We start from the raw sequence: 115343 nt of genomic DNA, 5'->3' as shown, positions 1-115343 counted from the left end.
ACCAGGTCGAGCGCGGCGGCACTGGGGTCGCTGGAGAGTTCCGTCAGCCGGGCCTGCTCCTGCATCACGAAGCCCAGCAGTCGCACCTCGGTGTCGCCCAAGGGGAGCCTCACCATCACCGGGCGGCCCAGCTGGCTGCCGTCGCTTTGGTTGAGAAAGCGCGCCACATCCTTAAGTCCCTGGAACACGCTCTTGACCAGCGGGATGCGGTCAAGGATATGCTCGAGCAGGTTGACCAGCCAGCGCACCAAAAACAGATTCGCCAGCAGACCAGTGGCCAGCGTCAGCAGCAGGCCGACCATGAAGCCGAGGCCGTGGAAATACCAGCCCTGGGGCAACAGGCCGCGCAGTCCGGCGCCCACGATGGTCTCCACCAGGTGGCCGAGCCAGACCAGCAGGCCGAGCGTCAGGGCCAGGGGCGCGAGCAGGGCGATGCCTTGCAGAAACAGATTGCGCAGTCGTGTGAGCAGGCCGGTCAGGGAAAAGCGGTTTGACATCGGGGGGGAATCTCCAATTAGTTTTCATGTGGCGCTATCACTGGCGCGCGCTTGCCGGGTCTCATTCGTCGCTCTCCCATTGCGGTCGCGGCAAGCCGCCGATCACCAGATCGATGGCCTGATCCGGCGTCAGTCCATGCGCCATCAGAGTCTCGAGCTGGGTTTGGTCGATGCTGCCGATGGCGGCCTCTTGGGTGACCTGGGCCAGCGGGTGGGCCTCCCGGACCACGGGCACGGCTTCCGTCCGCGTCGAGGATCCGCGCGCGATCAATTCAAGCGGCTTGTGGGCCATGCGAGAGCACCCCCGGGCCGATGGTGAGCGACACCACGTCCAGCAGCCGTCGGCCGCCGCGTTCCAAATTGAGTTCCTCGATCTGCAGCAGTTGCTCGGACATGGTATCGGATTGCTCCAACAGCAGGTGTGATGGCCGCCGTGGCAGCCCGGGTTGTGATCATTATCACCCTGGTTCCTGACCTTTGGGGGGTCCCTGACCTTGGGGCGCGGTTTTCGGTAACGCTGAACCCATCGGCCTTTCCCTAACAGCCCGTGCCCGGTCGGTCCAACGCGGGAAAGCGGGGCAGAGGGGGTCAGAGGGGGTCAGAGGAGCCAGTGCAGGGGGCGCCAGGCATTCGATCAGACGCCAGCCGTGGAGCCCTATGGCCCCCGTTTGTCCTCGGCCTTGGACAAGGAGCCAGCAAGTGCTGTTCCAACTCTCGCTGCCAGTGATTGACGGGCTTCGCGGTCGAAAGCCCCGGTGGCACTGGGGCATTTGCCGAAGGCGCTGGTGGATAAGATACAGCTGCTCGCCCTTCGGGAAAGGCGGATGTGGTCGGTGTGTCCCCCGGGGTTCGCTCCAGAGTGCGCTCCGGCGCGGACCTGGGCCGCCGGTCGCCGTTCCTGGCGCATCTCTTTAGCCCTGGTCCCCGGGGCTGGAATCGGCGCCGGTCCTGGTCCTTGGGCGACGGCTCGCCAGCAGCAGTTTCCCGGCTTGGGTCAAGAGCACCGGCAACAGCGAGAAGACGGCGATCAGGCTCCATCCGACCGGGGGCAGGGGCGCGGTATCCAGGGTCTTGGCGGCCGCCAGGAGCACAATGGCCGCGATCAGGGCGCCGAAGCCGGTAATGGCCAGCCAGTGGCGGCGCTGCACGATGAAGCGACGAATGTTGCGGAAGATATTGCGACCAATGCTCGATGACATGCACCAGGGTCTCCAGGGCATCGTCCTTGAGCACGATGTCGGCCGCCTGGCGCGCGACCTCGGTACCGCGCCCTTGGAGGCCATCCGTGCCGCGCCGCCGGAGGTGGTGTTCCTCGATCTGGGGCTGCCGGACATGGACGGTTTGGCGGTGGCGCGCGAACTGGCGACCTGGCCCGAACGCCAAACCCTGACGCTGGTCGCGCTATCAGGCTATAGCCTGGCCGAGGAGCCTGAGGCCGAGACGCTGTTCGAGCAACGGCTGATGAAGCCGGCCAAGCGAGCGGACTTCGAACGCGTGCTTGCCGCCGCTGGCGGCCCCGAGGAGATAAGCCCGGCGATCAACCCGGCGATCAACCCGGCGCGGTAGGCAGCAGACTGAGGTGGATGCGAGTGCTGTTGTCGGCGTCCGATGTCTCCATGCGCAAGCTAAGTCCCATGGTGTCGGTCATCAGTTTGGCGCTATAGGTGCCAAGCCCCGAGCCGTTGCGTTTGCCTAGGGTGCGGTGTTTCTCGAAGAAGCGGGCGCGGATGGGGGCGGGAACCGCGCAGCGGTTGTTCAGGGCGAGCGCGACAGGCGGGCCGGAATGCAGATCGACGCGGATTCGCTCCCCAGCTGGCGAGGCATCAATGGCATTGAGAAACAGCTGTGAGATTAGTGAAACTGAAGTTTTGCCCTGCTCGCTGGGATCTTGGCGCGCCGGGCCGCTCCCCCGGAACGCACCGGGGAGTGGCGCGGCAAGATTGAACGCTCACTGCCAAGTCCCCGTACGGTGATGTCGCGGTCGGTCAGGGTGCCGATGGCCTGGTTGCCTTTCACCACCGGCAGGCGCGGCTAGGGCCTGCATCCTTGGCCCGCGCAGTGCCTTGAGCAGCACGCCGATGGTGGTGCCGTTGTGCAGCAGGGCGCTCATGATGGGGGAGATGCGCCCGAACACGGCGCCGATCAGCAGGGCGGTGTTGACGCCGACGGCGATGTTGAAGTTGCCGCGGATCAGGGCCATGGTGCCGGTGGTGAGTTCGCGCGCGCTGGCGATGGCGGCGAGCTGGTCCTCAAGCAGCAGGATGTCGGCGGTGGCGCGGGCGATGTCGGTGCCGCGCGGCATGGCGATGCCGACATGGGCGGCGGCCAGCGCCGGGCCGTCGTTAATGCCGTCGCCGACGAAGGCGACACGGTGGCCGGCGGCGCGCAGTTGCTCGATGAGGCCGGCCTTGGCCTCGGGTTCGAGTTCGGCATGCACCTCGTCCAGCCCGAGATCGGCGGCCAGCGCCTCGGCCTTGTGGCGGCGATCACCGGTGAGCATGATCAGCCGCTGGATGCCGAGGGCACGTAGCCGGGCCATGACGTCCGCCGCGTCGGCGCGTGGGCGGTCGCGCAGGGCGATCAACCCCACCGGACCTTGCGCATTGGCGACATAGAGCAGGGTCTTGCCTTCATCGAGCAGGCGATTGATGCGGCGCTCGTGCGGCTTGAAATCAATGCCGACGTGCTCTTCGAGATAATGGCGGCTGCCGACCACGATGCGCCCGCCCTTGATGTCGGCCGAGAGGCCATGGGCGACCAGATAGTCGATCTCGCCGTGGGAGATGTGGGGCAGATCCTGCTCGCGCGCGGCGGCGACCACGGCCTGGGCGAGCGGATGACTGGCGTGTTCCTCGACCGAGGCGACCAGAGCAAGCAGATCGACCTCGGTGCAATCGCACTGGCGGTCGAAGACCAGTGTTTCCGTGACCTCCAGGGCGCTTTCGGTCAGGGTGCCGGTTTTGTCGAACACCAGGGTATCGACCTCGGCGAGTTGTTCGATGGCCTCGCCGCCCTTGATGAGTACGCCATGCTGGGCGGCTTTGGACAGCGCCGCCTTGAAGGCCACCGGCGTGCCGAGCTTGAGCGCGCAGGAGTAGTCGACCAGGAACACCGCTTGCAGCCGGCGCAGGTCGCGGGTCAGGGCATAGACCAGCGCGCCTGTGCCCAGGGTCAGGATCACGCGCTGGTCGGCCAGACGCTCTGACAGGCATTGGGTGGCCGAGCGTTGGTCGAGCGCTTGCTGGATGAAACTCGCCACCCGAGCTTGGGTGGTTTCGGCGCCGACCCGCGCGGCTTCCACCCGCAGTCGCCCTTCGCTGAGGGTGGAGCCGGCGATGACCCGCGCCGGGGCCTCCTTGCGCACGGGGACATTCTCGCCAGTGACGCTGGCCTGATTGACCAGGGCGGTGCCGGACAGCACCCAGCCATCGACCGGAATCGCCTCGCCAACGCCAATGGCGACTGTCTCGCCGGGCTGGACCTGGTCGGCGCTGATCTGGACCAGTTCGCCGGCGCGTTCCACCCAGGCCAGGGCTGGCGGTGGGCGCAGCAATTGGCGCAGCAGTCGATCGGACTGGCGTTGGGTGCGGTGCTCGAGAAACTCGCCGAGCTTGAGCAGAAAGTCGGTGATGTTCGCGGTTTGGTGTTGTCCGCCGGTGGCCGCCAGCCCCACCGCCACGGCATCGAGTACCTCCATTTTCACGCCGCGCTTGACCAGGGTGTCGATGCCCTGGAGCAGGGTCGGGCCGATGTTGAGCAGGGTTACCAGCGCGCGCAGTGGCGGCGGCAGCAGCGGCATGGCGAGCATGGTCAGCAGGCCGCGCACCATGGGGATGGTGTCGGCGCTGGGTGGGTCGAAGCCCAGACCCAGCCCTGGCAGGGCGTCGACAGGATAGGCGCGCAGATGGGCAAGCGCGGCGGCGCGCGCGCGCGGCCCGCCGGCGTATTCCAGTATCAGCGCCCGGGCGCGGGGATTGGCGCGCACCGAGCGGACGGCGGGGCAGGCCTCCATCCAGAGTTCAAGCGCGCCAGCGGGATAGTCGGGCTGGTTGAGGGCGGGAATCCGCAGCCGCAACCGGCCGGGCAGTTGGTGGATGAGTTGATAGTGCATGCCCGGTCGGTTGCCGAAGGGTAAAGGGTGAAGTTGGAAAATGGGATGGCGCGGTAGCGGGCGGTCCTGGATGTCAGGCGTCCTTGTTGGCCTCGGCTTGGACTTCGGCCTCGGCATCGTGGAAGCGTTCCTTGACTTCCTCCACACCGCTTTGCACCAGTGTCCAGGCGCGCACGGCGCTTTTGATCAGGGTGCGCTGGACGCTCTCGTTGGTGAGCAGGTAGGCGGCCGCGGCGCCAATGAGGGCGCCCTTGATGAATCTGTCGTTGGAAAGATTCAACCAGGAGGAGTTGCTTTGGTAAGGGCGCGTCGCCATGCCGGGTGGCCAGTCGGCGCCGGGGCCATAGCCTGGATGCTGGCCACCATGGCTGCCATAGCTGCCATGGCCGTTATAGTTGCCATGGCTGGGGGGAAAATTGCCACTGCCATAATGAACTGGATCCGGCGCGGGGCTGTTGCGTGCTCCATCATGGCCGTGACCGGGCATGCCGCTGGGGCCGTTCGGATTGGGGGGATAGTTCATGGGGACTTACTCGTTGTTGGCTTGGGTTGCAGAGGATGTGGGCGGGCTCGTGCTGTCTGTCGTCTGGGTGCCTTGACGGCGGCGGTTTTTGCTCAGACCACGCAAAAAGACTACCAGCGCGGCACCGACGACCAGTCCGCCGGCACCCTCGACCAGTTTTTTCTTGATGCCGTGGCGTTGGCGCCGCGGCCCTTGAGAGGAGTTCATCGGCGTGTTCTCTTGGGTTCGGATTGGGGCGGTATGTTTCGGTTGGATGTGGCGGCGGCCTGGCTCGCTGCCGCGCGACTGTCGGCCGCGTAGACCACGGCGGTGCCCGCCGCGAGCAGCACCGCCAGTCGGGTCAGCCCGGTGCTGGAGACCGCGTGCGCGGCGGCGCCGGCCACCGCGCTGGCGGCTGCGCTGATGGCGGCCACCCGCAGCGTCTCGCGCACCGCCTGGCGTGCGCTGCGCTGCTTAAGTTGCAGGGCGCGGATTTCCTGACCAGCCGCGCCAGAGGCGCCGATCACGGCGCCCATGATCGCCATTTGTGTTAAGTCCGCGCACAGATTACGCGGGGCGGGGCAGGGCGCCTGCATGGGTTGGCCCTGTGTGGTTTGAACTGGGCTGGGTTGGTGGGGAAAATTCGGTGGCTGGGTCATGTGTCCGTCTCCGCGGGCGCGGCCGCCTTGTCAGCATCTGACTTGCCACCGCCGAACAGCAGATTCCGCACCCCATCGTTACTCAGCAGCATCACCGCCGCGGCGCCGACCAAGGCGCCTTTCCAGAAGTCGGTATCCTCGAAATTCAATAGCCGCCCAAGACTGTTCAGCCCGTTGCCGCCGCTGGCGATTTCCTCGATGAACTCGGACATGCCGTTACGTTGGCCGTGGCCCTGGTGCCCGCTGGCCTGATGGTCTGACTGATGGCCGGAAGAATAGGAATGACCGGGATAGGGGGCATGATAGGGATCGTTCGGATAGGGCGCGCCCGGAGCCGCCGGTGTGGCCCAGCCAGGATAAGTGGGATGGGTCTGGTATCCGGGAGGCTGGTATCCGGGAGGGCTATATCCGGGAGGCAGGTATCCGGGAGCCCCGACGGCATGCGGCGGCAGCTCGCCGGGATGCGGTGGATTACCCGGATAGCCATACCCTGGATGCGGGTGGTGACCGTTGTGCGGAGAGAAGGTGGCTTGTCCAGGGCCAGGTTGGGCCCGCGTCTGGGAAGCGGCGCTAGGCTCGGGACCGAGCGTGGCCTTGGATTCGGAGTGCTCAGGCGGGCAGCCTGATGAATGCTCGCTCATTGCGGGTGTCTCCCGATGCAATTTTGTCAATACGGACCGCTTGGTCGGTGTCGGATTGCTCTGATGCGAAAAATAACAAGAATGATTGTTGATAGCAAGCTTGACTCAAGCCGCCCGAGCCATCATCCCCAGCCATCGCCGGCGGCGACTCGGGCCGACCAACGCCAGGGTTTGGATCAATCCTGGCCGGTGTTGAGCGTGCTGGCATTGATCCAGAGCACAGCGTCCTGGGATAACTCCTTGCCCTCATGCTCGTTGTCCGGACCCGAACCCAGGCAGGCGAAGCCCCAGACCCCGGGTCCTGGAATGCCAAAGGTAAACTCACCATCGGCATCGGTGATGGCGACAACAGCGGTTGCGGGCACATCGCCTTTGGATTCGGCCGAGGAGGCATTGGCCGCCATGTCGATCTCGGTGTTGATGTACTCGATCTCGCATTCCACACCCGGGACTGGCTTGCCATCGCGTAGCAGTTGACCGCTGAAAGTGCCGCCGGCGTAGACCTGATAGGGCTTGTTTAAAGGAATGATTTCTGTTTTCAGGCCGAGTGGCTTGTTCCAACCGGTTGGCATGCCGCCCTTGTTGATGATGGCCTTGGTGATTTGTTGAATATACACGTCCTCGCTTTCTTCATAGTAGGGGGCGGGGACCAGCACGAAACTATAATCGCCATTGCGGCGAACCTTATAGCTCGCCTCGTAGGCTTTCGCCTCGTTATGGCCACCTTTCCAGGTGATGGGTTTGAGGCTCCCCATGAGGTCGGTCTTCTCGCCCTTGAAGATGACGAAAAAGTCTTCCGGTTCGCCCATGTCCATCACATGGCCGTTTTCCATCGGGTGACCGAAAACCAGCTTGAAATTGATGTTACCGGGTTGCTCGAGCATGACCTCTGGCGTGTAGAGGAGTTGAAAATGGGCTTGGGCGACGCCGGTGCTGAGGGTGGCGGCTGCGGTCGCGGTGAGCAGAGCAGTTTTAAGCGTCACGGATGGTCTCCTGGTTAAAGATGGGCGGATAGAGATGTATTGCATGGATAAAAAGAGAATCGGAAAGGAACGCAAAAGCCTTTACGTGTGGGTCGTTACTCGAGGATATCCTTGCCGTTGATCTCGATGCTGTGACCGGGGCCGGCGTCGAAGACCACGCTGTATTCGCCTTCCGGCTTGTCGAACTCGAATTCGCTGTCCTCGCTCATCTCGCCCTCGATCAGGCTGTTGCCCTTGGTGTCGACAACCATGATGCCGACGCCGGAGGCGGAGGAACCATCTGAAAAGCCACCTTCACACAGGACGGTGCCGTCGCCCATGTCATAGCAGGCGCAGAGTGGAGTGTGAGCAAAGGCTGCGGTGGCGGTCAGCAGTGTGCTTGCGAGCAGGGAGGAAAAAACACTGAGGCGCATATCATTCTCCTGATTGAGTAAAGACGACCAGCAAGTCGAGGTTTAACGGGCACCGAGACTGGATGTTGGTGATGAATGCTGACAAGGCGACGGCACCCTGCTCCCCGTCTTCAGCAGGTATCGAACAAGCCGGGTGGAATGAGTTGACGGGTCGGAGCCGGCATCCATCAGCATCTGAGAGAAGATCTTAGACGAGTACATCAAGAAAGTAAATGCTATTCGGTCGCATTACTATTAATTAGGCTGGCTCGAGGTTGGGCAGACTGAGTGCTAGGGTTTGACGACACTGCACTAGATGCGCGGTCGCATGGCACGCGAAGGCTGTCAGGAAGGGTGAGTTCTGTCTCTTCTGCAAGGAACCGGTAGGGCTGTTCGGCGAGCTTGGGGTGCAGGCGGCGTGTGCTTGTTGTCCAGCGGGTTTGCCAGTAATTCCAAATTTGGGTGTTTCATCTGGTTAGAAGCGGCTTCCAGCCGCTTCATGACGCGCCAAGATGGCGGCGTCTACTGATCACCGGGTCAACAACCGGGTGCTGGAAAACGACATTTGGAATTGCTGGGTTTGCAGCCGCCATGATGCGCTCCTTGATGCGCTGTTATGATCACGCCAATGTCCACTTTGCACCGCGCCAGAAGCCGATATTCGACCAACCCCGGGCAGCTGCCGTCGTTGTTAGCCGCCGCAAGGGGCGTGCGTCAGGGCTGCTCGCACTAGCGCGCGGATGAAAAGCCGGCGGCAATCAGGTAAAGTAGCGGATTCTGATTTGTCCCTGAATGTTTGACGCGAGACCGCGATCTGGCGGTCCGTCGTCTTAATGCCCGCCAATTGCACCCACTCACTCTTACTCCAAATAGCCGCGGAGATCTCGTCATGGCCCCTCTTGCCGATCTGATCGCTCCCTCCATTTTGTCCGCCAACTTTGCCCGGCTGGGCGAGGAGGTCGACAACGTCCTTGCCGCCGGCGCGGACATTGTGCATTTCGATGTGATGGACAATCATTATGTTCCCAACCTGACCATCGGCCCGCTGGTGTGCGAGGCACTACGCAAGCATGGCGTGACCGCGCCCATTGACGTCCACTTGATGGTGAAGCCGGTTGATCGCATCGTTGGTGACTTCGCCGCCGCGGGCGCGACCTATATCACCTTCCACCCCGAGGCCAGCGAGCATATCGACCGCACGCTCCAGCTCATCCAGTCAGAGGGTTGCAAGGCGGGGCTGGTGTTCAATCCGGCCACGCCCCTGGATGCGCTGGAGTATGTGATGGAGCGCATCGACATGATTTTGCTGATGTCGGTCAATCCGGGCTTTGGTGGTCAGAGCTTCATCCCCTCGGCACTGACCAAATTGCGCCAGGCACGTGATCTCATCAAGGCCAGCGGGCGGGAGATTCGCCTGGAGATCGACGGCGGCGTGAAAGCCGATAATATCGGCGAGATCAAGGCCGCCGGGGCTGATACTTTTGTCTCTGGCTCGGGCATCTTCGGCAAGGGCTCGGACAGCGACCCCAACCGCTACGACAGCATCATCGCCAAGATGCGCGACGAGTTGGCCAAGGCCAGCTGAGCAGCGGGCCTTGACGTTTCCCCCTGTTGCCGCCAACCAAGCCATGTTGCCCAACAGCTTTCGCCCCGGCCTGGTGCTGGTCGACCTCGACGGCACCCTGATCGACAGCGTGCCGGACCTGACCTACTGTGTCGATCAAATGATGCACGAGCTTGGGCGCCCACCCCGGGGCGAGCAGGCGGTGCGCAACTGGGTGGGCAATGGCGTCGAACGGCTGGTCTCCCGCGCGCTGGCCGGCTCACTTGATGGCCGGCCCGGTGCCGAGGACTTCGCCCGGGCTTATCCCATCTTTGTCGAGCTTTACGCCCAGCACACCCACCAGAACTCGGTGCTTTATCCTGGTGTGCGCGAGGGGCTCGGCTGGCTGCGCGCCCAAGGGTATCGGCTGGGCTGTGTGACCAATAAGGCCGCCTGTTTTACCGAGCCCTTACTGACCCATTTCGATCTGCGTGGCCTGTTTGAAATCGTCATCAGTGGCGACAGCCTGCCGGAGAAAAAGCCCAGCGCCTTGCCATTGCTGCACGCGGCCGAGCATTTTCGGGTCGAGCCGAGTCAGGCGCTGATGGTGGGCGACTCCATCAGCGATGTGAAAGCGGCGCGCGCCGCTGGCTTTTTCATTGTGTGCATGAGCTATGGCTACAATCATGGCCAGGATATTCGCGACGCCCAGCCGGATGCCGTCATCGACGCCTTGCCGGAACTGGCCGGTCTGCTGGCCCAACAACACCCATGACGCCCGAGCACTATCGCGCCCTGGTGGCCCGGGGCTATAACCGTATCCCGCTGGTTTGCGAGGTCCTGGCCGATCTCGATACCCCGCTGAGCTGCTACCTCAAGCTGGCCGAGGGGCCTTATTCCTATCTGTTCGAGTCGGTGCAGGGCGGGGAGAAGTGGGGCCGCTATTCAATTATTGGCCTGCCGTGCCGTACCTTGCTCAAGGTGTTTGGACGCACTCTGCGCATCGAACGCGATGGCCAGTTGGTCGAGGAGATCGAGACCGAGGATCCGCTGGCCTGGATCGAGTCCTTCCAGCAGCGCTTCCGTGTCGCCGAGCATCCGGAAATGCCGCGTTTTGCCGGTGGTTTGGTTGGTTATTTCGGCTACGACAGTATCCGTTACATTGAGCCACGGCTGCGCGAGTGCCCAAATCCTGATCAGCTTGGCACGCCGGATATTCTGCTGATGCTGTCCGAGGAGGTGGTCGTGTTCGACAACCTGCGTGGTCGCATCTACATGATTGTGCATCTAAATCCGGATGCCGGCGATGATCTCGCCAGCGGCCATGCCCGCATCCAGGCGTTGGTGTCGCGCATGCAGCGCGGCGCGCCCCGGCATCCGACGGAGCAAGCACGGCGCATCAGCGAACAGGATTTTGTCTCTGGCTTCAGCCAGACGGGGTTCGAACAGGCGGTCACGCGCATCAAGGACTATATCCTCGCTGGCGACTGCATGCAGGTGGTGCTCTCGCAGCGGCTGTCCATTCCCTATGGTGCCCGTCCGCTCGACCTGTACCGGGCCTTGCGCGGTCTGAACCCCTCGCCCTATATGTATTTTCTCGACCTCGGCGGGTTCCAGATCGTCGGCTCCTCGCCCGAGATCCTGACCCGGCTCGAGGACGGCGTGGTCACTGTGCGTCCCATTGCCGGTACGCGTCGGCGTGGCTATACCGAGGAGGAAGACCGCGAGCTCGAGGCCGAGCTCCTGGCCGACCCCAAGGAATTGGCCGAACATCTGATGCTGATCGACCTCGGGCGCAACGACTGCGGCCGGGTGGCGGAAGTGGGCTCGGTGCGGATGACCGACCAGATGATGGTCGAACGCTACTCCCATGTGATGCACATTGTCTCCAATGTGACTGGCCAGCTGCGCGCGGGCATGACGGCCATGGATGTGCTGCGCGCCACCTTCCCGGCCGGCACTGTGTCTGGCGCACCCAAGATTCGCGCCATGGAGATCATTGACGAACTGGAACCCGTCAAGCGCGGCATTTACTCAGGCGCCGTGGGTTACATCGGCTTCAATGGCAACATGGACACGGCTATCGCCATTCGCACGGCGGTGATCAAGGATGGTGAGTTGCACATCCAGGCCGGTGCCGGCGTGGTGGCGGATTCAGTCCCGGAGTTGGAGTGGAAGGAAACCATGAACAAGGGCCGGGCCATTTTCCGCGCCGTGGCCATGGCTGAGGCGGGAATCGAACAGCATCCTTGCGTGGGGGATGACGCGCTGGAGTGATCACCCGATCCAAACAGGCCAGTTTGATGGCCACATATCTGATAATCCGAGCGCTGCAGAGTTCAGCTCTGGTGAAACGCGGATTCCAATCCCAAAACCCTGGCGGTGCTGATTGTTGACCTTGAATGACAATAGGTTAGCATCTTTTGCGCGTAAAAAAAACACATAAAAGAGGGAGGAATCCTGGTTAACTGACGAAAAGCAGTGGTTGGAGTTTTAGGTTTTCGTGTAGGATTGGCGACATTGGTTGATGGCGATGACGATCTCTATCCGCCCTCTGGTGTGCAATGATCAAGAAAATCCTTACCGAACAGCTTCGCCCAGGCATGTACATCCATGATCTCAATTGTGGGTGGTTGGACCATGCGTTTCTGAGTAGTAGATTCGCTGTCAAGAATCACGCGGTCATTGCCAAGATTCGTAAGACGGGTGTTAGGGAACTCTATATCGATACCGAGAAGGGTTCGGATGTTGCCGACGCGCGCACCCAGCAGGAAGTCGAGCAAGAACTCGATGACGAGATCGGTGCCATTGTCGAGAATCAAGCCGATGAACTGACCGAGGTTCCATTGCACGAAGAGCGCGCGCGAGCGGAGTGGGTTCTGCGGCAGGCTGTCTCGGTGATCAATGGCCTGATGTCCGATCTTCGCCTGGGTCAGCAGCTCGATCTGGAGCAAACGGCGCCAATGCTGACGGAAATGACGGATTCTATTTTCCGCAACCAGCACGCCTTGCTTGGCCTGCAGCGTATCCGCCGCCGCGACCGCTACACCTTCGAGCATTCCGTGAATGTGGCTGTCTTGATGATCGCCTTTGGTCGTAGTCTCGGCTTGGAACGGGACGTGCTCCATGAGATCGGCACTGGCGCGCTCTTGCATGACATTGGCAAGACGCTGGTTCCAAGCGATATTCTCAATAAGCCGGAGCGTTTGACGGAGCATGAGCTCAAGATCATGCAGGAGCATGTGGAGCACACTGAACGCTTGCTGAATGCCGCGCCCGGTATTTCACCCGCGAGCTTGCAAGTGGCCGCCGAGCACCATGAACGCATGGATGGCAGCGGTTACCCGAACAGGAAAGCTGGTGAGGCCATCTCCCAATTTGGCAGGATGGCGGCCATCGTGGATATCTACGATGCGATAACATCCGATCGTGTCTATCATCAGGGGATGGAGCCGAGCCTGGCGCTGCGCAAGCTGCTCGAATGGAGTCACTATCATGTGGACTCTGAGTTAGTTCAGCACTTCATCCGCTGTGTCGGCATTTATCCTGTCGGAACCCTGGTGCGGCTAGCCAGCCAACGCATCGGCATGGTGATGGAGTCCAATTCCAATCATTTGCTCCAACCGGTGGTGCGCGTTTTTCTCGACGCCAAGCGTCGGCGCTATCTGGATGTGCACGACCTGGATCTATCGGATCCCGCGGCAGCCGGTAACGAGCGGATTCTCAAAGCAGAGCACACATCGGACTGGCCGGCCAATCTCCATGGAATCGCCAAGCTGGCCATTCAATGAACGGGGGGCTTCGATCCTTGCGTTAGCTCACTGGTGCTGCTGCTCGACGAGGTCGATGCCCTGGTCGGCGACACTTTGATCTCGCTGGTCCTTCAATTGCACTCCGGCTACATGCAGCGACCTGCCCTGTCCTTTCCGCACACCTTGGTGCTATGCGGTGCTTCTGATCTGCGTGACTACCGCATCCATGCTCCCTCCGAGTTTGGGCCGATCACCTTCGCCATGATGAGCCTTGATCGATGCCGCCAAGGGTAATGGTATGGGCCAGTGATGGTGTATAGTGGACCCCAATTTTAGGACACTAAATTAAGTTAGTTTTGCCTCATCTGAAGAGACTTGTAAAGACTTGGAGAGAGCAGATGAGTGAGAGACAACGCAAGACCTTCAGTGCCGCTTTCAAGGCCAAAGTAGGCTTGGAAGCGGTACGCGGAGTGAAGACGACTAACGAGATTGCGCAGGATCACGGGGTTCATCCGGTCCAAGTAGGCCAGTGGAAGAAAGCCATCGTGGCGGACGCCGGCAAGCTGTTCGAAGGCCGGCGCGGGCGCAAGAAAGTGGACGACAGTGGCGACGAAGAGCGACTCTACAGCGAGATCGGGCGGTTGAAAATGGAGCTGGACTGGCTGAAAAAAAAGTCCGGGGTGAGCCTGTGAGCGTGCGTCGCGGGTGGATCGACATGGGCGGCCTTGATGATGGCGGGTTAGCGGTCAGTCGCCAATGTGCGCTGCTTGGCGTACATCGCTCTGGAGTGTATGCACACCGCCATGATCGTATTGCCGAGCCGAGCGAACTGGATCAAAAGTTGTTGCGGCTGATTGATGCGGAATACACCAAGAGACCATTTTATGGGAGTCGACGCATGGTTGTGATGCTGCGCGCACAAGGCTATGCGGTCAGTCGCAAACGCGTTCAGCGTCTCATGGGCGTTTTAGGTTTAGCCGGCATGTTGCCTGGGCCTCATACAAGCAAGCCGCATCCTGAGCACAAAATCTACCCCTACTTGTTGCGTGGGCTGGCCATTGTACGGCCCAACCACGTCTGGAGCAGTGACATCACCTATGTGCGACTCGCGCATGGATTTGCCTACCTGGTGGCCATCATCGACTGGTACTCACGACGAGTCCTTTCTTGGAGATTGTCGAACACAATGGACACGGGCTTTTGCATCGATTGCTTGGAGGATGCGCTGCGCCACTATGGGCGCCCGGAGATCTTCAACACCGACCAGGGCGCGCAGTTTACCAGCCTCGCCTTCACCCAGGTGTTGCGTGACGCCGAGGTGGCCATCAGCATGGATGGGCGCGGCAGAGCCCTGGACAACGTCTTCGTCGAGCGTCTGTGGCGCAGCGTCAAATGGGAGGACATTTACCCCAAGGGCTATGAGACGCTCACAGAGCTGTTCATGGGCCTCTCGGCGTATTTCCCCTTCTACAACGGTGAACGCCCTCACCAGGGGCTTGGCTACCGAACGCCGGACGATGTGCATGTGAGCGGCAAAGGAGGTGGTGTCGTGGTTGCTGATCACTTTGGCGATCGCCCGCCAGCGGAGTCGTCGGCTCCGCTACGCTCCGCCGACGACTCCGCTGGCGAAGAACTGGGGCAGCGCCAATCCGCTGCGACTGAACTGGGCGCGCTAACTTAAATTCGGGGGAAAACTGTCCTTGACATGGGGTCCACCTCAGTGTTCGAGCTGGCGTGACACTTTAACGCATCGGCGGGTACGGAGAAGTAACCGCGCGAGCAGACGAACAGTTTATGAATAAAGTCGAACCAGGTAGGTTTGATTGTTAGGTTTGATTCTTTATTGGCGACGTTCGATAGTGCCCGATGGTTCTCAGGCCCACACAAGCCCATCAGGGCGCCAGGCCCGCTTCGCGCAAGCGCGCGAGTAGGCGCTCATTCTCCGCACGGGCCTGCTCGAACTGACGTTCGGCGCTTTCGCGCTCTCGGCGCTCTTGTTCGGCCTGCCGCATGGCCTGCTCGGCCTGCCAAACAGCCTCGTCCAGCGCCGGCAGCCGATCGCCCCTGTACCACAGCCGGACTTTACGGCCTAGCTGCCAGGCCTCGGACGGCAGGACTTCGATCTCCAGTCCTGGAATCGTCTGACTGCGATAGCGCCGATCATCCGGTGCCGGCCATTCCCGGTAGCCGCCGTTGGTGTCATCAAGGCTGAACCAGCGCAGCGCGCGGCTATCCTCGGGTTCGGGATAAAGCAAGAGGAATTCCGGCACGCCGTTCGCGGCGTTTAGCTCGCGCATGCGCACCGTGTCTTTCTGTTCCTTGGCTAGGGTCGCTGTGCTGACTAATTCCACCACGAGGCGGAGTTCCAACGCGGTGATGCGGCTGGGGTCGACCGGCTCCGCCAGGGCGTAGTCGGGGTAAAAGGGCTTTTGCTCGCTGGTCTCCGCGATCCAATACCAGATCGGGTTGTCGCTGAGCACGCGCAGGGCGGCGGCGCTGGCGACTTGACGCAGGAAATTGCCAAAGTCGTGGACCATCTCGGCATGAGCAGTGGATTGAGGCATGTCGAGCTCGTGATCGTAGTAGGGGATGCCGTCGTAGTGCTCGGGTGGATGGGGAAGAGCGCGCAGCCGCGCCCGAGCGGCGCGTATTGCCTCTTGTGGCTCGAACCCGGCGCTGGGTAGGGCGCGGGCTGGCGAGGTTGAACGGGTATGGAGACGCGGTTGAAGCGGGGGCATGGCGAGCTCCTGGTGGGGCGGTTGTTGGCCTGAATAATAACGCAGGCCGCTGCAGCGAGCTTGTTGCGTTGGCCGGCCACAGCAATTCAAAATTTGGGTGTTTCATGTGGTGTCTACTGAGAACCGGGCCGACAACCGGACAGATCTTCCGGCGTGTACGCTGTAAAATTACCGAATAAGCTTTTGATAAAAATGAATAAAAAGCCTAACCCGCGGATGAGCTTACTGACTACATCGCCGTGGTGGCGCTGTTACTGCAGCGCTTTGGCGGTTTGGCGGAGAAAGCGCAGGCCGAGTGCGTCGAGGAGGTTGCATTGCTCCTCATCAGGTTGAATGAGACGCGCATAACGGCAGCCTTTGACCTCGTGGATCAAATAGGTCAATCGACTGAAAGCCACTAATGCATCATCGACTGTCATGGCATGGGGATCCTCATCGAACAGGTCTGGCTGCAAGACGTCCCGATAGCGAAACAAGGGCTCAGAAGAGCACGAATCCGCAGACAAGGTCTGCGCGCTGATGTAGCGCCAACCATCGGCGCTCAGGACCGCTTTGCCCTTCACCTTGAGCATGCCACGATCACCGATGAAGACCACCTCAGCACCAGGCTGGTGGCGATAACCAGCACCAGCAGGAGCTGCAGAATGCGTCCAGGCGCGGCTTCGCGGTCCTTGGGAAGGGTGTTTGCGTCAATGGGTTCATTGACCAGGCGCTGGTAGAGCCCATCATTGGCCGGAAGCCACTGGCCGGAGTGCGATTGTTGCCCCTTTGGGCCAAGCATCTTCAGCACCTAAGGCCGGGTTCACAATGCAACATGCTAAAGTACAGTTAATCTCACACGTCAGTATGGAGAATCCATTGTCTTCCGAACAATTTCCCGCCAACTGGGATGAGAATGATTACCTGCGGCGAAATCCTGATGTCGCGAAGGCTTTGACTGGTACGTCGAGCATCAGGAGCGGCTACGATCATTATGTCCGGTGGGGCCTGTTTGAAAACCGAGAAGGAGGTTGGCGTATCGAGGAAACAGATAGTCAAACCCGCTACTGCCTTGATCCATGGATTTACCAAGAAATCGATCCGAGAGGACGTGTCGCGCCTTGCTGTGTTCACCCACATCTCTTCCCACTGATCGACGATGCCGCCGAACCCGAAAATGTCAGAAACCAAGAATCCCTCCGGGCTTTAAGGCTCAGTCTGCTTGAGGGCAAACTAAACAGATACTGCGCGCAATGCCACATTCGTTCCTGGACATCGACCAAAGTCTTGACCACAGTGCTTTCCAAGTGGCTGCGCGGGAAGCCATCATTGCAAGAATCTGGCCCCCTGCGTCATCTACGAATCGATGTTACCGGGCGTTGCAACTTGCGCTGCACCTACTGCGCGGTCAGTCAGCCAGAATATCTGGGTCACGACATGTCGGAAGAGACTTTCCAGCGCATCATGCGGATGAGTGACATGAATCCGAAGCAAACTCGGATAATGCTCAATGGCCATGGAGAAACCACCTACCATCCCGACTGGATGAAGATGGCCCGGCAACTGCTTGCTGGTGGATTCAAAGTCGATATCCTGTCTAATTTCGCCAAGCCTTTTATCCCCGAGGAGATCGCACTGCTGGCACAAATGAGCGTTATTCAGATTAGCCTGGATACAGTCGACCGTCAGAAATTAAAGAGTATCCGCCGACATGTCAGCCTGGGGACCATACTCACTAACATGCACCAGGTGCGCGCAAAGGCCCGCGCGATCAAGACTAAGCCAGCCTGGAGTCTGAGTTGCGGTGTCTATGAACAATCAGTGCCTGGACTTGAGGACTTGGCTTGGTTTGCAATCGAGGCCGGATTTGCTTCCATCACCTTGTGGAATCTCGTCAGCTATCCGGCCGTGAACCATAACCCCGTGGTAGGTTTGGATCAACTGCCCATTGAGCAAGCTCTGGCAATGAAACAGGAGGTGCAAAGAGTGGTGCAACTGCTGCGGAATCACTCCGTGGCGGTCGAAGTGGCAGGCAATTTTCTTGAAAACACACATCCGGACTCGGCCTGCCATTCCCCTGACAGTCTGACGAGTGAGCCCGCGGCCTAAAGATCCAGTGTTGGTTCGACAGTTGTCGCCACTTGTTGTCTGAGTGAATAGAGAATGTACAAGAAGCTAACGGACCGCCGGCCAGGGTCCCCGCCGCAACCGGGGGCGACAACGATCAGGCAAGGGAATCCGCTCTCCGATCCAGGTTTGCGCCCGCGCCAGATGCCCACCCGAGACCGCTGGGCAGTCCCGCGCTAAGCCTGCTTTTACCAGCATGGGCTCGAGTTCGCTGCCATTCGGCAGCCAGCAACGACCAGAGAAGGTCGTGCGCTGCCCTCGGCGACAGATGCGGCAGCTTAGCTTCTGTTGAAGCGTGAGCGCCTGTAAATAGTCGCGTGCCGCCGCACCCGCGGGCGTCGTCGCCGGTGCAACCGCGATGCGATCTAGCATCACGCGCCCGGCATGTCCCTGAAGGCTATGACCATCTGGCACCCGTGTGACTACTATTTCGATGTCTTCCTGGCACCACCAATGGCGTACCAACCCAATCACCGCGAGGCCAATCAGCGCCAGCGCCAGTGCGGGACCACGCAGGAGTCGTCTCCAGACAGAATGAATGGGCAATGGCATAGTACCTGGCTGATTTTGAGGCTAGCCTTTTCAACATACCCAGGATGCCCCCAGCCCAGTGCTAAGTTTGTCAAACCGAAACCTCATGCAGTCGGTTGCGGCCGCTGCGTTTGGCTTCGTAGAGGGCGTTATCGGCGGCTTTTAGCAGGGCATTAGGTTTGTTCGAGTCTGGTTGGGTAGCGGCGACTCCGAGGCTGACGGTGACGCGATCCGCGGTGTCTGAATGGGCATGTGGCAGGTTGCGCGTGAACACCGCGGCCCGGGCCCGTTCGGCCGTGGCGCGGGCGCCCGCTTGATCGGTGTTGGGCAGCAGGAGAACAAACTCCTCGCCACCGTAGCGGGCGATGGCGTCACCCGGGCGTTGCAGGCTGTTTTTAATGGCGTTGGCAACCTCGCGCAGGCAGTCGTCGCCGGCGCCGTGACCGTAGTTGTCGTTGTAAGCCTTGAAATGGTCGACATCAAGCATGACCAGCGCGAGCCAATGCTGTTCGCGGCGCGCTCGCAGCCACTCCTGCTCCAGCAATTGGTCGAAGCGGCGCCGGTTGGGGATGTAGGTCAGGCCGTCGATCAGGGCCAGTTCCTCGAGCAGATCGGTCTTGAGCTTGAGGTTAATGTGGGTTTTGACTCGGGCGCGCACCACCGGCAAGTGAAAGGGCTTGGGGATGTAGTCCACCGCACCCAGGTCGAGGCCGTATGCCTCGTCATCGACACTGGTCTTGGCGGTGACAAATACAATGGGAATGGCGCTGGTGGCTGGGTCGGACTTCAACTTTTGGCACACCTCGTAGCCGTCCATGCCGGGCATCATGATGTCGAGCAGGATGAGATCTGGCGGCTGGTCGGAGCGTGCAATCTCAAGCGCCTTGCTGCCGTGATTGGCCACGCGGATGCGGTATTCTGATTTTAGCGCTTCGGCTAGAAGCTGGATGTTCGCCGGCACGTCGTCGACGATTAATATAGAAGCTTGTTGCGTCATCGATCACTGTTGGTCGCTTGGGAGAATTAAGTGGCTAGTGAGGAGACCGCGGCTTGCGCCGGCTTGCCGAGGGGAAGGCCGGGGTGAGGCTGGCTAGTGTATCAGCGGCGGTCTCGTAGTCGAATGAATCCAGTGCCTGCTCGACGCGAGCGAGGATGCGCAAGGCGGCTGGGCTGGCGTCCTTGCGCAGGGCGCCGAGCAGACCTGGGGGGACGTACTCATTATCGGCAAGTAACTGGCGCAGCTTGGCCAATTGTTCGGAATCGATGCCTTGGGCGTTGTCTGGATTGATGTCGGGCGCGGAATCCTGATGAGCCAAGGGACTTTGCGCGGTGGCATCGGGTACTGCTTGGGCTGTCTTGATCCAGCGCGTCAAGGCTTCGACCAGGCGGGTCGGGATAATGGGCTTGCCCAAGTGATCGTTCATGCCGGCGGCCAGGCAGCGCTCGCGGTCGGATTCCAGGGCGGCGGCCGTGAGCGCGATGATGGGCACATCCGCATTGCGGGCGCGAATGGCCTCGGTGGCCGCATAGCCGTCCATCAGCGGCATTTGCAGGTCCATCAGCACGGCGCCGAAGTCCTCTTGCAACGCCAGGTCGACTGCCTCGCGGCCATTGTTGGCCAGAGTGACCGATGCGCCAAGCTGGCGCAGGATGCCCTCGGCGACCATTTGATTGATGCGATTATCCTCGGCCACCAGGATTCTGACGCCTTGCAGCGGGGAGGTCATCCGTGGGTTCTTGTAGACGGAATGGGGCCGTTCTTGGCACTGGCTTTGCGTCACATTGGCGATGGCATCGAAGAGTGCCGAGGGGGTGACCGGCTTGGTCAGCAGGCGCGGCAGTTCGGCGTTCTCGGCACGCGCGAGGAGTTGGGCCTGCTCGACGCTGCTTACCATGAGGACCACGGGGGTGGGCGGATCGCCAATGGCGCGCGGCGGCGGCGGGCCGTCGGCCGGCATCGGGTCCGCGGCAACCGGACAGAAGCGACATTCCAGACACTGCTTGGCTTCCAGCAGGACCAGGTCCACCGGCTGACCTGCCGCCGCCGCCCGGGCAATGGCCTGACGGGCGCCAGGGCAGTTGCTGGCTTCGAGCAGCGTCATGCGCCAGGATTGCAGAATCTCGGCAAGCAACTGGCGCGCGGCCGGGCGCTTGTCGACGATCAGAATGCGGCATTGGTCGATGTTATGCGGTGGCGCGCCAATGCGCGCGGCGGCGCGCTCTGGCATGTCAAACCAAGCATGAAAACAAAAAGTGCTGCCCTGATTGGGGGTGCTGCGCGCCTTGATGGTGCCGCCCATCAGCCGCACCAGACGCTGGCTGATGGTCAGGCCGAGCCCGGTGCCGCCATAGCGACGGGTGATGGAACCATCGGCCTGGGTAAAGGCCTGAAACAGCTTCTCGACGGTGTCCGCGGCCATGCCGATGCCGCTATCCTGCACGCTAAAGCTGAGTTCTATGCGATCCTCGCGCTCGCTCACCACCCGAATGGCTAGTTCCACCTGGCCTTGTTCGGTGAACTTGACTGCGTTGCCAACCAGGTTGTTCAGTACCTGACCAAGCCGCATGGGGTCGCCAATCAAGTGACGAGGCACCTCGGGGGCAATGCGATAAAACAGATCCAGCCCCTTGGCCTCGGCCGCGGCTTGAAACAGCGCGGTCAGCTGTTCGAGCAGATCCTCGAGCCGAAACTGAGTCTGTTCGAGCCTGACCCGACCGGCCTCGATCTTGGAGTAGTCGAGAATGTCGTTCAAAATACCGAGCAGCGCGCGCGAGCTGTGGCGGACTTTCTCCAGATAATCGCGCTGGCGCTCATCGAGTGGGGTGCCCAGGGTGAGTTCGGTCAGCCCAATCACGGCATTGAGCGGGGTGCGGATCTCATGGCTCATGTTGGCCAGGAATTCGCTCTTGGCGCGATTGGCGGCCTCGGCGACCTCCTTGGCGGCGAGCATAGCCGCCTCGCTGGCGCGGCGCTCGGTGAGATCCAGTACGTGATTGACGGTCAGCGTCAGGCGCCCTCGCTCGTCGCGCACCGCCGAGGAGTTGAGCAGGATGGGCACGCTGTGGCCGTCCTTGTGGAGATAGCGCTTGTCGAGCTGGATTTGATCAGTCGCGCCGCTGACCAGTTGCTCCAGCGCGCTGAGATCAGCCGGCAGATCATCGGGGTGAGAGATGGACTGGAAGTCGCGCGCCAGGAGTTCCTCGGCGCTGTAGCCGAGGATGTCGCACAAGGCCTGGTTGACTTGCAGCCAGCGGCCTTCGCCGTCGACCAGCGCCATGCCGTTGGGAGCGATCTCGAAAGCACCGCGAAAGCGTGCCTCCTCGCGCGCCATGCGCTCCTCGGCCTGGCGGGCGTCGGTCACGTCCCAGTTGCAGCCGATCATGCGGGTGGGCTGCTGGCCCGCGTCGAACAAAGGGCGCGCGGCAACCCGCAGCCAGCGTGTCTCGCCCTGGCGCAGGATGCGGAATTCGGTATTGAGTTCCTCGCCCGATTGCAATGACTCAGCCACCAGTCGCTCCATGCGCGGGCGGTCCTCGGGATGCAAAGCGAACAGCCAGCGGGCGTAATTCTCCTCCCCATTGCCGAGCGGCACGCCGTAGAGCTGGTACATCTGATCGTTCCACGCCAGGCGCTTGGCGACCAAGTCGCACTCCCAGATGCCAATGCCGCCGGCGCTGGTGGCGAGCATCAGGCGTTCGTTCAGGGCGCGTAGTTCGGTGACGTCGCGGAACATGGCGTAGAGCACTTTCTGTTCGTTGACGACCGCGAGCTGCACCGAGACGATGATATTCAGCACCCGCCCATCACGGCAGCGGTGGCGCGTCTCGAAATCATCGCGCCCGCTTTGGTGAATGCGCTGGATGTGTGCCTCAACCGCCGCGGCATCCTCGTTGGACTCGTAGTCAGCGATGCGCAGCCGGGAGAATTCCTCGGCGCTGTAGCCCAGACGTTCGTGGGCGACACGGTTGAAATGCAGTGGCAGGCCGGTTTCGGGGTCGAGAATCACGATGCTCTCGGGCGACATCTCGAAGAAGGCGCGCAGCCGTTCCTCGGATTGGCGCAGTGCCTCGTCAGCCTGTTTTTGATCGGTGATGTCGCGATTGAGTCCGCGATAGCCGTGCACCTCGCCCTGGTTGTCGAAGATGGGCATCCCCGAGAAGGCGAAGCAGCGCCGGCCGCCTTGTTTGGTTCTGAGCCAGTTCTCGTGCCGACCGAGGGGGCGGCGTTCGGCGCGAGCCTGCTCGAAAATAGGACGGACGCGTGCCTCCTCGTGCTCATCCATGAACACAAAGGGCGTGTTGCCCAGAAGTTCCGCCTCGGTGTGGCCGAGCAGCGGCTCGACTTGGCCAGCGACATAGCAAAAGCGCCCCTCGCGGTCCACTTCCCAGATGAAATCCGCTGTGCTGGCGATGATGTCCTGCAGCCGCTCCTCGCTTTCCGACAGCCGGCGCAGGGCCGTGTGGCGATCAGTCAGGTCTCGCTGCACGCCAAAGTGCCCGAGAATGCGTCCCTGGTGGTCATACAGACAGCGGTAATCGCCCTCGATGAAGATGGGCGTGCCGTCAAAGCGGCGCTCGTCGGTCTCGGTGTGCAGCCGACCTGTGTCGAACAGTCTCCGCCACTGGCGTCGCCCTTCCGCCGGATCATGCGCAAAAAAGTCCACCGGACGCAGGCCGATCAGCTGCTCCGGGCGCGCGGCATACTGGCGGCACATGGCGTCGTTGACATGGGTGATGCGCTGGCGCTCGAAGACCTGCTCGAGCACACGCTCTTTATCCACGCTGTCATCCCAGCGCAGCGGCTCGTCGAGCATCATGAAGAACAGGCCATCGAGCGACTGCTCGAACAGCATGGCCAGATGGCGTGGGTCGAGGTTGGTGGGTAGTTCGGAACCAGGAGTGCCAGGCTCGGTCGGCAGTGCGCACCAGCGTCCGTCAGCTTGCTGCGAAAAAGCGCCGGCATCGCGCAGCACAGCGCAGGTTTCAGCGCAGAACTCAGTCGGCAAGCCAAAGGATTCTGCCAGCGTCTGGCTGGTGAGGCCGGGATTTGCTAGCACGAATTGATGCAGTGCGCGCTGCAGGGGGGTGTGCGCGGACGAAAAGGCCAAGCGGGTGTCGGCAGGCGGAGCCTTGGCGCCGGGGGATGGCGGTGTTTTGGTGGCGGAATTCATGAACTGGGTGAAGCCCTTACCATGAAATAGCAGAATCACGATCTGCGTAAAAGCGAGGTAATTGGCCAGATTGTCAGCTCAATCACCCCACGGCTGCGCAAGGATAACACGGCGTGCCGATTCCGAACGGACGCGCGGCGCGTCAAGGGGGCGACTGTTAGACACCCCCCCTCAGGGCATAATCCTAGAAAGAGCAGATGTTCACTTAGTTCTATTATGTTAGGGTTCGTTTTTCTTATGTAACTGATTTACAAGGCCTGGGGAAATTGCGTGCCCGCCATGTGGTTCTGCAGCCTTCCGATTAGCCCCTGGTAGCACCCAGGCCAGTTGAATGCCGACCGAATTGATATCGTACAAAGTTGGTGAAGATATATTGCAGAGTGATGGTGCCAGCAATGGCTTCAATCGCGAGGAAGGCGACGATGCCAAGCGCCGTGTTGGCAACCCGGGCATCCGATCAGCGTCGCGCATGCGCGGCGGTGAAGCGCAGCGCGAAATCTTCCAGCGTCTCGTTTGCCGCCCACTGGTTGTATAACGCTTTGCCGGGATAATCGGATTATGAGGGCGCATGGCTTCAGTCCAGATTCTAGCCTCCATGCACCTTCATCATCTCTACTGTCGCAGTCGCGCGTGCCTAATACTTGCCCAGTGCCTTCATGATCATTTGATGAATGCTGTGGTAGGACAGGCCGGGCTTGAGGTACATCACCGCGCAACTGCCGGTGCGCAAATTGATCCCGTGCTGTTTGGCGAGGGCGGACGCCTCTGGGGTATCTTGGCCCATGTGGATCCAGACGTGCTTGATGCCGGCCTCAGCCGCGCGCGCGACCCAGTCCTTGGTGTCAGTCCTAGGGGCTTCGATAATCACCGCTTCGACCGGCTCGGGCAGGGCGCTAAAATCCGGGTAGGCTGGATCACCGTCAATCTGCCGAGCGCTGGGATCAACGGCCAGTGCCTGTTTGCCGAGCCTTTTCAGCCCACGGTAGCTGAGCAGAGGAAAGGGTTTGATTGCTGAATGACCGACAACGGCGTAGCGATTAAAGTCGAAAAAGTTGTGGTAATTGGAAGCCATAAATATGTCTCAGTCGAATCTGCGGCTCTAAGGGTCTGCGGCTGTAAACCATTGAGGCCTATTCCCATGGTGTGCGTCGTATCGGCGTGGCCTTTGATGGCAGCATCTAAGCTTCGGATCACAAGAACCAGTCGTCTCCCACCTGATATAGTGTATCCACGTAGGCCGCCTGACTGCGATTTTCCGTGCTATCAGCAAAGAACATCAAGACCTGTTCTCGAGCAAGCCCTTGCCGCGCCATCGCCTCTTCCCAATAGGCGAAACCCGCCGCGTCGGGCAGTCTACCCAAAACATTTTCGCACATTACGGTAATGAACCGTTGCGCCGACATCAGGTCGTCGTCACCATAGCGGTTTGTGAATTCCGGCGAATCAAGAAAAGCACCGGCGATTACCTCGAACGGCATGCCGTTCGCACGCTGATCGATCCAGAAATTCAAGCCATGGACTTCCGGATCTCTACCCAGACCCGCACTATAGAGCAGCGCGACATTCGTTGCCTCCGCCCGCGTGATACCAACACCTGGATAGCCACCAACGCTTCCGTTGGGTGCTGCAATGCTCAGGCTATATGATGGAAGTGATATCTCCTCGTGGATCGACTCTGACGGTATAGGTCTCATCAGCATTGACACTGTAGGTTATCGTATCTCTTGTGCTGCTACCGGTCGATGCTTTTACTTCAGTTCCGTTGCTGTCATACAAACGCAAATATACTATTCCAGTTGAACTTGATACGGTTAGTCCTGAAAGATCGATCGAGACTGTTCCATTTCCCGATGATGTAAACCGGTAGTAGTCATTGACTACATCGACATGGCCGGTGATTGTCGCTTTATCATTACTGTCAAACTTTACGAATTCAGCGGAGCTGATGCTATTTCCGGCATCACCGATATTTGCCCCATTGACGTAGTCCTCAGCATCATGAACGCTAAGGTGATAGTTCGCGGTGACAAAATCGACTGGATCAACTTTGACGAAAAAAGTCTCGCCAGCATTAACACTCTATGTTAGGTGTGCGCCCGCTGAAAAATTAGATACATCGCTGTCTACTTGATCTCCGTTGCTGTCATACAGTCTCATATAGACAAGGTCATATGTTCCGAGGCCAGTTAACCCCGTCAGTTCGATTGAGACAGTTCCGCTCCGTTGTGATGTGAAACCATATGTATCATTATCCCCAGCGATATGACCGGTGATGGTCGCATTGCCATTCAGGGCCGCCGGGGCGGAGAATTTACAGAAGATCGGGCTGGATGGCAACGCCATGCGCAAGCACGAAACGGTGGTTGAGTTCGATCACGGCCTCTTGGTCTTTCCGCGCCTGACCCGCGGCCTTGAGTCCCCGGTTGTCGGGATCACCATACCAGCCGATTGCCAGCCAAGGTGACCTAAACAGATCTCAGAACGACAGGGAATCTGGGGACTCTGGGGACTCTGGGGCCAACAGGAGCACCGCCGACTCAGCACCATTTCCTTAACCACAATTAAAATGCTAGATTGACAATCATCAAGGGGGCCGCACAAGAGCCAGCCAACGACATGACAACAACGATGGAGGAGTAACGATGCCCAGACGCATCGAGATAAACCGCGTGGTCCGTCTGTGGGCAGCGCTCCTGGGGTTGATCCTCTCCCCCGCTGTCTTCAGCACCGCGACCAGCAACGCCACGCCTGAGCCAGTTGGAATACCACTGATGCCAGATGGCGAACTCATGATCGACCATTTCGATCCCGAGACTGGCAAACGCATCATCCCCAACGAACGCTGCCTGACCTGTCATGGCGACCAAGAACATCGCACCGATGTGCGCGACGATGGCTCGCCAGTGGAGATCTTTGTCAACAGCCAGCAGATCAAGGACAGCGTCCATGGCGGGCAGCAATGCACCAGTTGCCATGTCACCATTGACCGGGTTCCGCATCGCAAGGCGCCAGCGGTCATCGTCGGCTGCATCGAGTGCCACCGGGACACTTGGGAAGCGCACAAGGATGATCCGGATGACAAGTACGCGCGTCTTGAGATCGTCAACCAGCAAATCGACAACTTCATGCACTCGGTCCATGCCCAGCCGAGCGAACTGGACCAGTCGCGCACCAACGCCACTTGCTACGACTGCCACGATGGGCACAATATCGGCGAGCTAGGCAGCATCCAGCGCGCCGAGCACCGACTGAACAACCCCGAGATCTGTGGGCGCTGCCACGAACAGGCGCTGGCGGATTATCGCACCTCCGATCACGGCAAAGCGGTGATGGAGGAAGGCGACAGCGAGGCGGCCGTCTGCTCCGATTGCCACACCACCCACGAGATCGCCGCCTCCGCGACCGACAAGGCCCAGTGGCAGATCACCGAGAACTGCGGGAACTGTCACCAAGAGGCCCAGCGCACCTATTTCGCGTCCTATCACGGCCAGGTGCATCGCCTGGGGTACACCGAGGCGGCTAAGTGCCACGACTGTCATGGCGGGCATCTGGTCAAGAACGAGGATGACCCGACCTCGGAAATCCACGCCAACAATCGGCTGGAAAACTGTCGCGCCTGTCATAGGAACGCCAACCGGAATTTCCTCGGCTTCTGGCCGCATGGCGATGCCGAAGATCGGGAAAATTACCCGGATCTGTGGGCCTTCAAAACCTTCATGGATATTCTGATCTTTTCTGTCATGGGCTTTTTCTGGGTCCATGTGCTCCTGTGGCTGTACCGCGAAATCATGGATCGCCGCCAGGGCAAAGGTTTCAACGAGGACTTGAGCCAGCCGGATGTGGTCTATTTCCGCCGCTTCCCGCTGGTGTGGCGCTGGATTCACTTCCTGTTCGCCATCGCCACCATGACGCTCATCCTGACCGGCACCACGCTGCTGTTCTCGCATACCGCCTGGGCCAAGGCGGTGGTGGAGTTCCTCGGCGGCATCCGGATGGAAGCGATCATTCACCGCACCGCCGCCATCATCTGGTTGAGCATCTTCATCCTGCATCTGGTGCTGGCCTGGCGCAATATCCGCCGCAACCGCGCGACCTTCAAGTGGTTCGGCAGTACATCGATGCTGCCGAACTTAAAGGACCTCAGGGATCTGCGCGACATGTTCAAATGGTTCCTCGGCTGGGGACCGCGGCCGCGGTTCAACCATTGGACCTACTGGCAGAAGTTCGACTATTGGGCGCCCTTCTGGGGTGCCACTGTGATCGGCCTCTCCGGTTTGGTGCTCTTCATGCCGGGGATCACCTCGCTCATCCTGCCGGGCTGGAGCTTCAACATCGCCAACCTGGTGCATGCCGAAGAGGCGCTGCTGGCGGCCATTTTCCTGAACTCGGTGCACTTCTTTAATGTGCATTTCCGCCCCGAGCGCTTCCCGATGAGTACCGCCATCTTTACCGGCGTGATTCCCATTGATGAGTTCAAGCACGACCACCGGCTCGAATACGACCGGCTGGTGGAAGCCGGTGAGCTGGAGAAGCATCTGGTACAGCGCCCGTCGCGACGCGTCTCACTGGCGGCCTCCTTCATCACCACCGTGCTGATCATGACCGGCCTGGTCTTGCTCACCCTGGTGCTGATTGGCCTGGTCACCGCGCCGAACTGAGGGGGATGGAGACAATGAACAAGAAAAACACCACCATGCCAGCGTCTGTTCGCCAGCTGCTGCTGCTCGCCTGTGCTCTGCTACCGGCGACCGCCGCCGCCGGGCCAACCGGGCCAACCGGGCAGGCACTGGCCTTCACCTGCGCTGGCTGCCATGGCACCGATGGCTCCAGCGTCGGCCCTTCCATGCCGGCCATCGCCGGGATGGACCCGGAGGTCTTTGTCGATGCCATGCGGGCCTATCGCGAGGACCAGCGCAATCCCAGCATCATGAACCGCATCGCCAAGGCTTACAGCGATGAGCAACTCGAAGCCATGAGCTGGTTCTTCGCCAGCCAGCGCTTGCGGGTGTTCCCGCAGGAGTACGACGCCGCCCTGGCGGCGCGCGGTGTGGATCTGCACCAAGCGTATTGCGAAAAATGCCATGAAAACGGCGGCCTGCCCGGCGATGCCGGCACCCTGGCCGGGCAGTGGATCCCCTACCTCGAATTCACCATGGAGGACTTTCTCAATGGCAAGCGCCAATGGCCGCGCAAGATGAAGCGCAAGGTCGATGCCGCCATTGCCGAGGCCGGGGACCAGGCCATCCCGGCGCTGGTCAATTACTACGGCAGCCAGTCATCGACCGCTGCCACCGGTGCCACCGGTGCCACGGGTGTGAGCGCGGATCAGGAGCAATGAGCATGACCGAGATGAAACGCAGAACCTTTCTCCGCGCCGCCGGTGGTGCCGCTGCCCTCGGCACCCTGGGGTTTCCCGCGCTGGTGTTGGGCGCGGCCCGCCGCGTCGTGGTCGTCGGCGGCGGCGTGGGTGGTTGCACGGCGGCCAAATACCTGCGCAAGCTCGACCCCAGCCTGGCCGTGACCCTGATTGACCCCCAAGCCGCCTACACCTCATGCTTTATGAGCAATGAGGTGCTCAGTGGTGAGCGCACCCTCGAATCCCTGACCTTCGGCTATGACCGGCTACGTGCCCATGGGGTCCAGCTGGTGCAAGACTGGGCGGTTGGCATCGATCCGGATAAGCAGCAGGTGATCACCCAGGGCGGCAACCGCTTTGACTACGACGCCTGCGTGGTCTCCCCGGGGGTTGACTTCAAATGGGAGGCGATTGCCGGCTACGATGCGCAAATCGCCAATGAGCGCATCCCTCATGCCTGGTTCGCCGGGCCGCAAACCCTGCTGCTGCGCAATCAGCTCCAAGCCATGCCAGAGGGAGGGCATGTGGTCATTGTCGCTCCGCTCAACCCGTTCAAATGCCCGCCCGGCCCCTATGAGCGGGCCTCGCAGATCGCCATGTATTGCCAGCACCACAAGCCGAGGGCCAAGGTCACCATCCTCGATGCCAAGGATGCGTTCTCCAAGCAGGGGCTGTACATGGAGGGCTGGCGCAAGCTCTATGGGTATGGCACCGACAACAGCCTGATCGAATGGGTGAGTGCCGCCGCCGGTGGCGCGGTGGAGGAACTCGACCCGGATACCCGCACGCTGGTCGGCTTGGTCGAGGACTTTCAGGGCGATGTGGTCAACATCATCCCGCCGCAAAAAGCGGGGAAGATCGCCTTCGCCGCCGATCTGGTGGAGGGCGACTGGTGCCCGGTTGACAAAGGCACCTTCGAGTCCAGCCGCCACCCCGGCATCTATGTGCTAGGCGATGCCTCCAGCGCCGAGAAAATGCCCAAGTCCGCCTACGCCGCCAACTCGCAGGCCAAGGTCGCCGTCGCCGCCATCATTGCCCGCTTCCGCAACCAGGAACCGGGGGATCCCACCTTCGTCAACACCTGCTACAGCATCGTCGGCGAAGACTTCGGCATCTCGGTCGCGGCCGTTTACAGCCTCGATAGCGACACCAACACCATTGAGCCGATCCCCGGTTCCGGCGGCGTCTCACCCACCAACGCCAGCCCGGAGATTCGCGAGCGTGAGGTCAGCTATGCCCACAGTTGGTTTAAGAACGTCATCAACGACATGATGGAGTAACTCTTCTGACTGCTCTGGCAACCTAACCCAGGCTGTGAAAATGGACCATGGAAAGATGCCTCAAGAGTGTCTGGATCGCACCGCACGACGTAGCTTGGTTACACCGGGCTCGATGCATTAGTTGACAGATTAAATCCGACTGTTATAGTCCGTCTTAAGGCGCGGACAAGAGCGCGCCAGCCCAAGATCGCTTGCGACCAACCACCATGGGAGCCACGCCATTATGATGCAGCCCACAGCGGATTTTTCACCCGCCTATCATCGCTTCACATCCATCCACCAACCCTTGCCCCTTGATGAGGATGGATTTGTCATCGACCCCAATGTTTGGACAGATACCCTCGCTTGCTTGCTGACAGCCCTTGATGGACGTGGCACCCTGGAACCCGAGCACTGGTCGATCATCTATCACTTGCGCGAACATTTCCTCAGCTACAACGCGCTGCCACCCATGTCTCAAATTTGTCATGAACACAGCATGATGCGGACTCGTGTCAAGGAACTCTTTGGGAGTTGCCGCGCTGCCTGGCGCACGGCCGGTTTGCCGAATCCTGGACCCGAGGCACTGGCCTATATGAGCTAGCTCGCTGGCTCCCCGGCAACCGCGCCGACGATCCATCCTAACTTTGAGACACTCCGGGAGACTGCGTGGAAATTCATGTCGATGTCGCCGTCATCGGCGCGGGCCATGCTGGCCTGAACGCGGTCAAGGAGGTCCGCAAAATCACCGACCGCTGGGTACTGATCAATGGTGGCCCGCTCGGAACCACCTGTGCCCGGATTGGCTGCATGCCGTCAAAGGTGGCGATCCATCTCGCCGAATCCTACAAGGCCAGGGATAGATTCAGCCGCTATGGCGTCTCCGGCGGTGAGCACCTTGAACTTGACCGCGCCGAGGCATTCGAGCATGTGCGCGACCTGCGCGATACCTTCGTCGACCTGGTGCTTGCCAACACCACCGATGAGATGAGCGAGGAGCAGCTCATTGACGGCTTCGCGGAATTCCTGTCCTCCGGCGCCGTGCGCGTGGGCGAGCGCGTGGTTCATGCCGGTGCTTTCATCATTGCCACTGGCGCTCGTTCCGTTGTTCCTCCAGTGTGGAAAACTGCTTTCGGTGAAGGTCTGCTCACCGTCGATACGCTCTTTGATCAAGAAGCACTACCCGAATCGATCGCTGTCATTGGCCTCGGTCCCATCGGTGTCGAAATTGGCCAGGCCCTCGCGAGGCTTGGCATCAGGGTGACCGGTTTTGATCATGGGACACGATTGGCACGACTCACCGATCCCCGGGTGAGCGAGGCGGCGGTGGATGTGATTGGGCGCGAGATGCCCATTCATCTCGGACATGAACCAAGGGTGGAGCCGGTCGAAGGCGGTTTTCGGGTTCGGGCCGGCGCGGCCGAGGTTCAGGTCGAGAAGCTGTTCCTCGCGCTGGGTCGGCAGCCGAATCTATCAGCACTCAAGCTGGAACGCCTTGGCGTGGCGCTCGACGAACGCGGCATTCCCATCCATGACCCGCACACACTGCAACTGGGCCAATTGCCGATTTACCTGGCGGGCGACGCCAATGGCCAGATCGCGAACCTGCAACGTGCCGCCGAACAAGGGCGGATCGCGGGCTATAACGCGACCCATCGCCTACCGCGACGCTACCGACACAAAACGCCCATGTCGATCATCTTCTCGGAGCCCAACATCGCCTTTGTCGGCCTTCGCTTTGCCGAGTTGGATCAGTCTTCGACAGCAGTCGCGACCCAAGGTTTTGGCCCCGTTGGACGTGCACTGATCATGGGGCAAAATCGCGGCCTGCTGCGCGTCTATGCTGCGCACCAAGATGGGCGCCTGCTCGGAGCTGAAATGGTTGGACCGCGATGCGAGCATATCGCACACTTAATGGCTTGGGCAGTGGAAACCAAGATGACCGTCAACCAGGCACTGGAAATGCCTTTTTATCACCCGGTTATAGAAGAGGCGCTGCAGGACGCGCTACTCGAACTACGCGACCAAATCGGGCCTCTCCATAATGGATGAGGTCGCAAGGCTGCTGTCGCAAAACCGCAAAAACCGGGACGTTCCGTCCCCTGCCGCACAACCATGAAGCACTTCCAGCTGATCCTGATCAAGCCAACCCACTATGACGACGATGGTTATGTCATTCAGTGGCTTCGCTCGGCCATGCCCGCCAACAGTTTGGCGGCGCTTTACGCTCTGGCGCTTGACTGTGCCCGGCGCCAGGTGCTCGGAGAGGGGGTCAGCATCCACCTCTGGGCCGCTGACGAGACCAATACCCGCATCCGTCCTGAGAAGTTGGCCAAAATGATTCGCAGCCGAGGGGGCACCGGCCTGGTGGCCTTGGTTGGGGTGCAGAGCAATCAGTATCCGCGCGCACTGGATTTGGCCAAAGCTTTCCGCGCTTTGAATGTTCCTGTGTGCATTGGCGGCTTTCATGTAAGCGGCAGCTTGGCCATGCTCTCCGGTATCTCCCCGGAGTTACAGGAAGCACTCAGCCACGGCATCTCCCTCTTTGCCGGCGAGGCCGAGGAAAGCCTGGAGACCGTCCTGACCGACGCATGGAACGGAACCTTAAAGCCTATCTACAACACTATGGCGAACCTGCCCTCCATCGAAAATGTCCCGACGCCCTTTCTCTCCAGGGAGCAGGTCAAACACACCGCTGGGCGCCAAACCAGCTTCGATGCCGGGCGTGGTTGCCCCTTTCTTTGCAGCTTCTGCACCATTATCAACGTGCAAGGACGAAAATCACGCTACCGCGGCGCCGATGATGTCGAGCGCATTATTGCCGACAACCTGTCACAGGGCATTGATCGGTTTTTCATCACCGATGACAACTTCGCCCGCAACCGCAACTGGGAAGCCATTCTGGATCGACTGATCGCGCTGCGACACCATCAGCGCTTCAACTTGTTCATCCAGGTCGATACCCTGTGCCACCGCATCCCGCGCTTCATCAAGAAAGCCGCTGCGGCTGGCGTTAAACGGGTGTTCATCGGATTGGAGAACATCGACGAAGACAACCTGCAACATATTAACAAAAAGCAGAACCGACTCAGCGAATATCGCGCCACCTTCCTCGCTTGGAAGCGCGTGCGCGTTTTTACCTTGGCCGGCTATATTGTTGGGTTGCCAGAAGATACGCCGGCATCGGTCATGCGCAGCCTCTCGATCATTAAGCGTGAGCTTCCGGTCGATATGCTGGAGTTTTTTTATCTCACTCCGCTGCCAGGATCGCAAGATCACAAAGAGTTGCTCGAAAGCGCCACGCCGATGGACCCGGATCTCAATCAATATGATCTCAGTCATGCGGTGACGGATCACAGCAAAATGTCCCGCGCTGAATGGGACGCGACCTACCGCCAGTGTTGGGATACCTACTACAGCGATGAGCACGTCGAGACACTCATGCGCCGTGCCCACGCCTTTGGTATTAGTCCCAAGCGCATTATGGAGAGTGTTGTCTGGTTCTACGGCAGTGTGCTGGTTGAAGGTGTTCATCCGCTGGAAGCCGGCATCTTGCGACGCAAATACCGCAAAGACCGACGTCCTGGTCTGCCCCGTGAAAGCCCGCTTACCTTCTATCCTCGGCTATTGAAGACACTCGCAATCACTCAATGGACGCTGGCGCGCTTGTTTTGGAAATACTACTGGATGCAAAAGCGCATCCGCTCCGCTGCATCCAGCCGGGATTATCGCGATGAGGCGATCATCTCGGAAGATTTCTCGACATCGTAACTTAGCTCGAAGATTTGCGCGGCAATGATGTAAAGGACGCTTTTGTTGTCGCTTCGAAGGGCTAAGAAGCCACTGGGTTTTCCATGCATGTAGCCGTCCTTTCGTTACCTCCGGATACAGGTCGTTGAGTTGACCATACCCTTGCTTTAGCGGCTTTTTCTTAAGCGGTGCATGGCCGTTGTATCCGGGAGGTATGCTCCGACGATGATTTTGTCATGGTTGTCGAAATATTTGGTCAGCCGGTGCGCCAGAAAATCGCATGCTTGGGTATCTGGCTCGGGCAAGCGCAGAAATCCCCCCAGCCTTTTTCTTATTCCCGCCGCCACTGCTGGATGTGTCAATCCAGCTATTCTTTAGAGTGAAAATTCACTTTCCGTTTTGCTGGCCTCTTCTAGGGGGTTTCGGAGTCAGGCTTGCTTCGCGTGCATCGGGTATGGTGTCGAATCACCTCTTCCAGATCGAATTTTTGATGAATCTTATCATTTCGTGTATATCATCGCCGAACACCCACCGCGAGAGGCAAGTCTTGGGATGATTGCGCTTGTTTCTTGACAATATCTCCGTGGTCGAGCAATCTTTCCTTGCGGAAATCGGGGGATGCCAGTCGCCAAGGACGCTTGGCTGGGCTTGCAGAAACTCCGTTTTGCGTTACGGCGCCCCTGTGGTGTCGAAAATGGCGTCGGGCCTGCGGCAGGCATCGTTCGGCTGTGAACCCGCGTCGCGATCATATCAAAGCTCCGTTTCAGCCATAGACGAGGGTAATCATCATGCAGTTCGCTCAAGCCAAAGCTCGGTCAGTCAGGTTCTTGGTAGTTTCCGCGGCGGTCTTTTTGTTGGTGGCCGGATCAATGATGATCCTTCCTGGTTCAGCCAATGCGGCGGTGCCCTTCCGGGCAACGACAGATTTGAATGTACGCGCCTGCCCGTCAACGAATTGTGCGGTGATTGGGGTTCTCCGGCGTGGTAGTTGTCATGCCGCTCAAGCCTGGGTCAAGGACCGTACCTGGTTGCGGATCAACTTCCGCGGCAGGCGTGGCTTTGTCTCTGGTCGCTATGCGCGGCGGGGTTGCTAGAGGAGAAGCGCCCGATAACGTATCGTGTTAATGTGATCCAGTAGCCTCATCCTCCGGGGTGGCGCCGAACCACATAGAGATTTAGTTACCATCGTTCGCGGCTGACCGCGTCAAGCGGTCAGCCAGTATTTAGCAATTCCATATTTCGTTTTCCAGCGCCAGGTTGTTGGCCCGGTTATCTACACCAGAAGAAACACCCACATTTTGAATTGCTGGCCAGTATTTGGGTTGCCGAGACGCCTTGGTGATGCCCAGATGGGGCAGCCAACCCGGTTGGTTTAGACAACCCAGGCTAGCCTCCGGTCACGGGCGGGAAAAAGGCTACTTCGTCGCCAGGCTGAATGATGGTATCAGTGCCAGCGATGGATTGATTGACGGCGGCGAGGATTAACCGCGCGGGGGCGAGCGCCTCGGACCAGGGTTGGCCGCGCGAGGCGAGTTGGGTGCGCAGTTCGGCGGTTGTGATGGGGGATTGCAGCGGATAGTCCTCGCCCTCACAGCCAAGTGTCTCGCGCAGGCTGGCAAAATAGAGCAGGCGGATCATGTTAGCAACTCGCTGAAGGGCAGAAAGTCGACCATATCCCCGTGACTGATTTGGCTGTGCTCTGGAATCACCACCAAGCCAGCGGCCCAACTGAGTGAGGTGATGGCGGCCGAGGAACGGCTTGGAAAGACCTGGACCCGGGGCTGGCCGTTGTCGCCCAGTAGCAGCCGGGCACGCTGGTATTCTCTGCGTTTTTCCGGCTTTTTGGTTGCGAAATCGGCGCTGACGCGCCAAGGGCGGGACAGTGGGCTGTCGCTGATGCCGAGGCGACTCCCCTGGAGTTTGAGGATCAGCGGTCGGGCAAAGAGCGCGAAGGTGACGAAAAGTGACACCGGATTGCCGGGGCTGCCGATAAAGGCGACCTGACCAATACGACCGATCGCAATCGGCTTGCCGGGGCGCATCGCGACTCGGGGCAGGTCCAGCGTGCCAAGTTGCTTGAGTGCCGGGCGGACGTGGTCTTCCTCGCCGACCGAGACGCCGCCGCTGGCGATAACCAGATCGGCTTGGTTGGCGGCTTCGCGCAATGCCTGCAGGGTCGCCTCGAAGCGGTCCGGGATCATGCCCAGGTCAATGACCTCGCAGCCCAGGGCGCGCAGCAGGCCGGCGAGCATGAAGCGGTTGGAGTTATAGATCTGCCCGGGTTGCAAGGGGTGGCCGGGCAGGATAAGTTCATCGCCACTGCTCAAAATGGCGACGCGCAGGCGCCGGTAGACTTGCAACTCCGCGATACCGACTGACGCCGCGAGCGCCAGATGTTGGGGGCCGAGTTTGGTGCCCGAGTCCAGAATATGATCGCCTGCGCGAATGTCCTCGCCGCGCTGGCGGATATTGGCACCGGGCTTGATCAATGCCTCGAGGTTTGCGTGCTCATTCGGGGCGATATGCAGCCTGTCCCCATCCTGGCGGCAGATTTCCTGCACCACCACCGTATCCGCGCCATCCGGCACCGGGGCGCCGGTGAAAATGCGCGCGGCTGTGCCATGGAGGAGGGGGCCGGGCTGGCTGCCGGCGGGGATGCGCTGGCTGACGAGCCACTCGGGCGGGTCGCGGCTGAGATCGACATGGCGCAGCGCATAGCCGTCCATGGCGCTGTGGTCCCAACTGGGCTGATCGATGGGGCTAATGACAGACTGTGCAAGCATGCGTCCGAGGGCCTGATCCAGCGGTAAGGCTTCCAGCGCTAGCGGCGGAAAGTCGCGGGCCAGTATGCGCGCGATGGCCTCTTCGACAGTGAGTGTCCTATCGCTTTCGGAGTCACAGCTGTTGTGCTGGTTGACGGTGGTCATGGTGGCGATGCTTGGTTGCTAGCGCTCAGCTCTCGCTGAAGCGTTCAATGAGCTGCGCGAAGTTGCATGGCCGGGTGCGACGGTCGAGTTGTGGGCCAAGAATGCCATCCCAGGCGGTGCGGCAGGCGCCGGTGGAGCCCGGCAGGCAAAACAGCAAAGTGGCATTGGCCATGCCGGCCAGGGTGCGCGACTGGATGGTGGATGCGCCAATGTCGCCGAACGATAGCGAGCGAAACAGTTCGCCGAAGCCCGCGATTTCTTTGTCCAGCAAGGGCATTAGCGCCTCGGGCGTGTTATCGCGTCCGGTCACGCCGGTGCCGCCGGTGCTGATCACCACTTGCACCTCGTTATCCGCGATCCAGTGTGAAAACACGGCGCGTAGCAGATAGCGATTGTCGCTGCAGATTTCACGCGCCATCACGCGGTGACCGGCGGCGGTGGCGCTCTCGGCGAGCAAATGGCCGGAGCTGTCGTTTTCCATGGTGCGACTGTCGGACACCGTTAGGATGGCGAGATTCAGCGGCAGGAAGTCGAGGTCTTGGTGATGGGACATGAGCGAAACCACTAAATCTTTGGCAACAGGATGACGAGCCAGATGACCACCACGAAGGCGATGCTGGAGAAAACCGCCGCCGAGGCGATGTCCTTGGCGCGGGCGGAGAGTTCGTGCCGCTCCAGGCCGACGCGGTCGACATTGGCCTCGATCGCGGAATTGAGCAGTTCGACAATGGGGACCAGCAGCAGGCTGCCGACCAACAGGGCGCGCTCAACCGGAGTTTCGGCCAGCCACAGGCCAAGGGGAATGAGCGGAATGAGTAGTATGACTTCTTGACGAAAGGCTTCCTCCAGCTCAAAGCAGGCTTTGAAGCCTCTCATCGAGTAGCCGAACGCATAGATGATGCGTTTTAAACCTTTTTGATTTTGATGGGCCATGTCAATGGGCTCATTACGGGTGGCTGTCGGCTGGCGGCGTCCAGGCCAGGTCGAGGTGACGCGCGGCGCGGACGTCATCAAGGCGCTTGACAGGCAGGCTGTGCGGCGCGGTGCGCAGGATTTCCGGATTCTGCTCGGCTTCCGCGCGAATCGCGATCATGGCTTCGACAAAGGCATCGAGCACTTCTTTGCTTTCGGTCTCGGTTGGCTCGATTAGCAGGCATTCGGGTACCAAGAGCGGAAAGTAAGTCGTGGGCGCGTGAAAGCCATGGTCGAGCAGCCGTTTGGCGAAGTCCATGGTGGTGATGCCATGCGTCTTGGCCTCGCGCTTGAGCGTGATAATGAACTCATGGCTCGCGCGGCGCTTGGGGTAGGCAGGTTGAAAGCCTGCCTCGCTCAGGCGTTTGAGCAGGTAATTGGCGTTGAGGGTGGCATATTCGCCCACCCGCTGCATGCCTTCAATGCCGAGCAGGCGGGCATAGATATAGGCGCGCAGCAGAATGCCGATGTTGCCGCCGAAAGCGGTCAGGCGGCCAATGGTCTCGGGGCGGCTGTGCTCGTCGTGCCAGACAAATCCCTCCCCCGGGCTTTCTCCCGCGCGCGCGACCAGCGGAATGGGCAGATAGGGCTCGAGATGCTTGGCCACACCCACCGGGCCCGCGCCTGGTCCGCCGCCACCGTGCGGGGTGGAGAAGGTTTTGTGCAGGTTCATGTGAATGACATCAAAGCCCATGTCGCCCGGGCGGACCTTGCCGAGAATGGCGTTGAGGTTGGCGCCATCGTAGTAGAGCAGGCCGCCGGCGGCGTGCACCTGTTTCGCGATTACCTGGATGTTGCGGTCAAACACCCCGACAGTGCTTGGGTTGGTCAGCATGATGCCGGCCGTCTGGGGGCCGAGCGCCTGGCTTAGTGCCTCGACATCCACGTCGCCGTCGGGCCCTGTTGGAATCTCGCGCACCTCGAAGCCGGCCATGATGGCCGAGGCGGGGTTGGTGCCATGGGCCGCGTCCGGCACCAGAATCTCGCGTCGGCCATGGTCGCCGCGCGCGTCGTGATAGGCGCGGATCATCAGCACCCCGGCCAGCTCGCCCTGGGCGCCGGCGGCGGGCGCGAGCGATACGGCGTGCATGCCGGTGATGGCCTTGAGCATGTCCTGCAATTCATACAGGCAGGCCATGACACCCTGGCTATGGCTTTCTGGCGCTGCCGGGTGACGCGCCAAAAAACCGGGCAGGGAGGCCAGGCTGTTACAGGCGCGCGGGTTGTACTTCATGGTACAGGAGCCGAGCGGATAGAAATGGGTGTCGATGGAAAAGTTCTTCTGCGACAGACGGGTGTAGTGGCGCACCGCATCCAGTTCGGAGACTTCCGGCAGGGCCGGGCGGGTTGCGCGCCGCAGTGCCTGGGGCAGGTCGTCGCAGTCGGCAAGACTTAGTGGCGCCTGGGCGGCGGCGCGGCGGCCAGGGTGTGAATGGTCGTGAATCAGCATGGCGAATCTGAGATCAGTTCTGGGATCAGTTGGCGCTGGCGTGGGAGAGGGCGCGGCCGAGCGCGTCGCGAAAGTGGTCGATGTCGGATGCGGTGCGCGTTTCCGTGGCGCACACCAGCAGGCTGCCATTGAGTTCGGGATAGGAGCGACCGAGGTCGAAGCCGCCGAGGATGTTCTCGGCGGCTAGTGCCTTGAGGATCCCGTCGGTCGGCCGAGGCAGGCGCACCACTTGCTCGTGAAACACCGGGCGGTTAAAGACGGGCTCGACCCCCGGGATTTCGCACAGCCGCGCGGTCAGGGTGCGCGTATTGGCATGGCAGGCGGCCGCGACCCGCTCGAGCCCCTCGGCACCGAGTAGCGACAGGTGAATGGTCGCCGCCGTGACCAGCAGCCCCTGATTGGTGCAGATGTTGGAAGTCGCCTTGGAACGGCGAATGTGTTGCTCGCGCGCCTGCAATGTCAGAGCGAAGCCGGGATTGCCGTCAAGATCGAGAGTTCTGCCGGCGATGCGCCCGGGCAGTTGGCGCACCAGCGCCTGGGTGCAGCACAGAAAGCCCAGATAGGGTCCGCCGGAGGCCAGCGGCATGCCAAGTGGCTGGCCCTCGCCGCAGGCGATGTCGGCGCCGCCTGTCTTGCCAGTCTGGGTGCCCCAGTCGCCGGGTGGGCTGAGCAGCGCCAGGGCAACGGGATTCACTAGCCCAATCACCAGGGCGTTGTGCTCGTGCCCCCAGTCGGTCAGGCTGTCGACCTCCTCGAGTACGCCAAAGACGTTTGGCTGCGGGACCACCAGGGCCGCGCAGGGTGCGCTGGCGGCGGCCTGCTCCAGCGCCGCGATTGTGGTATGGCCGCCGGTCGGATCATAGGGCACCTCGACCAGCTCGATGCCTTGATGGCGCACAATGCTGCGCACCGTCTGGCGGTAGAAGGGATGGACGCTGGCTGGCATCAGCACGCGTGCGTTTTTCACCTTGCGGTTGGCGCGCACCGCCATCAGCACTGCCTCGGCCAGCGCGGAGGCACCGTCGTAGAGCGATGCGTTGGAGGCATCTAGGCCGGTCAAGGCGGTCATCATGGACTGGAATTCATAAAGCACCTGCAGGGTGCCCTGACTGGCCTCGGCCTGATAGGGGGTATAGGCGCTGTAGAATTCCCCGCGCGTGGCAAGCTGCCAGACTGCCGCTGGAATATGGTGCTCATAGGCGCCGGCGCCCAGGAAGCACAGTGGCTCGCCATCGGCGCGCGCACGCTCCCGCATCAGGCGGGCAACGGCCATTTCCGGCTCGGCCCTCATCATGGCAGGGGCCAGGCCGGAAATCTCGCTGGCGCGCAATTCGGGCGGGATTTCGTCAAACAGCTCTTCGATGCTCTCGGCACCAATGCGGGCCAGCATCTCCGAGGTGTCTTCAGGGGTGTGGGGAATAAAGGGCATGCGTTGGTTTCAAGTCATTGGCCCCGGCTGGCGAACTGCCAGCCAGTGGGCGGTGCGGAGTGAGAGGGTGCGGTGACGCGACTCAAAGCTAGGCGCCAACTCGTCAGGCACGAGAAGGGGCACGGCTTTCAGTCTTCGGCGATTAGCTCGCCGTAGGCCTCGGCATCCAGCAAGGCTTCGATTTCAGTGGGATCGGCAATCGTCAAGCGAAAGATCCAGCCTTCGCCATGGGCATCGCCGTTGATCAGTTCCGGGTTGTCAACGAGCAGCTCGTTGACTTCCACCACCTCGCCGCTGATCGGGCTGTAGATATCGGAGGCGGCCTTGACGGATTCAACCACGGCGCAGGCCTGTTTGGCGCTGAGTTCATCGCCGATGCTTGGCGTCTCGACAAACACCAGGTCGCCCAACGCTTCCTGGGCATGGTCGCTGATGCCGACGGTCGCGGTGCCGTCGCCGTTGTCCAGCAGCCACTCGTGGCTGTCGCTGTAAACTCGATCTGTGGGTACCTGGCTCATGGGATCCTCCGGGCTGTGAAGCGAGGGTGAATGAGAGCGTATATTGGGATGGTGGATTGGGGGATCAGCGGACCCGGCTAGCGTGGGATTTTAATCTCGCCATGGCGGACAAAGGGTGGTTTGACCAGACGCGCGGCGAGTCGCTTGCCGCGAATCTCGACCTGACAGGCGTCCGTGACCTCCGCTGTGATCCGCGCCAAGCCGATTGACCGCTCCAGGGTGGGCGAGAAACCGCCGGAGGTGATCACGCCGGCGCCTTGGTCGTTGACAACGATTGGCTGGCCATGTCGCAGCACGCCGCGCTCAAGCAGCAACAGACCAACAAAGCGCTCGGCGAGCGGCGCATGGCGTTGCTTCTCCAGTGCCGCGCGGCCGATAAAATCCCGCTCGCTCGGCTCCCAGGCGATCGTCCAGCCAAGGCCACTGGTCAATGGTGAGACCTCCGGGCCCATGTCCTGGCCGGACAGGTGCATGCCGGCCTCAAGCCGCAGCGTATCGCGCGCGCCCAGTCCGCAGGGGCGTATACCGGCATTGAGCAGCCGTTGCCATAGATCAATCACTTGTTCATTGGGCAGGATGATCTCAAGGCCATCCTCCCCGGTGTAGCCGGTGCGAGCGACAAAGCATTCATCGCGCTCGCAGGCATGGAAGGGTTTAAGCTGCTCAAGTGCTGATCTCAGATCCGCCGAAAGCAGCGGTAGTGCCTTGGCGCGCGCCTCGGGGCCTTGCACCGCCAGCATGGCCAGATCGTCGCGACGGGAGATGACCGGCGCGAATGGCTCGGCCTGGGCGTTGATCCAGTCCAGATCGCTGTCGGTGGTGGCGGCATTCAGCACCAGACGGTAGCTGTCGGCGCTGCGTCGGTAGAGGATGAGATCGTCGATCACGCCGCCGCTGGGATTCAGCATGCAGCTGTAGAGTGCTCCGCCAGGGTCTTTGATCCGGGCGATGTCGTTGGCAAGCAGGTAGCGCAAAAAGTCGCTTGCATGCGTGCCCGAGATGTCGAGGGCGCGCATGTGGGAGACATCGAAGACCCCGGCGGCGCGGCGCACGGCGTGATGTTCCTCGATTTGAGAGCCGTAGTGCAGGGGCATGTCCCAGCCACCAAAGGGCACCATGCGGGCGCCGGCTGCCTGGTGCGCGGCAAAGAGGGGGGTGCGATGAGCCATGAAAGAGTCTCTGGGTCGGGGCTGCTGGAGTTGGGTTGGGCACAGGCTTCTTGGGCAGACGTGAAAAGGGCTTGTGTCAAAGGGCAACCTTGACTCTTTTTCGCGTTTCCCGGATAGCTTGTCGCCCTTATGGGTCGCCCTAAGGGGTCGCCTGGGTGACATAAGGCTGATCGTGTCGATCATCCCAGAGGATGAAAGCGTTATTTCACGGTCATTCCGAATGACAGCGAGTTGAGCTTGTCGCCAATATTTGCACCGCCCCTCTGTCCTGAACCTGAGAGTTTGCCCTTGGGTGTCGCACGCGGATGACGTCGCGCGACACCTTGTCGGGCTGCCCCTTCGGTGGGTTGGTCCGCAGTCGTATCAAGCCCTGCAATCCGCCGATGGATGTTACGGTGGATAGTGAAGCAGTGCCTGCACTGGCGGACAAACCGCTCTCCAGAGTCGGAGCTGTTTTCGCGGTCCTGGGTGCCTGAGCGATTCCGGGCGGAGTTGCGCCTTCGGCGTCGGCCATGGGCCGATCTCTCCCGCGACAGCGTTCCGAACGCCAACTATAACCGTGCTCGCACTGCCTTGCCAAGACGGGGATTGTGGTTTTCTCGAAAGAAGCTGTCCGTTTGACTTATGATTGATGCGGGAGATAACTGATGAGAGCCTTGGAAGATTGAGGCCGGCAAAGGCCTAATTCTGGGACGACTGATGATTGATGACTCAAGCCATGCGCGTTTGGCGCGAAACAACGGAGATTGCATGCAGCTCGACCGACAGCTTCTTGCCCTGAAACAACTGGTGCTCAGCACCCTTGATGACATGAAAGCCCGCGATGTCCAGGTGATGGATGTGCGCGATAAGACCTCGGTGACGGATCTGATGATCCTGGCCTCCGGAACCTCCGATCGGCATGTAAAGGCCATTGCCGAGACCGTGGCCTACAAGGCCAAGGAGGCTGGTGAAGCTCCGCTGGGGACCGAGGGCGTGGCCGAGGGCGAGTGGGCGCTGGTGGACTTAAACGGCATTGTGCTGCATGTGATGTTGCCAAAGGTACGGGACTTCTACAATCTGGAGCGCTTGTGGTCGGCGCCGACCCTGGTCAGTTCCCAGCCCGCGCGACAACTGGCCGCGGGCTGATGGCGCGTCTCGCCCTCACAGCAGTGTCATCCTCCGCACTGGCAAGATGCGATGAAGGTTAGCTTGATTGCCGCGCTGGCACGCAATTTCGTCATCGGGCGCGACAATGCCCTGCCCTGGCACCTGCCTGCCGACCTGGCGCACTTCAAGGCGCTCACCCTGGATAAACCGATTGTGATGGGCCGGCGGACTTTTGAATCCCTGCCTGGTCTGCTGCCAAGGCGTGAGCACATCGTGGTCTCGCGCGACCAAGATTATCAGCCGTCTGGGGTGGCCGTCGTGCGGAGTCCGCAAGAGGCCGTTGTGGCTTGTGCCGGCGCGGCGGAACTCATGGTGATTGGCGGTGCGTCTCTCTATCGCGCCCTGATGCCGCGGGCAGCGCGCATGTATCTCACCTGGGTGGAGGCGGATGTCGAGGGTGATGTTGATTTTCCGCGCTGGAATCCCGCGCATTGGCGAGAAGTCGCCAGCGAGCCGCGCCCGGCGGATGCACGTAACCCATATGATTTGCGTTTTGTGACCCTGGAGCGATACGTTCAGGCTGCTTGAGCGGGCTCACACCGGGGGCAGCCGGCGATGAAATCGGCCAGGGTTTGCAAGGACTGCAGGAGATGGTCGTTATTCGCCGGGTTTGGCATGGCCGGGACAGTCGATGGCAATGCGCTCAAAGGGTTTTTTGCGACGGACCCGAATCGCGGTCAAGTCCCCGCCCCACAGGCAGCCGCTGTCGATGGCCCAGAGGTTCTCCTCGGTGTGATAGCCAAGGGTTGACCAGTGGCCGAAGATGATGCGCTCATCGCGGCTGCGACGACCGGGCACCTGGAACCAGGGCAGGGCGCCCTCGGACTGCTTGCCTGGCAGTCCCTTCTCTTTTAACAGAAGTGTGCCCTCGGCGTCGCAGTAGCGCAGCCGTGTCAGCGCATTGACGATGAAGCGCAGGCGATCCATGCCGCGCAGGTCATCGCGCCAGCGGCTCGGTTCGTTGCCGTAGAGCCCCTGCAGAAATTCCTGATAACCTGGATCGCGCAGCGCGGACTCCACCTCGCTTGCCAAACCGGCGGCCTGGGTGCAGTCCCACTGGGGTGGGAGTCCGGCATGGACCAGGGCGACATTCTTTTTTTTCGAGCGGAAAAACAGCGGGCGGTGGCGAAGCCAGTGCAGCAACTCATCGCGGTCGGGTGCCTGAAGGATGGCGTCCAGGGTGCTGTCGCGGGCTTGCTGCTGATTGCCCGCGGCCAGTGCCAGGAGATGAAGATCGTGGTTGCCCAGGACGACTGCCGCACACTCGCCAAGCGCTTTGAAAAATCGCAGAACCTCGAGTGACTTGGGACCGCGGTTGACCAGATCGCCAACCGACCACAGGCGGTCGTTGGCTGGATCGAATCTCAGGCGCTCGAGCAGGAGTGCGAACTCGTCGTGGCAGCCCTGGATGTCGCCGATTGCATAAGTAGCCATGGATGTTTGTTGTCGTTCGGCTGGCGGTGGATGCCGGGGTCGTGCCGGTTGGGCTCCGACCAAGGCGCGCGGGATGGAGAGGGCCTGACGGGAAGGCGTTTCTAGGCTCTCTTTGAAACTTCTTGAGGTGCCATGTGTCTGCTGCCCAACTTGGCGATTGGGCAGCGACCGCTGGTCGCTTGTCGGTGAATTTTCCCTTTTCTAAATTTCAGTCTGTTGTAAACTTAGGATACCTAAATCCTTAGATTTGCTGTCTAAGTCCATGTCATATAAGCGTCGTCAAAAGATAGATCTCTTCCCAATCCTGGTGATTGTCGTCGCCATGGGGCTCTCGCTCACCGTGGCGTATCAGGTTCACCTATTTTACGGCAATGGTGAGTCGCCAGTCGCGAGTGATCTCGTGGTCAGATCGGCGGCGGGCGGTTGAGCCCTCTCCAGGACTCGGGGGCTGAACGATGAGCAAGCTACGCGTGGCGGTGATAGGTGTCGGTTATCTGGGGCGTTTTCATGCGTTGATTTACTCCAGGCTCGCGCGGGTCGAGCTGATTGGGGTGGTGGATACCGATGCCCAACGGGCGGCGGCGGTCGCGGCCGAGGCGGGAACCCGCGCTTATCACAGCGCCGATGCGCTATTGGCTGAGGTCGATGCTGTCAGCATTGTGGTGCCAACCAGCGCGCATCTGGCCGTCGCGCGACCCTTTCTGGCTCGCGGAATCCATGTGCTGCTGGAAAAGCCCATCGCCGTGGATACCGCCGAGGGCGCGGAACTGGTGGAACTGGCCGAGCGCAGCGGCGCCTTGCTGCAGATTGGCCACCTGGAACGCTTCAACGCCGGCGTCATGGCGCTGGCCGAGCGTATCAGGCAGCCGCGCTACATCGAGGCACAGCGCCTTGGCGCCTTTGTTGAGCGCGCGACCGATGTCGATGTCGTCACTGACCTGATGATTCACGACATTGATATTATCCTAGCGCTGGTCGACAGCGATCTGACAGAAGTCCGCGCCGTTGGAACGCCGGTATTGACCGAGCACGTGGATATTGCCAGCGCGCGCCTGGAGTTCGCCAATGGAGCCGTGGCTAACGTGGTGGCTAGTCGTGTTTCCGAGAAGAAAATTCGCCGCATCCGGGTATTTCAACCACGCACTTATCTGTCGCTCGATTTTGCCGAACAATGTTTGGATGTGGCCACGCGCGAGGAACAGACGGGGCAAGGGCGTCCGAGCATCCTGCGCGAGAGTATCGCGCTTGACGCCGTCAAACCCCTGGATGCCGAGATCGCGGCCTTTGTCGATGCCATTGCCTTGGGACAGACGCCGCTGGTCGATGGGCGCGTTGGCCTGAAGGCGCTCGCCGTCGCGCTCCAGGTGCGCGAGCGCATGGCTTCAAGCGAGCCATTGGCCCTTTAGCGTTCGGCGCGCTCGCTTGGGGGTCTGGCTTTCTCATTGATGCTGGTGGCTGGCGTGCGCTTTGCGATGCTGCTTGGCGATGGCGATGGCCGTGTCGATGGCGGCCTCCAGGCTGCCGTGATCGGCCCGGCCGGTGCCAGCGAGATCAAGCGCGGTTCCATGGTCAACCGATGTGCGGATAATGGACAGGCCGACTGTGATGTTCACGGCGCGGCCAAACCCAAGATGCTTGAGCACGGGCAGGCCTTGATCATGGTAGAGCGCCAGCACGGCATCTGTTTGCGCGAGACGATCGGGCACAAAGACAGTATCGGCCGGCAGGGGGCCGGTTAGTCTCAAGCCGCGGGCTTGCAGTGCCTGCACGGCGGGCCCAATCAGGCTCTGTTCTTCCTGTCCGAGATGACCACCCTCGCCGGCGTGCGGATTGAGACCGCACACCAGGATGCGGGGCGCGTCGATACCAAAGTCCTGTCTGAGCGCGCGCTCCAGTGTGGTGATGACACGCTCGAGCAATGCTGGGGTGATCGCGTCCGGGACGGCTCTCAAGGGCAAGTGCGTCGTCGCCAGCGCGACGCGCAGACCGGGTGCCGCAAGCAGCATGACCGGATGACCGCCGCAGCGCGCGGCGAGAAATTCGGTATGACCGGAAAAGGCGAAGCCAGCCTCGTTGATCACGCTTTTTTGAACGGGTGCCGTGACCATGGCATCAAAGCGGCCATCGCGGCAGCCATCGCAGGCCTGCGTCAGGGTATCGAGCACATGGGTTGCGTTAGCGGGGGTCAGGATGCCGGGATGGACCCGCGCGGCTGGGGGAAGACTTTGCAGGAGCTTGAGTTGTCCCGCCTGTTGCGGGCGTGCCGGCGCGGTGGGATCGAATGGCATGAGCGCCAGAGATAGCCCGAGCGCGTCGGCGCGCTCGCGCAGCAAGGCGGCATCGCCGACCACGACCAGGTCGGCCGGGTGAGCCTGCTGGGCGATAGTGACGCAGACATCGGGGCCAATACCAGCTGGTTCACCGGGAGTCAGGGCAAGGCGCGGAATGAAGGGCTGGCGAGCGTTAGTCGGCATTGTCCGCGTCGCCGGCGTCGAACTCCTCGAGACGAATTTCCACGAAGGCTTCATCCCGTAGCCGCTGCAGCCATGTTTCGGTTGCGTCCTCGGCCTTGCGCGCGCGAATGGCTTCCACGGCTTTCATGCGCATCAGATCCTCGCGCGTGTCTTGGTTGCGACGCTCAAGCACCTGCACGATGTGCCAGCCAAAGGAGCTTTGGAATGGCTGACTGATGTCGTTTGCCGCCAAGCTGTTCATGGTTTTCTCGAACTCCGGCACGGTATCCCCCGGGCTGATCCAGCCAAGATCGCCGCCTTTGAGCGCGGAGCCGGTGTCGTCGGAATTGGCCCGTGCCAGGGTCTCGAAGGAGTCGCCACCGATAATGCGCGTGCGCAGTTGCGAGAGTCGGCGTTTGGCGTCGGCGTCCGAAACCAGTTCGTTGGTGCGGATAAGAATATGGCGCGCATGTGTTTGGCTGATGGGCTTGGGATCATCGCCCTTGATGTCGCTCACCTTGATGAGATGAAAGCCACTGGGGCTGCGGATGGGGGCTGATACCTCGCCCTTGTCGAGTTGACGGGCAGGTCCAGCGGCCAGGTTGGGCACATCGGCCATGGCAAACCAGCCGAGGTCGCCACCCTCGGCGGCATTGCGTCCGTCGGAATTGGCGGCGGCAATGCGCCCAAAGTCTTCTCCCGCGCGCAGTCGTTTGAGCAGGGACTGGGCTTTTTGCTCGGCGGCGCTGATGTCCGTGGGTGTGGCCTCGTCCGGCAGGGCAACAAGAATGTGCCGCAGGCGTACCTCGCGACGTTCGAGCAGGGAGTCGGATTCGGTCTCGAGAAAACGGTCGATCTCGGGCTCGCTGACGCGGATGTCCCGAGCGACCTCCTGTGCCTGCAGCCGCGAGGTCAGAATTTGCATGCGGGTGTCTTCGCGGAAATCCTTGAAGTTGACCCCACCAGATTCCAACGTGAGTTGCAACTCGTCGAGCGCCATGCCATTGCGCGCGGCAATGTTCTCCATGGCCTGGGTCAGAGTCGCATCGTCGATCTCAATGCCCAGCTGCTTGGCACGCTGAATCTGCAGGCGTTTCAGGATCAGACGCTCGAGGACCTGCTGTTCGAGTTTGGCACGGGGCGGGATGGCGCCGCCGCTTTGCTGAAGCTGAGGCAGCAGGAGCTGGATTTCATTCTCAAGCTCACTTTGGACGATGACATCGTCATTGACCACGGCCACGATGCCATCGAGTGGCTGGATGGTGGCGGCAAGCGCCTGTGTTTGACCGAGGACGAGCGTTAGCAGCACAACGGCTGTCAGCCAAGCTGTCATCCAGGCTGGGAGCCACGAGTTGATGCTGTTGGAATGGCGCATGTTAATTGATCTGATATCCGGAAATTCTAGGTGCCAGGAATTCGCCGATCGAGTCGCCGATGCGACCGAGTCCTGCAAGTTCCAGTTGCACCATGACCGAGGTGCTGCCGGTGGCAGTGTCGCTGTCTCTGTCGTTGATTAAGTATTGGCCCAACAGGCGTAAACGCCAGCAGCATTGGCCGAACTCGAGTCCTGCGATGGCTTCCATGGTGTGTTGTTGCTTCATCGAGTAGAGCCAACGGCCAACCAATTCGGTGCCGCCTTCGCTGATGGGCCAGCGGAAAGATAGATCGGTATCCTCATAGTCGGAGTCCTGGTTGAAGCGATACGCAAGGTTCAGCAGGCGGTCGTTATTGGGGTTGCGATACTCGAGTTCAAAAGTGCGCTTATTCCACGCAGTGCCATCCGTCGCGGCGTCCTCTTCAGTCGCTTGCGGATCCCATTCCAGGCTGACACGGCCGTTCCAGTGATCGAGCAGCTTTGCGGCGATTTCGCCTGCATAGGGGGAGCCAGGCTGGATGTCTTCCGAATCTGAGATCTGTACTCGACGGTCGGCGAAATAAAACATACGACCAATACTGGCGCGCAAGAATTCCTCGCCGTTGCTCTGACCCAGAGTGCGTGAGGTCAGCCCCAGGGTCAGTTGGTTCGCATCGCCGATGCGGTCAAGGCCGGTAAAGCGGTTGGTTCGGAACAGGTTTGAATAATTGAAGCCAAGCTCGGAGCTGTCAAAAACCGGTGTTTCGCTCTGGTCCTGGTAAGGCGTGTAGAGATAAAACAAGCGGGGTTCTAGCGTTTGCAATGCGCGGGAGCCAAGCCATTTGATTGGGCGTTCAAACACCAGTTGTCCGTCCAGGTCGAAGGTGGGGATGGCATGGGAGGGCGCATCGGGGAAACCTTCTTCCTGATCCTCAAGCTGGTATTGACTCAGGTGGACGCCCAAACTTGGGATGAGATGTCCATAGCTGCGCCGCAGCGGCCAGTTCAAGCGGGGAAAAAGCACGAAGCGGTGACCATTGACGAGGCTATCATGATGGAAATAATCATATTGGGTGTGGAGGGTGGCATTGAGTCCCGGGCCAAAATCGAAACGCGGGAGGGTGAGCAAAACCTGCGGCAGGCGGCCGTAGGTGCTGCTGCTGGAATCCAGGGTCTGATAGGTTTGTATGAGTCCCGTGAGTGACCAACCATTGCCAGCGTAGCTCAGAGTGCCAGACTGGAGAAGATGACGGACGCTGGTCTCATCAAGGCTAGTGCCCAAATCATCCAGGTAGTCATCATCCGATACTCGATTATAGTCGATAGAAGTCGCCCATCGCTGCCAAAAACGCCCGCTTTGCTCGATATGCAGCGAGCCACGCGAACGGTTGTCGTAGGCGCTATCGCTTGGAATGAGCTGACCGCTGATGGTGCCTTGATCACGAGGGGTCAGATAGCGGAATTCGCCTCCGAGCATGGCGCCGCGCTTGCTCATATAGCGCGGGAACAGGGTCGCGTCCATGTTTGGAGCAATGTTCCAGTAGTACGGCAGGGTGATGTCGAAGCCGTTTTGATCCGAGTTGCCAATCATGGGCACCAGAAATCCGCTTTTGCGCCGGTCGTCGATCGGGAAGCTCAAATAGGGGGTGTATAGGACCGGAATGTCCGCGATGCGCAAATGCACATCGCGCGCCTTGCCGCGTCCAGTTACTTTGTCCAAGTCAAGCTTGCGCGCATGAATTGACCAGGCTTTATTGTCTGGTTTACAGGAGGTGTGGTAACGGACTCTTTGTAGATGCATCAACTCGGGGGACGCGATCTCGATCCGTTCCGCCTGGCCGCGCAAGTTGGTCTCGCCGCTGAAGCGATAACTGACGCCAGTAATACGGCCTGATTCATTGTCTAGGTTAACCTGAAGGTCCCTGCCAATCAGGCGAATCCCGGGGTAGGCAAGGTAGCTTTGGCTCGGCGCGGTGACCTGTCCGGTGTCGTGTTCAAGGCGCAGGGTTTCAGTAACAATTGCCTGCGAGCCCCGCTCGAGATGGACGCCACCGAACAGCTCTGTCACTTGCGTGTTCCGGTGATGGATCATGCCGCCAGCTTCTACATCAATCGGGGTGAGCGGATCAAGGGGAGGAGGGGCCTGATACGGGCCGAGCCGAACCGGTCTTGGACCGCAGTGGTCCCAGTCAAGGCCCTCATACAGCCGCGGGATCCTGGCTGGGGCGTAGAGAATACTGGTTTGCTCTCGTTCCCCTTCGGACTGGTGTGCCGCGGACTGGTGCCCTTCAGTCATGGCTGTGCCAGCAGGCGCGGGTTCGCGGCTGACAGAATCAGGCGTGGTCACTGTGGCAGCTGTTGGCATTTGGGTGGAATCGGCCGTCGCGGTCAAGGCCAGCATCAGGAGTGCGGTGGCGGAGCTCGTGGCGAATCCGCGCGCTAGCGCCGGAGCACGTGAAGCCGCGCCCGGTCCGAGCAGGGGGCCGTGCAGGAGTGGGGATGCCTTTGTCTGCAACTGTCGGGATCCGGTGTGAAGGTCTAGCCTGGACGTGGGGTCAGTGGCGCATCGGCACCGCGCGAGCTGGCAAAAATCGCATAAATGCGGTTTGGCTTCAAATCGGCGTGCGCTTTGACAGTTGGAGCATGGCGCCACTTCCGGTATCTTAACCCCTTGGTTACCGCTTCCGTTTCACTCAATTTAGACCTGACCGAGTTGATCGTCGCCATGCCTGATATTTCTCCAATCCGCGCCGCTTATCCCGTCACCCGCATGCGCCGCATGCGCCGCGATGATTTCTCTCGCCGCATGATGCGCGAGACCCGCCTCTCACCTGATGATTTTATTTATCCGGTCTTTGTGCTTGAGGGGCAGGGAGAACGCGAGCCCGTGCCCTCAATGCCCGGCATCGAGCGTCTGAGCATCGATCTGCTGGTGGAGGAGGCGCGCGCCATTGTCGCGCTGGGGATTCCAGCCATGGCGCTCTTCCCGGTCACCCCCATGGAGGCCAAGTCGCTTGATGCGCGCGAGGCCTTCAATGCCAACGGCCTGGCGCAACGGGCGGTGAAGGCGCTCAAGGATGCCGTGCCAGAGCTTGGAATTGTGACCGATGTGGCGCTCGACCCCTTCACGACTCACGGTCAGGATGGTCTGATCGACGATAGCGGCTATGTCATGAACGACGAAACCGTGGATGTTTTGGTCAAACAAGCTGTTTCCCATGCCGAGGCCGGTGCCGACATTGTCGCTCCCTCGGACATGATGGACGGGCGCATCGGCGAGGTGCGCGCGGCCCTTGAAGCGGCGGGCCATATCCACACGCGCATCCTGGCCTACTCCGCCAAATACGCTTCGAGCTTCTACGGCCCATTCCGTGATGCCGTGGGTTCTTCGGCCAATCTTGGCGGTGGTGACAAGTACAGTTATCAAATGGACCCTGCCAATTCCGACGAGGCCTTGCATGAGGTCGGACTGGACCTGGCTGAGGGCGCCGATATGGTGATGGTTAAACCCGGTATGCCCTATCTGGATATCGTGCGCCGCGTCAAGGACCAGTTCGGTGCGCCGACCTTTGTTTATCAGGTCAGCGGTGAATACGCCATGCTCAAGGCGGCCAGCCAAAACGGCTGGCTCAATGAGCAGGCCGTGGTGCTCGAGTCGCTCACCAGCATTAAGCGCGCCGGGGCCGATGGGATTCTGACCTATTACGCCAAACAGGCCGCGCTCTGGCTGAACGGTTAAAAAAGGCGCGCGCGAGAGCGCATTTCTCTGGTGCCTGCCATTGACGCGAGATGCAAGTGGCGAACAATGAAGACTCTCAGAAGGCGCACACTGATCTTAAGCATTTAAGGCGGAGGGTGGCACATGACTGATCGTTACGCCGTGATTGGCAATCCAATCGCGCACAGCAAGTCCCCCGCCATTCATGCGGCTTTCGCGCATCAGACCGAACAGGATATGGACTATGGCAGGATCCTTGGCGATCCGGATGATTTCGCCGGCGATGTGCGGGCCTTTGTCGCGGCGGGCGGACGTGGTCTGAATGTTACTGTTCCTTTCAAGGAACGGGCCTGGGAACTCCTCGATGATCTCAGCGATCGAGCGCGGGCGGCACGTGCGGTCAACACGCTTATGGTGTCTGATGGCGGCATTTTACATGGAGATAATACTGACGGCATCGGCCTGATTCGCGACCTTGCCGAGAATCAGGGTTTCTCCTTCCCCGGACGCTCGGTGCTCCTGGTAGGTGCGGGTGGTGCTGCCCGCGGCGTGCTCGTGCCGCTGCTTGAGACCGGCGTCGCGGCGCTGACCATTGCCAATCGCACCGCCGACAAAGCACATGCTCTGGCGGACGCCATGCGCGCCATGGGGCCCGTCAGCGGCTGCGGTCTCAATCAACTCTGGGATCAGCGCTTCGATCTGATTATCAATGCCACTTCGAGTGGTTTACATGGGGCGAGCCCTTCTCTTCCCTCCCACTGTCTCGCCGAGCGCGGCTGGGTCTACGACATGTACTATGCCGATACACCAACCCCCTTTTGCCGCTGGGGTCAGGAGCGGGGCGCTAGGCGTGTGCTCGATGGGCTTGGTATGCTGGTCGAGCAGGCAGCGGAATCCTTCCTGCTCTGGCGCGGTCTGCGCCCGGATACCGTGCCGGTGATCAAGGCGCTTCGGGAAGGCCAACTATGACCGAATTAGCTATGACGGAGAGACTGTATCAACCCCGCGGATGATGAGTACCGGGTTAGCGGCAGGTACATTCCCCAAAACCGAAATAGGTCACGCCATCGGATGTAAAGGCCTTGATCTTGCCTTCCATGAAGGTATCGGAGCCGGCCTTGAATCGAAAAGTCGCGCCATTGCCAATAATCAGCCCAATCAAATCATCCGGGCGGCCAAGACATTCGGTATCGGATTGATCGTCGCACAAGGACATGCGAGTTGAAAAATAGGCGTTGAGTATCTCACCTTTGCTACGGCCTGAATGCGGCTTGTCAGGGTTGATTTCCAATCTGACACTGTTCCAGCCAGTGTGGGCATTTGCCCATTGGCATCGCGAGATAGCGCCATTACCGGTGACCGCCTCTCCCTGAATGCAGGGCGAGGTCGGCAGGTCCGGCTCGGGCGCGTCGCCCATCGCGAAAGCCAGCATGGTGGACAGGCCAAAAATCAGTGTGGTCTGTGCTGATCCAGCTGCAAGCCACCGGATCATGGTGTCGCGATTCAGAGTTGCGGTGGCTGTCGCCCCGTGCTCGCGCGGGAGCAACAACCCTGACCCCGCCGTTATCGCCTCAGCCTGTCTTGCGGTTGTGCTTGTCGCGTACTTCGTGCTGTTCATGATTCAGTCTAGCCTCCTCGCCCAACTTCGCGCGCGTTCAGCGATTGCGGGGAATTCGGTCATTGTCGTCTTGGTGTGAATGCTTGGTGTCAAGCTGGTCATGACGGGGTAGGCGATCCGCTGTCATCCAGCGCCTCCACCCATGCTAACTGTTGCGGCAGGCACACGCGCTTGAGGTCATAAGTCTTCTGGGCGAAGGCGCGGGCATTGCGGCCCAGTCGCTGGCGGCTGTCGGGATCATCGAGCAGGTCGCAGAGGGCGTTGACCAGACCGCCGGTGTCGAAGAAGCCAACGAGACGTCCAGTCTCATCATGCTTGATCGCTTCATGGAGCGGTTGGGTGTTGCTGGCAAGGATGGCGCAGCCCACGCTCATGGCTTCCAGCAGGCTCCAACTCAGCACAAATGGATAGGTGAGGTATACATGCACCCTGGATAGTTGCAGCAGAGCGATAAAGTGTTGATAGGCAATGTTGCCCAGTAAATGAACCCGGCTCCAGTCGGCATCGGAGATTTGTGGCCGTACCTCTGCGGCAAAAATGTCCTTCCACGTCTTTCCGTGTTTTGGTTTTGCGCCGTAGCTGACAGCGTCGCCGCCGACGATTAACACCCGTGCCCTGGGGCGGCGTTTGAGTATCTCCGGTAGCGCACGCATGAAGATATGATAACCCCGGTAAGGCTCGAGATTGCGGTTGACGAAAGTGATCACCTCGTCTTGCTTTGTAAGTACCATGTTCCCGTTGAGTGTTAGTCTGACCTTTGGATTTGGAGCCACCCTCTGGGTATCAATGCCGTCGTGGATGACGCTGATGCGTGAGCGAAAGGGCTCGGGGAATGTGCTGGCTTGCCAGTGTGTGGGGCTGAGGCCGGCATCGGCGACCTCAAAATGGAGCAGATTGTTGAGGTTTTTCAGCCGCAACCGGCAGAAGTCGCCAAGGTCATGGGGTGGAAACTCAGGGTCGAAGCCGACATCGGCGCCTTGCGGATGGTAGAAGAATTCGCAGTAAAGGCCGAGCTTAGCGTGGGGCCAAATGTCTTTCAAGAATAGGCTCTCACCCCAGCCGTGATGGGCAATGATGACATTGGGGTTGAAGCCGTCGGCCTGGAGCTTGAGTGCGGCGCGAAAGCAGGCCTCGGCGCGGATAGTCTTCGTCTCGAAGTCAGCGATCCAGGGGTGGATCTGAGGTGTGGTGCCCCGGCTGACCTGGTAGGGCCAGAGCTGGACGCCTTGCCAGTGACCTGCTTGGCTATTGCGCAGCGGCATGGCGCAAACCCGGTGACCACGGGCCGCGAGGGCAGGGGCCAAATGCTTGAATTGGCCAGGGAAATTTTGGTGGATGAAGAGCAGGTTCATGTCGGTCTGTTGGGACCACCGTACTGAACAATCCCTTCAATCAGCTTATCAGCGAGACCAAGTGACTTTAGTGGCCGGTTGCGGCATCCAAGAGGTAGTCAAGTCGTTGCATCAGGGTCAAGAAGGGTTCGGAATCGCGGGCTTGTTGTTCGAGGGTGGGCGGATGGGGACGACGCGGGCGGGGGCTGATGGTGTCGCCTCGGCGGCCGGAGTCTCCGGAGAGTGCGATGACGTTAAAGGTGTTTGTGAAGTCGGGGTTGAAGCCAAGATCGAGGTGCGTGCAAATGCCTTGCATGACCTCGGCGGGATCGGCAATGAAGTCTTCGTAGCGGATCAGCGGGCAGTCCTGATGGGCGTCGAGAAAAGCGTGGTAGCGCTGGGCGTATTCGTCGAGTGTTTGGGGGCTGAAGTGTTGTACCCACCCGGTGTCTTGCAGGCTGAGGTAGGCGTCGAATGGATGGCGCACGCTGATGAGAGGTTTGACCGTGAAGGTCCGACTGAGAATGTCGCGTAGGGTGGGCCGCTCGGGTACGGCTTCGCCAAAGTTGAAGTGGCCGTGACTGTGTTCGCGCAGAATGAGGTGCTGACCTTGGCGTGTCGCTTGGTTGTAGAGGACGCGCAGGCCGGTGAGGAATATCTGAATTTGGGTCTCGTCCTGGGACGGGCGGGAGCTGAAGCGGCTCAATCCGATGAGGTCCGTGGGTAGGAAGCCGCCGGGGACGAAGGGGCTTAAGGGGTCGACTTCGCTCAATACCTGGGTGTTTGGTTGCGCGGCAATGCAGCGACTGATCAGTGTGCCTCCGGTGCAGGCCAGATGGTGGATGGTGCGCACAGGCGGTGGGTCTTGCACCTCGGCCTCGGCCAATAGTTCCTTACATTGGTCAAGCAAACCAGGGAGCGGAAGGGCAAGCGGCTTGTTCCCGTCGGATCCCTGACCTGCGTAATCATGCAGAAGTTCGAGGGCGCCATCAATGGCCTCATGGAAACGGGCGCTGTTGGCGAACGCGCGATTCATTCCACCTTCTTCCCAAAGGGCCACCAACGCTTGGATGGCCGACTAGATCCTTGATTGAGCCGAGAATTGCCGGACTCATGCTGCTCCAGGTGATTAACCGCGGTCTCGGCGGCGTCTTTTGGCTGCTGCTCGAGTTGATGAAGATATCGGGAGGCGACGGTTAGGCGCTCAGTGAGTTCTCTGAGCAGCTTCGCTTGCTTGTCTTTCTGTTCAACGACCTCGGCGTGGCGTTGCTGGATATCCTTTAGATCTACCTCGCGCAGGGATTGCATCCGCAAGGCGATGGCGTTGTCGCGCTGAAGAGATGCGTAAGCCTCATCGCGCTGAGCAAGCTGTTCTGCACGCGCCGCGGCAAGTTTTGCCTGTTTGTCGCCTTCGGCCTTGGCTGCTTTGAGGGCTTTGTCAAGCTCGTGTTGACGTTCTTCGGCTTGTGCTAGCTGCTGTTTGGTCTCGGTCTTGGCGGTCTCGAGTTGCTTCTTCAGTTCATTGGCTTGTTGCTGTGCCTTGGCCTGGGCTGCGTCAAGCGTCTGCTTGAGTTCCTCGGCTTTCGCCTCAGCCTGAGTCTTGGCTTGCGTACGCTGCTCCAAGGATTGGTTCAGCTCAGCGATGTTCGTTTGCGCCTGCTGGAGTGCTTGCCTTTGTTGCTCAAGCTGTTGCGCGAGTTGTGACTGCTTCTCGGCTTCGGCCTTCGCCGCCGCAAGGGCTTTGTCAAGCTCGCGCTGACGTTCTTCGGCCTGTGCCAGCTGCTGTTTGGTCTCGGTCTTGGTGGTCTCGAGTTGCTTCTTCAGTTCATTGGCTTGTTGCTGTGCCTTGGCCTGGGCTGCGTCGAGCGCCTGCTTGAGTTCCTCGGTTTTCGCCTCTGCCTGAGTCTTGGCTTGCGTGCGCTGCTCCAAGGATTGATTCAGCTCAGCGATGTTCGTTTGCGCCTGCTTGAGTGCTTGCCTTTGTTGCTCAAGCTGTTGCGCGAGTTGTGACTGCTTCTCGGCTTCGGCCTTCGCCGACTCAAGGGCTTTGTCAAGCTCGCGCTGACGTTCTTCGGCTTGTGCTAGCTGCTGTTTGGTCTCGGTCTTGGCGGTCTCGAGTTGCTTCTTCAGTTCATTGGCTTGTTGCTGTGCCTTGGCCTGGGCTGCGTCAAGCGTCTGCTTGAGTTCCTCGGTTTTCGCCTCTGCCTGAGTCTTGGCTTGCGTGCGCTGCTCCAAGGATTGGTTCAGCTCAGCGATGTTCGTTTGCGCCTGCTTGAGTGCTTGCCTTTGTTGCTCAAGCTGTTGCTCAAGCTGTTGCGTGATTTTTGACTGCTTCTCGGTTTCCGCCTGATGACGTTCAGCCGCCTTGCTTACCTCGCCTGCAAGCTGGCTCGCCCAATCGCGAACGAAGAGGGCGTAACCAACGGCAGGATGGTTGCTTTCGCTAACCTGCACAGAGCGAAAACCCAACGGCTCAAGCACTGCTTCAACAGCACCGAGCGTCGCCTCATTGGCATCCTGGGCATCCTGGCCAATGGGCTGCAGCAAAACACGGGCCCAAATAACCGTTGCGTGCTGGAGCAAGTCTGTTGCGCCGCGCAGGATCCGATCCGCGGGCAGGCAGTCGATAAGCAGCCAAGCGCAACTTGATGGTTGAGGACTTTCGCCGAGGTTAAGCTCGCTGAGTAATCTGCCCAGAGGTTGAGTTACACGTTCAGTCTGCTCCAGTTTGCGCAGATTGGGCCAGAAAGCCTTGAGCGCATCCGGATCGAGCAGACCATCTTCATCGGGGTTGCTCGCTCGATGATAAAGACTCTGACCATCCGCATGATCGAGCAGCACATTCCCGAGCAGATGCCAGTGTGGGTGCTTTGCGGTAAGCGCCTTGGCCCATTGAATTCGGCTAGCATCGGCGTCGATGAGAACCGCATTCGCGGGCGATGACCAACGTTGCCAGCATTGCATGGGACCGGCGCCATTTCCGATTCCGACATGCACCAGCATTTGCGGTGGATAAAGCTGGCGCAGTAGCTCAAGGCCTGCTTCGGTGGCAGCGGTGGGACTGGACAAAGGCAAGAGATTGAGATCCTGATTGTTTTAAGGTTTAGCGCAGGCGTACGAAAAAATCATAATCGCCCGCAAAATCAATAGCAAGAACGAACTTAGCCTGCTGGATGCTTCTTGCCAACCGCATGGCAAGGCGACCTGGGGTGCTTTGCCAATGGTTGATCTGCCGCGTAACAACCAACCTGGTTGGGATGATGGACTAGGATCAAGGGCCAGGACGATGGCCGGCTGTCCCTCTTAATTTGCAGCTGATATTATACGCAAGATTCGCGGATCCGCTCCCAAAACTTCAGCCACCCTGCAGAAGTATCATGATGGTTCGTTCGCAGCTCTTGCTGTTGGATTCCGCTAAGATTCGGGGCAGGGCGTAGTAAGCGCGTTCCGCGTAATTACATCGTCGTTGTCCGACTGTGAAATAGCAGCTCCAATGTGGGGTTGGTGATTCCCCCATGAGCGTCGGAAACAATAGCTAGGAGGATAGCTTGGCATCAGCATGGAACTTCCAGCAGCCGTGCGGCAGGCGCTTGCCGCGGCGCGTAAGCGTTCCATCGAGACCCCTGAGCTGGCGCTCAATCATGCGGTGGAGCTTGACAATCATTTGTACAAAGCCGGTTGGCGAGCACCTTTGACCTATGCGGCCCGGGGCGAGGCAGTGCCAGGAACGCCCCCGTTCTCACGCGATACAGGTGCCGTTCACGCATCCAAGCGGCATATGGGAATCTTGCATCAGGCTGATCAACTGGCTCGCCAGCATGAAGCTTTGCAAGGAATCGCGCTGGCGTTTATGCATGCACATGGGACCGAGGTTCCCGCACTCAACCTGCTGTACGCCAACCAGGCCCTTGAAGTCGAGAGCCTGTGGCTGCGATTTATCAACAAATACCTCGCTTATCTGTCAGAGAGCGAAACCCAAGAGAAAGCTCCCTATCAACTGGACCTAGAACCTGGCCTGGAGCCACGATTTCAGCGGTTAAGGTCTGCTCATCTGGAGCATCTTCCCCGACACGGGCAGGGGCCTCTCATCAGCGTGCTGATGCCGGTATACAACGCCGAGACCACGCTGCATCTAGCCGTGCGATCCATCCTTGAGCAAACCTGGCAGTCATTGGAGTTGTTGCTGATCGACGATGCCAGCACAGACGCAAGTCGGGTGATCGCCGAAAGCTTACAACAACAGGATCCGCGCGTGCGTGTCCTGACCTTGCGAACCAATGGTGGGCCCTATGTGGCCAAGAATGTCGGCCTAGTCCATGCGCGCGGTCAATATCTCACCGTCCACGACGCTGATGACTGGGCCTTTCCGACTCGGCTGGCCGACCAGATATTGCCACTCATCAACGCCCCCGATGGGGAACCGCGGGTCACCATGGGGCGCATGCTGCGGATGCAAGAAAATGGGCGCGTCACCCGCTTTCGAGATCCCGACTGGATCGCCGAGGATGGCGTGCTGCGGCTCTGCTTTCCTTCCCTGCTCTTCGAGCGGAACTACTTCGAACAGCGCTTGGGGGCATGGGACAGTGTCCGCGTTGGCGCGGATGCAGAGATCCTTGCGCGCATTCGCCGTTACACCCCGCAATGCCTTCGTGTTATCGAACGTCCCCTGATGCTGCAGCTCGACGCGAGCCAGTCGCTGACAACCAACGATGCCACCTATCTGGATGAGCGTGGCGTTGCCCCAATCCGTCGCGACTACCAGCAGGCATGGGAGTCCTGGCACAATGATCAGGCAGAGTTGCCCAGGCTCCAATTCCCGCTTGATCCGCGGCCCTTCCAGGCGCCCGCTGCCATCTGTTCGCACCGGCTCGGGGCCGATGCGCTGCTCGAGAGGCTGATTCCAACCTAAACTAGATCGTAAACGCAAAGGGCGTCGGTTCAGTCTCGGTGACAAACGCCCTGTAGCCCTGTAAAGCTGCCACCGGCTTACCTTATGACTCGACTTCCCATCACGCTTTGGACTCCTTACTACGCTGCCGCGACCGAAGAACGCCAAGCCGAACTGGACGAGTGTCTGCGCATCAACTTGGCGTGCGATGCAATCAGGCATGTCGTGCTGCTGATCGACGACGACCATCAGCCACCCGTTCAACACGATAAGATCCGCATTGTCACTACCAACGACCGCCCGACCTATCGCCTGTGGCTCGAGGATGCGGCGCGATCAGCGACCACGGGTATCGCACTGTTAGCCAATTCCGATATCTATTTCGACGAGACCCTTAGCTTGCTCGAGCAGGTGTTTGAGTCAGAGCAAGCGTCCGGGCCTGTTTTTGTTGGCTTGAGTCGATTCGACCGCGTTGCCGGCGAACTCAAGCCCCATCCAAATCCGCAATGGTCGCAGGACACTTGGGCCTTGCGTTTGCCAGCCAGATTGCCGACGCCACTGTTGAAAAGCCTGGAGATTCCGCTCGGGGTGCCCCGTTGCGACAATAAGGTCGGTTATCTGTTCGCGCTGCATGGCTGGACTCTGATCAATCCATTTCCGCATCTGCATGGCATTCACGTTCATGAGACGGAGCAACGCAGCTATTCCAAGCGAACCGACGACAGGGTGATGGGGGCCGTGGCCTACGTCTATCCCGGCGCAGAGCTTACCGACCCCGCGCGACTAGACATCGACATCTGGAAACGAGGTCAGCACCAGATCGGCAACATCACGATCAATAACCGCCTAGATACCTGGCAAAATGAAGCCTTGGGAGAGCCGAAGTCAATTTCGCCGCGACAGGAGCGACAGCCAAGCACGTCTCGACCGATTCAGCAGATGACTTCCCGTCAGCATGTGCCTGGTATTCGCTCAGACCTAGTTAACCATGCGTCAATCAACGAAGTGCAACGGCTACTGCAAACAGGGGAGCGCGTCTTTCATCAGGGTAGCCGTTTTCTCATCAAGCGTGCCGGTTCTCGCGTGCTCTGCCTAGACCGTCTCGCCATTAATAACGCGCGCATCCTCGACCTGCAAGGCCCGGTGATTAACGAGAGCGGACACTTGGCGCTTGAACTCATGGCTGCATTCGTGCCGCCGATCTTGGATGCCACGCCGATTCAGGTTGCGGACCGACCACGTTTTCCGGGTGACATCCAGTTTTGGCAGTATCCCGCGGCAACCGAGCGGCAGGCGTGTGAAAATCATCGCAAGATTCCCCCGGGGCAGAATCTAGACCAGAAAACAGCTTGTATCCATTGCTATCTGCCACTCCCGTGGGCATCTTACAACGACATCGGCAGTTTCCCTGAGAGCGCGCTATCCGTCATTGAAGTGCGATTGCGCGGTCTGCGTGCATTCTGCGCCCAACAGGGTTACCGTCTGCGAGTCCATACCGTCTGCCAAACCATTCACTGGCGACGCTTGCTCGAGCGCTTCGAAGCCCTGGGCATTACCGATCTCCATGTTGCTCACTGCGTTAAAGACGAAGCGCCGTCACTCGCAACCCCCGCGCTTCGCATTCATAGTTGGCCCTTGATGGCTGTCAATCTCGAAGCCCCTGGCCGTTCCGAAGGGCTGATCATCGGCAAGCCTCCCGCCGAAAAGCGTTATCTGGCCTCCTTCATCGGCGCGCATATGTCGCATTATCCATCCGATTTGCGGCTGCGCTTGGCCGAGGTCGCTCGCAAGGAGACCAAAGACGACGTCCTAGTCGAGGTGAGCGAGAAATGGCATTTCAATGACACAGTCTTTATCGAGCAGGTCAAATCCAAGGCACTGACCCAGGAGGTGACATCCGCTCAAAATGCCTCGATGCGACGTTACAACGCCATCCTAAGCGACTCCGTCTTTTCGCTATGCCCCGCCGGTGCCGGCCCGAATACACTTAGAGTTTGGGAGTCCCTTGGGGTAGGTGCCATCCCTGTGATAATCGCGGACCAGTGGCAGCCACCCACCACCAGTTCAGGCACGGCAGGATTGGCTGACTGTTGCCTCTTCATCAAAGAGTCCGCGCTCGATAGCTTATTTACCCAATTGCGTGCCTTGGATGCATCCCGCGTTGAGCAGATGTCGCGGGCCTGCCTCGATGTCTACGCGCGCTTCCGTGATAAACTCGCGTTTCGTCCATTCGATTGAATATCGCGCACACCGAGGTTGAGGAGACCCATCAATGATCAACGAGGAATCGGAATTGATAGGCAAGACAGCCAACGAGGGTTTTGAACGCGTGCTGGAACAGTATCCATGGCCGGAGCAGCCAAGCCTTGAAGGTGTCGAGCCCTTTAGCTGGAGCTTGGGCGGTGCTGGACGGGAACTTATTGATAGCGTAATCGAGCGACATCCCAAGGGGCTGGTGCTGGAAATCGATGCCTTCATGGGTGGCGCCGCGCGTATTTGGCTGTCCCGCTTTCCCGAGTTACGCTGTGTGCTGGTCGATACCTGGGAAGAGAAGGTCATCGATTATGTCCATAGCCTGCAATCGGTACCCTGGGCTATTAATGCTTATGGAGAGGAAGCACTCGCGGAATACGCGAGTCTGCTCAAGCAGCATGGTGTCATTTCCTGTGTGCAAAACAATCTTTCGGAGTTCATTGAGCGCTCCATCCTTGCCCCAATGACTTGGGCCAAGGCCTTTGAGATGCTGGAAGCATTGGACCTTAATCCCACGCTTGTGGTAGTCAACCGACCCCGTCGCGAGAACCTCATCGCGGCCCATCATGCCTTTCCCAATGCAATCATTGCGGGCGGCGACTGGAACTGGGGTAAAGACCAGGATTACCCAGTGCGTCGCTATGTCACCGAGATTGCCGAGCGACGCGGCGGCAAGATTGATGCCTACAAGTCAACCTTCGTGATTGCGGAAGCCCGCCATGGCGCGCCGCTTGAGTCGGAGTATCGTTATTCGGTATCCAAGGATGAATCGGCGGAGCCTAGCATCAGCGAAACCGACAAGTTAGCTTTAGCCTAACGGCGCCTTAGGGTCCGAGTCCGGCCCATGTCAAAAGGGCTGTCCATTGCATGATCCATAGCCGATTCAGTCCCAAGGATACCTTGGCGTTATGCGCTGGAGCGGGATTTGCCGTGAGCGGCAAGGCGACAAGGGAGCCATCCGCACGGTGAAAGGTCTTGCCGCCGTCATCGGAATAGGCAAAGAGTTGGTGGCTTGCGTAGCGGCCGTCCACATCCAGACCCCGGACTCCGATTTGAACAATCATTCGGTTCTCGGGGTCGAAACGAACTCCTTTTTTGGATCTGTTGTAGTTATAAAAATGTGGCTGCCATGCCCAAGCGAGTAGCCTTGGACCGTTATCATGAGGAATTAGACCCCGGTATTGTCGCTGGAGGTAGCCCATCCACTCCGAGTTATTGGCTCGGGCTGACTTAATCACACCTCCAGCCAAGCCACCGATCGGCGTCCAGCGCCGTTTCCCGGTGTCGTACTCGAACAGCCCCCAGCTTTGGATTCCCCAACCATCGACACGGCCATAGAGATAGAGTTTGCCCTGATGATCCTGAACAAAGTTCATGTAATTCAGGTAGGTCGCTGGAACAGCCCGTGGATGATCCTTGAAGCCGACGAAGTTGAACGCGTCGATCTCAAGCGGACGCTTGGACACCCAATACAAGGTTGTCGGGTACTGAGCACTCATCTTGTTTGCTGACAGGCCGATCTCTTGCCAAGCGCCCGGCATATAGTCTGCGTATCTTGGTTGGTTGTGCTGCCCCCCCATGACATGGAGATAACCGTCTTGATCGATCGCTACGGCCCAACAACAGACCTTGCCATCGCGGGCACTGAACAGGAAGTCAGGACCACCGATGAACGCGGCTCTATCTGGCTGACTCGGACTGATCGCACGCAGCCTGGCTCGCCGCATCTGTGACACATCGCCGTCTAGCCATTTGTTTGATGCCGGATACTTCTCTGCGTAGCGAGCGAGCGCTTGCTTGTAGTCCGTTGGAGTGATCGGCTCGCAGCCAGCGTAGGATTTGCCGCTACCAAACTGATAGGTGATCCCCTTGTGCATGGCCGCCGAGGTGTACGAACGCTCATGGATGCCAGCCCGGGCATCACGATAGGGGTCGTTCTGGGTCAGGAAGTAGACCTGATGCTTTTTGAACAGATCCTTGGCGACCTCCAAGGCCTTCATCCACTGTCCCCGACCGACCAGATCGCTGAGTTCCGGCCGCTCCAATGCAGCGACATCCAGGACCTCAAGCAGGGGTTTGGCATAGGCCCGACCGAGCAACTGGTTAACAGTCGGTTGCTCGGGCGCGATACGCAACAGCGCATAGATGAGCGCATTGCGCACAATTGCCTCGACGCGGGGGATATGCGCGCCAGTCGACTCTAAGTCCGCTTCCAAGGTCGCCTGCAGGGTCTCAACCTGCGTGAGGGCTGGCTGCCCCATGGCACCCAATGCCAATGCCGCTGAGGCGCGCTCAACCCGAGCGGCGCCTCCATCCGCCGCAAGCTCAGCCAATCTAGGCGCGGCAGATTCAAGCTGTTGAAGCTCGCCCATCTTCTTCAGCACGAGCACGGCATCGTAGCGCAGCGCTGCGCTGTCCAGGGCAACGGCCAGATAATCACGGAGTAACTCTGCGTTCTGATCGAGATCCCCGTCCCACTTGTCATTGTGCATGAGGTACAAGGCTTGCCGCTGGACCTCGAGCGGCTCTTCGCCAAGGTCCGACAACTTAATAAAGCGTCCTTTGACACGGATCTCGTCAGCCGCCTGCTGGTGTGGATTCACTCGCGGCTTGGTCGCTGAGGCGAGATCCTTGACCTCGGCGTCCGTCAAGGCTCGGTTGAAGAAGATGAGATGACGCAGCGAGCCATCCAGCGATTGCGAGCCGACAGGATGCACACCCCACCAGTCAGCGTCGTAACCCGCCAGAACGGCATGGCCCTTGGCAGCCGGTCGATACGGCACCGCGTCTTTGGTATGCACCAGCTTGCCATTGATGTAGAGTTTTCCTTGCCCATCCTTAAAAGAATAGACAACGTGCTGCCAAGCATTCGCGTCGACCGTGATTCCAGCCTCGACTGAACCGAGTGCATCCTTCTGATTGTTGCTGATGACCTCAACCGCCAGCTTGTCCTTTCCACTCAGACGCAGAGACACTGGCAATGGTTGACGAGGCCAACTACCGATAAGCGCGACACCGTCCCGCAAATATGATGTCCGTCGACTGTAGACCCATAGGCCGATCGTGAATGCTTGATGAAAATAGTTCGCTGGACCAGGGATGTGAAGATATTGGTAGGAGCTACTGAAGTCCAGCAACCCACCCGACCAGGGAGTATTGAAAATCTGTGCGTGATTGTTTGCTGGCGACAAATCAACCAGGACTTTGTCTGTTTCCTCTAGTGGCCAATAGCCTACAGGATTAAGACTGCGCACTGTTAAAACCTGCTGATCATTATATAACTCGCTCGCACGAGACTCATCGATCACAACGACAACAAGACTTATAGATAGAATACAAATAAAAGCTGCAGAATGAAGCGGCAATGGCAAGCACTTGATATCGATCATTTGGATACAACTTATTTAGGCTTTGTTAATTCATCCCCACAGTGCATGACTATAATCAACCGCGGTTATTGCTATCAGGGGAAAAACTGATAGCGATGACAGCACGTCGACGCGAGCCGAAACAGTCGGTAGAATAGTGATAAGATTGCTCGAAGCATCAGCTTCGGCACAAGATCACGGGAGAGACAACTGACATGGTTCCGCCAATATTCGCTGAATTCAAACGCAAGAATAGTGTCTCAGATGGGCAAAGCGTATACGATTTCCTTGGCGGCGCTGTCGATTCAAGCTATAAACGAGGTTGGCGAAAAAATGTCTCGCCCATCGGCACTTTAGTCAAGCCCGGATATCCTGCACCATCGGAATGGACCGTAGACTGGATAGCATGTCTTCTAGCCGCTCGCTTGGCAGGAGATCGCTTTTCCGTGATCGAGTTAGGAGCAGGCTACGGTCAATGGATGGTAGCCTCAATAATGGCCTACAAAACTCTACATCCCGACAGGCCTTGCCACGGAATGGCCTTAGAAGCTGAAGCAACACATTACGAATGGCTGCGGCAGCACGTGAAAAAAAATTTGGGCGGATATCAGGATGTTCGCACTGACCTGATGCAAGCAGCGGCTGGCTATGATGGTGCTGCGCGATTCCCAGTTATAAAAGAACCTGATCGCGATTACGGTGCATCCTACCAGGCTGCCGCTGGCATGTCGCTAATGACTGAAGTTGACTGTTTCTCGATGAAAACCATTGATGAGCTTTTTGCCGAGCCTGTGATCGATGTTCTTCATGTCGACATCCAAGGCGCAGAAGCCGATCTCATTGCGAACCCAGGCTTTAAAGGATGTCTGAGCAAAACCCGTTTCGCTCTATTCGGAACACATCGTAGTGATGAATTGCATAAACGCGTAAGAGTGGCGCTAGAGCATGCCGGATTGAGGATCCTGATAGAATGGCCAAGAAACGGGATCACAAGTACGCCTTTTGGGGAAATCAAAACTTATGATGGCGCCATATTTGGACTCAACCCAAAATTTGAAAATGCGTGTAACGCTCTCGTTTTCGGCAGTTAGCCCGGGTCTTGCAATATCTAGAATCACTCCCCCCACCCAATTTTTACCCATTGCTAATTGTGCGTTACTGATCAAGCAGAACGTCTCTCGCCAGATAATACAAAAGCGTCTGAGTTCAAGTTAATGAAACCTGAAATAAAAGATAAACTTGATGAAGTTAAGGCGCTAAGGGATGCGCGGAATTTTAATTCGGCACTATCATTATGCCAGGCCGTCAAGAGTAGCGACACGCTAGAAAAGCAAGACATTATACTTTTTAATCACCAACTTGCGACATTACTTAAATATCTGAACCGTCACGATGAAGCATGCGATATCTGCATAAGCACTTTGCGGATGTCAGATACTATTCCGGATTACATATTGGCTGGATTCGCCAATATTGCGCGGATTGCTGCTGATTTTGAGACTGGAGCCGAATGCATAAGAAGACTGCAAGCACTTTCAGTTTCTGATTCAATCAATGCAAGCATCATAAAAGAACATCAAGCTTTGTTGTATTTTGGTGACTGGCTTCAAAATCCGAAGCAGGAATTCGTTGTTTCTAACGTGACGCAAGTTTTTGACAAAATCCACGAATATCATGAAGCTCAGCGCCCTTTGTCGTTCCTGCGCCTTGGCGATGGGGAGGGCAATATATTAGCTCGCGGAGAGGAAGGCTATGAAAAAATAATAGATGAATGGACTAGGAGAATCTTGACAATGCAATTCGCGAATCTCGGCGAAACAGAGATTTCTAAACACGCTGAGGATATTTTTGACTTAGTAAAAAAAGCCACACTAAATGCCGATGCTATTGGTATACCAAACATCAAAGCGCTTCAAAATCCTACTGCGCCAGTTGATAGGCAACTCGGGGGCAATATTGCTGTACACTTGTTTCTGAAGCGTCACGCTGCTGAATTGCAACACCCATTGTTTTGCGATAGCTGTATATGCTACGACGCAGAATTTGCTCCGATGCTAAAGCAGTTACTAGTCAATCTAGATTTTATAGGGGTAATTGGCCCGCACTCAGAATTTTGCAATCGAGTTAGAGGTATTAATAATAAAGTGAAATTTGCCTTCCATCAAACACCTGGCGAGAACTGTTACTTTAAGCCATCTGTAGATCATTTTCCAACAAGGTTTAATGAGATCTGCGAGGAAATTAGCCCCCCATACCCGGCCGCCGTTTACCTTGTAGGAGCGGGAATCCTAGGCAAATACTACTGCGAGCTTATTCGGGTTCGTGGAGGTATTGCCATCGATATAGGCTCGCTAATGGATGGTATCTCAGGCTTTAGCCAAACTCGCACATCCTTGGTAAGATTGAAGCCTATTCTTGACCAGAATTTTGGAAATTCTGGATCAACCACATGCCACACGAACTCTTGATCATGGACTGGGCGGTGTTAGTGTCAGTTGTCTCGCAAAACGATCAGTACATTCTCTCGGTGGCCGGTATCATTGCAGATGGTCTTACGCAGGTGACTGAGATAGAGGGCAGGCTTGTAAGCCAGATATAGTTTGCGAGTTACTTACGCGGCTGGTCCGGGTCGAAGACTTCGAGCTCTAATATCTGTGACTGAACTTGTTACAGCGGAAACGGATGCAGCCTGATTCCACCAAGTTCGTCCTTATCCTTGGTGCAGTGCGGCCGAAACAGATCGGCGATGCCAGCCTACTGGAACAGCTCGCTGTGACTGTCGGTGTGGATATGCTGACTTAAAGTCATGCGGCGACACTCATCGTCCCTAGTCTTGCCGCCAATGCTCGAAGTGCCAACAACAGCGAGCATAGAGGCTCTGGTCAGTATAGTGGACCCCAATTTTAGGACACTAAATTAAGTTAGTTTTGCCTCATCTGAAGAGACTTGTAAAGACTTGGAGAGAGCAGATGAGTGAGAGACAACGCAAGACCTTCAGTGCCGCTTTCAAGGCCAAAGTAGGCTTGGAAGCGGTACGCGGAGTGAAGACGACTAACGAGATTGCGCAGGATCACGGGGTTCATCCGGTCCAAGTAGGCCAGTGGAAGAAAGCCATCGTGGCGGACGCCGGCAAGCTGTTCGAAGGCCGGCGCGGGCGCAAGAAAGTGGACGACAGTGGCGACGAAGAGCGACTCTACAGCGAGATCGGGCGGTTGAAAATGGAGCTGGACTGGCTGAAAAAAAAGTCCGGGGTGAGCCTGTGAGCGTGCGTCGCGGGTGGATCGACATGGGCGGCCTTGATGATGGCGGGTTAGCGGTCAGTCGCCAATGTGCGCTGCTTGGCGTACATCGCTCTGGAGTGTATGCACACCGCCATGATCGTATTGCCGAGCCGAGCGAACTGGATCAAAAGTTGTTGCGGCTGATTGATGCGGAATACACCAAGAGACCATTTTATGGGAGTCGACGCATGGTTGTGATGCTGCGCGCACAAGGCTATGCGGTCAGTCGCAAACGCGTTCAGCGTCTCATGGGCGTTTTAGGTTTAGCCGGCATGTTGCCTGGGCCTCATACAAGCAAGCCGCATCCTGAGCACAAAATCTACCCCTACTTGTTGCGTGGGCTGGCCATTGTACGGCCCAACCACGTCTGGAGCAGTGACATCACCTATGTGCGACTCGCGCATGGATTTGCCTACCTGGTGGCCATCATCGACTGGTACTCACGACGAGTCCTTTCTTGGAGATTGTCGAACACAATGGACACGGGCTTTTGCATCGATTGCTTGGAGGATGCGCTGCGCCACCATGGCCGCCCGGAGATCTTCAACACCGACCAGGGCGCGCAGTTTACCAGCCTCGCCTTCACCCAGGTGTTGCGTGACGCCGAGGTGGCCATCAGCATGGATGGGCGCGGCAGAGCCCTGGACAACGTCTTCGTCGAGCGTCTGTGGCGCAGCGTCAAATGGGAGGACATTTACCCCAAGGGCTATGAGACGCTCTCAGAGCTGTTCATGGGCCTCTCGGCGTATTTCCCCTTCTACAACGGTGAACGCCCTCACCAGGGGCTTGGCTACCGAACGCCGGACGATGTGCATGTGAGCGGCAAAGGAGGTGGTGTCGTGGTTGCTGATCACTTTGGCGATCACCCGCCAGCGGAGTCGTCGGCTCCGCTACGCTCCGCCGACGACTCCGCTGGCGAAGAACTGGGGCAGCGCCAATCCGCTGCGACTGAACTGGGCGCGCTAACTTAAATTCGGGGGAAAACTGTCCTTGACATGGGGTCCACCTCACAGATCATTGATGATGGTGTTCCAGGATAGAACCGAGCTAGACCCGCAACAGGCCTTGAAGTGCTTGTTGCTGTGCGGTACGACCATAACCCGACATGGCACGAGCGCGTCCGGCAAGCCCCATGCTGATCAGCCGGCGGCGTTGGCCGGCGAGTGCGACGACATAATGCGCGACCGCGTCTACATCGCGATATGTCGTGAGGTAGCCGGTCACGCCGTGCTCGACAAGGTCAGGAAGGGCGCCCCAGTCATAAGCGACGACAGCGCGAGCGGCAGCCATGGCTTCCAAGATGGTGCGACCAAAAGATTCCTGAAATTGAGATAGATTAACTAAAATATCTAGGGGCTTGAAAGCCTTTGCTAGGTCTTCGGTATAGCCCTGAGTCTTGATCGCGGGTTCGCCAGTGCGCCAAGACTGGCGCTGTAAAACGCTCGCTAAGGCATCGGTTTGTGGACCAATAAGGTGGCACTCCACCGACGGATCGAGCAACCGCAAACGCTTCGCCAAGCGCTCGAAATCTGTCAGACCTTTTTTTGGGAGATTGCTGCTGATCATACCGATGCGACAATGATCGGCAAGTTGAGGTGGCGGCGGGAGCGCGAATAATGGGTCGAGGTCCACTGGATTGAGAAATACTTCGATGGGGACTTGGGCTCGCGTTGGTTGCTCAGATGGCGCGTGATCGAATTGGTGGTTTGCCTGACCTCGCAGCCATGCGGCAGTCGTGTTCGAGTTGGCCAGGACGCGATCCGAGCGTTCAAGGATGTGGCTGGCTATCTGGCTGGGGGTCGCGGCCAGTGTTGCACAAAGTTCCTCATCTTTGTCGGGTAACTCGTGAAGATGCAGCCAGACCGGCACGCCTGCCTCGCGCGCGGCGATCAGTGGTTCTTCGAGCACGGAAGTATTCACATGGACTCGATCAACCCGAAAATGCTCGATCAAGGCACGAAAGTGACGCACGGTCGGTAAGCTGGTTGGACGACCGGACTGCCACCAGCCGTAAGGAAAGACGGCAACCGCGACGCAGCACGACAGCAGCCGGCTTAGCAGTCCGCGATTGGCTGCGCTTGGCAGGCTGACGAGGAGATTAACCTTGTGTTCGGCAAGCAATTCGAGTAAATCCAACAGCGCGAGCTCAGCGCCAAATAGTCGGAGGTTGGCTTGGTGGGCGCAGAACAGCAGTGTGGGCCAATCCTCGCGCTTTGAGCGACGACCTGGCAGGATGGGCCACGGCTGATGACCGCTTTGTCTACCTTGCTGCAGGAAATGCAGCAGCGGATGCCGCCCCGACTGGTGAACCTCTGGATAGGCCACAAGATAGCCGCTGGTGCTGAAGTGAGGGCCTGGATCTCGCGCCTCGGCCAACCCCTGGGTCCAATAATGCTCCAGCGGATCGATAATGCGTGATTGCAAATCGATGTGCGTGTGCAGATACCAGATTGGATCGAACCAACCAGAGACCTGAATCCTATCCAGCGGATCGCTACATTGGACACGCATCTGTTCAGTCAGCAGTGCCAGCGGTGCCGGGAAAAGCCGTGAGTCCGGATGCCGCGGCATGTAGAACCTGGTATCGCGCCGCGCGCGTTCGTGCCAGCGTCGGTAAAGATCCTGGTAGTCCTTGCGTGCGCCGACATACTGAGTGGCAAGGTGAGTTGGTCCCGGGCTTTGGGTTAGGGATTTATCCTGTAGGCGTGCGAACGCAAGAGGCACCCCAGGTAAGACCTCGATGATCGCATCCGAGCCATAACGAACACGGATACGTTCGTATAGTTCGGAATCGGCGCCTACCTTCACCTCATCCCAATAGCCGAGTTCGGACAGGGCATCGCGGCGAATCATCAAGGACGACAGGCTGATCTCGCTCCAGTGCTCGGCGACCCACCAGTTGGAAACGTGAAGAGTGGCGGTTGTGCGCACCCAAGATGAGACGCAGGCGACTACGCCTGGCGCCTCTTCAAGGGCTGCCACTTGCCGTGCGATCTTTTGCGGATGGGACCAATCATCCGCATCGTGAGTGGTGATCAAGTTGCCCCGTGCTCGTTCGAGACCGGTGTTGCGCGCTGAATAAGCACCTTGATTGCGCGCGTGCCGCAGAACAGTGATCTCCTGATGCGGAGGCGCATATTGACAGAGCCTCTGGATCTGCCGCAGTGTCGTGTCAGTGCTGGCATCATCAACGATGATAATTTCGAGTCGCGGCCACGTCTGTTGGTAGAGCCCGAACACGGCCGTGGCGATGGTCTTCTCGGCATTGAATACCGGTAGGATCACTGATACCAAAGGATGCGAATCTGTTTTCTCAATAGCCGGCAAGAGGCTATCAGTCCCTGCCAAGTTATCCAGGCTCAGAGTCCGTGAAAGATCGCGCTTTTGTATTGGTGACAAATTGTATTTCGCCCAGAGTGCGTTGAAGCAGGCGAGAACAGGCTTTTCCGCATCCAAGTCGCTAGTCGCTGACGCCGCGGCAACATTGGCCTGTGCCAGAGCCGCGTCGCTGTGATCAGTAGCAAACCGCCTGAGCTTGGTTAACAATGCTAACGCCTTAGATTGATGGCGCAGACGACAAGCGGCATCAATCGCCAATAACAGTGGACCATGGAAGCCATGCACGGCGATCCGCTCACCGCCGAACTCCAGCAAGAGTCGTTCTACGGTTTGCCAGTCCGCTTGGAGCGCCATCCATCGGGCAAGCGCCCAGGCCGCATGTTGGCGGACCAGTGCATCCTCGTCGGCGGCCCGCGCCACCTTCCATAAACGCGGCACCATGACGGGAGCCAGGCCGCGCCAAAGCAAATGCTCCAATAGGATGGCAGGATTGCGCCTTGGCTGACGACCTTCGTGCTGTCCGTGCCGCAGGTAATGGACCAGAGGATTGATTGCCGCACGGGCGACATCCGGATATTCGCTTAGATACCAACTGCTGTCGAAGCGCGGGCCGGGTGAATAACCCAGTCGCCCGCCTTTCGCCATGAAATGATCCAAGGCATCAGCTGGCGAGTGCAACTCCCCCCGCAGGTGCGGATGGTGCTCCAGGTACCAAGAAGGGTCAAAGAAAGATGAGTGACTGACGAGGTCTTGGTCGGCGATACCCGCGCTAGCCATTGGGGAGGTTGCAGGATTCCGGCTGATTGAACAAAAGACCAGACCGAACTCGGCGATTAGATGGCGTTGAACCAGGGCTGGGGACCCTGAAGCGCCGCGGTGCGTTCAATGATTCGAGACTCATTGCCGCGAGGGGGTTGTGCCGGCGATACGTTGCCTTGAGCAAGCTTCGATGCAAGTGTCGTCACTCGCGCTTGTTGCCTTTGTGCAGACAGCCTTTGATGTGTTAGCGCAACTTGGCGGGCTAGTTCGATCCACTCCGATAGGGGATGGCCGACCGCCGGCGAACCAACATCGAGACTTGCCAGTAGCGATGGAAGTTGGCGAACCAAGTCCGAAATCAATGCTTGGTCTGATACCGATAGTTTTCGCCATACCGCAAGGTCCATTTGACTAGGGGGGGCGTAACGGATTTCAAGCTTTGCACCAAATTCATTGCTACTCTCAGCGAACCAGTGCTCGATTGGAGCCTGACCTGTGTCCGCGGGGAACTCAAGCCGGGGATGCTCGCCAAAGTGTTTCTCAAGGTTGCCGGCGCAGGCAAATCGGAACTCAAAGCTAGGCCATTGCCTTGGTCCAAAAGACAGATTTGTTAAGCGCAACCACAGGTGTTCGTATTCCTTTTGGACTCGCTCGGTCCGACCACCGGCTTTGGCTTCGGTCGAAGTTTGATGGAGTGATTCCTTACTATCGGTTTCCGATGTTGTAGAGGAAAGTTGAACGCTGACCTCCTTTTCCGCATGTTTGTTGATCAGTTGAAGTTGATCATGGCGCAGTGCAAGGGGGTACTTTTCAAGCGACTGTAAGCAAGCCTTCAAGCGCTGGAAAAGCTCATTGACACTCATCGTTTGAGACACAAAGGGTTGAGCCGATGTGATGATGTGTGTCAACATGATGCGCACGACTCCCTTTAGCATCATCCAATCAGAGGTCGAAAACTCGCGGAGTATTGCCGGGGGTCTGTCAACATTTGTGCTATTTGGTCTTAAGGTTAGCACACAGTGAGACTGGTCCTTGAAAGCCTCAGGCCAGCGTAACAGCGGCATCCGCTGAGCATCTCGCGCAAACACAATTCCAAGACCGTCAGCCTCGGCAAAGATCGTTACCCGAAGTTCATCAATAGAGCGAGACAGCGTTGTCACATCGCGAAAATTCCACTCAATCGCTCGTGAGGCAAAAGGCAAAGCAATGTCTTGCAGGTCGACGGTATCAAAGACAAAAAGATCTGGAGCCGTATGGGCAATGCAGCTTAGGCGTGCATCCGCGGTTCGGTAACGGAGAGCATAGTCATCTAATTGCGTTTTTAGCTCAGTGAGTTCATTGCTGATCCTTGTTTTGGCTTCCACGGCCGCTGTCAGTGTTTTTCTCGCCTCGTCTGAGTCATTTAGGTGTATTAGGGAGACGGCTTCGAGTTCTTCCTGTACTTGCCTCAGTTCACCGGCACTCGCATTCAGCAGTCGAATCTGCTCATCGCGTTGCTCCAGGACTCGGTCCAAACGGTCTTCAAGTTCGCTGACTTGGCGGTGGTGTTCCGCGGCCTGAGCGGTCAATTGCTCATTAAATCCAGTCGCCATGCGCTCGTTTTCTTCAGCTAGCGCGGACAATTCGGCGATGTGAGCTTGTTCCAAAGTCTCCAGTCCGACGTCCTGGTCTTGGGCTTTGGTCAGCTGTGCATTGCGTTCCAGCTCAAGCGCCTCGCTGGCTGCATTGGTTGCCCGAATCTGCTCATCGCGCTGATTAATCAGTTTATTTATCCGCGCATTGAGTGTCGCGACCTGTTGTTGGTACTCCTGATCCTGTTTCGTGGTCAAGTCCGTGACTTGCTGTTCGAGCCTCTGACCTCTGAGAAACACGCTCTCAAGCTCCTCCTGGACCTGATGTAACTGCTGAAGCAGGAGTGTATTCTCTTCCTGCGTCTCCTGGAGTTGGGGTTTTAACCCGCGAAGCTCGGTCTCTTGTTTCTCCGCTTCCTTGAGCTGCTGATCACGCTCGGAGATGCTTTTGTTCGCCTGTAGCAGCCGTGCCTCGCTTTCCTGGCTCTTCAGGAAGGCATTCTCAAGCTGCTCCTCGACCCGAGCCAACTGCGCGCGCAGCTTCGTGTTTTCATCGGCTAAACTCGCTTGCTCTGATTGCTGCTCATGCATGGCAGTCATGGCGAGACTGAGCTGGTTGGCTAATCGCTGCTCCTGTGGCTCTTGGTTACGCGCAGTGGGTTCCACGGAATTAGTAGGGAGATCGACGAAGGGAGTGCGGGTAGCTTCAAGCTCGCGCTGCAGACTAAGTACCTCTGGCGCATCAGCGCAGAGTTGTTCCGCGAAATAATAGCGGAGGGCATCGGGCGGGGACACGGATGGCACCTGCAGTGCCTTGGGATCTAGTGGTAACAGCCACCGCTGATGACAGTAAGTCACCAAGTCCGCTGGCGCGCCGAGCGCCATTTCGGCATCAAGCAGCAAGGTGCGTTGCGGATTTCGTAAGTGTTGACGCAGCAGATGCTCATGTATTCGATGCCAATCGGCCAGAGCTTGCTGTGGTGGCGGTATTCGTGGGTCACCCAGGGTTTCGGCGAGCCAGCGTTGGGGAGAGATGGTCATCATGATGACGCATAGCTCTGGCGCTAGCTCTAGCCAAAAATCCAACAGCCAAAGGCTGTCGGAACTCGACCATCCCCATATAGGACTGTCGATATTGGCGAGCAGAAGGTCGGTCGCGACGAGTTCCCAGAGCTTGTTGGGATGCGGCGCCTCGCTGATGGTGTCACCATCTTTAAGCTGAAGGTCAGCCAAAACCCGCTGATGCCAGGTCGCCAGATCCGGCGTCTGCGTGCGCGCGCTGAGTTGCGGCCGCGCCATTCCAGCCTGCTGAAACAGCGCCTCAAGAGCCTCTAGACTCGGATGCTTTGGCCCGGTAATACAAAGTGTCTTCATTTCAGAATTCGAGTCGGATTGAATAGGCGGCTGAGCACTCGGATGCGGTTCATTGCTTGCTGGACGGGCTCGTGGGCCAGGAGGGAGCCGTGGCCTGACCGATGCGTGAGTTCTTGGCAGTCTTCACCGGCACTGGGGTGTTCGCCAAAGGGGGGGCGTGCCAGGGAGGGCAATCCAGGCTTGTGTCAAGCGCCGCCACGGCGAACCTGAACCGCAACATGGTCGTTGGTGAATGTTGCCAATGGCTTGGCCGTTTCGGTAAACAGGTGTATTGAAGGCATGATCGTGGGCGGGGTCGGGGAATGGGTGCTTGATTGATTGACCGACTATGACTGGCCGACGACGCGCAACTGGTATTCGGATTGGAAGATGGCGATGGGAGTCCGATGAGCCGGGTTGCATATATGCTTGCGATGATGACGGATTTTAGCTGATTAGCGGTGGAATTAACACGTTTGTGAAGATTATTTTTGGATGAGGACATCAGCGAGCGTCCATGATTGTTTGGCATTGAGGATCCAGGTTCGAATGCTGTTAGACAGGGTGTCAGGGGCAGCCAAAGAATTGGATCAGGCGCGCGAGCCCCGGGGTAGGTCGAGCGTGCGCTGCTGAGTCAATGGCATAAATCGGTGGGGCTGGTGTCGGAAAAGCATTTGTGCCGAACAGGCTGGGTTAGCCAGATGGTGCGCGGTGGGTTCGGCTGATTGCGGGAATCAGGCATTTTAGTTTGATGCCGGACGCTGCGTCTGCTTCTTGTGGGCGAAAGCCCAGAGATCGAAACACTCCCCCTGGCGCACCCGCACTTCGGCGAAGCCGGCGGCGAGGAGGGATTGACCGAGGCGCTCGGCGTCGAAGCCGGTGCGGTGGGCCATGTAACTGTTGCCGGCGGCGATGGAGTTGCTGTGGCCAAAGAGCATGTCAAGTGCGGTGATGGGACCGATGGGTGACTCGTATGCCGTGTCGGCTAGCCGGCCGGCGGCGATGAGTGCGGCGATGGCTCGGAGGTTTGGCAGGGTGATGAGCGCGAAGCCGTCGGGTTTGAGGACGCGGTGAAATTCGGCGAGAGCCTGGGGTACCTGGTGGGTCTCGAGGTGTTCGAGGCTGTGTGAGGAATAAATGGCATCGACCGACTGATCGGCAATGGCGCCGAGGTCGGTCGAGGAGCAGAGCAGGTCGGGTTTGACGCCAGGGTCTATGTCCAGGCGGATCTGTCGCCACTCCGGCTCGCGGAATGTCTCGGGGAGCCGACTGGGGTTGTCGCGGCCGCAGCCGATGTTGAGAAAGAGCCGTTCGGACTGGGATGTCGGTTCCGGGATCTGGGCAGGCTGCGAGGAGATGGGCTTTGGGGTGATCGATGATTGTGATCGCGGGGTGTCGGCACTGGTGGGTGGATGAAGTTCTGTGGTTGCTGAGGGGGTGTCCATTGGCATGGTCATGTCCTTGGGAAGGGGGCGCGCGCCGAGTTCCTGGGTAACGGGAGTTTGCGGTGCCATGAGGGGCAGAGCGAAGCGTCGCGCGATCACCGGGGCAGTCCAGGTGGCGTCGGGCGCGGAATCGAGGCTCAGCACTGCCAGACAGCCGCTGAGGCGGGCAAGTTGAGGGGCCGATAGGTCTGTGATACCCATGGGGAGATCGAGAACCTGGCCGGTGTTCCAGAGTTGTTGCCTCCAGGGCGTTGAATGGGTCAATACCAGTTGCCACGCCGATGATGTCGAGGCGAGTCGACGCGCGAGGGACAGCCAGCGGTGGGCGACGAACGAGCGGTCGAGGCGGTCGCCAATGATGAAGGTATGCGGTTTGTTCGTTGGCCATGACAGGGTCGGGTTTGGGTGCGCCCTCGGGGGCGAGGGCTCCAGATGCACGGCGGCTTGCGGCCATCTGGAGCTGTATGCGGGGATGAGGGCGGCAGCGGGGAGAAGGAGGCTGGCCCCCGGTGGCAGAGGATTCGCCGCGCTGTGATCCGCCGGAAGCGGTAACTGGCGCAAAGCGCAAGGTCGGCCAAGGTCCGCTGCGAGTTCGTGCAGGGCAGCGGGGAGTTCGGCGGGCCGGTGAATCACCAGCCCTTGCAGTGGCAGGGATTGTAGATCCGCAAGGAGGTTTGGCCCGGAGTCTGGTGCTGGGTGCGCGGGATAATCAAGCAGGCAGGGCAGAGCGGGCAACGCGGCGCCAAGGGTGAGCCTGAGTCCGGCCTCACCTCTCTCCCAGGTCAGCCAGAGCAGACCGGCTGGCGGCATTTGCAGACCTGTGGTGTATTCGGCTTGGGTAAAGAAGGGAGAGAGAATGTCGGACAGCGCCGGCGGCGGCAGGAGGTGCAGCTGGCGTGGATGTGGGCTGATGTCGCCAAGGAGTGGCTCTGGGCCAATAGCCTGTTGCATCCATTGGCGCAGTTCGCCCAAGCGGGCGCGTTGTAGTGCCTGCCGCGCGGGCCGCAATGGGTCGCGCGCGAGGTAGCGGTCGAAGTCGCGCTCGGCGCTCGGGTAGCGGCGGCGGATCACGGCGTTATTACGCTCGACGAGGCGTCTTTTGTCGGCCCCAAAAGAGAGGCTGCCACGATGGGCAACAAAGAGGTTGGGTGCGGCGAGATGGCGCCAACCGCGAGCCATGGCGCGCAGCGACCAGTCAGTTTCCTCGCCATAACCCCCTTGCAGGGTGGTTTCATCAAGGTAGCCGACGTCAACCAGGGCGACGCGGCGCACATACATACAAAATCCGCAGGGAAAGTCAAGCGGGATAAGGTCCGTGCCCGGCCATTGCGCGGCACTTTCATCAAGCGCGTGGTGATGCTCAGGGGTCGGCATTGGGAAGGGGCGTTGGGGTACGGGGAAGCTGAGCAACTCGCCGTTATTGCTCAAAGGTGCGACCGAGGCGATGTGTGCGTCACTGTATGCCCATGTGCGCAGGCGGTCGAGCCAATTCCCCTGAACACGGGTGTCCGCATTGAGCCAGACCAGGTCTCGGTCAGGATGCAGTGCCATGGCCCGGTTGATGCCGCGGATGTAGCCGAGGTTGATCGGGTGGTGGATCAGGGTCAGGCTGTGCTGCTCTGCCAACTGCGCGATGGCAGCGATGAGTGCGGGTTCGGGCGATGCGTCGTCGAGAACGATGAGTTGATGCGCGGTGTGATTCGCGTTTTTGGCATCGAGCAGGCTGTGCAGACACTCCAAGGTGGCGGCATGGCCGCGATAGACCGGAATGAGCACATCGACGGGTTGTTTGGCTGGATCCCGAAGCGGCGCGACCAGTTTGGGGAGCGATGGAATTTGTGCCGCATTGGCGCGATCAGCCAGGCTTTTCTTGCTGTCAATGTAGGCTTTTAGGTCGGACAGCGAAACCTTTTTTGAAAAGTCCAGTTCACCTGGGCTTTGAGTCGCAAGCTCCGCGGTAAATTGTTCGGCTGCCTTGGCCGCGCCGGCGGCTTGAGCGGCCTTTATCAACAGCGGCAGGACGACGTCTTTCTGGGGCGTGCGGGCTTTGCCGTTGAGAAGTCGCAGAAACGCGAGTTCCGGCTGTTGACGGTGTAAAGCGATGGCACCACCGAGCAGCAATGCCTCAAGAAGAGTCTGCTCATGGCAAGAACAGAGGCGCAGCCAATGGTCGATGCGGTCATCGGGAAGAAGGGATGTGTCAGCATGGGACAATGCTGCCCGGATTTGAATCAGCAAGTCTCGGCTGTGCGTCTGCTTGTCTGGCAACATTGGTTGATAAAGTAAAACGCGGCGGTCACCGCTAAGGTGCCCAACATTGGGTGGACCTTAGCGGCGGCCGCCGCGTGCCACTACCCCGCTGTCCAGTTAGTCAGCGGGAACCTCGACAGCCTTAGACCCAATCGTCATCGTCGATTTGGATGACGTTGGTCTGGTCTGCCCGTGCTTCATCACTGTCGGCAAACAGTGTGGCGACGTGCGCCCGGCTGATTAACCCAGATTGGAGCTGGTTGATCCAGAAGTCATTACCGCCTTCATCGGGATCGCGGTCAAATGTGTTCTCGTACATCAGGTTCACGAAGTCACTGTCGGACAGTCCCGCGGGATGTTGTAGATTGAACTCGTCGCTTGCCAAGAAGGTGGCAGCTAGACTCATGACGTCGACATAGGAGTCAGCGTTATCGCTCCACCATTCCGCGCCGCCCAATTCGGCCGAACGACCAAGAACTGTGTCATAGAGGCGCATGGTGGCCGCGACTATTGCGTCGGTCGACACGGTCGCGGTGGAGCCGTCGGCAAACTCAAGGTACTGGACGTTCTTGATGATGCTACCCGTGGAAGAGCTGACGAGTTCGCCATTCGTAACCTGCAAGTCACCGCGATTGACATCGAGATTCATGTAGTCGTAGCCGGTGCCAGCGTCGATGGAGTCCTCACCCGCGGAGCCGAAGATCGAATCGTTGCCAGCGCCACCCGTGATGGTGTCATTGCCAGCACCCGCGGTGATGATGTCGTTACCCTCGCCACCGTTGATGCTGTCATTGCCACTGCCAGTGGTGAGGATGTCATTACCCTGGCGGCCGTCGAGCGAGACATCTTCCCCACTTGTCACGGAGATGTTGTCGTTGCCGCTGCCGCTGGCAATGACTCGGTCAAAGGCTCCGTCAGCGGTATTACTGAAGGCGGATTCATTGCCGAGTTCCTGTCCCGCGGTCGGGGCCGCGTTTGTACTGATGTTCCAAGTGACATTGGATTCAGTATCAAACACCACGGAAGGAATAATTTCGAACCCATCAGGTGGGTTGTAGGTCGTGTTTTCGGGCGCATTGGTCGCATCCACCACGACGAACTGGGGCGTCTGACCTTCAGGTGCCTCGACGGTGGTGGTGCCGTCTGCATTAATGGTGACGCGTGCCACCACAACATCGTTGGTGGTGCCGGTTCGGTCTACTCCAGCAGCATCAAGGAGCGCATTGATGGTCGCCTGGTCAAGGCCGCCACCTTGCAGAGCGGTATTAAGATCTTCTCCCGTTGTGGGAGTGTCGTAAGTTATAGCCATTGGGGGTATTCCTCCACGTTAGACTGAGAGTTTTTCGCGAAAGTCACTTGAGGTTTTTTTGTCGCGGACTGTTAGGCTCCTTGACGAAAAATCTGCGTGACAGAGGGATCATCCCAAGGAGAGGGGTAGCGGGGAGGAGTAGCCGCTCCTTGTCGATGAGAAACTTGGATGTTGATTGCCACCAGGGGCTCAGTGCCTTGAGGACCAGTGAGTTTGCGCCCAGACACCAGCGGAATGGGCATGCAACCTTGAAACGCGACCTGCCCGGATAATTGATAGTCATTCGCGGCCGGGCCGCCGAGCGCCATGGTTAACGACAGAATGGGCGCTCCCTTTTGACGCGTGCCAGCGAATTGACTGCTGCTGACCGGTGGCGTTTGTCCGATGCCCTTGATGTCGCAGGCGTAATATAGATCGACATTCTCGGGTTTGTTGGGCCATTCGATCACGAATCCCTCGAGCCTGGATTGACCGTAAGGATCCCCAAGCCAACCGCCTGGAACCTGGACATCGCCCTGGTTCTGAATGTGGCCGAAGTACTCGAGCCGGCATTCGCGCGGTTGGCGTTGCGCAAGATCGGGGGTTGTTTGGACGGGAAATTGCCGGGGCGGTTGGCTTGAGACCTGGGTGGGCTCGGAACCGAACTGGCCCCAAGTGTCCTGGCCTTTTGGTCGCCGCACAAAACGGCCGCTGGTGTCGACGCGGTCGATTTGAACCTCTGCCTCCCTACCCTCCGTGACGCCAGGCACGCGGTATTTTGCCAGCAGGACGGTGGCGTCGGCTCGCAGAACACGAACCACCAGGGTGTCGCCAAGTTTGCGCAGCGTATTACGTGAAACACCCTCCCCTGGAAAGAAGTCGACGATGCCATTGCCCGCGGGAGTGGTGTTAACGGTAACGGGAATTTGGTCGCTATCAGGCGCCTCGGTGGCGTAGCGGAACAAATATAGACCCGATGTCAGGGTGACCATCCGCGTTTCCAGTAGCGGCTGGGGCAGGCCTTCTGGCATGCCCGCCATTTTCGGTTGCTGTTGAGGAGAGGCTTTCATATCAGACGGTTACTTGCGCTGGTCTAATCGGTATCTGGTCGGTATCTGGTCGGTATCAGGTCGGTAATCAGGTCGGTAATCGGGGCGATTGGAGGAGTGGGTCAAGGTTGGCTTGGAGATCCATGACAGTCAATGAGTCCTGAGTATAAGGCAGTGCGCGCATGGAAGACAACCGTAGTCTGGAAGACACCACAGGTATGCGGTTTAATCTTCTCGCATTGAACTCGCCAGTGCGTCCGTCAAGGGTTGCATCACGTACTGAAGAGCGGTGCGCTCGCCGGTAATAATGAAGACCTGCGCGGACATGCCGGGCAGTATTGGTTGTTTGCCAAGGAGCAGTCGCTGTTCTTCGGGGATACTGATGCGTGCTAGGAAGTAAGGATCGCCGCTCCGACTTTCCAGCCGATCGGCTGAGACAGTCTCGACGCGGCCATGGACGACGGGCGTGGTGCGAAAATTCAGTGCCGAGAAACGCACGTCGGCATCCAGACCGGGGTGAACTTTGTCGATATCGTCGGGCGAGACCTCGGCGTCGATCACGAGTTGTTCCAACTCCGGCACCACTTCCATTAGCTTTGCGCCTGGTGCGAGCACGGCTCCAACCGTATGAACCTCCAACCCAACCACTCGTCCTGAAACCGGGGCGGTGATCATGGTGCGATCAACCTGATCGGCCAGACGCCGCTCCTTTTCTTGCGCTTCAAGGATGCGCTGGCGTACTTCGCTTAGCTGACTGGCGATCTCGGTGCGGTAGGACTGTTGAATTTTCTCCATTTCCAACTGTGTCTCCTTGATGCGCAGATGGGATTGCGTATGCTGAGTCCGGGTTTGCGACAGGTCGCTCTGCACCCCGATGAGTTCGCGCTCGAGTTCGCGCACTCGAACCTTGTCGCCAAGACCTTCAGCGAATAGCGAACGCAGACCATCGAGTTCGTCCTGGAAAAGGTCGGCGCGTCTGGACAACAGCGCTTCGCGTTCCTCCAGCCCTTCAATCTCGCGACGTAGGGAAAGAATGCTCTGCGCAAGCACCTTGAGTTGACTTTTTAGGTCTTTTGTGCGCTCTACGAAGACGGCGCGTTCTGAGTCCATCAGGGCGGGCAAACGCGGATCCCTCTGCGCCTGGGCAAGCAGTTTGGCCGGGAATTCGATTGTGTCGGCGCCGTCGCGCTCGGCCTTGAGGCGTGCCTCAATCGCGAGGTAGGCACCCAGTTCGCTGCGCACCCCGTCAAGTTGTGATGCGAATTGTGTATCGTCAAGTTGCGCGACCGGCTGACCCGCGAGCACCATGTCTCCTTCGCGGACCAGCAACTTGCGAATAATGCCACCCTCAAGGTGCTGCACTGCCTGGCGATACGACTCGACCGTGACCACGCCTGGCGCGACTGCGGCGCCGTCTATTCTGGCCGATCCCGCCCATCCAACGACGCCGAACAGCAGGACGAAAACAAGCAGGTAGCCGAAACGGCGAATGCCGCGGTCATCCGTCAGTGTTTCCGGTGCGCGCGGGAGCCTGCTTTCCGTCGTTAGCATTTTGGTCATGGACGGCGTCCTCTCCTAGGGCTCTCGGTGGCAGTGCGCACATTACCCTGAAGAAAGGGATCTATTCTCCGGGGTGGGACGGGGCCATGGTTGTTAGGATGCCTGCGCTTGCAAGCGCGGCAAGGAGTCCTCGGGCAAGGCCAGCGACTTGGGTTTGAGAACTCTGGAGAGCACTTCCGCGCGCGGGCCGAAGCCCTCGACCTGCCCCTCTTTGAGTACCAACACTTTGTCGACAGCCTTGAGTAGGTTGGGGCGATGCGAGATCACCACAACGGTGCATCCGATGTCGCGCATTTCGGCGAGCGCGGCAAAGAGGGCGCTCTCGCCGCGGTCATCAAGGCTGGCGTTGGGCTCGTCGAGAATGACCAGGCGCGGGGCGTCGTACAAGGCCCGGGCCAGAGCGATACGCTGACGTTGCCCGCCGGACAGGCCGACGCCGCCCGGTCCGATCAGGGTGTTGTAACCGTCGGGAAGCTGGCCAATCAGGTCGTGAATGTGCGCGCGTTGGGCCGCGTGGACAACGAGTGCGTCGTCCATCTGCTGAAAACGTGCGATATTTTCGGCAATGGTTCCAGCGAAAAGCTCCGTATCCTGTGGCAGGTAGCCAAGATGGCGTCCGAGTTCATCGCGGTTGTAAAGGCTGACCTCGACGCCGTCGAGTCGCACGGAACCGGACAATGCCGGCCAGACCCCGAGAATGACGCGCGCAAGGGTGGATTTGCCAGCCGCCGAGGGTCCGACGACGCCCAAGGCCTCGCCGGGCTCGAGATCTAGGCTGATGCCTCGCAGGACAGGCTTTTCCGTGCCCGGTGGGCGCGCAAAAACGCCATGTAATTGTAACCGGCCTGTTGGGATTGGCATGGACAACCGGCGAGGTTGCTCCGGCATGGTCTCGAGTAGATGATGTAGACGATCATAGCTGGCACGCGCGCCGAGGAAGGACTTCCAGTTACCGATTACCTGACCGATAGGTCCCACGGTCTTGCCAGACAGAATGGCGGCCGCGATGATGACGCCCGGCGTGATCAGCTGTTGAATGGCCAAGTACCCTGCGGCAGCCAGGATGATCGGTCTGAGCAACGCGGTTAGCGCCCTGCTAAGAGTGTCTGGTACTGATCCGTGTTCGCTCTGAATCGCTTGCCATCCAATGGTTTGTGTATGCTGATTGCGCCAGCGCGCGAAGATGCTGTTGCGCATGCCCATGGCTTCCATGACTTCGACATTACGAAGATTGGCGGCAAGTGCCTGGCGTTCGCGAATGGCTTGCTCGGAGGCCAGCATGGCGGGTTCGCGGGAGATCATCTCGTTGATGAGTGCGATAATGAACAAGATCACCGCGCCGCCCAGGGTCAGAAAACCAAGGAGTGGATGAAAGAGGAAGATGATCGTTAGGAAAACTGGTACCAACGGCAGGTCGAAGAAGGAGACCAGGGTTGCGCTGCCAAGAAACATGCGCAATGTTGTCAGGTCTTCCATGGGTTGCGTGGTTTCCTTGCCTGGCGATCTGCGCGCGAAGTCCACCATGGCGTTAAAAATGCGCTCGCTGATCAGGCTGTCCAGACGTGCGCTGACTCGGAACATCATGACGGTGCGCACCCACATCAGGAGCCCCATGATGGCGAGCAGAAAAACCACCAGTAAAAAAAGCACGACCAGCGTCGGCACGCTGCGCGAGGGAATGATGCGGTCGTAGAGCTGCATCATGAAGAGGATGGGGGCGAGCATCAGCAGGCTGATCAGCACACTGAAGAAGAACGCGCTGATCACGGTGCCTCGGCACTGCAGCAGCGCCTGTTTGACGGCGCCCGGGGGGGTCTTGGTCAAAGCCGGTTTTCTCCGTAGTGGAGTTTTCATTCTTCCCGATCAGTCGTCCCAGGCAAAGGCGAGTTTTTCATCGGCATTCTCTAGGTATTCCTCGGCATCTTGCTCGCTGAGTGTCTGTCGCTTTTTACGTGCTTCGGTCAAAATTTTGTGCAACCCCAGATGCCGTTCCGATAATTTTTGCAAAATCGCTAGGCGCAGGCCCCCGCTTTGGTGCAGTGCGTGCAAGGATGGCGCGTCGAGGTTACTCAGCACACTCTGATCAATGCGCAATAAATCACTGAAAGGCGCCGGATGCAGGAAGTCGTCGCTTTCCTCGGGAGCGCTGCTGGGCCAATCGGTCAGCAAGCCGAGCCGCTGCAGCACGCTGCAAGCCTCGGCTGTCTGCTGGCGCCCGACTTCCAGGGTTTCGAGAAACGCCTGAATGTCCTTGATGGCCTGACTGGGCTCGTGCCCCTCGAAGAAAAGCTCGCCATCTTCCTTGGTGTCCACAACAAGCCCGCTGCCTTCGTCGACATGAAGCACGAAATGTTCATTTTCGTCGCGCTTGATGCGGAAGGGATATGAACGCAATAGCGCTGGCAGATAGTTGGCGAGCCATTGTCCCTTGGGGCCCACGTACAGAGACTCGCCGTCCGCATTGGCGAGGATGATGACGGGAAACAGGCGGCCATGGCGGAGGGTGAAACCCATCGGGAAGCTCAGTGCGATGGGTTCAATCTCGGCAAGCACCAAGCCGCACAGCTTGAGCGAACGCGCGAACTCGAAGGTTTGACTGCGCCGCCATCGGCGATCACCATGACATGAACGGGTAACTGGCACTGATCCTGACATCTGTTATCGATCCGGTAACAAGAACTTGACTCTTTATTCACCACTGTTGGTGCAATATAACGACACGCGGTTTGGAGTATTCGTCTCCAATGCCTGACGCGGCTATTCTCATGCATGCGGCGATGAAAGTAACCGAGCCACTAGCCAGTCTGAACGCGGGGTGCGCGCGAGAACGGAACCGCCGGCAGACCCGCGAAAGGACCGGTCAGCCAATCGTGATTAAGGCATGGATGGTAGCACGGATCGACCGGATAGTGTTTCCCCCAGCGTTCGATAAACAGCCGTTGCTCGCGTTGGGCGCGAGCTATCTGCGGCCGTGTTTCGTCCTTGCCGCGACTGGCGGACTCGGCGTGGCGCAGGCGCGCCGCGGGCGTCCAGATGATGGCCAGTCCGCGCTCTCGCAGGCGCAGGCAGAGGTCGACATCGTTGAAGGCGACTGGAAAGGTGTCGGCATCCAGTCCGCCGAGTTCGATGAAGAGTTGTTTGTGGGTAAGCAGGCAGGCCGCGGTGACCGCGCTGTAGCGGCGCGATACCTGATTGCAGCCGAGGTAGCCAGCATCCGTGTCCTGCCAGTGATTCCCTACGTGGGCCGCCAAGCCATTGATCCCCACAATAACCCCGGCATGCTGCACCATGGCGTTGCTCCACAACAGCTTGGCGCCGACCATGCCAATGCCGGGGCGGGTGAGTTCGCTCACCATGGCGACTAGCCAGTCGGGTTCGAGTATTTCGATATCGTCGTTAACCAGACCGATCAGGTCGCCGCTGGCCTGGGCAACGGCCATGTTGTTGATCGCGGAATAATTGAACGGATGGGGATAGCGCAGAATGGTCACGTCATATCCCGTGAGCGCATTCAAGTAGGCCAGCGTTTCGCTATCGCGCGACTCGTTATCGACTACGATGAGCTCCAGGTTTGGGTATCTGGTGTGTTCAAGCAGTCCCTGAATGCAGGTCCGCAGGCGTTGACCGCCGTCGCGGGTGGGGATGATCAAGCTGACTCGCGGCGGTGGTGCGGGCAAGGGCCAAGTTACTTGCAGTAGACCGGGATGCTCGGCACAAGGACGGACACGAGCGCCGGGCACCCATTGTTGCGCCAACCACTGGATAGCCTGCTGTCGAGCAGGGCTGGCAGGCCGTTGGGCTGGGTCGGGCGGACTGTCGGCGGCACGCCAGTAGAGTGGTTCAGGCAGGTGCAGGACGGGCTCGCTGTGCGCTTGGGTGGTGGCGACCAGGGCCGCAAGCAGCCAATGCCAGGATGTCCCCGGTGCATTCGGGGCCGATATCAGTGGGTTTGGCGCTCGCGCTAGTGCGTCGAGTGTTTCGCGCAAGATAGGGGCGCCGAAGAGCGCGCCGCTACTGATGATATCGACGCCGAGGAAGAGGTTCGGATCCCAGGCTGGTTTGAGCCAGGGGTCAATCCGGTCTTCTCCAGGTCCATCGCGGTCGCAATCGCTGTAGGCCCAGGCCGCGCGAGCGCGCCCTGTTGCCGAGTCGAAAAGCGCGTTGGCGAGGCGCGCCAGCGCGTCTGGGGCCAGGCGGTCGCCAACCTGAAGCAACGCGATGGCGGCAGGATTCGCCGCAAGCAGGTGCCTAAGACCCTTGAACAGGCTGGCATCATCCACGCAGGCAACCTGCGTTGGCGCCAGCTGCTGGTCGTTCAGACTGGCACGGCTGCGCTCCTGGCGGTGCTCATCGCTCCCGACGGGTGCGTACAGAAGAACGCCCAGGCGTGGCTGCCGATGCCGATCAAGCTTGGCGCAAGGCTGCTGATGGAGGTTGCGCCAGTGCGGGTAATGGCTGAAACCCAGCAGACTGGGGCATTGGCGCTGATGCTGGCGGACCATGGATTCGAGCAGGCGTGCTGCGGCGGGATCAGCCAGAGGAAACCAATGTCGACGTAGCAAACCGATAAAGGAATCGGGCAGTTCTAGCAGCTGGAGCGGGCTGCCGGGCAGTGGTTTTCCGTCCTCGGTTTCAACTTCAAGATGATGGAGGCTGCCGTCTGCCAGTGCCCAGGGCAAGTCAATGCGAAATCCGTGATTGGAATTGGGACGATCAGACAAAGTGCGCTCGGGCTGGTCAGCCGCTGGCTCTGCTAGAATCCTTGTGCCTTCGCGTATGCGAATGGAAAGCACGCGATCCCAATCCGCCGGGTCGTAAAGCCAACCCGATAGACGCAGCCCCCCGAGATAATAGACTTGGCCGCGAGGCGGGGCGGGCGTTTCGCTTTGCGCCTCGGTGACAGCAATGCCACCAGCCAGCCAGGGGCCCTGGTTGGCAATGCGAGCGCTAAGGCGCTTGGCTCCGGAGAGCCAGGAGGTTTTTAGTTCGCAGGAGAAACCATGGCAACCGTCGCCAACGACGGGAATGCTCGCTTGCGTGCGATCCTGCAGCTGATCGGCGCGAATCAGTGCAACGCAGGCGCCATCAATGTCGATCTCGATAGCCAGGCGCAGATCAGGCGCGCTCGGGTCATAAGCCCAACCGGTGACAAGATTGCCGTGTAAAGCAGTGATCGCACCGATGCAAGTTGGACTGCTGGTCTGCGGCATCAATAAGCTCCGATTCAATTCGGCGGGAATTGCGGGAACGCCCGAGCGGGTATCCGAAGGCACTTTAGATTTGGGGTCAGCGCGAATAGATTAGGTGCGGGTTGCCGATCGCTTCAATACGACATTTCGCCTGGGTCAGCAGCCTTATATGATGGATCAAAGGTGCTGGGCATGGATGCGCATGTCGAGGCGATCCTACCTCTGCCCAACATCTGCTGCCCTACCTCTGCTGGCGGCCATTGGCGGTTGGAAATATCCGCTCAGGGGATCGCGCTTGGGAGTCGGCGGTTTTTGGGCCGGGTTGCAGTGGCTTTGTTCGCTGCTAGCGGTCTTTGCTGTGGAGCCTGCTGGCTGTGCGCGGGCCCGTTGATCGCTTGAGGGAAGGCTAAGGGTTGGGTTTGGGGCAAGGTAAGCAGCTGGTCTTGACAAAAAAAATCATGCCTGAAATGGTGGAGGCGGCGGGAATTGAACCCGCGTCCGCAAGCCCTCTGCCGTTGGTCCTACATGCTTAGTCCGCTCTATTGTTTTTAACCTTCCGCCGCCCGAGGGACAGGGCGATCAGTCGGCGATCCCGAATTGGGTTTTAGCGGTTCAGGTCCAGGCTCCCCGCGCCGCGATCCTGTGTGATGTTACCCCACGAGTCCGCCGCCCACAGGCAAGAGACGGTGTGAGGCCCGCTGGGATTAAGCAGCGAGGGCGTAGTTGTCGTCGTTGGCAACTATAGAGTTGCGGATAGTTTTACGAGGTTTCCCGCACCTCGGCATGCACCTCGGGTTTCGCGACCCACGTCGAAGCCATGTCGCCCCCCTTGGAACTCGATCAGACAGGTTAAAGCGCCTTTGGTTCCGGTGCAAGCTTTTTGTTGTCCTCTGGTCCGCGGTCAGTGTCGTGACGTAGTTGGGCCAGTCGCGGGCCAGTCGCGGAACAGGTCTGTCAGCAGGCGCGAGCGCCATAGGTAGCTCAGTGCGGCCAGATTGAGCAGGATGGAGATGAGCACGGTTTCGTTCAGGCGTTGCTCCAGGGGGCCTTGGGCCGTGAAGGAGGCGCTCACCAGCAGGCTGAGATAGACCAGCAGTGAGAGGCTGAGCAGGATGCGGGCATGGCGCCAGACTGCCGGCATCCAGGCCGGTCGCCGGATGGCATGACGGCGGATGGCGCTTACAAAGACGGGGAGGGCGATGGCGTCGGCGAGTAGGTACTCCGGGCGGATCAACTCGCGCAGCAGGGTGATCTCCTTGCCGGTGGTGGGCATGAAGGTGATGATCAGCAAGAGTCCGTGGCGTAGCAGCAGGACCATGATTAGCCACAGGGTCGCCGGAATGCGCAGGTTGAAGTCCGCGTCGTAGCGCTCCGGCGGATAGCGCGGGCGCTCTGGAGTGTTCGCCTCTGGCATGCTGATAATGGCTGGATTGGACTGGAAAGGGTTGGGCCTGTGCTAGCCGGTGGTGGGCGTCTCGAGCACCACCTGCATCACATTGATGCGCCCGTCGCGGAAGCCGGCTTCGCAGTAGGATAGGTAGTAGCGCCACATGCGGATGAAGGTCTCGTCGTAGCCGAGGGCGCGCACGGACTTGAGCTGATCTGTGAATTGCTGGTGCCAAATGGCCAGGGTGCGGGCGTAATCCTGCCCGAACCAGCGCCGCGCGCCGATGCGCAAGCCGGCCTGTTCGGCGACGGCGTCAAAGCGCGCTGGCGTGGGCAGCATGCCGCCGGGGAAGATGTATTTCTGAATAAAATCGGGACTCGAGCGGTAGCCGTCGAAGTATTGCTCGTCGATGGTGATGACTTGCAGGGCGGCGCGTCCGCCGGGGCGCAGGAGTTGGCGGATTTTGTTCATGTAAACAGACCAATAGCGCTCGCCCACGGCCTCGAACATCTCAATGGAGGCGATATGGTCGAAGGTGCCGTCCATGTCGCGATAATCGCGCAGGTGCAGATCCACCTGTCCGCTGGTGATGGGGTCGACGAGCGTTGCGCTGGCCCAGGCGAGTTGTTCACTCGACAGTGTCAGTCCTGTGACCCTGTGGCCGGCGGCGACCGCCTCACGCGCGAAGCCACCCCAGCCGCAGCCGATTTCGAGCAGATGTTGTCCGGGTTCGGCACCCAGCATTTCGAGCAACGTCTGGTACTTGCGTGTCTGCGCCTGCTCCAGACCGTCATCCGCGCCGTCGAACAGAGCGGCGGAGTAGGTCATGCCAGGGTCGAGCCACAGCCGGTAGAAGGCGTTGCCCAGGTCATAGTGATGGGCGATGTTGCGACGGCTGCCGCGGCGGGTGTTGGTGCGACTGCGATGCTGGAAAAGTGCGAGGAGGCGGCTCCGCCAGCTGCCGTATTCAATGCTGGCCAGGGCTGGCTCGTTGACGGCAAGCAGATGAATCAGACTGGTCAGATCCGGACTGTCCCAGTCGCCGGCCAGGTAGCCCTCGCCCAGCCCCAGATGGCCGCGCGCGGCGATGCGCCGGGCGAAGGAAAGCGGGCGATGCAGCTGCATCTCGCCCTGAGGGCCGGGGTCTTCGCCGGTAATTGTGTGCAAGGATTCGCCGATGCGCAGTCGCAGTTGGCCGGCATGGAATTGCTGTTGCAGGAGATGATCGAGCAGGCGGCTGAAGGGCCGAAATCCGCGCTCCATGGGCTCCCTCTCGCGCGCTTTCTTGGGCCAAGCATCTTTGTTCCAGGAAAGCGTGGCCTCGGCCGATTTCTCACTTGCCATCAGGTGACCTCGTGTTTAGGAGCAGGTGGGGTTGGGCACAGGGGTGCGCCGCGCAGCCAAATTTTCAGTGCCTGCCAGTGAATGGCGGCGATCACCTTGATAGTCATCAAAGGCATGCGTTTCAATGCCTGGCGCAGGTTTTGTTCGGTCAGCGGCTCGCCGCTGCCGGCCTGACTGGCGACCAGTTTCAGCCGACCGTCGTCATGGAACTGACGAATCATCACCGAGAGCTGCTCACCGGGCTCGGACAGGCGGAAACGATAGTCGCCGGCCATGTCCATGAGTGGGGAGACGTGAAAACACTTGGTCGCGCGCGCGCGCAGCGGCCAGTCGATGGGCACGCCCTCCTTGGCCAGCAGATAAAAATGCTTGCCGCCAAAGGTGTTGCTGACCTCACCGATGGCCGCGCGCAAACTGCCATCGCGGTGTTCGCAATACCAGACACTCAGCGGATTGAAGCCAAAGCCGAGTACGCGCGGAAAGCACAGCAGCCGGATGCGTCCACCTTCGAGGTCGATGTCGCGGCTGCGCAGGACAGCTTCCACCCAGGGGCGCAGCGGTTTGCCATCGCGCGGGCCGTGATCGGCGGGGTCGAACCGCACCAGCTGGAATTTCCCCAGGCGCGGACCCCGCGGAAGTCGGTCAAGCGCGTCGATGTCGATCAGCAAGCTGAAGACGTTATAGACGAAGCGATACGCAACTGGGAAGAGTCGCCTGTGCATGACCCTGGTGAAGTAGATGCGATGCGGGTTGCTCGCCGGAGCCGTTGCCGGTGCCGGTGCTGACGCTGACGCTGACGCTGACGCTGGAGCGGGTTCGGGTGCCGAGGCTTTCATCTGAAGTGGCGGTCTCCCTTAGTGGCGTGTCGAGGCGGAAGGACTGGATGGCAGTAGCCAGTCGGTGTCCACGCTTGGGTCCATGCGGCAGACGGTTTCCACGGCCGATCGCAAGGCGTCTTCGTGAAAGCCATAGCCACAATAGCTGCCGCAGAACCACAGGCCCCGGTGACCCTGGATTTGCTGCAGTTCACCCTGGGCGTCCATGGCGCGCTGATCAAAAACAGGGTGATGGTAGATCATCTCGGCGATGCAGGTCTCCGGACGTGGTGGTTGGAGTGGGTTGAGGCTGACCAGGTAGTCCTTGCTGGTCTTGAGTCCTTGCAGGCGGTTCATCCAATAGGTGACCGACACCGCTTGACTGCCATCCTGCGCGCGCGAGGCCAGGTAATTCCAGGAGGCCCAGGTCGAGCGCAGGCGCGGCATGAGCTGCGTGTCGGTATGCAGATAGGTGCGATTGGCCTGGTAGCGGAAGCAGCCGAGCAGGCGGGATTCCTCGCTGCTGGGTTGCTCGATCAGTGCCAGCGCCTCGTCGGCATGGCAGGCGAAGACCAGTTGATCGAAACGTCGGGTGGCACCCGAGGCCAGGGTGACCTCAATGTTCGCGTCGGAGCCATCCGCGACCGGGCGGACGCGCACGGCGGGGTCATGCAGGATATTATCGTGCCCGAGATCATCGAGAATCTTCTGCACATAGGCCTGGCTGCCGTTGACCACGGTGCGCCAGAGTGGGCGTTTGAGAATGTTGATCAATCCATGGTTGGCAAAAAACCGCGCTAGGCTCTCGATGGGAAAATCCATCATGGTGCGCGTTGGGCAGGACCAGATGGCGGCCGCCATGGGCAGCAGGTAATGATCGCGGAAGGTCTGGCCAAGGCGTTCGCGCTTGAGGAAGTCGCCCAGATTCAGCCCGTCGAAACCGCCCTGATCCAGGCACTGCCGGCAACGGCGGTTAAAGCGCAGGATGTCCATGAGCATGCCGAGAAAGGCGGGACTCAACAGATTGCGTGGCTGTGCGAAGAGCGTCTTCAGGCTGTCGCCCGAATACTCGATCTCGCCCGGCCCAATGGAGGCGGCGAAGGACATGTCGCCCTCGCGCGTGGCCACGCCCAAGCGCTCGAAGAGTCGCACCAGCAGCGGATAATTGGCCTCGTTATAGACAATAAAGCCGGTATCGACCGGCACCGACCGAGCGTCTTCATCCACTGTGATGGTATGGGTGTGGCCGCCGACGTAGTCGTTGCGCTCAATCAGGGTAACCTGGTGGCGGGTAGCCAGTAGCCAGGCACTGGCCAGTCCAGCGATGCCGCTGCCGATCACGCCGATTTGTTGGGGGGTGTTTGCTTCCGGCATTGGGTTGCTCTGTCCTTCCGCGATTCGTGAAAAGTGAGGTGGTGGTGCGGGATGTGCCCACGTCAGGGATGCGTCCGCTCTGGTGTCACTGTGCCAATGCAGGCAGCAGTGTCCGTGGCCCGGCAAAAATCAGGCTAAGAGTGCGGTTATTCAATAGGCTTTAGAGGCTTTTCAGGTCGGAATGAGACACAAGGGCACCAGCATTTCGGCGCGGCTCAGACCGCCGTGCACCCCGATTTGCTGGAAGGGCTTCTCTGACGGCAGGCGGTCGCGGATGACGCTGCGGTCATGGCCGATCAAAATGACATCGCCGATGCGATGCGTCAATTCAGGATGGGGCTCTCCAGGGCCGAAATAACCCTGGGCCAGCAACTCGCCAGAAGGGGCGAGGCGAAAGCGCGCGCCCAGTGTCTGCTCGACCGCCGCCATGAAAGCCTCCAATGCGCCACCGGCAGTGTAGCAGAAGGCCGCGCGTGGTTCGCCACAGAGCGGCAGGCGCAGCTGATTGGCCAGCAAGGGATAGTCGGCCAGGTCGGTTTGATCCGCGGTCTTGGTGTCGAGCTGGCCATGATCGGCAGTGATCAGCAGGCAGGCATCCTGGCCGCGCAGGCGCTCGGCAAGCAGCGCAAGCCCTTGCTCAAGCTGTTGCAGATGGGCCACCGAGGTTGGGCTGTCGATGCCATGATGGTGCCCGAGATGGTCCAGTTCCGACCAATAAGCGTATATGTAACTTGGCTCGCGGGTGCGCTTGACGGCCTGTTCGATTTGGCGCAAAAAATCCTTGAATGTGCCAAAGGGCCGCAGCCGCGCCAGGCCTTGATGGGCGCGATTAAAGGCTGAGTGGGCGATGGATTTTGGGCTGACCAGCGTGGATGCGGTCTTGATACGCGCAAATACCGGCGGGCAAGGGAAGAGGGACCGCAAGTCCTCGACCATGGCCCAGTTGCCCTGGCCGCCCGCGCGCGGCTGGCCGGGCAGGGTCTTCATCACGCAGCCGAGTTCGCGCAGCCAACTGAACCAGCCAGTGAGGCCATGCTGGGCCGGTGCCACGCCAGTCAAAAAGCTGCCCACGGCGGCAGCCGTGGTGGAGGGGAACACGCTGGTTAGGGCGCCGATCTGGTGCCGCGCCAGCCAGCCGTCCGGGGAGTGTCGGGCCAGCCAATCCGCCCCCAGACCATCGATGACGATAAGCACCAGATGCTTATGGCTGGCCAGTTCCCGTGCTGGCAGCAAGTGCGCCTCGGGCAGGTCGCTGTTGCCGCCGCGCGCGCGCATGAGCGAACTCATCAGATTGACGATGCCGCCGCCGGCGTAGTTGGGTTCAATCATGCTGAAGCTGTTGTCCTCTCATGGCGTGACGGGGTGTTCACCCGGTCGCGACATTTTCTGAACGGTGATCATGGGGTGTTGCTGCTAACCTGGCTGAAACGTCCGGACGGGGCACATGCGCCCTCTGCCCATGATATTTTCTGGAAACCTGCTAACCTCTCACGCCCCACTGTTGAGATGTCCGATCAAGCTCCAATGTTCAACCCTGCTTGCCGCGCCTGCGCGCGTCTGGCTGAATACCTTGATGAGGTGCGCGCCCAGCACCCGCTTTACCATGCCGCGCCCGTGCCGCCTTTTGGCGATGCCAAAGCGCGCCTGCTGATTGTCGGCCTGGCGCCCGGTCTGCATGGCGCCAATCGCACCGGGCGGCCCTTTACCGGGGATTATGCGGGTATTTTGCTCTATGCCAGCCTGCATCGGCATGGGTTCGGCAGCCGTGCCGAGTCGATCAGCATGGATGATGGGCTCAAGCTGATCGATTGTCGCATCACCAACGCGGTGAAATGCCTGCCGCCGGCCAACAAGCCTCTGCCGGCGGAGATGCGCGCTTGTAATCCGTATCTGAGCGCCGAACTGGCTGGCTTGCCGCCGGGCGCTGTGGTGCTGGCGCTGGGGCAGATCGCGCACCGGGCGGTGTTGCTCGGCTGCGGGCTCAAACAATCCGCCTTGCCTTTCGTCCATGGTGCCGAGCATGTCCTGCCCACTGGCCAGCGGCTGATCGATTCCTACCATTGCAGCCGCTACAACACCCAGACCCGGCGCCTGACCGAGGCCATGTTCGATGCCGTGATGGCGCGCTGCCGGGTGCTGCTCGACGCGGCCTGCTCTGTGTGACCTTGTTTGATGTTGCTATGTGCCAATCATGAGCCAGCCGGTGCTGACTGACCAGGCCCGGCGCGCGCTGCTCGCGCGCATCCCCAGCCAGCCGGGCGTCTATCGCATGCTGGATGCCGAGGGCGCCGTGCTCTATGTCGGCAAGGCCAAGGAGCTGAAACGTCGGGTGAGCAGCTATTTCAGCCGCTCGCTGAACCATCGCCTGCAGGTCATGGTGGCGCGCATCGCCGATATTCAGATCACTGTGACCCGCACCGAGGGCGAGGCGCTGCTGCTTGAGGCGGATCTGATCAAGTCCCATCAGCCGCGCTTTAATGTGCTGCTGCGCGATGACAAAAGCTATCCCTTTATCTATCTCAGCACCCAGGATGCCTTTCCGCGTTTGGCCTTTTATCGCGGCTCGCGCAAGGGCAAGGGGCGTTACTTTGGCCCCTATCCCAGTGCCTCGGCGGTGCGCGAGACGCTGCAACTCTTGCAAAAGATTTTCCCGATCCGCCAGTGTCGCGACAGCTTTTTTCGTAATCGCTCGCGGCCCTGTCTGCAATACCAGATCAAGCGCTGCACCGCGCCCTGTGTCGGGCTGATCACTGAGCAGGAGTATGCGGAAGATGTCGCGCGCAGCATCAAGTTCCTCGACGGGCGCACCGATGAGGTCATCCGCGAGCTGGGCGAGCGCATGGACGAGGCGGCGCAAGCGCTGGAGTTCGAGCGCGCGGCCGTGCTGCGCGATCAGATCGCCACCCTGGGGCGCATCCAGCAGCGCCAGTATGTGACCGCCAGTGGTGGCGATTTGGACATCCTGGCCTGCGCCACCGAGGGTGGTGTGCATTGCGTACAGGTGTTCTTTATCCGCGCCGGGCACAATCTGGGCAATAAGAGCTTTTTCCCCAAGGCTCCGCTAGAGGCCACGCCGGCGACGGTCATGGCCGGCTTTCTGACCCAGTTCTATGCTGACAAGCCCATTCCGCCGGAGCTGCTGGTCAGTCACGCACCGGACGAATTGGAGTTTCTTGAGACCGCCTTCGCCGAGCGTGCCGGACGCCGGGTTGCCATTAGCCATCGGCTGCGTGGCGAGCGTGCCCAGTGGCTGAAAATGGCCCAGAGCAATGCCGAGTTGTCGCTGCAATCGCGCCTCGGCAGTCGCGCCGGTTACAACCAACGGCTGGAGGCGCTGCGCGAACTGCTCGGGCTCGACGAACAGCCGGGGCGCATGGAGTGCTTCGACATCAGCCATACCCAGGGTGAGCTGACGGTGGCCTCCTGCGTGGTGTTCGACGCCGAGGGGCAGCGCAAGTCGGACTATCGTCGTTTCAACATCGACGGCATTGCCCCCGGTGATGACTATGCCGCCATGGCCCAGGCACTGGGGCGGCGCTACAAGCGCATTAAGGACGGCGAAGTGCCGGTGCCGGACATCTTGTTCATCGACGGCGGGCGCGGCCAGCTCAATGCCGCCATCGGTATTCTCGAGGAACTCGGCATCCAGGGCGTGCGCCTGGTTGGCGTCGCCAAGGGCCCGGACCGCAAACCCGGCGCCGAGCAGCTGTGGCAGCCGCACCAGCGTCATGCCATCATCGCGCCGGCGGACTCCCCGGCCATGCACCTCATCCAGCAGATTCGCGACGAAGCCCATCGCTTCGCCATCACTGGCCACCGCCAACGGCGTGACAAGGCCAGGCGCACCTCGGTGCTGGAGGGCATCCCCGGCGTGGGCGCCAAACGTCGCGCCAGCCTGCTGCGTGCCTTCGGTGGCCTGCGCGGCCTGCGCCGGGCGAGCGCTGAAGACATCGCGCGGGTCGATGGCATCAGTGCCGCGCTGGCCGAGCAAATTCACCAGGCCGTCAATCAAGACTTGGGCGGTTGACCAGGGGTGCGACTCTGAATGCCCTTGGCGATACCCGTCCGGGGTGCGCTACCTGTTGCCACAACCGCTTCCCCAATGGGCGGCCAACCACCAGTTGAGAGCGGCAAAATCGCCAGTGACTGAGAAATGCTGTTTGCCCAGCGCGCCAGTCGGCCTAAGATGGGCCTTGGCGGTGCAGGTGGTGTGCCGAAGTAAGACGGACAAACCATGATGAATATCCCGAATCTGCTGACCCTGCTACGGATCGGGCTGATCCCGGTTTTTATGGTCATCTTCTACCTGCCGGTCCCCTGGGCGCGGCCGGTCTGCGCGCTGGTCTTTGGCGCCGCGGCCTTGACGGATCTGCTCGATGGCTATCTGGCGCGCCGCCTCAATCAAACCTCGCCGCTGGGCGCCTTTCTCGACCCAGTGGCGGACAAGCTCATGGTCGCCATTGCCCTGGTGCTCTTGGTGCAGGCCGACCCACGCGCCCTGCTGGCGCTGCCGGCGGCGGTCATTATCGGTCGCGAGATCACCGTCTCGGCGCTGCGCGAATGGATGGCCGAAATCGGCAACCGGGCCAAGGTGGCGGTGTCCAAGGCTGGCAAGCTCAAAACCACCGCGCAGATGATCGCCATCTTCCTGCTGATATTGCAGGGACCGCTGCTTGGCCTGCCGATCGAACCAATCGGCATGGCGCTGCTCTACATCGCTGCTTTGCTAACCCTCTGGTCCATGGCGCTCTACCTGCGCGTGGCTTGGCCGAGCCTGATGGGGCGGAGCGAAAATCAGGTTTCAGATTCTTGACAGAAGCGAATGATCGGCTAAAATGTCGGTCTTCTCAAAGCGGGAATAGCTCAGTTGGTAGAGCACAACCTTGCCAAGGTTGGGGTCGCGAGTTCGAGTCTCGTTTCCCGCTCCAAATAATCAAGCATTTATCAGATAAGTGCCGGGTAACCAAAAAAGCTGGGGTAACAGCTCAAAAGGCTCCAACTAGTCCGGCCAGATAACCGACCAGATCAAAAGCGATTCAGAAACCCTGCCGGCCCTAGGTCGTGCAGGGTTTTTTCGCTTGTGGCCCAGCCAATACGGCGCTCTGCTTTGGCTGTGAAGGACATTCCGCAACCCGAAACCAGCTCAATCTTGACTTTACCATCGGCCTCAACAATTATTCATTTCGTGTATAAATGAAAGACTCCCCGGATCCGATGGGTTTCCAGGGCCAAAGACGCTATGGGTTGGCTTGCAGCGAATCCCCGATGTTGTCCGGGCGCTGGCGGCTTATCGCAGCGACGGGGATAGTTTTGTGGGTAATGGTTGCCGGCGATCAGCTGAGGGTCTCCACCTCAAACCCCACCAGCGTGCGTTGCTCGCGGCTGAATTCAATGCCGATGAGGTGGATGGGCAGGCCCTCGGCGCGGTATTTCTCGGCATGGCCGCGGGCCTTGATCTGTGCCAGTGCGGCGCCTTCGGGAGCCAGTTCGACGACCTTGAACTCGAACAGCCAGAGTTGGCCGTTGAAGCGCAGCCGTAGGTCGAGGCGGCCATGGTGGCTGGCGTCCTCGGGCGCCAGGTCGAGGCCGAGCGCGGCGAGGTGGCTGTAGAAGACGCTGGCGTAGTAGCCCTCGTAGCGGGCGATGGGGTTGTTGCGGTACCAGTCGCTGGGGATGGCGGCGAAGAGGGCTGCCAGCAGGGTCTTGATGCCGTCGAAATCGACCGCTTGCAGGCATTTGAGAAGCTGCATGCGTTGGCTGAAGGTGCGCTGCCGATCCGCGCCTAGACCACCGAGCAGGGCTGCGTTGAGGCTGCTTTCGACCTCTCGATTGGGATAGCCCAGGGTGTAGACCCAGTGCCCGAGCAAAGGCTCTTCGAGGTCATGAATGGTGAGGTAGCCGGTTTGAAACAACAGGGCATCGGTATCGAAGTGCTCGACATCAAAGCTCGAGAGCAGTTCCAGACTGGTTTGGCGGTTGGCCAGGTCCGGCGTGAAGTAGCCGCGCTCGGTCAGCACATCGACCAAAAAGGTCGGCGTGCCGGTCTCGAACCACCAAGGGTGAAATCGGCGTGTCTTGAATAACAGCAGCACATTGAAGGGGTTGTAGACCGCCTCGCCGGTCCAGTTGTAGCCGTTGTACCAGGCGCGGATCTGATCACGGTCCAACCCTTCAAGCTCGGGCGCGAAGACCCGGTCCAAGTCGGCCTCGGTGTAGCCGCAGAGAGCGGAATACTCGGCATCCACGGTGATGTCCACCAGATTGTTGAGCCCGGAGAAGAGGCTAACCTTGCTGAATTTGGATACCCCGGTGAGGAAGACGAAGCGGATGTGGGCATCCGAGTCCTTGATCACCGAGTAGAGGTTGCGCAAGCCATCGCGCAGTGCCTTGGCGGTGGCGGGGTCGGTGAGGTTGTCGAGGATGGGCTTGTCGTATTCATCGACGAGGACGACGACCCGCTCGTCGGTGGCGGCATGGGCTTTGCGGATCAGCTCGGCCAAGCAGCCATCGACGTTCGGCTCCTCGCAAACCAGACCAAGCGCCTGTTGATTGATGTTGAGCTGTTCGCGGATCTTGGTCTCCAGCTGGCCCGGCTGGCGAATCACCCCACCGCCAAAGCTCAGCCGGATTACCGGGAAGCGCCGCGACCAGTCCCAGCGTGACTCGGCCTCGAGCCCCTGAAACAGCGCCGCGTTGCCCTCAAACAGCTCCGCCAGGGTATCGAGAAACAGCGACTTGCCAAAGCGCCGCGGACGGGAGAGAAAGTAAGCCTTGCCCTCCTCGATCAGCCGCAGCGCGAAGCCGGTCTTGTCGACGTAATAGTAGTCGTCCTCGCGGATCTCGCGGAAGGTCTGGATGCTGATGGGTAGTTTGGGTCGGGGCATGATGGTCGTCCGTGCGACTGGTCGCGGCCGATGGATGCGAGCGGATGCTAGCACGACCTTGACCATGCGCGTGGCATCGCTCGGTGAAGCGATTCCGCGCCAGATCAGCTGAGGGTCTCCACCTCAAACCCCACCAGCGTGCGTTGCTCGCGGCTGAATTCAATGCCGATGAGGTGGATGGGCAGGCCCTCGGCGCGGTATTTCTCGGCATAGCCGCGGGCCTTGATCTGTGCCAGTGCGGCGCCTTCGGGAGCCAGTTCGACGACCTTGAACTCGAACAGCCAGAGTTGGCCGTTGAAGCGCAGGCGCAGGTCGAGGCGGCCATGGTGGCTGGCGTCCTCGGGCGCCAGGTCGAGGCCGAGCGCGGCGAGGTGGCTGTAGAAGACGCTGGCGTAGTAGCCCTCGTAGCGGGCGATGGGGTTGTTGCGGTACCAGTCGCTGGGGATGGCGGCGAAGAGGGCTGCCAGCAGGGTCTTGATGCCGTCGAAATCGACCGCTTGCAGGCATTTGAGAAGCTGCATGCGTTGGCTGAAGGTGCGCTGCCGATCCGCGCCTAGACCACCGAGCAGGGCTGCGTTGAGGCTGCTTTCGACCTCTCGATTGGGATAGCCCAGGGTGTAGACCCAGTGCCCGAGCAAAGGCTCTTCGAGGTCATGAATGGTGAGGTAGCCGGTTTGAAACAACAGGGCATCGCTATCGAAGTGCTCGACATCAAAGCTCGAGAGCAGTTCCAGACTGGTTTGGCGGTTGGCCAGGTCCGGCGTGAAGTAGCCGCGCTCGGTCAGCACATCGACCAAAAAGGTCGGCGTGCCGGTCTCGAACCACCAAGGGTGAAATCGGCGTGTCTTGAATAACAGCAGCACATTGAAGGGGTTGTAGACCGCCTCGCCGGTCCAGTTGTAGCCGTTGTACCAGGCGCGGATCTGATCACGGTCCAACCCTTCAAGCTCGGGCGCGAAGACCCGGTCCAAGTCGGCCTCGGTGTAGCCGCAGAGAGCGGAATACTCGGCATCCACGGTGATGTCCACCAGATTGTTGAGCCCGGAGAAAAGGCTGACCTTACTGAATTTGCTCACGCCCGTGAGGAAGACAAAGCGGATGTGGGCATCCCGCCCCTTGATCACCGAGTAGAGATTGCGCAGCCCGTCGCGCATCGCCTTGGCGGTGGCGAGATCGGGGAGGTTGTCGAGGATCGGTTTGTCGTATTCGTCGACCAGCACCACCACGCACTCGCCGGTGGCGGCATGGGCGCCATCGATCAGCTCGCTGAAACAACTGACGATGTCAGTGGACTCCCGACAGCGGATCTGATGGGTAGGTGACGTCGGGGCATGGCAGGGATCCTTCAGTCTCGAATCGAGGGGTTAGGCTGAGCCAGGCTTGGAACCTTCTTGAAGCCGAAATCGGTGAACAGCTTGATCTATGTTTCTTTCATGCGCGCGGATGCGAGGCGATGGCGGACTCGGTGCCTGTCTTGCCTGGTCGCAGTATAACCCGGCGGGTCGGTGCGGCCGATGGTGGCCGCGGGGTGATTTAGTGGTGTACAGTGATGAGCATAAGTGTCTGATGGGGCCGGTTCAGCAGCGCCCATGCCCGCCATTCCATCAACCTGGCGATTGTTCGCGGCGATACGCTATGACCTTGCCACCGGGACGGTTGCTGCCGAGCTGTGGGTCTTCGATAATCTCCAGCGGCAGCTTGCCAAACAGGACATCGAAACCGTCCCGCAACGCCTGCCGGTCGATCCGGGCAATCAGTCCCGGCCGGATGGTCAGGCGCAGGGAGCCGTCGGCGCCTTGCAACAGTTCGTGCTGAACCCAGGACTGGGTGCGCAGTATGTAGGCGATGTCGAGCGGGTGAACAGGCGCCCCGCTGGCAGCGCGGAACAGCACCGGTGCTCGTGCGTGCAGGTCGTGCAGACGAGGGGCCGGATCCTGTGGATTGCCGGCGGGATCGAGTCGGGCGTGATCGCCGGTGCGATAGCGCAGGAGCGGCAGGTAGGGGTTGCGCCCGCCGCTGACGGCGATCTCGCCCAGCGTGCCCGCCTCCACCGGGTAGCCTTCAGGGTCGAGGATTTCCAGGTAAAGGTCCGGCGGCAGCTGGCTGAAGCCGTCGCCATTGGGTCCGGCGTAGGCGATGGGGCCGGTCTCGGTGGTGGAGTAGAAGTCGATCACCGGGCAGCCATGGCGCGCCTCCAGGTGCTGTTTCAGCTCGGCGGACAGCATGGTGGCGGTGGAGACCATCGCCATGGGTTTGTAGTCGATGGCCCAGTCGGCGTAGGCGGCGAAGGCCACCGGGTCGCCGGTCAGGAACTCGGGCTGCACCTCGGCGAAGAAGCGCCGGGCTTGGTCGCGGCTCCAGCTCGCCTCGTGCAGATTGACCTTGGCGAAGCCGGCGTTGTTCCATGCGGCGAAGACGTTGGCGAAGGTCACGGTGCGCGCCTCGGAGCCGACATTGACGCAGGCGACGTGCTGGGCATCGAACCTTGGTCGCACGCCGTGGCGGGACAGGGCGAACTCCAGCAGCGGATGGTTCAGTGCCACCGCGGCTGGGTGGTTGGGCACGTCGAGGGCGTGGCCGGTGCTGGTACCGTTGGTCTCATAGACGATCAGCCGTGAAAGCTCGGCGTTTTGCGGCACCAGTTGTTCGATGCGGCTGGCGATGTCCTCGCGGCAAGACGTCGGTATATGCACCCAATCGCGGCGCGGGTCGAAGCCAGCCGGCAGGCGCTCGCGCCATAGCGGCACCTTAGGCAGCAGGCGTTCGACCCAGGCCAGCAGCCAATCGGGCGGGTCTGGTTGCCAGCGCGGTCGCTCCTGAATGATGCGCTGGCGATAGGCATGCAGTGCCGGCAGATCCTTGGCCAGCAGGCGATCGCCGACCTGGTAGTTCCAGCGCGGCGCTCGCGGGTGCTGGTGCAGGAAGCAGAACATCCGCCAGCCGGCTGCGTCGAGCAGTGGGTTGCGGTCTTGGCGCGCGGCAAATTCGGCGTCCATGCTCACCACTCCCGGTTGGCCTTGGCTGCAGCCTCGCGGGCTTGGCGCGCTTGCATTTGTTTCTTCAGCTGGCGCGCTCGCGCCGCTTCCTGGCGGGCGCGGGTCGCACGCAGCACCCGCTCGCGCTCGACGCTGTCCAGCGCGCCAAGGCGGTCGGCGGCCTGATGCGGCGACTCGCCGGCCGGGCACAGGCCGAGCCAGTCCAGCACCCGGCGCACCAGTTCCTCGCGCCGTTCCAGGTCGGTGACGAAGCGCTCGGCGTCGATCAGCACGGCCAGTTCGTTCAGGCCTGATTGTAGTAGGGTTTCCACGGGCGACGCTAACTCCGGTCGCTGACGAAAGGTCTCGTCATGCAGCAGCCAGCAGCAGATGGCCACCAGACGGGCGCGATTGCGCTCGCCCTTGTCGCGTGGGGTATGGGCCGTGGCCTGTGTCGGTGTCAGCAAGTCGCCTCCCAGGGTCAGCAGCAAGTCGGTCACCAGGGCGGCGACCTCGAGCTGGCCGCGTCGGCCGCGGCGCGGCTCGGCCAGGAAGACTGACGGGGTTTCCGCGAGCCGTCGGGTCAGGCTGTCAAGCAGCGGGGCCTGCATATTGCTGCCGCTCATGCCGCGCCCTCGCGGTGGTAGGTGGCGCGGGCGAAGGCGCGGGCAAAACCGACCATCTGTTCCTGGCTGGACACCTGGTGCACCTGCCAGCCAATGCGCTCCAGCCGGGCCATGACGCTGCCTTCCTCGCGGCTGTATTCATAGGGCAGGTTGAGCACGGCGGTGGCGCCTCCACCAGCTTTGAGCGCGGCTTGTTCGGCCACCTCCCAGCCGTCGCGCGCCCCGTCTAGATAGTCATCGAGCATTCTAAAGAGGTCGGCATCGCTGATCACCAGCAGATGCACCGCCCGCTTGGGTGGTGGCTGGTCCAGGATCGCCGCCTGCAGGCGGCCGATGCCGAAGGCGTAGCCGGTGCCCAGATAGCCGGTCAGCAGCTGCAGCAGCTCGGCCTCGCCGCGCACAAAGCCATGGGTTTGGTCAAACTCGCCCGGCTCGCCGGACAGGCAGGCCATGACGCGAGCGCCGGCGCGCAGCGCGGACAAGGCGACGACGGTCCCGGCCAGCACCGGATAGGATAGCTGCCGTTCAGGGTTGGCCATGGAGCCAGAGCAGTCGATGCCGAGATACAGATCGACCGGCCGTCGCTCCGGCTCGGTGCCGGGGGATTCACCGTAGCCGCGCTGCACTGTGGTCAGACCAGGTAGCACGCGCGGGCTGCGAATCATGGATTCGAGCCAGTCCACCGCCGCCAGGGGTTCGCCCAGGTCCCAGGAGTCGAGCCCTTCGGGCAGCGGGTCGCTGGCCTGCTCGACGCGGCGACTCGGGAAGGGGATGAGGTGGCGGCGCGCCAGCTCCCTGTAGTAGCGCATCACCAGTTCCTTGCGCGGCGCCTTGACCCCAGCTGATTCCATCAGTTCGGTGTAGTCGAGGGGGCCGCGGTAGCGCCGCTTGCGTCCGCCGAGCGTTTCGCGTCCCGCGGGTGCGCTCGCATGTGCCTTGTCGTCGGGCGCATCGCCTTGTGCATGGTCGGGCCGATCAATGCCAGTGAGCGCTGGGTCGTCGCGCGGGTCGAGGCTGCCGGTGATCTCGGCCTCGTCGATCTCGGCCAGGCCATCGGGCGCCTGCTCGCCGCTGCCGGCCTCGGTGGCGTCGAGCAGGCTGCCGAAGCCTTGGTGCGCCTTGGCCGCCTCTCGCGTCAGGTAGGGGTAGAGGAGCCCGGCGAAGCGACCAGCGCCCTCTAGCCAGTCGCGGGCATGGACCCGAATCAGGCGAGCGCCGAGGGCGGCATCGGCGCGCAGGGTCGGGTCAAGCCGGCCCTGGGTCAGGCTGCCGCTGGGCAGCGACCAGAGCTGCTCGTAGATGCGCATGTAGAGGTTCCACAGCTTGCCCGGGTTGTCCTTTGGCTTGAGGGCTTGGTAGAGGCCGGCCAGGTCCAGCTCGGCGTCGCGCGCCAGGCGGTCGTTGATCAGCAGGTCGGTATAGAGGTTGCCGACGAAGGGCGCGTGCTTGCGCAGCCCCGGTAGCCCAGCGCGCAGCCTTGCCAGCAGGCGCGCATTGTCGGCCAGGTCGGCCGGCGCCAGCACGTGGTGACCGACTTCGTGGGCCAGCACCTCGGTGGCGAAGCGCTCCAGCCCCAGTTCAATGACCTGGCGCAAGCTGACCAGCACCGCGTGGTCGTTGAGACGAATCATGGCGAAGCTGCCGCTGAGTCCCTCGGCCTGCTCGGCGGCTTCATCCAGCAGAAAGCGCGGCTTCGGCAGCCGGGTGAAGCGGCTCCAGACTGCCAATGCGGCCGGCCAGGCCCCTTGCCAGGCGGGCAGCAGTTCAGCGGCGCGGCGATGACCTTGGTCCGAGATCAACACAGCGCCACCAGAAACAGATAGTGACTGTGGGGCAGGCTGACCACCAAGGTCTGCTCGGTCGAGGCCGCCGAGCGCCAGCCGGCCAACTGCGGGAAGTGGGCGCGCTGCTTGCCTCGGCTGACGACGCCAGCGGCATCGATGCGGAAGTGGCTCCGGGCGTTCGCTTTGCCGGCGGGTCGGTTGCTGCCCTGTCCTTTCAGAACTTGGCCGAAACGGTCGGCGAACAAGCGCCAGGTCTGCTGGCTGTCCAGCGCGTAGAGCAGCTCGCCGAAGCGGGTCACCTCGGGGGGCTCGGCGAAGGGACCGTCGAAACCGACAAAGCCGCCGACCCGGGCGACCAGCCGCAGGTGTTTCTCGTGTGCGGGGGTGTCGGGCTGAAACCAGGGATCGGCAAGTTCGGCCAACAGGTCTTGAGTGGTGTTTTCGCTCTGGGGCTCGTTCTGGCCCGCGCCCTGAATCCGGGGCCGATCAAACAGGACTGCCAGCAGTTCTGGTTCCAGCTGCCGGGCCAGCTGGTAGGCGCTGTCCCGGTAGTGGGCCATACCACAGCGCCAGGCGGCGACCTGGCCGGCTTGCAGCAGTGCCTGCACCGAGGTCAGCCGCGGCGCCAGTGCGAGCAGGCGATCAATCCAACATTGCGGGTCCGCCGCCGGTTCCATCGCCAAGTGATGGAGAGCGTTGGCAAGCGCGGCGAGAATCCGCTGGGGTTCGGCGAGGGCCAGCCCGGCCAAGGGTGGCAGCAGTCGGTCGAATAACTCGGCCATGACGGGCACGCGGGTGCCGGGACCGAGCAAATCCTGAGCGGTCAGTTGCAGGCAGAGGTCGTAGAGGGGCGGGACCACGCCATCGAGGACGCCATCACTGGCGGTGGTCTGCTGTTCGACCAGATGCTCCGCGAGTCGCTCGACCAGGGGCGCGGCATGGCGGCGCAGCACCTCGTGGAAAGCGCCCGCCTCCAAGCCCCGGTGGAGATGGCGTGCGTGCAGGAAACGCTGGTTGTAGTCATCGCGTCGGCGCAGCAGGGCCGAGGCGAAAGCGGTCAAGTCTGCCACTTCAGCCAGCCCAGGTAGTTGCTGTAGCGCTGGTGCAGGTACTTGAGCTTGAGGATGTCGTCATACATGTGGCCATGCAGCTTGCGCCCGCCGGCCCAGTCACGCAGCACCCCTTCGATGCGAGCCAGGCGCTTGCGTACCTCGGCCTCGGGTAGCCCCTCAAGGCCGCGCTCCAGCTCGGTCTCCAGCTCGGCCACGGGGTCGTCGCGGTCGAGCCCGAGCCTGTCGAACTCCTGGCAGGAGCTGTCGAACAGGCCGCGAATCCAGCTGATCCGGTCCACCCGCAGGGTGGCTTGGCCGTCCTGCTCGAAGGCAGGCGCATCCGGATTTTGGGTTAGTTTGTCGTGCATCACGAAGGGGATGATCTGGCGCATGTCCTCGAAGCTGACCGCGCGGTCGCCGCGAAAATAGGCCATGGCCTTGATGAAATGGATGCAGGTCATGAGCGCGCGCACGGAAAAGCCGTTCAGGGACTGGCTGCCCAGCTCGACCTGGGCGCTCTTGCCGGTCTCCTCGCCACTCAGGGCGCTGAACTCAAGGCCGGAGAGCTTGACCGTGTCCTTGGTCATGTACTCGAACTGGTTGGCGGCCGGCTCGAAGAACTCGAAATGACTGGCAAAGAACTCCAGCCGGCGGCGCAAGGGGGCCGGAAACTCCACCGCCAGAATCTCGCGCTCGAGCCGGTCGAGCTCTTCGGGGCTGAAGATAATCCGTGCCGGCACCACCTGTTCGGGTTGGATGCCATCCTCGATACGCAGCAGCAGCTCATTGAGGAAGCGGGTGTTGAAATGCAGCGCTTTGACGACGATGTCGATGCGATCGCGCAGCGCCTCTATGACCTGGTAGGTGCCGCCGCCGGCGTCGTCGTTGGCCGTTAGATACCAGGCCGCCGGGGGGCACTCATAGACCTGGTCGTAGAGTTCGGCATAATTATCCGCCATGGTGGTGAGCAACGCCGACTGGGTGCGGGTGGGGATGCGGTTGTACTCGTCGATGATCTTGACCCGCATCGACAGCCAGCGGCGCCAGGCGATCTTGATCTCATCCATGGACTGGGCGTTGACCAGGGTCGCCGGCAGCGGGTTGCCGAGCAGGTCGGCGATGGTCATCTGCGGCTGGCCGTGCTGGATGGCGCGGCGGATCTGGTGCAGGTCGTAGCCCGCCAGCACGCCCATCAGGATGGCGATGGCGGTCTTGCCACGACCCGGTCCGCCCACCAGCAGGCAGCGCCGCCGCACCGCCAGGTTTAAAAGCGGTGCCAGGGCATAGCTGGAGTAACTCTGGTCGGTGGGCAGGGTGATCGCCACCTTGCGGTCGCCGAAGGTGAAGCGCATCGGCGGCGCCTCGTTGTATTCGATGTCGTAGAAGGGCGAGATAATGGCGTGGTTGACGATCCAGAAATAGGCCTGGCGCAGTTTCTCGTCCAGCGGCTGTTGCTCGGCCGCGCGTTCGACCGGCTCGCCGCCGGTCACCGGGCCGCGGTAGAGGTCGGCGACATCGAATTCCTGTCGCGGTCGCTCGGCGGCCGGCCGGGTGGGTGACTCCGAGACCTTGGCATAACGGTCGCGTTGGTGCATGGGCGGGCTCCATGGGGATTCTTGCAACTATGGCACAAACGGCGAGTGACGCAAGCATGTCGCTGTCCTCTCTCGCGCCAGACCCATTGACGGACTCCAACCCAACAGCATGACCGACATCCTGAACAACATGATGATGGCCATTGAGGCAACGGCGGTGGTGTTCGGCTTTCTCTGCGTCTGGCTGACCATTCGCCAGAGCATCTGGTGCTGGCCCACTGGGCTGGTCCAGGTGGTGCTGTACCTGGTGATTTTCCACCAGGTCAAGCTCTACTCGGACATGCTGCTGCACGGCATCTACGTGCTCATGCAGGTGTACGGTTGGTACTGGTGGCTGCATGGCGGTCGGGATCGCGGCGCGCTCGCGGTCAGCCGGCTCGAGGGCCGCGCGCGGCTCGGCTGGCTCCTGCTCGTCATGGTCGCCAGCCTGCTGTGGGGTTACCTGATGGCGACCCACACCGATGCCGCCCTGCCTTACGCCGATGCCTTCACCACAGTGGCGAGCTTGGTGGCACAGTGGCTGCTGGCGCGCAAGAAGCTCGAGTCCTGGCTGTTGTGGATCGCCGTCGATCTGGCCGCGATTGGCATCTATTGGCACAAGGCGCTTTACCTGACCGCCGGTCTCTATGCCGCCTTTCTGGTGCTAGCCGTATTCGGGCTGCTTGCGTGGTACCAGTCGCAACGCGAGCAGCAAGCAGCCCCGCAACCGGCATGAGCACCGGGCTGCTACTGGGCAAGTTCGCGCCACTGCACCGGGGCCACCAACTGCTAATCGAAACGGCGCTGGCGGAAAACGACCGGGTGCTGGCAATGATCTACCATGCCCCCGATGTCACCCAGGTGCCCCTGCCCGTGCGGGCTGGCTGGATTCGCGCCCTCTACCCCCAGGTCGAGGTGATCAAGGCCTGGGATGGACCCTTGCAGGTCAGCAATGACCCCGACATTCGGCGCCAGCACGAGCGCTACATTCTCGCTCGGCTTGGCGGACGCCGGGTCGATGCCTTCTACTCCAGCGAGTTCTATGGCGAGCATGTCAGCCAAGCGCTGGGCGCCATCGACCGGCGCATCGACCCGGGCCGTGCCCGCGTGCCCATCTCGGCCACCGCGATCCGCTCAGCGCCCTACCAGCACCGTGAGTTCCTGGAGCCCTTGGTCTACCGCGATTTGATCACCCGGGTTGTCTTGCTGGGCGCCCCCAGCACCGGCAAAAGCACCCTGGCCGAGGCCCTGGCCGCGCGCCACAACACCCGCTGGATGCCGGAGTATGGCCGCGCGTACTGGGAACTCCACCAGCATGAGCGTCGCCTGAGCCCAGCGCAGTTGGTGGAAATCGCCGAGGGCCATCGCGAGCGCGAGGACCACCTGGCCGAGCAGGCCAACCGTTTCCTCTTTGTTGATACCGACGCCTCCACCACACGAATCTTCGCCCAGCATTACCACGGCAGTGCCCTGCCACGCCTGGATCAACTGGTCGCGGAATGCGCCCAGCGCTATGCCTTGGTCTTCCTGTGCGAGGACGACATCCCCTACGCCGACACCTGGGACCGTTCAGGCCCCGGCAATCGCCGCCAGATGCAAGCCCAGATCAAGGCCGACCTGGCGAGGCGCAAGCGATCCTATCAGTCCTTGCGTGGCTCGCTTGAGCAGCGCATGGATCAGGTCGATCGGGTGCTGGCCCGTTTCTTGGAGTCATCTTGAGATCGAAAATCCATGGCTTTTATGCGGTTGCAGCTGAGTAACAGGATGAGGCGGAACTCATTTCAAGGACAGTGTTTCGCCGACATGTCAGTCAGGCTGCCCGCCTCGGGTGCCTGTTGAAGCTGCCAAGCCCTGCCTCCATGTCCACCCCTTGAGGGTAGACGTGGGCGTCCTATCGCTGTGGTCTTGCCTGTCCAATTCCCCGATCCTGGGGTAATTTTTTTAAGTTGCAGAGGAGAGGATTATGGATGGAGAGACATTGCAAGCGCTCGAACTCATTGGGTGGTTCGCGCTGATGTACTGGTTGCTGACGGCCACCAAAAGCGCACGCAAAGCAGCGTCCGAGGCGCGGGAGCAGGATGGCGATTCGATTGAGCAAAGATCAGGAGAGGATGCCAACAGCGGCTCATAAGCTGTCGTTCTGTCATGCTTGCTGACAGCCCGTAGATCCTCGCCTAGAATCAAGCGAAATCAATCAGGTTCGCCGGAATCACGGATGCACGACGACAGAGAGATCCACGCCTTCATCGCGCGCTGGGGCGGTGGGGTCAGCCACGGTGGCAACGAGCGCGCCAACCTGCAGCTGTTCCTGACCGAATTCTGCACCCTGCTCGATCTGCCGCGGCCCGACCCGGCGCGCACCGACAACAGCCAGAACGCCTATGTCTTCGAGCGCTCCGTGACCGAGCACAAGGCCGACGGCAGTACCACCCCACGGGCGCTTGATCTCTACCAGCGCGGCTGCTTCGTGCTCGAAGGCAAGGACACCGGCAAACCAACCGGCAGTGACGTCTGGGACGCGGCCATGGTCAAGGCGCATAAGCAGGCCGAGCATTACGTCAAGGCGTAGCCCGCCGCGGAACGCCGGCCACCCTTTATCATCGTCGTCGATGTGGGGCGCGCCTTCGTTCTTTATTCGGAATTCACCCGCACCGGCGGCAACTATGTCCCCTATCCCGATCCGCGTGCTTACCGCATTGGCCCGGAAGATCTGCGCTCGGAGGACATCCGCGCACGCCTGCGCGCCCTGTGGCTCGATCCGCTGAGCCTGGACCCCAGCCGCCGCGCCGCTGAGCTGACCTGGGAAATCGCCGCCGCCCTGGCCCGCTTGGCCAAATCGCTCGAAGAGAGCGGGGCGGGCGCCGAACGCGTCGCCGGCTTGCTGTCGCGCTGCCTGTTCACCATGTTCGCCGAGGATGTCGAGCTGCTCCCGGCCACCAGCTTCTCCGCACTGCTCGGGCGCCTGCAACAACAGCCCGAGGCCTTCCCGGACGCGCTCAAAAGCCTGTGGCAGAGCATGCACAGCGGCGGCTTTTGTGGTGTCCTCACGACCCAGGTGCTGCGCTTCAATGGCGGCCTGTTCGAGGACGCCGACCCCCTGCCACTCACCGCCGAGCAAATCGGCTAACTGATCGACGCCGCGCGCGCCGACTGGCGCGAGGTGGAGCCCGCCATCTTCGGCACTCTGCTCGAGCGCGCCCTCAACCCGCGCGAGCGGCACAAGCTCGGTGCCCACTACACCCCGCGCGCCTATGTCGAGCGCCTGGTGATGCCCACGGTCATCGAGCCGCTGCGCGCCGACTGGGAGCTGGTGCAGGTAGGGCCGAGAACCACCTGCGCCAGGGCAAGCCGGGGGCGGCGCTGGCCGAGGTCAAGAATTTCCACGGCCGGCTCTGTGTAACCCGGGTGCTCGACCCGGCGTGCGGCAGCGGCAATTTCCTCTATGTAGCCCTGGAGCACATGAAGCGCCTTGAGGGCGCGGTGCTCAACCTGCTGCGTGATCTTAGCCCACAAAGTCAGATGGACAGCGAGGGCTTCACCGTCGACCCGCATCAGTTCCTCGGCCTGGAGGTCAACCCGCGCGCCGCGCGCATAGCCGAGATCGTGCTCTGGATCGGCTACCTGCAATGGCACTACCGCACCCATGGCCAAGTCAACCCGCCCGAGCCGCTGCTCGACGGCCAGGGGCAGCCGGTCACGGTGTGGGATGGGCGCAGTGTCAAACCGAGCCCCATCACCGGCGAGCGCTACCGGCTCACCGGCTAGATGTCGATACCAATAGCTTGTTATGAGTACGGAAATCCCGTATTCTTGGGGCCATACGGATGGTCATCGAAACCCCCAGCTTTCAAAAGCAAGCCGACGCGATCTGGTCCGAAGACGAACGCTTGGCGTTTGCCACCTGGATCGCGCTCCATCCCACGGCCGGGGAGGTAATCCCCGGCGCGGATGGTGCGCGCAAGGTGCGCTGGACTGGAAACGGCAAGGGGAAGCGCGGCGGGGTGCGGGTAATCTATTTCAATCTGACGGCTGAGGGCGTGATCTATCTGATTACGCTCTACAAGAAATCCGAGCGGCACAACATTGGGGCCAGCGACATTAAGAGGGCTACGCCATGAATATCAATGAGATCGCCGCTGCCATCGAGCAGGAGGCTGGCGAGCCACTGCCAGGGCTGCGTGACAGTCTGGCGGAGATGCAAGCCGGACTGAGCGGGCGAACCTACACGCCTGAGCAGTTACTGGTGAAGGCCACGCGCGAACGTTTGGCGCTGTCGCAGAACGCTTTCGCCGAGCTCATCGATACGCCTGTGGCGACTTTGCGTGACTGGGAGCAGGGCCGCTTTGCACCGCCCGGCGCGGCACGGCGGCTGCTAGAGATCGCATTACGCCATCCCGAGGTCTTGAGCGAACGGGCGGCGTGAGGAAGAAAAGATAGCGCTCCACCGCCGCGCGCTTGACCTCGCGCACTGCGGTCAAGCGATTGAAGGCCTCGCTGCGCAAGGTGCCGATCAGATCGACCAGCACTCCCATGTTACCCCGGCGCTCGTCGAATAGCGTTGAAGCTGCGCCTGCTTGATGCCACGGATGGACTCCAGGCGGCTAAAGGCGCCCTCCTCCAGCCCCCGCGTCGCATTCCAGGTGGTGATGGCGGTCACCAGCGTTGCCGGCGGAATGCCGACCAGTAGATAAGGAGAGCAATAATCGGGAACGCAGGGTAAAACGGCGACCGGATGGGCGTGTCATTATGGTGATTAACTCCGTATGCCCATGATCAGGCTTGGGGGATCGAGTCGCACCCTTGGTGCAGTCCTCCAGTAGAGGGTTGCATGAGAAGTGTAGCTGGCGCCAGAGCTTCCGATGCTCTTAACGCGCGCGCATCAAGACTTCTGATAGACACGCTCATCGCGGCAGCCGCTAGGAATTCTTTCTGTTGACGTCTTTAACCAGTCAATCCTTGGAATTGACTGCTCATCAGAAACAGGACACGATCGAATTGCTGTTGGTTATCTTCTGGTTATCCAAGCCGTTCAATCCCGTGGCTGGATTGAACGGCTTTTTTCCGTGGCGTCAATGGAGCGCGGGATTAGTGATATTGCTCGGTCGTATAATGGCCGGGCTGAGTGCGTTTGTGGCGATGCAGTCCTTTTGCTTCCAGCAAGGCGCGGACTTCTTTAATCATGGCGGAATTGCCGCACAGCATCAGATGGCTGTCCGCCGCGCTAATCTCGGCATTGGCGGCTTGTTCAAGCGTCCCTGCCTCAAGGAGGGCGGTGATGCGTCCCTGGAGCGAGGTGTCGGCTTGCTGCTCGCGGGTGAGGGTGGAGATGAAGGTAAAACGCTCACCGTACCCATCACTTAGGTTGGCGATGGTATCCTGATACGCCAACTCTCCGCTGTGGCGCGCACCTTGCACCAGAATAATGCGTTCGAAGCGTTCCCAGGGCTCTGGCGTTTTTAAGATTGACAAATAGACCCCGAGTGCGGTGCCCGTGGCAAGCATCCACAGGTGTCGGCGGGAGACAACATTGTCCATGGTAAAGACACCGCCGGCTTTGGCGGAGATCCACAGCCGATCATCGGTGTGCAGATCTGACAGTCGCGGGGTCAGTGGCCCCTCGGGCACCTCGTTGAAGTAGATTTCAAGCGGGCGTTCATCCGGAGCATTGACCAAGGAATAAGGGCGGCCGATGCGTTCCTCGCCAATATCCAGGGCAACCTTGATGTATTGACCTGCCGTGAAAGATGACAAGGGAGCATCGATCTTCAAGCTGTAGAGGTTGTCGCTCCAGTGTCGCAGGCCGACGATCCGACCCTCGATCCAGTCTTCCTTCATGGGTGTGTTCTCTCGTGTTGAGGCTGGTTTTGTATCGTTGCCAGAGGTTTGGTTGCTGGCCCTGCTTTTCAATTTCCGCGGCTTAGGCTGATACCCCGAGTTGGTCTCTAAAAGCGGAACGCGGCCTGCACCGCGAAAAGATCCCAGTGTTTGCCATAACCCAGGAAGTCGGGGTTTTCTATTTCAGAAAGGATAAAATTGCCGACATGTCGTTGAAATTCGGCTCGCAGCATCCATTGGCGACTAATATCCCAGCGCAATCCCAGGCTGAGAATTTGTGACGAGGCGGTCAGGGCTGGAATGGCGCCAAAACTTTGTTGCTCAAGCTTTCGACCATTGCGATCCGCCCGGTCCGCAAAGCCTTCCTCATAACGCAGCATCAGTTGCCAGTTTGGCAGAAGGCGGTAGGTTCCCTGGGCATAGTAACCCTCTGCGGTGGCATCGCGATCAGGTCGCACCGGTCCGAAATCCCGCCATTGCATGGGTTCGGCCATGTATTCCGCGGTAAGACTCCAGCGTTCGGCGTTGTATTGGGCCGAGGCAATCCAATAAAGAACATCAATGGTGCCTGGTCCAAGCGGTAAGAC

95 protein-coding genes, 1 tRNA gene, 1 other RNA gene, 4 pseudogenes and 2 riboswitches (2 of these 103 only partly in view) are annotated in these 115343 nt (G+C 60.2%); of the genes and pseudogenes, 38 read left to right on the top strand and 63 right to left on the bottom strand.

The window, feature by feature from the left end:
* The 4 genes from Thiowin_RS18825 to Thiowin_RS18810 all read right to left on the bottom strand — a co-directional run.
* Nucleotides 1–497: the 5' portion of a DUF502 domain-containing protein gene (locus tag Thiowin_RS18825; protein ID WP_328984497.1), read on the bottom strand. Its footprint begins 169 nt before the window's first position; only the first 497 of its 666 coding nucleotides appear in the window; the start codon lies at nt 495–497; the stop codon falls past the left edge of the window.
* 61 nt (nt 498–558) lie between these two features.
* The gene (locus tag Thiowin_RS18820; protein WP_328984496.1) at nt 559–789 is read right to left on the bottom strand and encodes a SufD family Fe-S cluster assembly protein; all 231 of its coding nucleotides are present in this window, start codon (nt 787–789) and stop codon (nt 559–561) included.
* Complete coding sequence (locus Thiowin_RS18815) at nt 770–892, bottom strand: hypothetical protein (RefSeq protein ID WP_328984495.1); 123 nt, start codon at nt 890–892, stop codon at nt 770–772. The genes Thiowin_RS18820 and Thiowin_RS18815 overlap by 20 nt, the downstream gene beginning before the upstream one ends.
* A gap of 516 nt (nt 893–1408) precedes the next feature.
* Nucleotides 1409–1696 carry a hypothetical protein gene (locus Thiowin_RS18810; protein WP_328984494.1) on the bottom strand — a complete coding sequence of 96 codons (288 nt, stop codon included), beginning with the start codon at nt 1694–1696 and terminating at the stop codon, nt 1409–1411.
* Between Thiowin_RS18810 and Thiowin_RS18805 the strand changes: the two genes are divergently transcribed.
* Nucleotides 1683–2063 (top strand): response regulator, encoded by a 381-nt coding sequence (locus Thiowin_RS18805; protein ID WP_328984493.1) that lies wholly within the window; start codon nt 1683–1685, stop codon nt 2061–2063. The two genes, Thiowin_RS18810 and Thiowin_RS18805, sit on opposite strands and share 14 nt — an antisense overlap.
* Here the strand turns inward: Thiowin_RS18805 and Thiowin_RS25445 are convergent.
* The 8 genes from Thiowin_RS25445 to Thiowin_RS18770 form a co-directional block, all read right to left on the bottom strand.
* Nucleotides 2047–2298 (bottom strand): hypothetical protein, encoded by a 252-nt coding sequence (locus Thiowin_RS25445; RefSeq protein WP_408034232.1) that lies wholly within the window; start codon nt 2296–2298, stop codon nt 2047–2049. The two genes, Thiowin_RS18805 and Thiowin_RS25445, sit on opposite strands and share 17 nt — an antisense overlap.
* Before the next feature lie 147 nt (nt 2299–2445).
* Entirely contained in the window at nt 2446–4608 is a 2163-nt protein-coding gene (locus Thiowin_RS18800) for a heavy metal translocating P-type ATPase (RefSeq protein WP_328984492.1), read from the bottom strand.
* Nucleotides 4609–4681: 73 nt separating this feature from the next.
* The gene (locus tag Thiowin_RS18795; protein WP_328984491.1) at nt 4682–5131 is read right to left on the bottom strand and encodes a YtxH domain-containing protein; all 450 of its coding nucleotides are present in this window, start codon (nt 5129–5131) and stop codon (nt 4682–4684) included.
* Between the two features lie 6 nt (nt 5132–5137).
* Nucleotides 5138–5338 carry a carbon monoxide dehydrogenase gene (locus tag Thiowin_RS18790; RefSeq protein ID WP_328984490.1) on the bottom strand — a complete coding sequence of 67 codons (201 nt, stop codon included), beginning with the start codon at nt 5336–5338 and terminating at the stop codon, nt 5138–5140.
* A complete protein-coding gene (locus tag Thiowin_RS18785; RefSeq protein ID WP_328984489.1) occupies nt 5335–5769 on the bottom strand; it encodes a hypothetical protein in 435 nt (144 codons plus the stop codon). Before Thiowin_RS18785 ends, Thiowin_RS18790 begins: the two co-directional genes overlap by 4 nt.
* Nucleotides 5766–6410, bottom strand: a complete 645-nt coding sequence (locus Thiowin_RS18780) for a hypothetical protein (protein WP_328984488.1) — start codon at nt 6408–6410, stop codon at nt 5766–5768. The genes Thiowin_RS18785 and Thiowin_RS18780 overlap by 4 nt, the downstream gene beginning before the upstream one ends.
* A 176-nt stretch (nt 6411–6586) precedes the next feature.
* Nucleotides 6587–7393, bottom strand: a complete 807-nt coding sequence (locus Thiowin_RS18775) for a DUF4198 domain-containing protein (protein WP_328984487.1) — start codon at nt 7391–7393, stop codon at nt 6587–6589.
* A 95-nt stretch (nt 7394–7488) separates the two neighbouring features.
* On the bottom strand, nt 7489–7806 hold the full coding sequence (locus Thiowin_RS18770; protein WP_328984486.1) for a hypothetical protein: 318 nt from the start codon (nt 7804–7806) through the stop codon (nt 7489–7491).
* Between the two features lie 868 nt (nt 7807–8674).
* Between Thiowin_RS18770 and rpe the strand changes: the two genes are divergently transcribed.
* The 6 genes and pseudogenes from rpe to Thiowin_RS18740 form a co-directional block, all read left to right on the top strand.
* A complete protein-coding gene (gene rpe / locus Thiowin_RS18765) occupies nt 8675–9370 on the top strand; it encodes a ribulose-phosphate 3-epimerase (protein ID WP_328984485.1) in 696 nt (231 codons plus the stop codon).
* Nucleotides 9371–9413: 43 nt separating this feature from the next.
* Nucleotides 9414–10103 carry a phosphoglycolate phosphatase gene (locus Thiowin_RS18760; protein ID WP_328988123.1) on the top strand — a complete coding sequence of 230 codons (690 nt, stop codon included), beginning with the start codon at nt 9414–9416 and terminating at the stop codon, nt 10101–10103.
* Nucleotides 10100–11605: an anthranilate synthase component I gene (gene trpE, locus Thiowin_RS18755; protein WP_328984484.1), complete on the top strand. Its 1506-nt coding sequence runs from the start codon at nt 10100–10102 to the stop codon at nt 11603–11605. Before Thiowin_RS18760 ends, trpE begins: the two co-directional genes overlap by 4 nt.
* A 287-nt stretch (nt 11606–11892) precedes the next feature.
* Nucleotides 11893–13119 (top strand): HD-GYP domain-containing protein, encoded by a 1227-nt coding sequence (locus Thiowin_RS18750; RefSeq protein ID WP_328984483.1) that lies wholly within the window; start codon nt 11893–11895, stop codon nt 13117–13119.
* Between the two features lie 33 nt (nt 13120–13152).
* Complete coding sequence (locus tag Thiowin_RS18745; RefSeq protein ID WP_328984482.1) at nt 13153–13374, top strand: hypothetical protein; 222 nt, start codon at nt 13153–13155, stop codon at nt 13372–13374.
* Nucleotides 13375–13478: 104 nt separating this feature from the next.
* Nucleotides 13479–14650: pseudogene (locus tag Thiowin_RS18740) on the top strand (IS3 family transposase); the annotation flags it as partial.
* A 322-nt stretch (nt 14651–14972) separates the two neighbouring features.
* On the opposite strand, the gene Thiowin_RS18735 reads toward Thiowin_RS18740, so the two are convergent.
* The 3 genes from Thiowin_RS18735 to Thiowin_RS18725 form a co-directional block, all read right to left on the bottom strand.
* A complete protein-coding gene (locus Thiowin_RS18735; RefSeq protein WP_328984481.1) occupies nt 14973–15818 on the bottom strand; it encodes a PDDEXK family nuclease in 846 nt (281 codons plus the stop codon).
* A gap of 251 nt (nt 15819–16069) precedes the next feature.
* The gene (locus tag Thiowin_RS18730) at nt 16070–16390 is read right to left on the bottom strand and encodes a hypothetical protein (RefSeq protein WP_328984480.1); all 321 of its coding nucleotides are present in this window, start codon (nt 16388–16390) and stop codon (nt 16070–16072) included.
* On the bottom strand, nt 16378–16599 hold the full coding sequence (locus tag Thiowin_RS18725) for a hypothetical protein (RefSeq protein WP_328984479.1): 222 nt from the start codon (nt 16597–16599) through the stop codon (nt 16378–16380). The genes Thiowin_RS18730 and Thiowin_RS18725 overlap by 13 nt, the downstream gene beginning before the upstream one ends.
* Nucleotides 16600–16676: 77 nt before the next feature.
* On the opposite strand from Thiowin_RS18725, the gene Thiowin_RS18720 reads away from it, so the two are divergent.
* Complete coding sequence (locus Thiowin_RS18720) at nt 16677–17906, top strand: radical SAM protein (RefSeq protein ID WP_328984478.1); 1230 nt, start codon at nt 16677–16679, stop codon at nt 17904–17906.
* Nucleotides 17907–17972: 66 nt separating this feature from the next.
* On the opposite strand, the gene Thiowin_RS18715 is transcribed toward Thiowin_RS18720, so the two are convergent.
* The 3 genes from Thiowin_RS18715 to Thiowin_RS18705 all read right to left on the bottom strand — a co-directional run bounded on the left by Thiowin_RS18715 (nt 17973) and on the right by Thiowin_RS18705 (nt 23665).
* Nucleotides 17973–18476, bottom strand: a complete 504-nt coding sequence (locus Thiowin_RS18715) for a hypothetical protein (RefSeq protein ID WP_328984477.1) — start codon at nt 18474–18476, stop codon at nt 17973–17975.
* 70 nt (nt 18477–18546) lie between these two features.
* Nucleotides 18547–19452, bottom strand: coding sequence for a diguanylate cyclase domain-containing protein (locus Thiowin_RS18710; protein WP_328984476.1), 906 nt, complete (start codon nt 19450–19452; stop codon nt 18547–18549).
* Nucleotides 19453–19486: 34 nt separating this feature from the next.
* Complete coding sequence (locus Thiowin_RS18705) at nt 19487–23665, bottom strand: PAS domain S-box protein (protein ID WP_328984475.1); 4179 nt, start codon at nt 23663–23665, stop codon at nt 19487–19489.
* Between the two features lie 292 nt (nt 23666–23957).
* On the opposite strand from Thiowin_RS18705, the gene Thiowin_RS18700 reads away from it, so the two are divergent.
* A complete protein-coding gene (locus Thiowin_RS18700; protein ID WP_328984474.1) occupies nt 23958–24161 on the top strand; it encodes a hypothetical protein in 204 nt (67 codons plus the stop codon).
* Between the two features lie 99 nt (nt 24162–24260).
* Here the strand turns inward: Thiowin_RS18700 and Thiowin_RS18695 are convergent, their stop codons facing one another.
* The 3 genes from Thiowin_RS18695 to Thiowin_RS25440 form a co-directional block, all read right to left on the bottom strand.
* Entirely contained in the window at nt 24261–24698 is a 438-nt protein-coding gene (locus Thiowin_RS18695; protein ID WP_328984473.1) for a CoA-binding protein, read from the bottom strand.
* A gap of 118 nt (nt 24699–24816) precedes the next feature.
* Nucleotides 24817–25326 (bottom strand): DUF4214 domain-containing protein, encoded by a 510-nt coding sequence (locus Thiowin_RS18690; protein WP_328984472.1) that lies wholly within the window; start codon nt 25324–25326, stop codon nt 24817–24819.
* Nucleotides 25265–25456: a hypothetical protein gene (locus Thiowin_RS25440; RefSeq protein ID WP_408034231.1), complete on the bottom strand. Its 192-nt coding sequence runs from the start codon at nt 25454–25456 to the stop codon at nt 25265–25267. The genes Thiowin_RS18690 and Thiowin_RS25440 overlap by 62 nt, the downstream gene beginning before the upstream one ends.
* Nucleotides 25457–25898: 442 nt before the next feature.
* On the opposite strand from Thiowin_RS25440, the gene Thiowin_RS18685 reads away from it, so the two are divergent.
* The 8 genes from Thiowin_RS18685 to Thiowin_RS25435 all read left to right on the top strand — a co-directional run bounded on the left by Thiowin_RS18685 (nt 25899) and on the right by Thiowin_RS25435 (nt 35085).
* On the top strand, nt 25899–26090 hold the full coding sequence (locus tag Thiowin_RS18685) for a hypothetical protein (protein ID WP_328984471.1): 192 nt from the start codon (nt 25899–25901) through the stop codon (nt 26088–26090).
* 178 nt (nt 26091–26268) lie between these two features.
* Nucleotides 26269–28284: a cytochrome C gene (locus tag Thiowin_RS18680; protein ID WP_328984470.1), complete on the top strand. Its 2016-nt coding sequence runs from the start codon at nt 26269–26271 to the stop codon at nt 28282–28284.
* A gap of 14 nt (nt 28285–28298) precedes the next feature.
* Nucleotides 28299–28964 (top strand): c-type cytochrome, encoded by a 666-nt coding sequence (locus tag Thiowin_RS18675; protein WP_328984469.1) that lies wholly within the window; start codon nt 28299–28301, stop codon nt 28962–28964.
* Nucleotides 28965–28966: 2 nt separating this feature from the next.
* Nucleotides 28967–30262: an NAD(P)/FAD-dependent oxidoreductase gene (locus Thiowin_RS18670; RefSeq protein WP_328984468.1), complete on the top strand. Its 1296-nt coding sequence runs from the start codon at nt 28967–28969 to the stop codon at nt 30260–30262.
* Between the two features lie 223 nt (nt 30263–30485).
* A complete protein-coding gene (locus Thiowin_RS18665; RefSeq protein WP_328984467.1) occupies nt 30486–30845 on the top strand; it encodes a TusE/DsrC/DsvC family sulfur relay protein in 360 nt (119 codons plus the stop codon).
* A 65-nt stretch (nt 30846–30910) separates the two neighbouring features.
* Entirely contained in the window at nt 30911–32293 is a 1383-nt protein-coding gene (locus Thiowin_RS18660) for a dihydrolipoyl dehydrogenase (RefSeq protein WP_328984466.1), read from the top strand.
* Nucleotides 32294–32356: 63 nt separating this feature from the next.
* Nucleotides 32357–34012, top strand: coding sequence for a B12-binding domain-containing radical SAM protein (locus Thiowin_RS18655; RefSeq protein ID WP_328984465.1), 1656 nt, complete (start codon nt 32357–32359; stop codon nt 34010–34012).
* Nucleotides 34013–34779: 767 nt separating this feature from the next.
* Nucleotides 34780–35085: an SH3 domain-containing protein gene (locus Thiowin_RS25435; RefSeq protein ID WP_408034105.1), complete on the top strand. Its 306-nt coding sequence runs from the start codon at nt 34780–34782 to the stop codon at nt 35083–35085.
* Nucleotides 35086–35377: 292 nt separating this feature from the next.
* Here Thiowin_RS25435 and moaD read toward each other — a convergent pair whose 3' ends face one another.
* From moaD to gcvT, 8 genes are all read right to left on the bottom strand, one after another.
* Entirely contained in the window at nt 35378–35629 is a 252-nt protein-coding gene (gene moaD, locus Thiowin_RS18650; RefSeq protein WP_328984464.1) for a molybdopterin converting factor subunit 1, read from the bottom strand.
* On the bottom strand, nt 35626–36918 hold the full coding sequence (locus Thiowin_RS18645) for a molybdopterin molybdotransferase MoeA (RefSeq protein ID WP_328984463.1): 1293 nt from the start codon (nt 36916–36918) through the stop codon (nt 35626–35628). The genes moaD and Thiowin_RS18645 overlap by 4 nt, the downstream gene beginning before the upstream one ends.
* A gap of 25 nt (nt 36919–36943) precedes the next feature.
* Nucleotides 36944–37471, bottom strand: a complete 528-nt coding sequence (gene moaB, locus Thiowin_RS18640) for a molybdenum cofactor biosynthesis protein B (protein ID WP_328984462.1) — start codon at nt 37469–37471, stop codon at nt 36944–36946.
* An 11-nt stretch (nt 37472–37482) separates the two neighbouring features.
* Nucleotides 37483–37851 (bottom strand): diacylglycerol kinase, encoded by a 369-nt coding sequence (locus Thiowin_RS18635; RefSeq protein WP_328984461.1) that lies wholly within the window; start codon nt 37849–37851, stop codon nt 37483–37485.
* A gap of 13 nt (nt 37852–37864) precedes the next feature.
* Nucleotides 37865–39340 (bottom strand): aminomethyl-transferring glycine dehydrogenase subunit GcvPB, encoded by a 1476-nt coding sequence (gcvPB, locus tag Thiowin_RS18630; RefSeq protein ID WP_328984460.1) that lies wholly within the window; start codon nt 39338–39340, stop codon nt 37865–37867.
* Between the two features lie 25 nt (nt 39341–39365).
* Nucleotides 39366–40769 carry an aminomethyl-transferring glycine dehydrogenase subunit GcvPA gene (gene gcvPA, locus Thiowin_RS18625; RefSeq protein WP_328984459.1) on the bottom strand — a complete coding sequence of 468 codons (1404 nt, stop codon included), beginning with the start codon at nt 40767–40769 and terminating at the stop codon, nt 39366–39368.
* 128 nt (nt 40770–40897) lie between these two features.
* Nucleotides 40898–41287 carry a glycine cleavage system protein GcvH gene (gcvH, locus tag Thiowin_RS18620; RefSeq protein WP_328984458.1) on the bottom strand — a complete coding sequence of 130 codons (390 nt, stop codon included), beginning with the start codon at nt 41285–41287 and terminating at the stop codon, nt 40898–40900.
* 77 nt (nt 41288–41364) lie between these two features.
* Complete coding sequence (gcvT, locus tag Thiowin_RS18615) at nt 41365–42456, bottom strand: glycine cleavage system aminomethyltransferase GcvT (RefSeq protein WP_328984457.1); 1092 nt, start codon at nt 42454–42456, stop codon at nt 41365–41367.
* Between the two features lie 253 nt (nt 42457–42709).
* Nucleotides 42710–42905: riboswitch (glycine riboswitch) on the bottom strand.
* A riboswitch (glycine riboswitch) is annotated at nt 42906–42996 on the bottom strand.
* A 210-nt stretch (nt 42997–43206) separates the two neighbouring features.
* Here gcvT and rsfS point away from each other — a divergent pair.
* Together rsfS and folA are read left to right on the top strand one after the other, a co-directional pair.
* Nucleotides 43207–43584, top strand: a complete 378-nt coding sequence (gene rsfS / locus Thiowin_RS18610; protein ID WP_328984456.1) for a ribosome silencing factor — start codon at nt 43207–43209, stop codon at nt 43582–43584.
* 51 nt (nt 43585–43635) lie between these two features.
* Nucleotides 43636–44133: a type 3 dihydrofolate reductase gene (gene folA / locus Thiowin_RS18605; RefSeq protein WP_328984455.1), complete on the top strand. Its 498-nt coding sequence runs from the start codon at nt 43636–43638 to the stop codon at nt 44131–44133.
* 69 nt (nt 44134–44202) lie between these two features.
* Here the strand turns inward: folA and Thiowin_RS18600 are convergent, their stop codons facing one another.
* On the bottom strand, nt 44203–45039 hold the full coding sequence (locus Thiowin_RS18600) for a symmetrical bis(5'-nucleosyl)-tetraphosphatase (RefSeq protein ID WP_328984454.1): 837 nt from the start codon (nt 45037–45039) through the stop codon (nt 44203–44205).
* 455 nt (nt 45040–45494) lie between these two features.
* On the opposite strand from Thiowin_RS18600, the gene Thiowin_RS18595 reads away from it, so the two are divergent.
* Nucleotides 45495–46445: a Gfo/Idh/MocA family protein gene (locus Thiowin_RS18595; RefSeq protein ID WP_328984453.1), complete on the top strand. Its 951-nt coding sequence runs from the start codon at nt 45495–45497 to the stop codon at nt 46443–46445.
* Between the two features lie 33 nt (nt 46446–46478).
* Here the strand turns inward: Thiowin_RS18595 and pdxA are convergent, their stop codons facing one another.
* Genes pdxA through Thiowin_RS18580 form a run of 3 tightly spaced genes read right to left on the bottom strand, consistent with a single transcriptional unit; the run spans nt 46479 to nt 50914 of the window.
* The gene (gene pdxA, locus Thiowin_RS18590; RefSeq protein WP_328984452.1) at nt 46479–47513 is read right to left on the bottom strand and encodes a 4-hydroxythreonine-4-phosphate dehydrogenase PdxA; all 1035 of its coding nucleotides are present in this window, start codon (nt 47511–47513) and stop codon (nt 46479–46481) included.
* Nucleotides 47503–48825 (bottom strand): peptidylprolyl isomerase, encoded by a 1323-nt coding sequence (locus Thiowin_RS18585; protein WP_328984451.1) that lies wholly within the window; start codon nt 48823–48825, stop codon nt 47503–47505. Before Thiowin_RS18585 ends, pdxA begins: the two co-directional genes overlap by 11 nt.
* 43 nt (nt 48826–48868) lie before the next feature.
* Nucleotides 48869–50914 carry an LPS-assembly protein LptD gene (locus Thiowin_RS18580; protein WP_328984450.1) on the bottom strand — a complete coding sequence of 682 codons (2046 nt, stop codon included), beginning with the start codon at nt 50912–50914 and terminating at the stop codon, nt 48869–48871.
* Between the two features lie 657 nt (nt 50915–51571).
* Between Thiowin_RS18580 and hemB the strand changes: the two genes are divergently transcribed.
* Nucleotides 51572–52585 carry a porphobilinogen synthase gene (gene hemB / locus Thiowin_RS18575; RefSeq protein WP_328984449.1) on the top strand — a complete coding sequence of 338 codons (1014 nt, stop codon included), beginning with the start codon at nt 51572–51574 and terminating at the stop codon, nt 52583–52585.
* A gap of 123 nt (nt 52586–52708) precedes the next feature.
* Nucleotides 52709–53533: a shikimate dehydrogenase gene (gene aroE / locus Thiowin_RS18570; RefSeq protein ID WP_328984448.1), complete on the top strand. Its 825-nt coding sequence runs from the start codon at nt 52709–52711 to the stop codon at nt 53531–53533.
* 55 nt (nt 53534–53588) lie between these two features.
* On the opposite strand, the gene Thiowin_RS18565 is transcribed toward aroE, so the two are convergent.
* The 4 genes from Thiowin_RS18565 to Thiowin_RS18550 all read right to left on the bottom strand — a co-directional run bounded on the left by Thiowin_RS18565 (nt 53589) and on the right by Thiowin_RS18550 (nt 58588).
* On the bottom strand, nt 53589–54182 hold the full coding sequence (locus Thiowin_RS18565) for a hypothetical protein (protein WP_328984447.1): 594 nt from the start codon (nt 54180–54182) through the stop codon (nt 53589–53591).
* A 98-nt stretch (nt 54183–54280) separates the two neighbouring features.
* Nucleotides 54281–55534, bottom strand: a complete 1254-nt coding sequence (locus Thiowin_RS18560) for a glycosyltransferase (RefSeq protein ID WP_328984446.1) — start codon at nt 55532–55534, stop codon at nt 54281–54283.
* 67 nt (nt 55535–55601) lie between these two features.
* Entirely contained in the window at nt 55602–56549 is a 948-nt protein-coding gene (locus tag Thiowin_RS18555; RefSeq protein WP_328984445.1) for a sulfotransferase, read from the bottom strand.
* On the bottom strand, nt 56546–58588 hold the full coding sequence (locus tag Thiowin_RS18550) for a coiled-coil domain-containing protein (protein ID WP_328984444.1): 2043 nt from the start codon (nt 58586–58588) through the stop codon (nt 56546–56548). The genes Thiowin_RS18555 and Thiowin_RS18550 overlap by 4 nt, the downstream gene beginning before the upstream one ends.
* A 484-nt stretch (nt 58589–59072) precedes the next feature.
* Between Thiowin_RS18550 and Thiowin_RS18545 the strand changes: the two genes are divergently transcribed.
* From Thiowin_RS18545 to Thiowin_RS18535, 3 genes are all read left to right on the top strand, one after another.
* The gene (locus Thiowin_RS18545; RefSeq protein WP_328984443.1) at nt 59073–60422 is read left to right on the top strand and encodes a glycosyltransferase family 2 protein; all 1350 of its coding nucleotides are present in this window, start codon (nt 59073–59075) and stop codon (nt 60420–60422) included.
* An 84-nt stretch (nt 60423–60506) separates the two neighbouring features.
* The gene (locus Thiowin_RS18540; RefSeq protein WP_328984442.1) at nt 60507–62639 is read left to right on the top strand and encodes an exostosin domain-containing protein; all 2133 of its coding nucleotides are present in this window, start codon (nt 60507–60509) and stop codon (nt 62637–62639) included.
* A gap of 34 nt (nt 62640–62673) precedes the next feature.
* On the top strand, nt 62674–63471 hold the full coding sequence (locus Thiowin_RS18535; RefSeq protein WP_328984441.1) for a hypothetical protein: 798 nt from the start codon (nt 62674–62676) through the stop codon (nt 63469–63471).
* 7 nt (nt 63472–63478) lie between these two features.
* Here Thiowin_RS18535 and Thiowin_RS18530 read toward each other — a convergent pair whose 3' ends face one another.
* Nucleotides 63479–66043, bottom strand: coding sequence for a LamG-like jellyroll fold domain-containing protein (locus Thiowin_RS18530; protein WP_328984440.1), 2565 nt, complete (start codon nt 66041–66043; stop codon nt 63479–63481).
* Nucleotides 66044–66237: 194 nt separating this feature from the next.
* Here Thiowin_RS18530 and Thiowin_RS18525 point away from each other — a divergent pair, with 194 nt between their 5' ends.
* The 3 genes and pseudogenes from Thiowin_RS18525 to Thiowin_RS18515 form a co-directional block, all read left to right on the top strand.
* Nucleotides 66238–67113: a class I SAM-dependent methyltransferase gene (locus Thiowin_RS18525; RefSeq protein ID WP_328984439.1), complete on the top strand. Its 876-nt coding sequence runs from the start codon at nt 66238–66240 to the stop codon at nt 67111–67113.
* A gap of 123 nt (nt 67114–67236) precedes the next feature.
* A complete protein-coding gene (locus Thiowin_RS18520) occupies nt 67237–68490 on the top strand; it encodes a GT-D fold domain-containing protein (protein ID WP_328984438.1) in 1254 nt (417 codons plus the stop codon).
* A gap of 501 nt (nt 68491–68991) precedes the next feature.
* Nucleotides 68992–70163 (top strand): annotated as a pseudogene (locus Thiowin_RS18515) (IS3 family transposase); the annotation flags it as partial.
* Between the two features lie 187 nt (nt 70164–70350).
* On the opposite strand, the gene Thiowin_RS18510 reads toward Thiowin_RS18515, so the two are convergent.
* The 15 genes from Thiowin_RS18510 to Thiowin_RS18440 form a co-directional block, all read right to left on the bottom strand.
* Entirely contained in the window at nt 70351–73419 is a 3069-nt protein-coding gene (locus Thiowin_RS18510; RefSeq protein ID WP_328984437.1) for a glycosyltransferase, read from the bottom strand.
* A 56-nt stretch (nt 73420–73475) separates the two neighbouring features.
* Entirely contained in the window at nt 73476–76346 is a 2871-nt protein-coding gene (locus Thiowin_RS18505; protein ID WP_328984436.1) for a coiled-coil domain-containing protein, read from the bottom strand.
* A 722-nt stretch (nt 76347–77068) separates the two neighbouring features.
* Entirely contained in the window at nt 77069–80008 is a 2940-nt protein-coding gene (locus tag Thiowin_RS18500) for a glycosyltransferase (protein ID WP_328984435.1), read from the bottom strand.
* 154 nt (nt 80009–80162) lie between these two features.
* A complete protein-coding gene (locus Thiowin_RS18495; protein ID WP_328984434.1) occupies nt 80163–81329 on the bottom strand; it encodes a DUF4214 domain-containing protein in 1167 nt (388 codons plus the stop codon).
* A gap of 71 nt (nt 81330–81400) precedes the next feature.
* Nucleotides 81401–82378: a hypothetical protein gene (locus Thiowin_RS18490; protein ID WP_328984433.1), complete on the bottom strand. Its 978-nt coding sequence runs from the start codon at nt 82376–82378 to the stop codon at nt 81401–81403.
* Between the two features lie 204 nt (nt 82379–82582).
* Nucleotides 82583–83917, bottom strand: coding sequence for an HlyD family type I secretion periplasmic adaptor subunit (locus Thiowin_RS18485; RefSeq protein WP_328984432.1), 1335 nt, complete (start codon nt 83915–83917; stop codon nt 82583–82585).
* A 93-nt stretch (nt 83918–84010) separates the two neighbouring features.
* A complete protein-coding gene (locus Thiowin_RS18480; RefSeq protein ID WP_328984431.1) occupies nt 84011–85741 on the bottom strand; it encodes a type I secretion system permease/ATPase in 1731 nt (576 codons plus the stop codon).
* Nucleotides 85742–85780: 39 nt separating this feature from the next.
* Nucleotides 85781–86572: a SapC family protein gene (locus Thiowin_RS18475; protein WP_328984430.1), complete on the bottom strand. Its 792-nt coding sequence runs from the start codon at nt 86570–86572 to the stop codon at nt 85781–85783.
* A 140-nt stretch (nt 86573–86712) separates the two neighbouring features.
* Nucleotides 86713–89127: a glycosyltransferase gene (locus Thiowin_RS18470; RefSeq protein WP_328984429.1), complete on the bottom strand. Its 2415-nt coding sequence runs from the start codon at nt 89125–89127 to the stop codon at nt 86713–86715.
* 447 nt (nt 89128–89574) lie between these two features.
* Nucleotides 89575–89934: a transfer-messenger RNA gene (ssrA, locus tag Thiowin_RS18465) on the bottom strand.
* Between the two features lie 73 nt (nt 89935–90007).
* Entirely contained in the window at nt 90008–90520 is a 513-nt protein-coding gene (locus Thiowin_RS18460; protein WP_328984428.1) for a DUF2919 family protein, read from the bottom strand.
* 42 nt (nt 90521–90562) lie between these two features.
* Complete coding sequence (locus Thiowin_RS18455) at nt 90563–91837, bottom strand: cyclopropane-fatty-acyl-phospholipid synthase family protein (protein ID WP_328984427.1); 1275 nt, start codon at nt 91835–91837, stop codon at nt 90563–90565.
* On the bottom strand, nt 91837–92673 hold the full coding sequence (locus Thiowin_RS18450) for a DUF1365 domain-containing protein (RefSeq protein ID WP_328984426.1): 837 nt from the start codon (nt 92671–92673) through the stop codon (nt 91837–91839). Before Thiowin_RS18450 ends, Thiowin_RS18455 begins: the two co-directional genes overlap by 1 nt.
* An 18-nt stretch (nt 92674–92691) precedes the next feature.
* Nucleotides 92692–94026, bottom strand: coding sequence for an NAD(P)/FAD-dependent oxidoreductase (locus Thiowin_RS18445; protein ID WP_328984425.1), 1335 nt, complete (start codon nt 94024–94026; stop codon nt 92692–92694).
* A gap of 171 nt (nt 94027–94197) precedes the next feature.
* Entirely contained in the window at nt 94198–95355 is a 1158-nt protein-coding gene (locus tag Thiowin_RS18440; RefSeq protein WP_328984424.1) for an alkaline phosphatase family protein, read from the bottom strand.
* 195 nt (nt 95356–95550) lie between these two features.
* On the opposite strand from Thiowin_RS18440, the gene Thiowin_RS18435 reads away from it, so the two are divergent.
* From Thiowin_RS18435 to Thiowin_RS18420, 4 genes are all read left to right on the top strand, one after another.
* The gene (locus Thiowin_RS18435) at nt 95551–96189 is read left to right on the top strand and encodes a uracil-DNA glycosylase (protein ID WP_328984423.1); all 639 of its coding nucleotides are present in this window, start codon (nt 95551–95553) and stop codon (nt 96187–96189) included.
* Between the two features lie 28 nt (nt 96190–96217).
* Nucleotides 96218–98053 (top strand): excinuclease ABC subunit UvrC, encoded by a 1836-nt coding sequence (gene uvrC / locus Thiowin_RS18430; RefSeq protein WP_328984422.1) that lies wholly within the window; start codon nt 96218–96220, stop codon nt 98051–98053.
* Between the two features lie 207 nt (nt 98054–98260).
* The gene (gene pgsA, locus Thiowin_RS18425) at nt 98261–98839 is read left to right on the top strand and encodes a CDP-diacylglycerol--glycerol-3-phosphate 3-phosphatidyltransferase (RefSeq protein WP_328984421.1); all 579 of its coding nucleotides are present in this window, start codon (nt 98261–98263) and stop codon (nt 98837–98839) included.
* Between the two features lie 39 nt (nt 98840–98878).
* Nucleotides 98879–98954: transfer RNA gene (locus Thiowin_RS18420), tRNA-Gly, on the top strand.
* 405 nt (nt 98955–99359) lie between these two features.
* On the opposite strand, the gene Thiowin_RS18415 is transcribed toward Thiowin_RS18420, so the two are convergent.
* From Thiowin_RS18415 to Thiowin_RS18385, 7 genes and pseudogenes are all read right to left on the bottom strand, one after another.
* The gene (locus Thiowin_RS18415; protein WP_328984420.1) at nt 99360–100910 is read right to left on the bottom strand and encodes an ATP-binding protein; all 1551 of its coding nucleotides are present in this window, start codon (nt 100908–100910) and stop codon (nt 99360–99362) included.
* A gap of 104 nt (nt 100911–101014) precedes the next feature.
* A pseudogene (locus Thiowin_RS18410) lies at nt 101015–102217 on the bottom strand (AAA family ATPase); the annotation flags it as partial.
* 297 nt (nt 102218–102514) lie between these two features.
* Nucleotides 102515–103906 carry a hypothetical protein gene (locus Thiowin_RS18405; RefSeq protein WP_328984419.1) on the bottom strand — a complete coding sequence of 464 codons (1392 nt, stop codon included), beginning with the start codon at nt 103904–103906 and terminating at the stop codon, nt 102515–102517.
* A gap of 2 nt (nt 103907–103908) precedes the next feature.
* Nucleotides 103909–104511, bottom strand: a complete 603-nt coding sequence (locus Thiowin_RS18400) for a hypothetical protein (RefSeq protein ID WP_328984418.1) — start codon at nt 104509–104511, stop codon at nt 103909–103911.
* On the bottom strand, nt 104508–106310 hold the full coding sequence (locus tag Thiowin_RS18395; RefSeq protein WP_328984417.1) for a hypothetical protein: 1803 nt from the start codon (nt 106308–106310) through the stop codon (nt 104508–104510). Before Thiowin_RS18395 ends, Thiowin_RS18400 begins: the two co-directional genes overlap by 4 nt.
* Nucleotides 106307–107356 (bottom strand): hypothetical protein, encoded by a 1050-nt coding sequence (locus Thiowin_RS18390; protein WP_328984416.1) that lies wholly within the window; start codon nt 107354–107356, stop codon nt 106307–106309. Before Thiowin_RS18390 ends, Thiowin_RS18395 begins: the two co-directional genes overlap by 4 nt.
* Nucleotides 107353–108942 (bottom strand): AAA family ATPase, encoded by a 1590-nt coding sequence (locus Thiowin_RS18385; RefSeq protein WP_328984415.1) that lies wholly within the window; start codon nt 108940–108942, stop codon nt 107353–107355. Before Thiowin_RS18385 ends, Thiowin_RS18390 begins: the two co-directional genes overlap by 4 nt.
* Nucleotides 108943–109051: 109 nt before the next feature.
* On the opposite strand from Thiowin_RS18385, the gene pnuC reads away from it, so the two are divergent.
* From pnuC to Thiowin_RS18355, 6 genes and pseudogenes are all read left to right on the top strand, one after another.
* Nucleotides 109052–109657 carry a nicotinamide riboside transporter PnuC gene (gene pnuC, locus Thiowin_RS18380; protein ID WP_328984414.1) on the top strand — a complete coding sequence of 202 codons (606 nt, stop codon included), beginning with the start codon at nt 109052–109054 and terminating at the stop codon, nt 109655–109657.
* A complete protein-coding gene (locus Thiowin_RS18375) occupies nt 109654–110640 on the top strand; it encodes an AAA family ATPase (protein ID WP_328984413.1) in 987 nt (328 codons plus the stop codon). The genes pnuC and Thiowin_RS18375 overlap by 4 nt, the downstream gene beginning before the upstream one ends.
* A gap of 244 nt (nt 110641–110884) precedes the next feature.
* Entirely contained in the window at nt 110885–111052 is a 168-nt protein-coding gene (locus tag Thiowin_RS18370) for a hypothetical protein (protein ID WP_328984412.1), read from the top strand.
* Between the two features lie 84 nt (nt 111053–111136).
* Nucleotides 111137–112665: pseudogene (locus Thiowin_RS18365) on the top strand (type IIL restriction-modification enzyme MmeI); the annotation flags it as partial.
* 80 nt (nt 112666–112745) lie between these two features.
* Complete coding sequence (locus Thiowin_RS18360; RefSeq protein WP_328984410.1) at nt 112746–113039, top strand: DNA-binding protein; 294 nt, start codon at nt 112746–112748, stop codon at nt 113037–113039.
* Entirely contained in the window at nt 113036–113344 is a 309-nt protein-coding gene (locus tag Thiowin_RS18355) for a helix-turn-helix domain-containing protein (RefSeq protein ID WP_328984409.1), read from the top strand. The genes Thiowin_RS18360 and Thiowin_RS18355 overlap by 4 nt, the downstream gene beginning before the upstream one ends.
* 87 nt (nt 113345–113431) lie before the next feature.
* Here Thiowin_RS18355 and Thiowin_RS18350 read toward each other — a convergent pair whose 3' ends face one another.
* From Thiowin_RS18350 to Thiowin_RS18340, 3 genes are all read right to left on the bottom strand, one after another.
* Nucleotides 113432–113578, bottom strand: coding sequence for a hypothetical protein (locus Thiowin_RS18350; RefSeq protein WP_328984408.1), 147 nt, complete (start codon nt 113576–113578; stop codon nt 113432–113434).
* A gap of 428 nt (nt 113579–114006) precedes the next feature.
* The gene (locus Thiowin_RS18345; RefSeq protein WP_328984407.1) at nt 114007–114756 is read right to left on the bottom strand and encodes a ferredoxin--NADP reductase; all 750 of its coding nucleotides are present in this window, start codon (nt 114754–114756) and stop codon (nt 114007–114009) included.
* A gap of 107 nt (nt 114757–114863) precedes the next feature.
* Nucleotides 114864–115343, bottom strand: the final stretch of a protein-coding gene (locus Thiowin_RS18340) for a hypothetical protein (protein WP_328984406.1). Its footprint extends 741 nt past the window's final position; the window shows 480 of its 1221 coding nt (coding positions 742–1221); its start codon lies beyond the right edge, outside the window; its stop codon occupies nt 114864–114866.

This window comes from Thiorhodovibrio winogradskyi, assembly GCF_036208045.1.
In the GTDB taxonomy this organism is placed as follows: domain Bacteria; phylum Pseudomonadota; class Gammaproteobacteria; order Chromatiales; family Chromatiaceae; genus Thiorhodovibrio; species Thiorhodovibrio winogradskyi.
The sequence above is the reverse complement of the archived record's forward strand: the minus strand, read 5'-3'. Positions and strand labels throughout refer to the sequence as shown.

Coding starts and splice junctions, on each gene's coding strand:
- Thiowin_RS18690 (WP_328984472.1), bottom strand. CDS start 25,326: ATGCTGATGAGACCTATACCGTCAGAGTCGATCCACGAGGAGATATCA.
- Thiowin_RS18635 (WP_328984461.1), bottom strand. CDS start 37,851: ATGGCCCATCAAAATCAAAAAGGTTTAAAACGCATCATCTATGCGTTC.
- Thiowin_RS18750 (WP_328984483.1), top strand. CDS start 11,893: ATGATCAAGAAAATCCTTACCGAACAGCTTCGCCCAGGCATGTACATC.
- Thiowin_RS18565 (WP_328984447.1), bottom strand. CDS start 54,182: ATGAACAGCACGAAGTACGCGACAAGCACAACCGCAAGACAGGCTGAG.
- Thiowin_RS18405 (WP_328984419.1), bottom strand. CDS start 103,906: ATGGACGCCGAATTTGCCGCGCGCCAAGACCGCAACCCACTGCTCGAC.
- Thiowin_RS18595 (WP_328984453.1), top strand. CDS start 45,495: ATGAGCAAGCTACGCGTGGCGGTGATAGGTGTCGGTTATCTGGGGCGT.
- Thiowin_RS18820 (WP_328984496.1), bottom strand. CDS start 789: ATGGCCCACAAGCCGCTTGAATTGATCGCGCGCGGATCCTCGACGCGG.
- Thiowin_RS18560 (WP_328984446.1), bottom strand. CDS start 55,534: ATGAACCTGCTCTTCATCCACCAAAATTTCCCTGGCCAATTCAAGCAT.
- Thiowin_RS18785 (WP_328984489.1), bottom strand. CDS start 5,769: ATGACCCAGCCACCGAATTTTCCCCACCAACCCAGCCCAGTTCAAACC.
- Thiowin_RS18730 (WP_328984480.1), bottom strand. CDS start 16,390: ATGCTCAAGGTGAAGGGCAAAGCGGTCCTGAGCGCCGATGGTTGGCGC.
- Thiowin_RS18600 (WP_328984454.1), bottom strand. CDS start 45,039: ATGGCTACTTATGCAATCGGCGACATCCAGGGCTGCCACGACGAGTTC.
- moaB (WP_328984462.1), bottom strand. CDS start 37,471: ATGTCCCATCACCAAGACCTCGACTTCCTGCCGCTGAATCTCGCCATC.
- gcvPA (WP_328984459.1), bottom strand. CDS start 40,769: ATGCCCTTTATTCCCCACACCCCTGAAGACACCTCGGAGATGCTGGCC.
- Thiowin_RS18445 (WP_328984425.1), bottom strand. CDS start 94,026: ATGCCGGAAGCAAACACCCCCCAACAAATCGGCGTGATCGGCAGCGGC.
- Thiowin_RS18530 (WP_328984440.1), bottom strand. CDS start 66,043: ATGATCGATATCAAGTGCTTGCCATTGCCGCTTCATTCTGCAGCTTTT.
- Thiowin_RS18675 (WP_328984469.1), top strand. CDS start 28,299: ATGAACAAGAAAAACACCACCATGCCAGCGTCTGTTCGCCAGCTGCTG.
- Thiowin_RS18490 (WP_328984433.1), bottom strand. CDS start 82,378: ATGAAAGCCTCTCCTCAACAGCAACCGAAAATGGCGGGCATGCCAGAA.
- Thiowin_RS18795 (WP_328984491.1), bottom strand. CDS start 5,131: ATGAACTATCCCCCCAATCCGAACGGCCCCAGCGGCATGCCCGGTCAC.
- Thiowin_RS18505 (WP_328984436.1), bottom strand. CDS start 76,346: ATGAAGACACTTTGTATTACCGGGCCAAAGCATCCGAGTCTAGAGGCT.
- Thiowin_RS18440 (WP_328984424.1), bottom strand. CDS start 95,355: ATGATTGAACCCAACTACGCCGGCGGCGGCATCGTCAATCTGATGAGT.
- Thiowin_RS18760 (WP_328988123.1), top strand. CDS start 9,414: ATGTTGCCCAACAGCTTTCGCCCCGGCCTGGTGCTGGTCGACCTCGAC.
- Thiowin_RS18385 (WP_328984415.1), bottom strand. CDS start 108,942: ATGCACCAACGCGACCGTTATGCCAAGGTCTCGGAGTCACCCACCCGG.
- trpE (WP_328984484.1), top strand. CDS start 10,100: ATGACGCCCGAGCACTATCGCGCCCTGGTGGCCCGGGGCTATAACCGT.
- Thiowin_RS18815 (WP_328984495.1), bottom strand. CDS start 892: ATGTCCGAGCAACTGCTGCAGATCGAGGAACTCAATTTGGAACGCGGC.
- Thiowin_RS18460 (WP_328984428.1), bottom strand. CDS start 90,520: ATGCCAGAGGCGAACACTCCAGAGCGCCCGCGCTATCCGCCGGAGCGC.
- Thiowin_RS18790 (WP_328984490.1), bottom strand. CDS start 5,338: ATGAACTCCTCTCAAGGGCCGCGGCGCCAACGCCACGGCATCAAGAAA.
- Thiowin_RS18555 (WP_328984445.1), bottom strand. CDS start 56,549: ATGAATCGCGCGTTCGCCAACAGCGCCCGTTTCCATGAGGCCATTGAT.
- Thiowin_RS18435 (WP_328984423.1), top strand. CDS start 95,551: ATGTTCAACCCTGCTTGCCGCGCCTGCGCGCGTCTGGCTGAATACCTT.
- pdxA (WP_328984452.1), bottom strand. CDS start 47,513: ATGCCGACTAACGCTCGCCAGCCCTTCATTCCGCGCCTTGCCCTGACT.
- Thiowin_RS18780 (WP_328984488.1), bottom strand. CDS start 6,410: ATGAGCGAGCATTCATCAGGCTGCCCGCCTGAGCACTCCGAATCCAAG.
- Thiowin_RS18725 (WP_328984479.1), bottom strand. CDS start 16,599: ATGCTTGGCCCAAAGGGGCAACAATCGCACTCCGGCCAGTGGCTTCCG.
- Thiowin_RS18810 (WP_328984494.1), bottom strand. CDS start 1,696: ATGTCATCGAGCATTGGTCGCAATATCTTCCGCAACATTCGTCGCTTC.
- Thiowin_RS18700 (WP_328984474.1), top strand. CDS start 23,958: ATGCCGACCGAATTGATATCGTACAAAGTTGGTGAAGATATATTGCAG.
- Thiowin_RS18400 (WP_328984418.1), bottom strand. CDS start 104,511: ATGAGCGGCAGCAATATGCAGGCCCCGCTGCTTGACAGCCTGACCCGA.
- Thiowin_RS18670 (WP_328984468.1), top strand. CDS start 28,967: ATGACCGAGATGAAACGCAGAACCTTTCTCCGCGCCGCCGGTGGTGCC.
- folA (WP_328984455.1), top strand. CDS start 43,636: ATGAAGGTTAGCTTGATTGCCGCGCTGGCACGCAATTTCGTCATCGGG.
- Thiowin_RS18805 (WP_328984493.1), top strand. CDS start 1,683: ATGCTCGATGACATGCACCAGGGTCTCCAGGGCATCGTCCTTGAGCAC.
- Thiowin_RS18450 (WP_328984426.1), bottom strand. CDS start 92,673: ATGAAAGCCTCGGCACCCGAACCCGCTCCAGCGTCAGCGTCAGCGTCA.
- rsfS (WP_328984456.1), top strand. CDS start 43,207: ATGCAGCTCGACCGACAGCTTCTTGCCCTGAAACAACTGGTGCTCAGC.
- Thiowin_RS18710 (WP_328984476.1), bottom strand. CDS start 19,452: ATGACGCAACAAGCTTCTATATTAATCGTCGACGACGTGCCGGCGAAC.
- Thiowin_RS18695 (WP_328984473.1), bottom strand. CDS start 24,698: ATGGCTTCCAATTACCACAACTTTTTCGACTTTAATCGCTACGCCGTT.
- Thiowin_RS18470 (WP_328984429.1), bottom strand. CDS start 89,127: ATGCCGCAGACCAGCAGTCCAACTTGCATCGGTGCGATCACTGCTTTA.
- Thiowin_RS18475 (WP_328984430.1), bottom strand. CDS start 86,572: ATGTCAGGATCAGTGCCAGTTACCCGTTCATGTCATGGTGATCGCCGA.
- Thiowin_RS18485 (WP_328984432.1), bottom strand. CDS start 83,917: ATGACCAAAATGCTAACGACGGAAAGCAGGCTCCCGCGCGCACCGGAA.
- Thiowin_RS18540 (WP_328984442.1), top strand. CDS start 60,507: ATGACTCGACTTCCCATCACGCTTTGGACTCCTTACTACGCTGCCGCG.
- Thiowin_RS25435 (WP_408034105.1), top strand. CDS start 34,780: ATGCAGTTCGCTCAAGCCAAAGCTCGGTCAGTCAGGTTCTTGGTAGTT.
- gcvT (WP_328984457.1), bottom strand. CDS start 42,456: ATGGCTCATCGCACCCCCCTCTTTGCCGCGCACCAGGCAGCCGGCGCC.
- Thiowin_RS18645 (WP_328984463.1), bottom strand. CDS start 36,918: ATGACCACCGTCAACCAGCACAACAGCTGTGACTCCGAAAGCGATAGG.
- gcvH (WP_328984458.1), bottom strand. CDS start 41,287: ATGAGCCAGGTACCCACAGATCGAGTTTACAGCGACAGCCACGAGTGG.
- Thiowin_RS18370 (WP_328984412.1), top strand. CDS start 110,885: ATGGATGGAGAGACATTGCAAGCGCTCGAACTCATTGGGTGGTTCGCG.
- Thiowin_RS18800 (WP_328984492.1), bottom strand. CDS start 4,608: ATGCACTATCAACTCATCCACCAACTGCCCGGCCGGTTGCGGCTGCGG.
- pgsA (WP_328984421.1), top strand. CDS start 98,261: ATGATGAATATCCCGAATCTGCTGACCCTGCTACGGATCGGGCTGATC.
- Thiowin_RS18680 (WP_328984470.1), top strand. CDS start 26,269: ATGCCCAGACGCATCGAGATAAACCGCGTGGTCCGTCTGTGGGCAGCG.
- Thiowin_RS18770 (WP_328984486.1), bottom strand. CDS start 7,806: ATGCGCCTCAGTGTTTTTTCCTCCCTGCTCGCAAGCACACTGCTGACC.
- Thiowin_RS18685 (WP_328984471.1), top strand. CDS start 25,899: ATGGTCGCATTGCCATTCAGGGCCGCCGGGGCGGAGAATTTACAGAAG.
- uvrC (WP_328984422.1), top strand. CDS start 96,218: ATGAGCCAGCCGGTGCTGACTGACCAGGCCCGGCGCGCGCTGCTCGCG.
- Thiowin_RS18585 (WP_328984451.1), bottom strand. CDS start 48,825: ATGACAGCTTGGCTGACAGCCGTTGTGCTGCTAACGCTCGTCCTCGGT.
- Thiowin_RS18665 (WP_328984467.1), top strand. CDS start 30,486: ATGATGCAGCCCACAGCGGATTTTTCACCCGCCTATCATCGCTTCACA.
- Thiowin_RS18355 (WP_328984409.1), top strand. CDS start 113,036: ATGAATATCAATGAGATCGCCGCTGCCATCGAGCAGGAGGCTGGCGAG.
- Thiowin_RS18360 (WP_328984410.1), top strand. CDS start 112,746: ATGGTCATCGAAACCCCCAGCTTTCAAAAGCAAGCCGACGCGATCTGG.
- pnuC (WP_328984414.1), top strand. CDS start 109,052: ATGACCGACATCCTGAACAACATGATGATGGCCATTGAGGCAACGGCG.
- aroE (WP_328984448.1), top strand. CDS start 52,709: ATGACTGATCGTTACGCCGTGATTGGCAATCCAATCGCGCACAGCAAG.
- hemB (WP_328984449.1), top strand. CDS start 51,572: ATGCCTGATATTTCTCCAATCCGCGCCGCTTATCCCGTCACCCGCATG.
- Thiowin_RS18525 (WP_328984439.1), top strand. CDS start 66,238: ATGGTTCCGCCAATATTCGCTGAATTCAAACGCAAGAATAGTGTCTCA.
- Thiowin_RS18345 (WP_328984407.1), bottom strand. CDS start 114,756: ATGAAGGAAGACTGGATCGAGGGTCGGATCGTCGGCCTGCGACACTGG.
- rpe (WP_328984485.1), top strand. CDS start 8,675: ATGGCCCCTCTTGCCGATCTGATCGCTCCCTCCATTTTGTCCGCCAAC.
- Thiowin_RS18535 (WP_328984441.1), top strand. CDS start 62,674: ATGATCAACGAGGAATCGGAATTGATAGGCAAGACAGCCAACGAGGGT.
- Thiowin_RS18735 (WP_328984481.1), bottom strand. CDS start 15,818: ATGCCCCCGCTTCAACCGCGTCTCCATACCCGTTCAACCTCGCCAGCC.
- Thiowin_RS18510 (WP_328984437.1), bottom strand. CDS start 73,419: ATGGCTAGCGCGGGTATCGCCGACCAAGACCTCGTCAGTCACTCATCT.
- Thiowin_RS18415 (WP_328984420.1), bottom strand. CDS start 100,910: ATGCCCCGACCCAAACTACCCATCAGCATCCAGACCTTCCGCGAGATC.
- Thiowin_RS18455 (WP_328984427.1), bottom strand. CDS start 91,837: ATGGCAAGTGAGAAATCGGCCGAGGCCACGCTTTCCTGGAACAAAGAT.
- Thiowin_RS18715 (WP_328984477.1), bottom strand. CDS start 18,476: ATGCCATTGCCCATTCATTCTGTCTGGAGACGACTCCTGCGTGGTCCC.
- moaD (WP_328984464.1), bottom strand. CDS start 35,629: ATGATCCGCCTGCTCTATTTTGCCAGCCTGCGCGAGACACTTGGCTGT.
- Thiowin_RS18375 (WP_328984413.1), top strand. CDS start 109,654: ATGAGCACCGGGCTGCTACTGGGCAAGTTCGCGCCACTGCACCGGGGC.
- Thiowin_RS18545 (WP_328984443.1), top strand. CDS start 59,073: ATGGAACTTCCAGCAGCCGTGCGGCAGGCGCTTGCCGCGGCGCGTAAG.
- Thiowin_RS18520 (WP_328984438.1), top strand. CDS start 67,237: ATGAAACCTGAAATAAAAGATAAACTTGATGAAGTTAAGGCGCTAAGG.
- gcvPB (WP_328984460.1), bottom strand. CDS start 39,340: ATGCTGATTCACGACCATTCACACCCTGGCCGCCGCGCCGCCGCCCAG.
- Thiowin_RS18655 (WP_328984465.1), top strand. CDS start 32,357: ATGAAGCACTTCCAGCTGATCCTGATCAAGCCAACCCACTATGACGAC.
- Thiowin_RS18495 (WP_328984434.1), bottom strand. CDS start 81,329: ATGGCTATAACTTACGACACTCCCACAACGGGAGAAGATCTTAATACC.